Source organism: Tepidamorphus gemmatus, from assembly GCF_004346195.1.
Classification (GTDB): domain Bacteria; phylum Pseudomonadota; class Alphaproteobacteria; order Rhizobiales; family Tepidamorphaceae; genus Tepidamorphus; species Tepidamorphus gemmatus.
In genome coordinates, this window is record NZ_SMAK01000010.1 from 1 (window position 1) to 111780 (window position 111780).

Below are 111780 nucleotides of genomic sequence, written 5' to 3' on the forward strand. Positions count from 1 at the left end.
GGTGATGGAAATCCCGGGGCGCATGGCCCAGACTCGCATGCGACGCCGCTCGAGGGAATCCCTCTCGGGATTCAAATGTCAGACGTGATCCACTAACTCATTCTGTTGTCACTTCGAGTTCCTGAAACTCTCCGGTCTCAGGATTCCAAAGTATCCACGACCACTCTTGTCCTGTCGCCTGGATTTGATCATGCGGAACAAGCCCGATCCCGCCACTCACACGATACGAATAGAAAAGCGTTTTAGTACCGGTACCAAATATGTCAGCCAGCTTGGGTTCGACAATCTCTCGCTCTACAAAATTTCCATTGTGCAATATAGAAACGAAGCTGCCCGGCTTATACACTTGCAACCAGCCGTCGGGAGGCGCTGTGATGACGTCCTGCCCACCTTGCCCCGTTCCGAGGGTCTTCGTCCATTCAATCAGTCTTACTGTCGTTTCTTCACCGACTATGGCTTCTTCGCGAGCGAGATCAGCAGCTTTATCGAGTTGAGTGACATATCGTTCGAACTCCACAAACAGATCTTCCGTCAAACGGAGTCCACCGTATACGCTGTCATATATCACGACAGCATCAGTAAGTCGTTGGGGACCAAATTCCGTAAGTATCGCAATATTCGTATGCGTCGCATCAATATCTCTCGGTGAAATACTCCTGTCACGGCTAATAATACCGAGCAGACCATCTGCCACGCGCTCCCTTACCTTTGCCTGCTGCGTTCCAGAAAACCAAGTATCGCTGATGCGGAGAAGTACACCTGTGGTACGGAAATCCCGCTGCTTGCGCGACATGTTGGGATTTTCCGCACGCAAATCGCGATACAGATATGCTGTCTTTGCTATTGTGTAGCCCTCTACGCTTTCGTTCACTTGCAGGTGGACTTCAGCTACCAGCCCGTTTTTCGCATGCTTAATTCTGCCATCCACAATTCCGTCTGGCGCCAAGCTGAAAGTTACGGTTTTTTTCAGTATTGGCCTTGTCCGCGCTGGTTCTTTCAAAGACGTCACACGGATCGAACGATCGAAACTTCGAGTGCTCCATTCCTGTACTTTGTACGCCCGTCCCATGTGGAGATACGTTGCGCCCGGATATGCTTCTCGAATTGCCTGATTGGTTGCTATATCACCGACCCGCTGCTGGAAGTCTCCTCGTCCCTCCTTTATCTCGAAGTTTGCCTCTCCAACTTGTCTGAGCGGATAGTTGAAGTGGGGTGCATCTGCTCCGATCTGAGCAATGAAATCGAATTCACGGGGCCGCCCGCCTCCTGGCTTGGCGAACTTAACAATCTCGCCGAAGCCCGCCGGCCAGTCTACGCCCGCTGGGAGTGTGGACTGATCGCCCCCAAGCACTTCCACTTCATCGAGCAAACAGCGTGCTTGGGCGAATTGAATAAAACGATTGCCAAGGTAAAGATACGACGGCTCTACCGACCCCTCATAGTAGTCCCGAAAAGTCTCACCAAATCTCCGAAAAGCGCCGGGTGGAGCAATGACGAAGAAAACGCCCGGACCCGAACGGCCAACGCGCCCAATCCGTTGTCTGAAAGCCTTCCGAGACTCAGGCACGCCGAGGTTAACTCCGACTTCCATGTCCGATATATCAATGCCAAGTTCCAGTGCAGATGTGGCTATCACACCGTCAAGACTGCCATCGCGAAGTGCTTTCTCAATTTGCTTACGATCCGCAGCTTCGTAACCGCTGCGATAGGGCAGCACAGCACGATCGTTCAACCTCCTTACGATCCGCTCGACACCCTGCCGTGAATCCAAAAAGGCAATAAAGCGTCGCCGGGTGGAAAGTTGTTTTACGCCGCGAACAATATCCGTCAGCGCTTCCTCACCGGCTGGCCCATATTCGGCGCCATTAACGTGAAAAATCATGCGGGGGAAAAAGGGAGCTCCGTTCTCCGACTCGTCGATGACGGAATAGTGCAAACCGGTTAGACGGTGCAGATGCTCGGCGGGATCTCTAATGGTGGCAGTGGCACCAATGACTTGAAGCTGACGCGCTTTGGAGTGTTGTTGCGTTGCCCGACGTTTTGCAATGATCATCCTGCGCAGAAGGAATGCAACATTACTGCCAAAGACGGACTCGTAAACGTGAGCTTCATCGAGAACAAGAAGCGTTAGCCGTTCCATAAAACGACGGACCAGTCCGCTTCCAACATTTCGCATGAGCCAGGCGTGACACACGTCGGGGGTCATCAACACGATCCGCGCGGACTCAAGCGCATCACTCCTGTCTGCAACCGGAGTGTCACCATCGATCCTCACCACGCATGACGCATCCAGACCGACAAGTGTCGCCATGCGTTGCCACCGCTCGTGCTGGTCCGAGGCGAGTGCTTTTAACGGGTAAAAAACCAGTACTCGTGAGGAGTCATCGCCTAGAATTTTGTGGAAGGCGAGTGTCTGGAATATGAGAGATTTTCCAGACGCAGTGCCAGTAGCGACAACAATATTCTCGCCCCGTAAAAGCTTCTCAAATGCAATAGATTGGTGATGCCAGACTGTGCCGTCGGCACTTATATCGCGCAGCAACGGACCAACCGGGCCAGACAGGAGAGCCTGGGGAATGGACCTGCGTCGTTCGGCTCTACCCGGAAGGTCGATTGTTTCCACTACCTCAAGATTAAGCGAGCTAACCAGCTCCAACGCCATGCTCATCGCTTCCCCCGAACGATACGGAGATCCCCTTTCTGCTCATGCGATCCTGCGGCGATGGACAGACGTTTACAACCGTTAGGTGGCCCTCGTCACGTTGGTGTGACCCCGTTTCTTCATCCAGCCGGAAGCAGAGCCGCGGCATGAGTTTGGCGGTTTCCCGCGGTGGGAGCAAGGGGCGCTCGGCGGAGCTGGTCGGGGTTGCGCAGCCGAGCGCCTGTTGCGGTGAAGGTGGCGGCGTACGCCGCCGGTGAGAGATAGCCGAGCGCCGAATGGGGGCGCGCGGTGTTGTAGTCCTCGATCCAGTCGGCGACGCAGGCACGCGCGTGGTCGAGGCTGCGGAACAGCGTCTCGTTCAGGAGTTCGTCGCGCATGCGGCCGTTGAAGGCTTCGCAGATGCCGTTCTGCATCGGCTTGCCCGGCGCGATGTAGTGCCAGGCGATCCCGGTCTGGGCGCACCAGGCGAGGACCGCGTTCGAGGTGAACTCGATGCCGTTGTCGCTGACCATGAGATCCGGTTTGCCGTGTCGGGCAACGAGGGCTGTGAGCTCGCGCACGACACGCCGGCCGGAGATCGAGGTGTCGACGACCGCCGCGCGGCAGCGTTTCGTCGCGTCGTCGATGATGTTGAGCACGCGAAAGCGCCGCCCGTCCGCGAGCTGGTCGTGAACGAAGTCGAGGGACCAGCGGGCGTTCGGCGCCGCGGCCGCGAGGATCGGCGCCCGCGTCCCGACGGCGCGCTTGCGTCCCCGTCGTTGGCGGACGGTGAGCCCGAGCTCGCGATAGACCCGCTGCGTGCGCTTGCGATTGATCACGACACCCTCCTGCCGGAGCAGAATGTGGAGACGCCGGTAGCCGAAGCGCCGACGCGTCTGCGCGAGCGCCCGCATGCGCTCGCGCAGTGCGCTGTCGTCCCGGCTCGAGCGATAGCGGATCGTCGTCCGGTCGAACCCGAGAACCCGGCACGCCCGCCGCTCACTCATCCCGTGATCCGCCACGAGACGAGCGACCGTCTGCCGCTTGGCGGCGGGCGTCAGGGCTTTTTTCCGAGGATGTCCTTCAGCGCCGCGTTGTCGAGCATCGCGTCGGCGAGGAGCCGCTTCAGGCGGGCATTCTCGTCCTCCAGGCTCTTCAGCCGCTTGGCCTCCGAAACGTCCATCCCGCCGAACTTCGCCTTCCACGCGTAGAACGTCGCGCTGCTGATCCCGTGACGCCGGCACACCTCCGCCGTCCTCGCCCCCGCCTCCTGCTCACGCAGGATGCCGATGATCTGTTCCTCGCTGAACCTCGATCGCTTCATCGTCCGGTCCTCTCGTCAGGCCGGACTCTACCTCAGCCTGGAGGAAATGGCGGGGGTCTCAGCAGGCCTGTTCCAATCGGATGGTCGTTGGCAGGATTGTTCTTGTAGTCAGTCCCCTCGTAAATGTGGCGCGGCGCAATTGGGGCCGATACAGTCTCGAAGGCATAGATGAACGGCGCGAACGGCGCCTTCAGCTTGAACACCACGGTATGGTCATCGGCTGCGTCGATGCTCTCACAGCGCTCGAACGAGACACGGGCTCGTGGGTGGAGTTCGATGAGCATCTGGCTGCAGCTGAAGACAACGTCGTGCGCCGTGAACGGTACCCCGTCGTGCCATTTGGCATTCCTAACGAGGTGGAAGGTATAGGTCAGCCCGTCCTCCGAAATCTCCCAGCTCTCCGCGAGCTGCGGGCGCGGAGACAGGTCGAAGTCGTAGTCGAGAAGACTCTCGAAGATCTTGGCACCCGCGACGATGGTCGGCTGCTGCTGGTTGAGCGGCAGCATCAGCGTCGGCGGCTCAGGCGCGAGCAAGCTCGTCAGACCGCCATTCGGGGTCTGCGCATAGGCCATGCCTTCACGCATAAAGCTGATTCCGGGCAGCGCCATCCCCGCCAGCAGCAGCTTGTTGAAGTCGCGTCGCTTCATGTCTTGTTCCCCTGTCGTTGTCGGCTCGACGCCCTCGCCGGAGCCACTGGGGCTTGCGCTTGCGAGCTAGGCGCCGAGGGGGCGTGCCTGACGCATCGTCAGTTGCACGTCGGGGGAAGGCTATGGAACACCGACCGATGCAACAATATGATGAACTAACAGGGAATCTGCTGAAGTATGTAGACGGACCACAATCGCACCGTCGAATCGCATCACCAGCGGCGAATGTCGGGCCGCATCGTTCATCGGCCGGTATCAACCGTGGCCGCATGCCGGCGTCGGCCGCGCCGTTTGGCGGCATCACGCAGAGTGGGTCTGGCTGAGAAGGCGGCGTCGCCCCATCCGGGAGTTTGTGGAGCCGGGATGCCGCGCACTGGCGTTCCGATCGCACCTCAGGCTGGCATCGCCCGCTGCTCGCCTGTGCCGACGCGGCCGGGCGGCAGGGACTGGGGATCGGCTGCGTCGCGGCTCTGCCGGCCAACCAGCTTGTTCCAGCGGCGGACGAGGTAGTTGTGCTCGTCCATGGTGGTGTTCCAGACGGCGATCCGGCTCGCCCGCTGCCGGTACGAGCCCCCGGCGCGCACTTCGCCGGCGCGCACCGTGACGATGCCCTGTGGATCCGGCAGGTCGGTGGCCGCGACCTCGCCCTCGTACCAGTAGGCCCATTCCGCCGGCGACAGATGCGCCTTCACGGTCTCGGTCACCGACATGTAATAGCCCTGCCGGGCCATCATCGCGCCAGCCCAGCCGTCCAGCCACCAGTTCAGATAGTCGTAGGCGACATCGAGCATTCGCCCGCTGAGGTGCCGGGCAAGGCAGACACCGCCATGCCAGGCCCGATAGCCCTCGATCGGCACCGCCTCGACGACATCGACGCCGCGTTCGCGCAGTTCGGTGATGCCGGGCGACCACATGCTGGCGATGGCGACCGCGCCGGACGCCATGAAATCGGCCGCCTCGTGCGCGGTGCGCCAGAAGCCGTGGAAGTGGCCGGCCCGCTTGCGCGTCTCGAGGAGGTCGATCAGCCGGTCGATCTCCTCGATCGTCAGATTGCCGATATCCTCAAACGACATTTCGCCGCGCGCCTGCGCGGCAAGGGCTGCATCGAAGATGCCGATCGCCGGTTCGTCGACCAGCGCCACGCGGCCGCTCCAGCGCTCGTCCAGCAGGTCCCCCCAGGAAACGGCGGCCTCCGGCCCGCCGTTCACCGCCGTCGGAAGATAGGCAAAGGAGTCGAAGTTGTGCACGGTCGGCAGCATGCTGATCACATGCGTCGGCGCGGCGCCGAGCGATCCGTTCGGCTGCACGAACAGGCGTGTGACGGGTGCGTCGCCACTGCCGACAGGTGCATTGGGGCTGATCCTGCCGGTCTTGGTGAGGTCGCTCACGGCGTCCCAGCGCGTGATCCGGTCGAGTTCGATCGGCTGGATCGCCCGCCAGAACCAGACGATGTCGAGGTTGTGAAAGCACTGGTCGTAGACGTCATAGGTCGTCGGTGCGACGGCGGCCTTGTGCTGTGCGCTGAGGAAATCCAGCACTTCGAACTGCAGGTCGATGCCAAGGTCGGCCGCGGCCCGGTCGCGAACGATCTCGAGCAGCGTGATTTCCGTCCCCAGAACCCGCAGCCTGGGACGTCCGGCGGTGTTGAGGTTCGGTGATCTGGGCTCGAACGGGCGGGTCATACCGGCGGCCTTCGCAAGGTATCGTCGAGCCGGCCCGTTGCGCGGTCACGGCGCCGACAACATCGCGAAATCCGCACCTCGGAAAGAACCTGCATGGCTGGAGACCGATCTGATGCCGAGTTAGGGGCAAGGGCAGGTCCGGTGCAAGCGGTCAGCGCCTGCCGGACAGGCGGTTGAACGTGTCGAGCGAGCGGCGGATCAACGCCGGATCGAGTCCGTCGACGATGAAGACAATGCGCGAGCGCCGGTCGCCGTCCGGCCACGCGCGCATGTGGACCGGTGGGTGCACGACGTGCTGGACTCCGTGCACCGCGACCGGATTGGGCTCGCCGGCGACGTTGATGATGCCCTTCACCCGCAGGACCTGCCGGCCATGGCGGTTGAGCAGCATGGCAAGCCAGATCCCGAACGCGGTCCAGTCGATCGGCCGGTCGATGACGACGGCAAAGGCGCGGATGCGATCGTCATGGTGATGGTGGGCATGGTTCCGTCCTGGCGGCGGGATGTCCGCCCGCGCCGGTCTGTCGAACGGCTCGGCGAGCAGCAGCCGGTCGGCCGTGATCACCTCCTCGGCGGCGAGCGTGACGGTCGCCGCAGGATTGATCGCGGCAAGGCGCGACAGCAGCCTGTCGATGGTCTCGCGCGTCGTGATGTCGGTCTTGGTGATGACGAGGTGATCGGCCACGGCTGCCTGGCGCAGCGATTCCTCGTGGGTGTCGAGCTGGCCGAGCCCGTTGGCCGCATCGACCGTGGTGATCACGTTGGCCAGCCGGAAGTGGTGCCGCAGCACCGGATCCGAGCGGACCGTCGAGACGATCGGGAAGGGATCGGCAAGCCCGGTGCTCTCGATCACCAGACGACGGAACGGTGACACGGCCCCCTGAGCGCGTTTCGAATGCAGTCCGCGGATCGCCTCGGAGAGTTCGCCGCGGATCGTGCAGCAGACGCAACCCGACTGCAGCAGCACCGTCGTCTCGTCGATCCGGTCGATCAGATGGTGATCGAGCCCGACTTCCCCGAACTCGTTGATCAGCACCGCCGTGTCGGCGAGCGCGGGGTCGTCGAGCAGACGGCGCAACAGCGTCGTCTTGCCGGAGCCGAGAAACCCCGTCAGCAGGCTGACGGGCGTGAAATCCGGGATCGCATCGTCGGGACGTGGCTCAGCCATCGGCAGCATCCAACGCGTCGAGCACAGCGGGGGAGAGCGGATCGCAGGGGGCGCCCGTCAGCCGTTCGGCCGCCATCCACAGATGCGCGAGATCCTCGACGATCTCGGTCTTGCCGGTGAGCGTCGACAGCAGGAAGGCGTTGCCCTGCCAGTCGGAGAGCGTCAGCCGGAACGGGCGGAGTGCCCGGTTTGCGATTCGCACGCGATTGGCCCGTTCGCGGCGGCGGGCCACGCCATCGGCATTGCGCGTATAGACACCCGGCCGTGGCGCCGCGTCCGTCCAGTGCTCATTGCCGCCGAGCACGCCGCAGAGCGAACACATCCGATCTTCTTCCTGGCCTCAAAGGTGACGCGGGTGAATGCCCGTGCCTCCTCCTTGCATCCTCTGTCCGCGATCCTTATCGCTGATCCATCTGCCGTCATCCCGGCCGCAACGACGTGGAGAGCCGGGAGAGCCGCCCGCCGCAGACGTCAAGTCCTGCCTCCCGGTCCCGGATCGGCCTGCGGCCGTCCGGGATGGCGGGCGGAAGACACGTGCCGTCGGCTCACTTCTTGCGCGGGAAGCGCCGGGCAAAATCGTCTGCGATCTCGTCCATCGTCACGAACTTGACGCCCGGATGGCTGATCATGTGATTGTAGAGGCGTTCCAGCATCATCAGTACCTGCGGCCGACCGGAGACGTCGGGATGGATGGTGATCGGGAACACCGCATAATCCATCTCCCGGTAGACCCAGTCGAACTGGTCGCGCCACATCTCCTCCAGATGGCGCGGGTTGACGAAGCCGTGACTGTTCGGCGCCTTCTTGATGAACATCATCGGCGGCAGATCGTCGAGATACCAGGAGGCCGGGATCTCGATCAGGTCGGTCTCGTGGCCGCGCTTCAGCGGCACCATCCAGTCGGACGGCTTCTTCGAATAGTCGATCTTGGTCCAGGAATCGCCCACCCGCACATAGTAGGGCGTGAAGTCGTTATGCATCAGCGAGTGATCGTACTTGATGCCGCGCTCGAGCAGCAGCTCGTTGGTGACATTCGAAAATTCCCACCAGGGAGCGACGTAGCCGGTCGGCCGGCGACCGGACAGCTTGGTAACCAGCTCGATGCACTTGTCGAGCACCTCGGTTTCCTGCTCGCGGGTCATCGCGATCGGGTTCTCGTGGCTGTAGCCGTGGATGCCGATCTCATGGCCTGCCTCGGCAACGGCCTTCATCTGTTCGGGGAACGTCTCGATCGAGTGGCCGGGAATGAACCAGGTGGTCTTGATGCCCCAGCGCTCGAACAGGTTCAGCAGGCGCATCGAGCCTACCTCGCCGGCGAACAGGCCACGCGAGATGTCGTCGGGCGAGTCCTCGCCGCCATAGGACCCGAGCCAGCCGGCTACGGCGTCGACATCGACGCCGATGCTGCAGAAGATTTCCTTGGCCATGTCTGCCTCCTTGGAGTTTGGGTGGGTTTGGGTGTCGGCTGTCAGCCGGGTGTCCCGCGGATCGCCTGCTCGACGTGTCCGGCAAAGGCGAGCAGAGCATCGTCATGCCCGGACGGCGCGTTGAGCAGGAAACCGGTCGGCATGCCGTCCGCGTCCGTGCCGCAGGGGATCGTGACCCCACACCAGTCGAGGAAGCTCGCCAGCATGGTGTTGCGCAGCACCCGCGCGTTCACGGCGAAGAAGGTCTCGTCGTCCGCCTCGAGGGGCGCGAGCCTCGGTGCGACGCAGGCGACGGTCGGAAAGGCGATGAGACTGCCGGCCGGCACCGCCTGCGCGGCTGCGGCCATCAGCCTCGTGCGACCGGCGATCAGCGCCGCGCGATCCTCCGCGCCGATGCGTCCGCCAAGGCGGGCGCGGGCGACGACGCGCCGGTCGATCGCCTCGGCGTCGGGACCGGTCACCATGGCGGCGAGCCCGTCATGCGCCTCGGCGGCGACCAGCGTGCCATGTCGGGCGAACAGGTCGCGGACGTCGTCGAGCACCGGAAGGGCGCGCCGGTCGATGGCGATGCCCGCTGCTGCGAGCCGTTCGAGCGCGGCCTCGAAGGTAGCGGTGACGGCCGGCTCGGCCTCCTCGAACACGACATTCGTCGGCACCACGATCCTGTGCGGCGCAAGCGCAGCAGGTGCGGGCGGGGGAGCGGCCATGCCCCGCATCGCCGCATCGACGAGAACCGCGTCCTCGACGCTGCGGCACAGCGGGCCGAGCGTGTCCAGCGACGGTGCGAGGGGATAAACCCCCGCCATCGGGTAACGGCCGCCGGAGGCCTTGTAGCCGACGAGGCCGTTGAAGGCCGCCGGTATGCGCACCGAGCCGCTGGTGTCGGAGCCCATTGCCACCGGAACCAGACCCCGGGCGACGGCCACGGCCGATCCCGACGACGATCCGCCGGGAATGCGGGCCTCGCCCGTGCCGTACGGGTTGACGGGCGTGCCGTAGTGAGGGTTGAGACCGAGGCCGGAGAAGGCGAACTCGGTCATGTTCGTGCGCCCGACGGTCACCATGCCGGCGGCAGCGAGGCGGGCAACGATCGGAGCGTCCGCCACCGCCGGCGCTGCGGAGGCAAGCACGCGCGAACCTGCGGTGGTCGGCACGCCGTCGAGGTCGAACAGATCCTTCCAGGCGATCGGCACGCCGTCGAGCGGCCCGGCCGACGTGCCCGATTGCCGTCGGCGGGCCGCGGCCGCGGCCTCCCGGCGGGCCCGCTCGGGGGTCAGGATCGTGAAGATCGCCCGGTCATCGCACGCGGCGATCGCGGCCAGAACCTCCTCGACGAGGTCGCGCGGATCGATCTTGCCGGCCGCGATGGCCCGCCCCAGTTCGGCAGCCGTGCGGGAGTCGCGGGCGCTGCTCATCGCATCACGCCGCAATCACGGTCGCCTCGTCGGGCGACCAGCTCAGCAGCACCTGCGATTGCGGACGAAACGCGTCGCGCGGGTATTTGTCGACATGCCCCTCGAGCAGGATCGACATGCCATTTGCAAGGTCGATGGTCAGATGGGCCAGGTGACCGACGACTTCGCTGCGGCTGACCGCGCCGGTGAGGACGTTGCCCGAATAGCGCGCCGCGATCGCCTCGCGGTCGGCGCCGTCGATCCGGTGCGCGTCGAGGGCCTCGCCCGGGACGACCAGCTTGGCGCGCGTCTCGGCCGCAAGGCCGTTCACGGCGTGGCCGGTGAAGCGGCCGAGCGGCGTCTCCACGACGGCCCGTTCGCCGGCGCGCTCGCGGACGATCCCGTCGAGGATCGTGTTGCGGCCGATGAACTGCGCGACGAACGGCGTCTGCGGCCGCCTATAGAGCACATGCGGCGGGCTGATCTGTTCCACGCGCCCCTGGTTCATCACCACGATCCGGTCCGACAGCGCGAGCGCTTCGGACTGCGCATGGGTCACGAACACGAAGGTGATGCCGAGCGTCTTCTGCAGGATCTTGAGTTCGTTCTGGATCGCCTTGCGCAGATTGGCGTCGAGCGCACCGAGCGGTTCGTCGAGCAGCAGGATCTCGGGTTCCACCACCAGCCCGCGGGCGAGCGCGATGCGCTGCCGCTGGCCGCCCGACAGCCGGTCGGGCTTCTGGTCGGCGATCGCGGTGAGATCGAGCGTCTCCAGGATGCGCTCGACCCTTGCCTCGCGCTCGGCCCGAGGCATGCCCTTCACCTCGAGCCCGTAGCCGACGTTGCGGCGCACGCTCATATGCGGGAACAGCGCGTAGTTCTGGAAGATCATCGAGGTCGGCCGCCGCTCCGGTGGCAGCTCGTTGATCCGCCGGCCGCGGATCAGGATGTCGCCCGACGTGATCGTCTCGAACCCTGCGATCATTCTGAGCGTGGTCGTCTTGCCGCAGCCGGAGGGGCCGAGAAAGGCGATGAACTCGCCCTTGGAGACGGCAAGATCGAAGTCGATCACGGCAGGCGTGCCGTTGTCGTAGACCTTGCCGACCTTGATCAGTTCGAGATCGTAGCCCATCGCCTCTCTCCGTCGGATGGGACGACGGGAGTTCTCGTCCCGCCGTCCAGTCATCCTCTCTCTTCCGCCATCAGGCGCTGAGGAACTCGTCCCAGCGCTGGATCAGATGGTCGTACTCGTCCGGCCACTGATGCCAGTAGGCGACGTTGGCAGCGCGTTCCTCGAGCGAGCCGCCGTCGCGCAGGTCACCTTCCTTGATGCCGCGCTCTTCCGGGCCGACCCAGGGCTTGCCCTCGTACCAGAAGGCATACTTCTCGGGCGGCATCACATCCTTGATGTTGGTGGTCGGCGAGTAATAGCCCTGCTCGGAGACGGTGATGCCTGGCGGTCCGGACAGCCAGTAGTCGGCGTAGGCGTAGACCGCCTCCTTGTTCGGCGAGCCGGCAATCAGGCTCGGGCCGATCGCCCATGCGCGGTAGCCCTCCTTCGGAACCGCGTACTTGCACGGCTTGCCCTGCGCCTTCACCGCCATCACCGCCGGCTGCCAGGCGTCGCACACCACCATCTCGCCGGAAGCGAGCAGGTTGACCAGTTCGCCGAAATCGCCCCACAGCGCCCGGAACTGGCCATCACGCTTCTTCGAGATCAGGAACTTGGTCGCCTCGTCGATCTCGGCGACGGACGGATTGCCGGGGTTCTTGACGTCCGACAGGCCGAGCGAGTTCATCGCCATGATGGCCTGGCCGAAGGCAATCAGCGGATCGGTGTTGAGGCCCGACTTGCCCTTCCACTTCTCGTCGAAGATCGCCGTCCAGGTGTTCGCCTCCTCGTCCGAGACGACCTCTGGGTTGTAGCCGATCGAGTCGTAATTGTAGACGGCCGGCACCATCCACAGCGACGTCTGGCTTTCGTCGGTCCAGATCTGGCCGACGATCTGCGAGCGGCGATCCCACTTGTCGCTTGCCTTGGTGAAGGTATCGCGGATGTTGGCCCAGTTCTTCAGCGACGCAACCGGGATCGGCTCGACATTGTTGGTCATGACCACCGCCGGCAACCGCTCGGCGATCGTCTCCCAGACGTCGTAGTCGCGCGAGCCGGACAGGATGCGGGTCTGCGCGTCGGGGAAGGTGGCGGCGGTGCCGGATGTCGCGCCGACGCCGGACTTCTCCTTGAAGTCGGCGAGGATGCGTTCCTGCACCGTCACCGACAGGCCGATCGTCCGCAGCTGCTGCGACGCCAGGTTGGTCGCCTGGGCGTAAGCCCGCTGCGACGACAGGAACGGCGTTCCGCCGCCGAGCGCCAGCGCCATAGCGCCGGCCGTCCCCTTCAGCATCCTTCGCCGTGTCAGTTCCAGCTTGTCCATTGTCTCAACCTCCGGAGTTGTCGTTGACATCCTTGCGGCGGTGCGGCCGCGCAGTCAGTAGCGGCCGACCAGCAGGCCGCCATCCACCACCACGGTCTGTCCGGTCATGTACCGGGCCGCGCTGGAAGCCAGGAAAACGATGACGTCGGCGATCTCCTCGGGCTCGCCGATGCGGCCCATCGGAATGAAGGCGCCCGCCGCCTCGGCGCCCGCCGGTCCGAGCGAGTGCTCCTCCGAGAGAAGCTGGGCGGTGCGGATGTAGCCGGGCGCGATGCCGTTGACGCGGATACCGGAGCGGGCGAGCTCCACCGCGAGCCCCCGGACCAGGCCGACGACGCCGGACTTCGCCGCGGAATAGTGGACGTGCTCGTCCCAACCATAGGCGACGCCCATGATCGAGGAGACGCAGACGATGGCGCCGGCGCCGCGCGCCTTCATTGCCGCGAGCGCCGGCCGGACCACGCGGATCATGCCCTTCAGGTCGATGTCGAAGGTCAGATCCCACTTCTCGTCGTCAAGCCGGTCGAGCGGTACCCGGTGGGCGATGCCGGCATTGGCGACGATGACGTCGACCGCCCCGCGCCGGGCCTCGATCGCAGCGACGACCGCCTCGGCCTCGGCGGTCGAGCGAACGTCGAGCCGCATGAACTCGGCCGAGCCGCCGGCCGCCCGGATCGCCGCGGCGACCCCCTGCCCCTCGTCCTCCAGGATGTCGGTGACGACGACGTGATCGCCCGACCGCGCGAAGGCTTCGGCGGTCGCCTTGCCGATGCCGATGCCGGCGCCGGTGATCAGCACGGTGCGGGCGGGATTGGAAGTGCTCGATACCATGTCGGTGTCCTTGCAGGTCAGAGCATCACATCGCCGGAGTTCGGCCCGAGCGTCTGGCCGACGAACAGGCTCGCGCCGGGCGAGGCGAGGAAGGCAACGGCGGCCGCGACCTCTTCCGGCTCGCCGAAGCGGCCGAGCGGCAGTTCGGCGGCCTTGCGCTGGCGCCAGTCCTGCGACAGCGCCATCACCAGCGGCGTGTTGATCGGACCGGGCGCGACCGCGTTGACGCGGACGCCGCGGTTCGACACCTCGCGGGCGAGCGCCTTGGTCATGCCGATGATGCCGGCCTTGGCAGCCGAATAGTGGGTGAGCTCGATGCCACCGATCTGGCCGAGCTGCGAGGCGACGTTGACGATGATGCCGGCGCCGCGGTCGAGCATCCCGCCAATCACCGCGCGGGTCATCAGGAAGGTGCCGCGCAGATGGACCGCGATCATCCGGTCGAAGTCGGCAGTGGCGAGCTGCTCGAACCGTGCCTGGTGCACGTGGCCGGCATTGTTGACGAGAATGCCGACGGCACCGAAGGCGGATTCCGCCGCCGCGACGATCCCTGCAACGTCCGCTTCCTGCGACACGTCGCCGGCGATGCCGGTCGCCTGGCCGCCGGCGACGCGGATCTCGTCTGCGACGGCCTCGGCACGGACCGGATCGAGATCGTTGACCGCAACGGCGTGTCCGTCGGCGGCGAGGCGCAGCGCGATGGCGCGTCCGATTCCCGAGCCGGCGCCGGTGACGATCGCGGTGATCATGCCACGTCCTCCTGGATGGCGAAGCGCCTTGCGCGACGGACCGACAGACCCATCAGCACCGCGTAGACAGCCAGCAGCGCGAAGGAGAACAGCGTCGTCAGCACCCCGAAGGCGAAGACATTCGGGTGGATCTCGATCGAGAAGGTGCCGTATATCGCCAGCGGCAGCGTCAGGTCGCGCCCGGACGCGAACAGCGTGCGCGAGAACTCGTCGTAGGACAGCGTGAAGGCGAACAGCATCGCCGACAGGACGCCCGGGAAGATCAGCGGAAATGTTACCTTGCGGAAGGTGCGCGCCGGCGACACCCCGAGCGACCAGGCGGCTTCCTCGACGCTCGCATCGAAGCGGTTGAAGATCGCCAGCATCACCAGGAAGGCGAAGGGCAACGTGTAGACGACATGCAGGACGAAGGCGGTGCTCCACCAGTGCCGATCGATGCCGAGGAAATTGGCGACCAGCGCCATGCCGAGGCCGACCAGCACGCCCGGCACCATCATGCCGAGCACGATGAGATAGAACACCAGCCCGGAGCCCTTGAAACGCGACCGGAAGGCCTGGGCGGAGGCGACGCCGAGCACGGTCGAGACGACCATGGTCATGAAGGCGAGAGTCAGCGATCGCAGCAGTCCTTCGTAGATCGGCAGCGGCGCGACGCGCGAGGGCGGGGTCAGGCCGACCAGGTGGCGGTACCAGTAGGTCGACCACTCGATGATCGGAAACTGCGGGCCGCCTTCGGGGCCGGCCTGGAAGGAGAGGATCGTCAGCACCGCGAACGGGCCGTAGAGGAACAGCAGGAACAGCCCGGTGTAGATGGCGAGGACCGGCTTGATGACGGTGGACTGCATGGCTAGCACCCGCATTCGGAAACGGACGGCGCGGAGGGAGCCCGGCCGCTCTCGCCGGGACGGGCGCGGCGGGCCGTGATCGGATCGTTCGATCTGCCGGTGAAAACCGATCGCATGTGTCGTCCTCCCCTGATCCCGGCCGCTAGAGCTCTTTGCGGAGGTTGACGATGCGCAGCAGACCGGCGACCACGATGCCCATGATCACCGTCAGCACGACGCCGACCACGGCGGCGAAGGCCCATTTCAGCGAGCCCACCTGCGTGACGATGATGTTGCCGAGCATGTTGACCTTGCGCCCGGACAGCGCCGCCGAGGTCGCGAACTCGCCGAGCACCATCACCGAGACGAAGATCGAACCCACCACGACACCCGGCATCGACAACGGCAGGATGATCGTGCGGAAGATGCGCAGGAAGCCGGCGCCGAGATCGCGCGCTGCCTCGATCACGTTGAGATCGATGCGGGCGAGCGTGAAGGCGATCGGCCCGACCATGAACACGCAGTAGATCTGCGTCATGCCGATGACCACCGAGAGCTCGGAGAACAGCAGCGCCTCGATCGGCTGGGAGGTGATGCCGAGCCCCTGCAGCACGATGTTGATCGCGCCTTCCTTGCCGAGCATCGGCCGCCAGGCCAGCACGCGGATCAGGAAGGAGGTCCAGAACGGGATGACGCACAGCACGAGTAGCGCCGTCTGCAACGTCCGGTTGCGGACGAACAGGCCGACGAACAGCGCCGCCGGATAGCCGATGAGGAGTGTCGCCGCCAGCACCGTCAGCCAGATCCGGACCGTCGTCCACAGGGCGGCGAGATAGGTCTCGGACGTGAAGAAGGTGACCCAGCTCTTCACCGTCAGCGTCGGCTCGATGGTGAAGGTGGTCTGCGTCCAGAACGAGACGTAGACCATCATGGCGATCGGCAGCACCAGGAACAGCACCATCCAGACCACCGCCGGCGCGATCAGCCAATAGGCGATCCGCTGCCGGTTCGCGGCCGGAGAGGCCGGCCCCTCGTTCGTTGCTTCGCTCATCGTGGTGGTTGTCATCCGGCAACGGATCCCTGGTGCGATGCTGGCGCTCAGGCGAAGACGATCGCGTCCTGCGGCCGCCAGACGAGGCCGTAGCGCTGTCGTTCGGTGTAGGCCGGCGGGGCCCGATGACTGAGATGCGCCTCGACCTCGACCATGCCGCCGGCATCGAGGGCGAAGAACGAGGTGACCGACGCCCCGGTATATTCGCTGGCGACGAAGGTCGCCTCGATGCGGACTTCGTCGGGCGAGGCCCCGGCCCCGGCGGGTCGGACCTCGATGCGGTCGTACCGCACCGCGTAGGCGCCCTCGCGACGACCGCCGGTCGTCTGGCGAACCGCGCCGGCGATCGGGAACCGACCGGCCGCCGTGGTGAAGGTGTCGTCGGCGAGCTCGCCGGTGAACAGGTTGTAGCAGCTGAGGAAGCGCGCCACGTTCGGGCTGGCTGGCCGGTCATAGACGCTGGCGGCGTCGCCCACCTGGGCAATCCGCCCGCGGTCGAGCACGACCACCGTATCGCCCATCGCGAGCGCCTCGGTCTCGCTGCCGGTGACATGCAGGAAGGTGATGCCGAGCCGCTCCCGGATCGCGCGCAACTCGCTGCGCATGCGAGCGCGCAGATTGGCGTCGAGCGCACCGAGCGGCTCGTCGAGCAGCACCAGCTTGGGCTCTGTCACCAGCGTGCGGGCCAGCGCCACACGCTGCCGCTGGCCGCCGGAAATCTGGTCGATGCGGCGACTCTCGAGTCCGGTCAGGCCGACGAGCGCGATCATGTCCCGCACCCGGGCGTCGGCGAGGCGCGGGGCGAGCGGCGCCTCCTCGCGGTTGACGAGGCCAAAACCGATGTTCTCCTTCACCGACAGATGCGGGAACAGCGCGAAATTCTGGAACACAAAGCCGATGCCGCGACGGTGGGCCGGGACGCGGTCCATCGGCCGCCCGGCAACCACGACCTGTCCGGCGTCCGGCTCCTCGAAACCGGCGATCACCCGCAGCAGCGTGGTCTTGCCCGAGCCGCTCGGGCCGAGCAGCGAGACATATCGATCTGCGGCAATGCGCAGCGACACGTCATCGAGGGCGACGACATTGCCATAGGACTTGCTGAGACCGCTGACGAGGAGAGCGTTGGTCATGGCCGCCCCACGCCGTCAGCGAAACGAGCCGATTGGTGCGGCCGCAACGGCCCGCACAGGTCGACCTTTGGTCGCCATCGTTCCTGTCCCCTCTCGTTGAGGCCCGCGCCTGCGCGCCCACGACCGTCGCCGCGGGCGGCCCGCCTCGTCCTCCCGGCGGCCTGCCTGTCGATGGGAGGCTAGGATAAATGATTTTTGTATGCAATAGTTTTGTTGCATTCGGAGCAACGCGACATGCTGGATGACCCGGAGCCGTGCCGGCAAGGCGCCGGAGAAGGTCGGAGTACTCAGATTATCCGACAATGCATGATGGGATCGGCATCGTGCCGGCGCCCCACCCTGACAGGGTTGGCGATGCCGATGCCGGGAGCGGATGCCGCCTTTCGCATCAGCATCGTGATGCAATTGTACGCAATAGCCATTTCATTGGTCCCGGAAACGGGCGTCCGACAGGCTCGCGTGCGGAGGCTACCGGAGGCATGATGGTCGCTCCGAACCGCCAGCAGAGGACGCTGCCGTCCATGAGCAAGGGGCCGCCATCAGTGTCGGCGCTGCGCCGCTACGAGATTGTCGAGCGCATCCTGCGCCGCAATATCGAGAAGGGTCAGCTGCCCCGCGGTCTGGTCCTGCTCGAGGGTCCGATCGCCGAGATCCTGCAGACCAGCCGCGCCCCGGTGCAGCGCGCCCTGCAGCTGCTCGAGGCGGACGGCCTGATTCACCGCTTCGACGGGCGTGGCTATCTGGTCGGCCCGCCGGGCTGCGGGGCGGAAGCGCTGCGCACCGACATCAAGGCGCTGGGGCTGGAGATCCCTCACGAGGCGGGGGCAGCCCTGCTCAGCCGCGGTTCGTGGATGCGCATCTACGAGACCGTCGAGACGGATGTCGCGGCCTGTATCGTGTTCGGCCAGTTCCGGCTGGTCGAGGCGGAGCTCGCCCGGCACTTCAGCGTCAGCCGGACGGTGGTGCGCGACGTGCTCGGCCGCCTGCAGGAGCGCGGGCTCGTCCGCAAGGATCAGAGCTCGCACTGGGTGGCGGGGCCGCTGACCGCGCGCTCCATCAAGGACCACTTCGCGCTCCGCGGGATCCTCGAACCGCCCGCGCTGGTCGATGCTGCGCCGCATCTCGACCGCGACCGGCTGGCCCGCCTCCACGCGCAGTTCCGGGCCGCCGAGACAATCGACACGGACGACGAGGATGACAGTCTCGAGGCGTTCGAGACGCTGCTTGTCGATACCTGCGTGCTGACCACGCCGAACAACCGCCTGGCGCAGATGATCTGCGACAATCTGCTGCCGGTCCTCGCCGCCGACCGGGTCTTGCGCCAGCTCGGCCTGCCGGCCGACCGCAGTGCCATCACCGAGCATCGCATGATCGTCGAGCTGCTGTTGCGCGACGCGGTGGCGGCGGCGGCGGAAATGCTGTCGGCGCACATTGCCGCCGCCGCCGGCCGCAGCCTCGCCCAGATGAAGATCGTCGCCGTGATTCCCGAGCCGGCGCATCTGGCGCCTTACCTGACCCGGGAGGCGTCCTGAGGTCGGACCATTCAGCTCGGGGCGGGACGAGGCGCCGGGCCGGGACAGGAGCGGTTCATTGTTTCACCGGCCCGACGGGCCGCTCCAACCTGCTGTTTCGTCGCACTCTCGGGCGCAGACCCGGAGGCCGGCATCCGGTGACCCGACCTCCACCCAACGACATGCGTGAGCGTGTTGTTGAGGCGGTTTGCCGCAAGGAGAGCTGCCGCGCCGTTGTGACGCGGTTCGGTGCCGCGGTTTCCTGGGGCATGCAGCAGCCGCAGCGTCGTCGGGTGAGCGGATCGGTCGCGCCAAGCAGGAGGGGCGGGCGCCGCCGGCCCATTCCGGAGCCGCACCGCGCCTGCGTCGGGTCGAAGGCGTGCCTGCGCACAGCACCAAGAAGATGCCGTTCGGCACCTTGCGGTCATCGAGCGGCAACCGGCCGTTGCGCACCTCGCCGGCGCCGGGCAGCAGCGGCGCGACGATCGCCCTTTCCCCATCTCTGAGATCAAGCCGCGCCAACTCGGGACCGCCATCGATCGGAAGTCTCGAGTCACTAGCCCGACAAGGCCTCAAGAACGTCGGGTGCAGAACCCGGATTCCTTCCGGATCAGCGCAGGCCTTCCGCCGGAACCGGTTCCTGCGGCAGGCGCGACCGGACTGCCGGTGCGGAGCTACGTGCACTGCGCCTCGTAGATCATGTCGCCGACCTTGATAAGCCCCTTGAGCACCGCTCCGGCCGTCGCACCGACCCCCGGAATCAAACCGATGAAGCCCGAGACGGTTTCCAGGATCGGTTTGGCTGCCTTCCAGAGGCTGCAGAAGTCGGATGCCTTGGCGGAGGCCGCCATCGCAACTCCGTCGGGCGCTGCGGCAGCGGCCGCCGCGACCTCGTCGGTGATCAGCCTGGCGGCCGTTGCCGTATCGAAAGCCATTGTCGCCTCCCCGTTCCTCTCGCTTTGCGTGCATTAGAGTTAATAGTATCGTATAAGTTGTTCCTTGTCGCAAGCCCGTCCGGCGCAGCCCTCAGCGTCTGGTCATTCCGGCCCGCACCGCCGCGCACCGTGCATCGCTTCACGGCCTCGATGAACCGTGCCCGCCGTCTTGTTCGTCGCGAGTCCAGAAGACGAACCGGTTTCCACGTCCCGGCAAATTGCTCTAGGGTCGCGATCCCTTCCATTCGGACTGGCGGCGTCCATGACTCCCGAGCTCATCGATCGGTTCGCCTCTCTCGTCGGCCCTGGCCAGGCGCTGTCCGCGCCCGGCGATATCGAACCGTTCATCGTCGAACACCGCGACCTGTATCGCGGCGTGACACCGCTGGTGCTGCGGCCGGGTACGGTTGCGGAGGTCTCCGCCATCCTGAGACTGGCCCACGAGACCGGCACCGCCATCGTGCCGCAGGGCGGCAATACCGGGCTTGTCGGCGGCCAGATCCCGCACGCCGGCGAGATCGTCCTGTCATTGTCGCGGCTGAACGCGATCCGGGCGGTCGATCCGGAGGGCGACACCATCACGGTCGAGGCCGGCTGCATCCTCGACCAGGTGCACCGCGCCGCCGAGGCCGTCGACCGGCTGTTTCCGCTCAGCCTTGGCGCCGAGGGGTCCTGCCAGATCGGCGGCAACCTGTCGACGAATGCCGGCGGCACCGCGGTGCTGGCCTATGGCAATGCGCGCGACCTGGTGCTCGGCCTCGAGGTCGTGCTGGCCGACGGTCGGGTCTGGAACGGCTTGCGGGCGCTGCGCAAGGACAATACCGGCTACAGCCTCAAGGACCTGTTCATCGGCGCCGAGGGGACGCTCGGCGTCATCACCGCGGCGGTGCTGAAGCTGTTTCCCCGCCCGCGCGCCCAGGCGACCGCCCTCGCCGGCGTCGCCGACCCCGCCGCGGCACTCGGCCTGTTCCGGATCGCTCGGGCGAAGGCCGGCGGTCAGCTCACCGCCTGCGAGCTGATCCCGCGGATCGGCATCGACTTCGTTCTGCGCCATTCGGCCGGAAGCCGCGATCCGCTCGCCGAGCCCCATCCCTGGTATGTGCTCATCGAGCTGTCCTCGCCGCTCGAGGACGCCGACCTTGACGCCCTCATGCAGGCAATTCTCGAACATGCCCTCGAGGCCGGGATCGTGGCGGACGCGGCGGTCGCTGCCTCGATCGACCAGGCCCGCGACTTCTGGGGCCTGCGGCTGAAGATGTCGGAGGTACAACGCGCGGAGGGCGGCTCCATCAAGAACGACGTGTCGGTGCCGGTCGCCAGGGTGCCGGACCTCATCGCGCGGGGCATCGCGGCCGCCGAGGCGATCGTCCCCGGCATCCGACCGGTTCCGTTCGGCCATCTCGGCGACGGCAACATCCACTTCAACTTCAGCCAGCCACCCGGCGCCGACCGCGCCGGATTCCTTGCCCAGTGGGGACCGGTCACCGACGCGATCGACGCGATCGTGCTCGATCTCGGCGGCTCGATCTCCGCCGAGCACGGCATCGGCCATCTGAAGCGGCATCTCATGGAACGGATCAAGCCGCCGGTCGAGCTCGAGCTGATGCGCACCCTCAAGGCGGCGCTCGATCCGAAGGGGATCCTCAATCCCGGCAAGGTCGTCTAAACCGACAGGCCTCGCCGTGAGGACACCCGGCCCGATGTCTCCGCTCCAGATCACCGAATTGACCGACGCCGACATCGAGGCGGTCGTGTCGCTGTGGACCCGTTGCGGGCTGACGCGGCCGTGGAACGATCCCTACGCCGACATCGCCCTGGCGCGGTCCTCGCCGAACGCGACGGTGCTCGTCGGCCGCAGCGGCAGTGCGCTCGCCGCCAGCGTCATGGTCGGCCACGACGGTCATCGCGGCGCGGTCTACTATGTCTCGGTGGACCCGGACTTGCAGTCTTGCGGTTTCGGCCGGCAGATCATGGCGGCAGCGGAAGACTGGCTGCGGTCGCGCGGGATCCGCAAGCTCAACCTGTCGATCCGCCCCGAGAATGCCGGCGTGACCGCGTTCTACGAGGCGCTGGGCTATGACCGGCAGGAGCTGATCAGCATGTCCAAGTGGCTCGATCCGGCCCGCACCCCGGCCTGACGCAGGTTGCCGCTACAGCAGGCGCATCTGCCCGCCTCCGCCGTCACCGGGATCGCGGTCCGGACGCTTGCCGGCGGGCGGGGTCGGCGGCGGCGTGGAGGGGTCGGCGAGCGGCTCGATCAGGCCGGGATCGTCGTTGGCGACCGAGTTGACCCGCGTCGAGACCGGATAGGCGGTGAAGACGTCATCGGGCGCCGGTACCAGCAGATCGGTCACCGTTTCGGGCGGATTGGCTGCGGCGTCGAGCCAGCGGTCGAAGTTGTGCGGCTCGATCACCACCGGCATCCGGTCATGCAGCGGCGCGAGTCGCCGGTTGGCACGCGTCGTGACGATCGCCGTCGTGTCCAGCTGCTCGCCATCCGGGCCTGTCCAGGTTTCCCACAGGCCGGCAAAGGCGAAGGGGCCGCCGCCGGCGCGGTGAATGAAATACGGCAGCTTCCGCCCCTTGTCGGTCTTCTGCCATTCGTAGAAGCCGTTCGCCGGCACCAGGCAGCGCCGCCGGCGCATCGCCGCCCGGAAGGCGGGCCTTGTCGCCACGCCCTCGGCGCGGGCATTGATCAGGGTCGGGAAGGCCTTGACGTCCTTGACCCAGGACGGCAGCAGACCCCAGCGCATCAGCGCGAAGGAGCGCGCGCCCTGATCGAGCCGCACCACCGCAACCGGCTGGGTCGGGGCGATGTTGTAGCGCGGCGGGAAGTTCGGCTGCTCGCCGAACCCCAGGAACACCCGGATCTCCTGCGGTGGCGAGGTAAGGACGAAGCGGCCGCACATCGGCGTCTCCAGCATGTCGCTGCGGCCGGGCCGGGGTGGTGCTTCCGCCCGTTCCGACGCGGCGCCATGATAGGGGCCGCCCGACATCAGGCAAGGGATACCACCATGACGTGGCCCGACCGCATCGAACCGGATCCCGACGATCCGCGCAGCTATCCGGCCGCACCGATGCTGGCGGTATCGACGGCGGTGTTCCGGAACGGGCGCGTGCTGCTGGCGCGGCGCGGGCGGGCGCCTCGCGCCGGCATCTGGAGTCTGCCCGGCGGGCTGGTCGAGCCGGGCGAGCGGCTCGCCGAGGCTGCTCTGCGCGAGCTCCTGGAAGAAACCGGGGTCGAGGCACGGATCGTCGGCCCCGCTGCCACTGTCGAGGTGATTCGCCGCGACGCGACGGGGCGTGTCGCGCGGCATTTCGTGGTGGTGTCGTTCGCCGCCACCTGGCTGCAGGGCGAGCCCCGCGCAACGCCGGAGGCGAGCGAGATCGCCTGGGTCGTTCCCGGCGCCTATGGCGGCCGCGCGATGACCGAGGGACTGGAGGACGTCATCGCCCGCGCGGCGGCGGTCGTGGCGGCGGCCGGATCTGCGGCATGCTGCCCGGACCCGCGCGGGGAGAGCACGGCGGAAACGTAGCCCGCCGGTTGCCCACGGCCCCCCGCCGGCGCTAGAAGGTCGCATGCGCCGCTGTGCCCGCACCCTGTCCGCGTTTGCCGTCCTGACACTCCTCGCCGGCGGCGCGCCGGTGTGCGCCCAGATCCCCTCCGAACCGCCCTACGAGAAGGAAATGCAGCGGCTCGCCGAGATCCTTGGCGCCGTGCACTACCTGCGCGCCCTGTGCGGCGCCGACGAGGGCCAGACCTGGCGGTCGATGATGCAGCAGCTGATCGACGCCGAGTCCCCGACCGCGGAGCGCCGCGCCCGGCTTGTCGACAGCTTCAATCGCGGCTATCGCGGCTTCGAGCAGACCTATCGCACCTGCACCCGCACCGCGGTCTGGGTGATCGACAGCTACATGCAAGAGGGCGCCGACATAGCCCAGCGCATCGCCTCGCGCTACGGCGAATAGCACAACATCCGGGAACCGGTTTCCGAGTCTCCGAACATTGCTCTAGAACCGCTCGAGAACCGGCTGCGCAACGCCCCGGCGCGGCTATTTCTCCGCCAGCACGCTGACGCCGTCCCATTCGCCCCTGGGCGGGTCCGACAGGTAGCTGCGGCATCGGCGGATCATCAGGCGCGACGGCGCATCCTCGCCGCGCATCAGGATCGTCTGCTCGAAGAAGCGGATCGCGGTGGCGAAATCTCCCCAGCTGTAGCAGGCGTATCCCTCCTCATAGGGTTCGACCCATGCCGGCATCGTCTCGCCCGCAAGGCCGATCAGTTCGTGGATCTGCATGCCACCGCCACGGCCATAGACCGCGATCTTGTCGATGAGGCGGGTGAGGATCGCCGATCCGGCCAGTTCGCGGGTGCGCGCGCCGATCAGGATCTCGGTGCCGTACAGCTTGCTGGCGCTCTCGAGCCGGCTCGCGACGTTCACGGCATCGCCGATGGCCGTATAGTTCAGGCGGCTCTGCGAACCGACATTCCCCACCAGCACCTCGCCGCTGTTGAGTCCGATGCGGATGGCGAGCGGCCGGCCGGAGTCGTCGCGGAGACCGCTCGCGGCGACGGCCCGGACGGTGGCGAGCGCAGCACGGCAGGCGTGCACGGCATGGTCCGGGTCCTCGGCCGGCGCGCCCCAGAACGCCATCACCGCATCGCCGATATACTTGTCGACCGTGCCCCGCTCGGCCTGCACGGTGGTGGTGGCGAGATCGAGATAGCCGCCAAGCAGCGGCACGATCCGCTCGCCGAGACGTTCGGACAGGCCGGTAAAGCCGGCGACGTCGGCGAACATGATCGTCAGTTCGCGCCGCAGCCCTCCCGGCTTCGCCTCGATGCCCTCGGCGAGCAGCATGCGCACCACCTCGTCGGGCAGATAGAGCCGAAAGGCCGACAGCCCGCCCGCCATCCGCTGGATGGTCGCGGACAATTCGTCCAGTTCGGCAAGGCGCGAGGGATGATAGGCGACGCGTTCCAGCTCGAACCGCTCGACATGGGCGATCTCGCCCGCCACCGTGCGCAGCGGTCGGGCGATCAACCGCCGCCCCAGCCAGGCCGACAGGACCGCTGCGGCGATGACCAGCGCCAGGATGCCGGCGGCCAGGCGAGCCGTGGTCGCCTCGATCTCGCCGAGAAACTCCTTCTCCGGGATGACGACGGCGAGGATCCAGTCGGCGAAGGCCAGCGGCGACAGCCGCACCGTGTAGGCATCGCCATCATCGTCCATCAACCGCAGGTCCAACGGCAGGTCGCGCACCGCGCCAGAGGCGGCGACGGCCCCGGATCCGGCGACGGCGCGGCGGGCGAGGGGCAGCAGCGGATCGCGGTCGAGGCGGGTGCCCATCAACTCGTCCGCCTCGGGGTCGGGTACGGCAACCGGCGTGCCGTCTGCGCGCAGGATGAAGGCCGAGCCGCTGCTGGCCACGGTCAGGCCGGCGAGGAACCGCGAGAGCCGGTCATGCTCGATCATTACCGCCAGCACGCCCTGCCGGGTCGTATAGAGATCGACGGGGCCGACAAAGGCAAGCGCCGGCCGGTGGCCGGTCGGATGCACCTCGACCTCCAGCCAGTGCGGCCCATCGCGGTCGATGGTCGCGCGATACCAGGGCTGGTCGGTTGACCGGAACGAGGTAAGCTCGAAGCGACGCTCGAGAAACTCGATGTCGTTCGGATAGACCTTGTAGACATCGATGCGGCGGGTCAGGGTGCCGCCCATCGGTGCGATCTCCATCATTTCCAGCCGCTCGTCGCCGAGCTTGTGGGCGGCGAAGACATCGCCGTCGGGCCAGCCGAACACGATCCAGGAAACCGACGGCTGCGCCTGCAGCTGGGACAGAAAGACAAATTCCCGCTTGTCCGCCTCGCGGGTCTGCAGCACGTTCTGGAAGAACAGCGTTCGGATCGCCCAGAACGCGGAGCGGCCCTGTACGGCGATCTGGCTGATCTCGTCCTCGACCTGGGCGACGATCTGCCGGTTTATGGTCTCGGCGAGCAGGCGCGAATTGCCCTGGGCCGTCCGCCACCACAAGAGATGCACGATCGCCGCCGTGACCGCGATCGAGGCCAGCACCAGCGTGGTGAGCGCAAAGCGGATGCCGACGCGCAAACGGTCCCTCCCGCGACAGGCGGCCATTGTGCCGCATCCCCGGGCGAATGCGAACGCCGTCCGTGCCACAGGTCGGAACGGAACGGCCGCCGGCGCCTGCGGGGCGGGGCTCGCATGGTGGAGGGCAGACCGACCGGGCACGCGGCGGCGCGGTTCAAGCGGCGTATTCCCGCGAGGCGGACAGGCCGTCACGGCGGGCAAGAGCGCAGGGCCGGGTGGTCAGCGTCCGCCATGACCGGACGCACCGAACCCACGGGCATCCGACGCCGAGGCCTGCATGAGGCAGCGCGACAGACCGATATCGTCCAGCATCCGATCGTCGAGTCGGCTCAGTTCCTGCAGCGCGCGCCGCATGCGCGAAAATCGGCGGACGCGATCGAACGCCGACCTCGCCGCGGTCATCAGTGCCTCCCCAACACGGGGCGCCGGCCTCTCCGTAGGCAGGTCTTCCGCGGTCATTCCACGCTCCTTGACGGGTTTGCCTGCGACCGGCGCGACGAGGAACCAACGGCCACGCCATCGCATGGCATCCGGTGTAGGGAGCCGACATGTCCGGGATACGTCGCGGGCATGTCGCCGACCGCGCCGAAGGTTTCGATCGTATCGGGAGAATTTCAGGAGACCTGCGGTTGCACCTGGCGCCGGCGATGCCTTCCGCTGCCGCGATAGGTCCGGTCCCGTCCGGCATGGCGATGGCGAACGCGACCCGCCCGCCGGTCGAGGCGACCCGCGACATGGCTTGATCCGCAGCGTCTGTCTGGAAGTGCGGGCCGCGGCCGATCGGCGCCCAGACGACGGTGCCAGGGCGGCAAGCGCGACAGGGACAGCGGCAGCTGTCACGTCTAGAATGCGAATGAGTTGCAATTGCGGAAGCAAGCGCTATATTGCGAATGGATCGCAACTGCGTGCGGGATGAGAGCATGGCCTCGCCGTCAATGACGTTAGCCGCCCTCGCGCTTGCGGCGGTGATCGCAGCCGCGCCCGGAAGAGCGGGCGCGGCCGAGGACGATCGTTTCAAGGTCATCACCACCTTCACCGTCATCGCCGACATGGCCCGCAACGTCGCCGGAGATGCGGCGACGGTAGACTCCATCACCAAGCCCGGCGCCGAGATCCACAATTACCAGCCGACGCCCGGCGACCTTCTCAAGGCGCAGGATGCCGACCTGATCCTCTGGAATGGACTCAACCTGGAACTGTGGTTCGAGAAGTTCTTCCGCAACCTAAGGGACGTGCCGGCTGCGGTGGTGAGCGAGGGCATCGAGCCACTCGGCATCGCCGAGGGGCCGTATCGGGGCAAGCCCAATCCACATGCCTGGATGTCGCCGAGCGACGCGCTCGTCTATGTCGACAACATCGCCGCCGCCTTCGCGCGGCACGATCCCGATAATGCGGCGACCTACCGGGCGAATGCGGAGGCCTACAAGCAGACGATCACCGAGACCATCGCGCCGATCCGCGCCCGCCTCGATGCGATTCCGCAGGAGCGGCGCTGGCTGGTCACCAGCGAGGGTGCGTTCAGCTATCTGGCACGCGACTTCGGGCTGAAGGAACTGTATCTTTGGCCGATCAACGCGGACCAGCAGGGAACCCCGCAACAGGTGCGCAAGGTGATCGACGCGGTGCGGCAGCACGGCATTCCGGTGGTGTTCTCCGAGAGCACGGTCTCCGACCGGCCGGCGCGCCAGATCGCCCGCGAGACCGGTGCGGCATATGGTGGCGTGCTCTATGTCGACTCGCTGAGCGAGCCGGACGGGCCAGTACCGACCTATCTCGACCTGCTGCGGGTCACCACCGAAACGATCGCCGAAGGGCTGACGAAATGACCTGCGCCGCCACGCCCGTGACGCTGCGGGCAGATGCGCCGGCGGGCGCATCGGCAGGAGAGCCGGCGCCTGCGCCGGACAGCGGCATAGCGGTCAACGGCGTCACCGTCACCTATCGCTCCGGAGTCAGCGCGCTGCGCGATGCGACCTTCGCGATCCCGACCGGCACCATCACCGCGCTGGTTGGCGTCAACGGCTCAGGCAAATCGACCCTGTTCAAGGCGATCATGGGCTTCCTGCGCACGGCGCGTGGCAGCATCACGGTGCTCGGCCGGCCGGTCGAGGCAGCGCTGAAGGCCAATCTCGTCGCGTATGTGCCGCAGGCCGAGGAGGTCGACTGGAGCTTCCCCGTCCTCGTCGAGGATGTGGTGATGATGGGCCGCTACGGGCGCATGAACATGCTGCGCATCCCCCGGGCGGCAGACCGCGCCGCGGTCGCCGACGCGCTCGACAGGGTCGGCATGACCGAGTTCCGCCGGCGGCAGATCGGCGAACTGTCGGGCGGTCAGAAGAAGCGGGTGTTCCTCGCCCGTGCGCTGGCCCAGGATGCCCGCGTCATCCTGCTCGACGAGCCGTTCACCGGCGTCGACGTCAAGACCGAGGAGGCGATCATCGCGCTCCTGCGCAACCTGCGCGAGGAAGGCCGGGTGATGCTCGTCTCCACCCACAATCTCGGTTCGGTCCCCGATTTCTGCGACCGCACCGTGTTGCTGCGCAACACGGTGCTGGCCTACGGCCCGACTTCGCAGGTGTTCACCCAGGCCAATCTCGAGCGCGCCTTCGGCGGCGTGCTGCGGCACTTCCCGCTGGGCGGCACCGATCCCGCCGGCCAGCAGGCGGTGGGGGTCATCACCGACGACGAGCGGCCCTTCGTGGTCTATGGCGAGGGCACGGCCGGGGAGAGAGCGGAGCGCCCGCGTTGACCGACCTGCTGCTCGAACCGTTCCGCTACGGCTACATGGTCAACGCCATGTGCGTCGGGGCGCTGGTCGGGGCGGTCTGTGCCTTCCTGTCGGCCTTCCTGATGCTGAAGGGCTGGTCGCTGATCGGCGACGCGCTGTCGCACTCGATCGTGCCCGGCGTCGCCGGGGCCTACATGCTGGGACTGCCCTTCGCGCTCGGCGCGTTTCTCGCGGGCGGACTGGCGGCCGGTGCCATGCTGTTCCTCAACCAGCGAACCCGGCTCAAGGAGGACGCGATCATCGGGCTGATCTTCACCTCCTTCTTCGGTCTTGGCCTGTTCATGGTGTCGCTGTCGCCGGCCTCGGTGAACGTGCAGACCATCGTGCTCGGCAACATCCTGGCGATCACGCCGGAGGACACGCTGCAGCTCGTCGTCATCGGCACCATCTCGCTCGCCGTGCTGATCGTGACGTGGAAGGACCTGATGGTCACCTTCTTCGACGAGGGCCACGCCCGCTCGATCGGTCTCAACCCGCCGCTGCTGAAGACGGTGTTCTTCACGCTGCTGGCAGCCTCGACGGTGGCAGCCTTGCAGACGGTCGGCGCCTTCCTGGTGATCGCCATGGTGGTGACGCCGGGCGCCACCGCCTACCTGCTCACCGACCGGTTCCCCAGGCTGATCGCCCTCGCCGTGGCGATCGGAGCGGGGGCCTGCTTCCTGGGGGCCTATCTCAGCTACTTCCTCGACGGGGCGACCGGCGGCATCATCGTCTGTCTGCAGACGGCAGTGTTCCTCGCTGCCTTCTTGCTCGCTCCCAAGCATGGTCTCCTCGCCGCACGGCGGCGTGCGGCGCGTGTGGCGGCGGCACCATGACCCAATTCATCGCCGATCCGCTGATGCCGCTGCGCTTCGAGTTCATGCGCTACGCGCTGGCGATCGCGGTGCTCGTGGCGGTGCCGACAGCGCTGCTGTCCTGCTTCCTCGTGCTCAAGGGCTGGTCGCTGATGGGCGATGCGGTCTCGCACGCGGTGCTGCCCGGTGTGGTGCTGGCCTATATCGCGGGCCTGCCGCTCGGCGTCGGCGCCTTTGCCGCGGGCATGGGCTGTTCGCTGCTCACCGGCTGGCTCGACGCCAACAGCCGCATCAAACGCGACACGGTGATGGGCGTCGTGTTCTCCGGCATGTTCGCGCTCGGCCTGGTGCTGTACATCCGCATCGAGACCGATGTCCATCTCGACCATATCCTGTTCGGCGACATGCTCGGCGTCGGGCCGGCCGACCTCCTGGAATCGGGGATCATCACGGCAGTCGTCGCCGGCATCCTTCTGCTCAAGTGGCGCGACTTGCTGCTGCACGCCTTCGACCCGACGCAGGCGCGGGCGATGGGCCTGCCTGTGGGCCTGCTGCACTACGGGCTCCTGGCGATCCTGTCGCTGACGATCGTCGGGGCGCTGAAGGCGGTCGGCATCATCCTGGCCATCGCCATGCTGATCGCGCCGGGCGCCATCGCCTTCCTCATGATGCGCTCGTTCGGCGCAATGCTGGGCGCGGCGGTCATCGTCGCCGTCGTCTGCTCGCTCGCCGGCGTCTATGCGAGCTTCTTCATCGATTCGGCCCCCGCGCCGACCATCGTGCTGCTGATGACGGCAGTGTTCGTCGCGGCATTCGTCCGGACGGTCCGCATGGCACAGGCGGCAGGGTGACTACAATCCCAGGAACTTGAAGGGCTCGGCCTCGACGAAGCGGTCCGAGACATCGCCGGAGAAGAGGTCGGTCTGGTCGGGGCCGAGATCGAGGGTCGTCACCTTGCCGGTCCGCGGCGACAGGTCGACCTTGCTCAGGTCCACCCAGCTCAGGTCCGCCCAGAAGAGGTTCGGCTCAGCGCCGATTCGCAGAAGCAGCGCTTGCGCTTCAAGTCGGCGACGGTGCGACCGTCGCGGCGAGTGCGATGGCGAGCGCCGTGATGGCGGCGGCCGGACGATGTCGCATGGCTGGCCCTCCCGATCGTCAGAGCCTATCGCGTCCGGCCGGGCCGGTCCGACATGTATCGCCCGGTCATGACCGCGGTCAGCGCTGACCGGGCTTGAGCTGGTAGAAGATGTGGGTGCCGATCCGTTCGAGACGCTTGAGGTAGCGCCCCCAGCGCGGGTTGACATAGGTGGCGTGGTAGTGGGTCGCCATCCCGACATTGTCGAGGAAGTAGTCACCCTTGAGCGCCTCCTCGGCGATGCGCAAGGCCGTCGCCCAGGATTGCTTGTCGCGAATCGTCTCGGGGCGGCCGTCGCAGGCAAAGGAGAACTGGCAGCGGTTGCGCCATTGGCGATTCTGGTAGATCACCCCGCACACCGTGTTCGGATAGCGGTGATCGAGGACGCGGTTCAGCACCACCTGCGCCACCGCCATCTGCCCCGCCTCGCTCTCGCCGCGCGCCTCGAAGTAGATGGCGACGGCGAGGCACTGCCGGTCGCGCTCGAAATCCTCGATGTCGATGCGACTGCGCGCGAAGATGTCGAACGGCGTGCTGAGCAGCGGCTGGAAGGCGATCGCGTGGTCGAGCCCGATCTGCGGGTCGAGCGAGGCGACCATCACTGGTCTGTCGTCGCGCGGCGGCGCCTTCGGCTTGAGGAACGCTCCGACCAACGGCCGCTCCTGCGGCGACGGCGGCTCGATGAGCAGCGGCGGAACGCGGATCATGCCGCCGGCGTCCGGGTCGACATGGTAGCGCGTTCCGGTGCCGGCACGGCTCATCAGGAGATCGCCCTTGGTCTCGCGCACCACCTCGGGAAACGCAACCTTGCCGGTCGAGACCGGCGTCACCGAACCGGTGATGTCGGGATCGGCCGGGGCAAGGACGATCGTTTCGGACGGTATGGAGGCGGCGCCGAGCGACACGCCGACGGCGCGGCCGTCGGTGCCCGGATCGGCCTTCAACGGCAGCACCGGCTGGGCAACATGAACGGAGCCGTAGGGCGCGGCGACCAGGCTCGCCTGCCAGCGCGCGACGGACTGTGCCTGCATGTCGACCAGCGCGGCGGCGTCCTGATAGGCGAGTTGCACCGTCGAGAAGAAGAACCAGGCGATGGCATAAGCGTAGGGCCGGTAGTTCCGGGCCCGTCGCCGACTGACATACCTCGCGCGTCCCCGCACCACGCAGACTCCACACAATCCACATGACGACGGCCGCATCACGGATCCGCGACCGTTACGCAATGGCTCTCGCCCGGGGGCAGGGTGACCACATCCCCGCCGCAGGCAGAACTTGGCGGAAAAGTCTTTACAGTGGTTTAACTATGAAGAGAGGTGACGAGTACCGCGCCGGCGGTGATTCACGATTACGCAATCGGTGCCCGCGGATCGCCTCTCCCCGCCGGTCCGATCCCGAGCCGCGCGGACAGCCGCTCGAGCAGTGCGCGGCGGCCGGAGAAGGGACGGGTGGGATCGAGCCCGGCCAGATCGGCGGCCACCGCCTGCAGACCCGCCGTGCCGAAGCGGCCGCGCACCGCGTCCTCGACCCAGGCACGTGCCTGTGCGGCCCGCAACCACCCGGCGCGGCTGCCTTCGGCGAGCCAGCGGCGGTGTGTATCGATCGCTGCCGAGAGAGCAGCAAGCCCGTCACCGGTCTGTGCCGAGACGGCGAGCACGATCGGCCGCCAGCCGTCGGGGCGAGGGCCAGACAACCCCAGCGCGCCCTCGACATCGGCCACCGCCCGCCGTGCTGCGGGTCCCGTGTCGGCCTTGGTGATGGCGAGGATGTGCGGCAGCTCCATGATGCCAGCCTTCATGAACTGCAGGCTGTCGCCCGAACCCGGCTGGATGCACAGCACGACCGTCTCGGCGGCGAACGCGATGTCGGCTTCCGACTGGCCGATCCCGACGCTCTCGATCAGTACCCGGCCGAAGGCGAGCCGCATCACCACCATCGCCGCCAGCGTGTGCTCGGACAGCCCGCCGAGCCGGTCGCGCGCCGCCATGGAGCGGACGAAGACGCCTTCGTCCTCGGGGTCCTTGCGGATGCGGGTGCGGTCGCCGAGCAGCGCGCCGCCGGTGGCACGCGAGGAGGGATCGACGGCGATGACCCCGACGCGGTCACCGGCACTGCGCCAGGCCCCCACCAGCGCATTGGCCAGTGTCGACTTGCCGACGCCCGGCGGGCCGGTCAGGCCGACCACGTGACCAGCACCTGCGGCCAGGGCCGCGTCGAGGAACGATGCCACCTCGACGGAGTCCAGAACCTCCGTGGCGGTCAGCGCGGCGGCCACGTGTCGGCGGCGGCCGGCAGCGACCTGTTCGGGGGCGGGCAACCCGGTCATGGCAGGATTCCCAGATGCACCAGCGACTTGCAGCCGCCCATGGCGATCAGCACCGCCAGGAGCCCGATCAGGCCCGCCTCGACGGCGGGCATCGGCCGCTCCATCACCGCCCGCAGGGCGAACGGCGCCGCAAACAGCAGCACGAGCACGAAGGCGCCGTCCAGCGACAGTGCCCAGCCCCAGCAGACGCCTGAGGGGGTGAACATGCCGCGCCGCCCCGGTGCTACCTGTCGCGTTCGATCGCCTGGCCGAGCGCAGCCTGCGCCGCGGCAAGACGGGCGATCGGCACGCGGTAGGGCGAACACGAGACATAGTCGAGACCAACCTCCTCGCAGAAGGCGATCGAGGCCGGATCGCCGCCGTGCTCGCCGCAGATGCCGAGCTTGATGTCGGGTCGGGCCGCGCGACCGCGTTCGGCGGCGATGCGCACCAGTTCGCCGACACCATCCCGGTCGAGGGTGACGAACGGATCGGATTCGAGCAGCCCCTTCTCGACGTATTCGGCGAGGAAACGCGCCGAATCATCCCGGCTGATGCCGAAGGTGGTCTGCGTCAGATCGTTGGTGCCGAACGAGAAGAACTCGGCCGTCGCGGCAATCTCGGCGGCCCGCAGCGCCGCACGCGGCAGTTCGATCATCGTGCCGATCTGATATTTGATCGTCGTTCCCTTCTCCCGGTTGACCGCCTCGGCGACCGCAACGATCCGGCCTTTCAGCATGTCGAGTTCGGCGCGGGTCGCAACCAGCGGGATCATCACCTCGGGCACCACCGGCGCACCGGTGCGCGCGGCCGCCTCGGCGGCCGCCTCGAAGATGGCGCGGGCCTGCATCTCGTAGATCTCGGGATAGGTGATGCCGAGCCGGCAGCCGCGATGACCGAGCATCGGGTTGAACTCGTGCAGATCCTGCACCCGTGCGCGCAGCTTCTGGATATCGGCGCCGATCGAGGCGGCGACCTCGGCCAGTTCCTCCTCCGCCTGCGGCAGGAATTCGTGCAGCGGCGGGTCGAGCAGGCGGATCGTCACCGGCAGCCCGGCCATGATCTCGAACAGCTCGACGAAATCCTGGCGCTGCATCGGCAGGATCTTCGCCAGCGCCGCGCGGCGACCGGCCTCGCCATCGGCGAGGATCATCTCGCGCACCGCGACGATACGGCCCTCGTCGAAGAACATGTGCTCGGTGCGGCACAGGCCGATGCCCTCCGCGCCGAACTGCCGCGCGGTGCGCGCATCCGCCGGTGTCTCGGCGTTGGTACGCACCTTCATCCGGCGTGCCGCATCCGCCCATTCCATCAGCGCGGCGAATTCGCCGGAGAGTTCCGGCTGCAGCATGCTGACCTCGCCGAGCAGCACCTCGCCGGTGCTGCCGTCGATGGTCACCACGTCGCCACGCTTCAGGGTGACGCCTCCCGCCGTCATCGTTCCGGTCGCGTAGTCGACGCGGATCATGCCGGCGCCGGAGACGCAGGGCTTGCCCATGCCGCGCGCGACGACGGCGGCATGGCTGGTCATGCCGCCCCGGGTGGTGAGGATGCCCTGCGCCGCATGCATTCCATGGATGTCCTCGGGGCTGGTCTCGACACGCACCAGGATGACCTTGCGGCCCTCCGCCGCGAGCTCTTCGGCGGTGTCGGCGTCGAACACGATCTCGCCCTGGGCCGCACCGGGCGAGGCCGGCAGGCCGCGCGCCATCACCTTGCGCTCGGCCTTCGGGTCGATGGTCGGATGCAGGAGCTGATCCAGCGCCTGCGGATCGACCCGCCTGATCGCCTCGTCGCGGCTGATCAGGCCCTCGTTGGCAAGATCGACGGCGATCCGCAACGCCGCCCTGGCGGTACGCTTGCCGGAGCGCGTCTGCAGCATCCAGAGCTTGCCCCTCTCGATGGTGAACTCGAGATCCTGCATGTCGCGATAGTGGCGCTCGAGCGTGTCGCAGATGCGGGTGAACTCGGCGAAGCAGTCGGGCATCAGCGCCTCGAGGGACGGTTTGTCGGAACCGGCCGCGATCCGGGCGCGCTCGGTCAGGTCCTGCGGCGTGCGGATGCCGGCGACCACGTCCTCGCCCTGCGCGTTGACCAGGAATTCGCCATAGAGCTCCTTCTCGCCGGTCGAGGGATTGCGGGTGAAGGCGACGCCGGTGGCCGAGGTCTCGCCCATGTTGCCGAACACCATGGCCTGGACGTTGACGGCGGTGCCCCAGCTTTCGGGGATCGCGTTGAGTCTGCGATAGGTGATCGCCCGCTGGTTCATCCACGAGCCGAATACCGCTCCGATCGCGCCCCACAGCTGCTCGGCGGGATCCTGCGGGAACGGCTTGCCGAGATGCTCCTCGACGCAGATCTTGTAGCGGGCAACGATCTCCTGCCACTCGTCGGCCGACAGATCGGTGTCGAGGGTGTGGCCCTTCTCGTCCTTGTAGAACTCCAGGATGTCCTCGAAGTTGTGGTGGTCGATGCCGAGCACAACGTTGGAGTACATCTGGATGAAGCGGCGATAGGAATCGAAGGCGAAACGCCGATCGCCGGCAAGCGCGGCAACCGCCTCGACCGTCTCGTCGTTGAGGCCGAGATTGAGAACCGTGTCCATCATGCCGGGCATCGAGGCTCGCGCCCCGGACCGCACCGAGACCAGCAGCGGATTCTTCGTGTCGCCGAAGCGCTTGCCGACCAGCGCGCCGACCCGGGCGAGCGCTGCATCGACCTGATCCCTCAGATCGGCCGGGTATTGCCTGTCATGGGCGTAGTAGTAGGTGCAGACCTCGGTGGAGATGGTGAAGCCGGGGGGTACCGGCAGTCCGAGACTCGACATCTCGGCAAGGTTCGCGCCCTTGCCGCCGAGCAGTTCGCGCATGCCGGCGGTGCCTTCCGCGGTGCCGTCGCCGAAGCCGTATACCCACTTCGCCATCTGTCAGTTTCTCCGTCAAAATGCCCGGCGGCGTCTCCGCCGGCAGCCCCGGCGCCAGACGTGCCGGCATCCCCATCGCGCAAAATTCCGGCGGTTTCAATGTTGCGGCGCAAAATACAGCAGACGCGATCGGACGGAACGGCATCCCGAAAGCCTTCGTTAACCACTGTGGCGCAGGCTCGTGCGGAGGCCTGACGGAGCGTCCGCGGGCCGCTCGCGCCGGTCCCGCGGCGAGCAGCGCGGAAGCCGGCATGGTGCGGGAGCCGCAGCAATGAAAGGTGTTCTCGCCGTCTCCATCATCGTCGCCGGACTGGCGACGCCGCTGGCAGCGACACGTGTGGCCGCCGACGTCTTCGATACCCGGCCGGATCTTAGGTTCTGCATGGCCGCCATGCTGCGCGGGTTCGGCAACGGACTCGAGGAAAGGGCCTGCGCCAAGCTCTACGACCTGCCGTCGGCCTATCACTTCACCTGTGCGCGCGGCGTCGTGCGCGGGTTTCGCAGCGACAGCGACCGCGCCGCCTGTGCGTCGTTCTTCGAGCAGCAGGCCTCGGCAGCGAAGGCGGCGCATGTGCGGCCGCAGACGCCCTGACCGGTGAAATCCGGAACGCCCGCTTGCCCCCGGTCCGGCGAAACCCGCCTCAGCCGACGAGACCGAGGATGCCGATGAGGATCAGGTAGACGGCGACCACGTAGTTCAGCAACCGCGGCATGATCAGGATGAGCACCCCGGCGATCAGGGCAATCAGCGGCTGGATGGTGATGATGTCGACGGTCATCGGAAGCATCTCCTGCGTTGCGGCCCGGACGCCGAATCACGCCGGGGCGGGGCGCCACTCTACGCCCCGCCCATAACGTCCGTGAGGGCCGATCGTTCGCGATGGCGGCGCCGCCGGAGGGCGGAGACATCGGCGAAACCGGACCGACGTCGGATTGAAACACCGCAGGCGCATACAGGCGCGATCCAACCCCCGTTCCGCAAGAGGAGTCCTGTCGTGCCTGTCGCGTTCCGCTTCTTCCGGTCTGCCGTCGCCTTCGCGGTGCTCGGCCTGTCGCTCGGCCTCTACATGGCGCTCGGCCACGACCACGCGCAGATCCCGACCCATGTGCACCTTTTGATGATCGGCTGGGTGTCGATGTTCCTGTTCGGCGCCTTCTATGCGCTGGTCCCCGCCGCCGCGGGGCGCGCCGCCCTCGTCCAGTGGTGGCTTGCCAATACCGGCGTGGCGGTCATGATCCCGGGCCTCTGGCTGATCTTCGCCGGCACGCCGCAGATCGGCGGGCCTGTCGCCACGCTCGGCGCCTTGGTCGTGTTCGCTGCGATGCTGACCTTCGCCGGCATCGTCTGGTGGATGACGATGGCCCGGCACGGCGCCGCAACCTCCCGCCCCGCCGGTCCCGGCGCGACGATCCGCTGAGCCTGCGCCGGCGCGGGCGGCTTCTCTCGCCGGCGTGGCGCGCCGGCCCTATCCGGCGATCTTCGAGAACACCGCCACCTGATCCATCGCAGCGCGGATCTGCGAGAGCAGGCGCAGCCTGTTCTCGCGCAGCGTCGGGTCTTCGGCATTCACCGTGACGGTGTCGAAGAACCGGTCGACAGGGGCGCGCAGGCGGGCGAGCGCGGCCATCGCGGCGGCGAAGTCCTCCCGCTGCAGCGCGCAATCCGATTCGGCCGCAACCTCGGCGATGCGGTCGAACAGCACCCGCTCCTCGTCCTGCGCGAAGACAGCCGGGTCGGCATGGCCGGCATAGGCGCGGCCATCCTTCTTCTCCTCGATGGCGAGGATGTTGGCGGCCCGGCGATAGGCGGTGAGCAGGCTCGCCCCGTCCTCGGTGGCGAGGAAGGCCGCCAGCGCCTCGACCCGACGCACGATCATCACGAGATCGTCCTGGGTCTGCCCCGCCCCTGTCGCACCTGCGGCGCTCCTCGCCTCCTGGCCCAGTGCGAAGACGGCATCGACGAGATCGTGGCGTGCGCCCTCGTCGCGGAGCTGCACCTTCAGGCGGTCGGCGAAGAAGGCGAGGAGGTCGGCGGCGACATCACCGACGCCGTCCGCCCCGGCCGAGACGCAGATGCTGCGGATCGGCTGCAGAAGCCCGACCCGCACTCCGTTCCCCAGCACGATGCGGATCACCCCGAGTGCGGCGCGCCTGAGCCCATAAGGATCCTTCGAACCGGTCGGCTTCTCGCCGATCGTCCAGAAGCCGACCAGCATGTCGAGCCGGTCGGCCAGCGCAACGGCGATGGCGACCGGTTCCGTCGGCACCTGATCGCCGGAGCCCGCCGGCCGGTAGTGGTCGCGGATCGCGTCGGCGACCTCCGGGTCCTCGCCCTGCGCCAGCGCGTAGTAGCGGCCCATGACGCCCTGAAGTTCGGGGAACTCGCCGACCATCTCGCTGACCAGATCTGCCTTGGCGAGGCGTGCGGCGCGCTCGGCCTTGTCCGGGTCGGCACCGACGAGGGGGGCAAGCTCCCGCGCCAGCCGGGCGATTCGCTCGACACGCTCGGCCTGAGTTCCGAGCTTCTCGTGGAAGACGATCGACTTCAGCTTGTTCGCATGGACCTCCAGCGGAGTCCTGAGATCCGTCTCGTAGAAGAAGCGGGCATCCGACAGCCGCGCAGCGATGACGCGGGCATTGCCGGCGACGATCTTCCCACCGCCATCCGCCGCGATCAGGTTGGCGACCGTGATGAAACGCGGGGCGAGCGCTCCCTCGCCATCGCGCATCACGAAGCACTTCTGGTTGGCGCGGATGGTCAGGCGGATGACCTCGGGCGGAATCTTCAGGAACTCCGGGTCGAACGAACCCATCAGCGCCACCGGCCATTCGACGAGGCCGGCAACCTCCTCGACCAGCGGCTCGTCCTCGACCAGTTCCAGGCCCTGCGCGAAGGCGAGCGTGCGGGCATCCGTACGGATGATCTCCCTGCGCCGGTCGGGATCGAGCACCACGAAGGCGCGCTCAAGCTTCTCCACGTAGTCGTCGAACCGGCGAACGGTAATCGCGCCCGGCTTCATGAAACGGTGACCAAAGGTGACGCGGCCGGATTTCAGCCCATCGACCTCGAAGTCGACGACCTCCGTCTCTTCGGTCTCCGGCCCGAACACGCAGACGATCGACTTGAGCGGCCGCACCCATCTGAGCGAACCCGAGCCCCAGCGCATCGACTTCGGCCAGGGGAAGCGGCGAATCACTTCGGGCACGATCTCGGCGATCACGGCCTTGGCCTCGCGGCCGGGGCGGGACGTTACCGCCACGTAGAAGTCGCCCTTCTTCGGATCGGACTGGATCGTCGCCTCGTCGATCGAGGCGAGGCCGGCCGCCTTCAGGAAGCCCGCCAGAGCCGCCTCCGGCGCGCCGACGCGCGGCCCCTTGCGCTCCTCGCGCGTATCGGGGCTACGGACAGGTAGGCCGGTGATGTTCAGCGCCAGGCGTCTGGGCGTCGCGAAGGCGCGCGCGGAGTCGTAGACAAGGCCGCGCTCGACGAGGGCGTCGGTCACGAGCTTCCTGAGATCCTCTGCCGCCCGGGCCTGCATGCGGGCAGGAATCTCCTCGGAGAACAGTTCGAGCAGCAGGTCAGGCATGGACACCAATCCCCCCGCAGGCCGTCCGCGGTCTGTCCGTCCTCGCGCCAGCGGCGCCGCGCGCGGGCAGGCGGGCCGGACTCTCCTCGCAGAACAGTTCGAGCAGCAGGTCAGGCATGCCGAGGGCAACCTTCCTCACCCTCCCCTGCAGCGGAGGGTGAGGGATCCTGCGCGGCATCATGACTGAGCCCCGCCGCCCGCGGTCGCGAGCCAGGCCTCGCCACAGGCCTTGGCCAGGTCGCGCACCCGCAGGATGTAGCTCTGCCGCTCGGTGACGGAGATCACCCCTCGCGCATCGAGCAGGTTGAAGACGTGGCTTGCCTTGATGCACTGGTCGTAGGCCGGCAGCGCCATGAGATGCCTGCTCCGCCCGACATCCGCCCAGCCCGCCTCGAGATAGCTGCGACAGGCGGCTTCAGCCATGCGGAACTGTTCGAACAGCATCCCGGTGTCGGCGTGCTCGAAGTTGTGGCGGGAATATTCCTGCTCGGCCTGCAGGAAGACGTCGCCGTAGGTGACCTTGTCGGCGCCCTCGCGGCCGTTGAAATTGAGGTCGTAGACATTGTCGACACCCTGGACGTACATGGCGAGGCGCTCCAGCCCGTAGGTCAGCTCGCCGGAGACGGGCGCGCAGTCGAAGCCTGCCACCTGCTGGAAGTAGGTGAACTGGGAGACCTCCATGCCGTCGCACCAGACCTCCCAGCCCAGCCCCCAGGCCCCCAGCGTCGGGCTCTCCCAATCGTCCTCGACAAAGCGGATGTCGTGGTTCTTCGGGTCGATGCCTATCGCGTGCAGCGAGCCCAGATAGAGCTCCTGCAGGTCCGGCGGCGAAGGCTTCAGGATCACCTGATACTGGTAATAGTGCTGCAGCCGGTTCGGGTTCTCGCCGTAGCGGCCGTCCTTCGGCCGACGCGACGGCTGAACATAGGCGGCGTTCCAGTGCCGGGGCCCGAGCGAGCGCAGCGTGGTCGCCGGATGGAAGGTGCCGGCACCGACCTCCATGTCGTAGGGCTGCAGGATGACGCAGCCATAGGCAGCCCAGTAGCGCTGCAGCGCCAGGATGAGCCCCTGGAAGGAGCGGGTCGGATCGAGCGGATCGGATCGGTCGGTCATGGCGGCGCGGACCGTATGCGCGGCACACCAGGCGGTCAAGCAGGGGTCGCAGATTGGCCTGCCGGCGACCATCGCGAAATCGGCGCGCGGCGGCGGTGCGGGTTCGGACGGCCTCAGCTAGCTCAGCCTGTCGGACGCGGGATGGTCGGGGCGAGACTGCCCGCCGCCCGAGGGCCGGGCGACGATCTGGCGGATCATCGCCGCTGCCTGCCCGGCTCAGCCGTCGAGCGCCTTGCGGATCGCCAGGAAGTCGCGCCAGGCGAGGCGCTTCTGGCCGGGCTGGCGCAGCAGGTAGGCTGGATGCAGCGTGGGCATTGCCGGGATCGTGCGACGGCCGGTGTCGAAATCGAACCACTTGCCGCGCAGCCTCAGAATGCCCTCCTTGCGATCGAGCAGCACGCTCGCCGATGCGTTGCCGAGCAGCACGAGGACGTCAGGGTCGGCCAGTTCGATCTGCCGCTCGACGAAGGGCCGGCAGATCTGCGTCTCCTGCGGTGTCGGTGTGCGGTTGCCTGGCGGGCGCCAGTAGACGACGTTGGTGATGTAGACGCTCGTGCGGTCAAGGCCGATTGCGGCGAGCATGCGGTCGAGCAGCTTGCCGGCGGGGCCGACGAAGGGTGCCCCCTGGATATCCTCCTCCTGCCCCGGCGCCTCGCCGACGAACATGATGCGCGCCTGCGGATTTCCGTCGGCGAAGCACAGGTTCCTGGCCGTGAGGCGCAGCGCGCATCCGTCGAAGCCGGCGAGAATGTCGCGCAGCTGCTCGAGCGTCTCCGCCTCCCGGGCACGGGCGCGCGCGGCCATGACCGCCTCGGAGGGACCCTGCTGGGCAGCCGCGGCGGCCGGTGCCGGCGCGGACCGGGCGGTGGCCGACGACGGCATGGGGCGCGGCGTGGCGGGCGGACGCCCGCGGATCGATGCAGCACTCTCGAGGCGGTTGACCGGCAGGTTTCCGACCACCTCGTCGACGCCGGCGGCAAGCTGCCAGGCGAGCAGCGCCAGCGCCGCCCGCCGGTCCTCCTCGCGCCCGCCTGCCATAGCCCTCACCATCCGTCTCCCGTCGGTCCCATCCTAGGGCCGGCGGCAGGAATTTGCACGACGGCGCGCCATGCGTGATAAACCCGGGCGAGTGCGCCCGTCAGCAGGAGGAGACAGATGACCGACACCGAAGACTTGCCCGAACGCGACTCCATGGAGTTCGACGTCGTCATCGTCGGTGCCGGCCCCGCCGGTCTGTCCGCCGCCATCCGCCTGAAGCAGCTTGCAGCGGAAACCGGGCAGGACATCTCGGTGGTGGTGCTCGAGAAGGGGTCGGAGGTCGGCGCCCATATCCTGTCGGGCGCCGTCATCGATCCGATCGGCCTCGATCGCCTGCTGCCCGGCTGGCGCCAGGAGGAGTCGCCGGTCAAGACGCCGGTGACCGCCGATCATTTCCTGTTTCTCGGCCATTCGGGCGCGATCCGGCTGCCGAACCTGCTGATGCCGCCGCTGATGAACAATCACGGCAACTTCGTCGTCTCGCTCGGCAATGTGTGCCGCTGGCTGGCACGCAAGGCGGAGGAACTCGGTGTCGAGATCTATCCGGGCTTTGCGGCGGCCGAGGTGCTCTACGACGATGCCGGTCGGGTGATCGGCGTCGCCACCGGCGACATGGGCGTCGCCCGCGATGGCCACCGCAAGGACAGTTTCATGCGCGGCATGGCGCTGCTCGGCAAGTATGTGCTGATCGCCGAGGGCGCCCGCGGTTCGCTCGCCAAGATGCTGATCCGCAGGTTCGAGCTCGACAAGGGCCGCGAGCCACCGAAATTCGGCATTGGCATCAAGGAGCTCTGGGAGGTTCGGCCGGAGAAGCACCGCCCGGGCTTCGTCCAGCATTCCTTCGGATGGCCGCTTGATGCGCGGACGGGCGGTGGGTCGTTCCTCTATCACCTCGAGGACAACCAGGTGGCCGTCGGCTTCGTGGTGCATCTCAACTACGAGAACCCCTGGCTGAGCCCGTTCGAGGAATTCCAGCGCTTCAAGCACCATCCGGCGATCCGCGAGACCTTCGAGGGCGGCAAGCGGCTCGCCTACGGCTCGCGCGCCATCACCGAGGGCGGCTGGCAGTCGATCCCCGAACTGGCCTTTCCGGGCGGCCTGCTGATCGGCTGCTCGGCCGGCCTCGTCAACGTTCCCCGCATCAAGGGCTCGCACAATGCGATGCTGTCGGGAATTCTGGCGGCCGAACATGTCTGCCGTGCGCTGTCGGAGGGCCGGGCACACGACCGCCTCGAGGGCTACGAGCCGGCCCTGAAGGCCTCGGAGATCGGACGCGACCTGCACAAGGTGCGCAACGTCAAGCCGCTGTGGTCGAAGTTCGGGCTCTACGGCGGCATCGCCCTCGGCGGTCTCGACATGTGGACCAACACGCTCGGCTTCTCGCTGTTCGGGACGTTGCCGCACGGCAAGCCGGATCACGCCGCTCTGAAGCCCGCGTCGCAATGCCGGCCGATCGACTATCCGAAGCCGGACGGGGTGCTGTCCTTCGACCGGCTGTCGTCGGTGTTCCTGTCCAACACGAACCACGAGGAAGACCAGCCGGTTCATCTCAAGGTTCTGGACATGGAACTGCAGAAGCGCTCGGAACACGACATCTTTGCCGGCCCGTCGGGGCGCTACTGCCCGGCCGGAGTCTACGAGTGGATCGAGGACGGGCCGGATGCGCCCCGCTACCAGATCAACGCGCAGAACTGCGTGCACTGCAAGACCTGCGACATCAAGGATCCGAACCAGAACATCAACTGGACGGTGCCGGAGGGCGGCGGCGGTCCCAACTATCCCAACATGTAGCCGTCCCAACATGCGACCGCCGCGCGCCGCCGGGATACTGTTGAGAGCCCGCCGCATTTCGTCCATCATGTCATGGCAGGAAGACGATGGACGGCCAATGTCGGCCGAAGGGGGCCAGTGAATTGACAACAGCTCGGGTTGCCACTGCGTCCCGCCTTGCGCGGGCCGGCCTCGTCGTTGCCGCGCTCGCAGGCGGTGTGGCGATGTCCCCGCCGGCGATGTCGGAGACCAGCCGGATCGACGTCGAACCGAGCTCCTTCGCGGGCAACTATCTGGCCGGGCGCATGGCCGGACGGTTGAACGATGCCGCAGCCGCCGCACGCTTCTATCGTGAGGCGCTGCGCGACGATCCGACCAATCTCGACCTGCTCGACCGCAGCTTCGCCCTGTCGCTCGTCGCCGGCGATTATCCGGCCGCCTTCGCCGCGGCACAGAGCCTGTCGGAGCTCGATCCCGAGCACCGGCTGGCGAATCTGGCGCTCGCCGTCGACGCATTGCGCTCGCGCCAGTACGCCGAGGCGCGCCGGCATCTGGAACGCGCCGGAGACGGGCCGCTGGCGGAGCTGACCGCCAGGCTGCTGCTGGCCTGGACGGCCGCGGGCAGCGGCGACACCAAGGGGGCGCTTGCGACCATCCAGTCGCTGAGCGGCCCGGACTGGTACGAGGTGTTCAAGCCGTATCACTCCGGGCTGATCGCGGCGCTCGCCGGCGACGACACGACGGCGGGGCAGCTGTTCGAGCGCGCCTATGCGACCGACCAGAAGGCGATCCGGGTCGTGCAGGCCTGGGCTCGCCATCTCGCCCGCACCGGCCGCAGCGCGGAAGCCCAGGAGGTGCTCAGGGGCTTCTCCGACGTCGTCCCGAACCATCCGATCATGACGGCCGCACTTGCCGAGATCGCTGCCGGCAGGGTGCCGGCGCCGGTCGTCACGACGGCGCAGGAGGGGGCCGCCGAAGTGCTCTACGGAATCGGCTCGGCGCTCGGCAGCGAGAACGGCGAGGAGTATTCGGCGATCTATCTCCGGCTCGCCCTGCATCTGGCGCCCGGTCAACCGCTGGCGATCCTCTCGCTCGCCGACTACTTCGAGAAGGTCGGCGACCGGGAGAGTGCGGTCAACGTCTACGGCTCGGTGCCGGAGACCTCGCCGCTGCGGGTGAACGCCGACATCCACCGGGCCCTCAACCTCGACGATCTCGACCGCACCGAGGAGGCGATCGCGCTGCTCGAGCAGGTGATCGAAGCCAATCCGGATGAAACCGAGGCGATCGTCGCGCTGGGCAACATCCTGCGCGGCCGCGAGCAGTTCGCGAAGGCCGCCGAGGTCTATTCGCGCGCCATCGCGAAGATCACGACACCACAGCCGCGCGACTGGGCGCTCTACTACTTCCGCGGCATGTGCTACGAGCGCGCCAAGCGCTGGCCGCTGGCGGAGATCGACCTCAAGGCGGCGCTGGCACTGTATCCGGATCAGCCGCACGTGCTGAACTATCTTGGCTATTCCTGGGTTGATCAGGGCGTGCACCTGGACGAGGCGCTGGACATGATCAGCCGCGCCGTCGAGCTGCGCCCGAACGACGGCTACATCGTCGACAGCCTCGGCTGGGCCTACTACAAGCTCGGCCGCTACGAGGATGCGGTGCGCGAGCTCGAACGGGCGGTGGAACTGAAGCCGAACGACCCGATCATCAACGATCACCTCGGCGATGCCTACTGGAAGGCAGGGCGGAAGCTCGAGGCGCGATTCCAGTGGACCCACGCCCGCAATCTCGACCCGGAGCCCGAAGAACTCGCCAAGATCCTCAAGAAGCTGGAGCACGGTCTGGCCGATCAGCCAGGACGGGCCGCCGTCGAGCTGCGGCGCAACGATGGCTGACACCGGGCGGGCGTGATCCCGATCGCGGAGTCGGCCCCGGCCAAGATCAACCTCGCGCTCGCCGTCACCGGGCGGCGCGACGACGGATATCATCTGCTCGACACGGTCGCGGTATTCGCCGATGCCGGCGATGTCGTCGCTGCCGCTCCCGCGCAGACGCTGAGCCTTGAGACGCGAGGACCGTTCGCCGCCGGCCTTCCCGCCGATGGCAGCAACCTGGTGCTGCGCGCCGCCCGCGCGCTGCAGGCGGCAGCCCGCGCCGAAGGCCGCACGGTCGGTGGCGCCCGGCTCGTCCTCGACAAGCGGCTGCCGGTCGCCTCCGGACTCGGCGGCGGATCGGCCGATGCCGCAGCTGCACTGCGCGCGCTCGCCCGGATGTGGGCGCTGGACTGGCCGCCAGCGCGGCTCGCGGCAATCGGCCTCGCGCTCGGCGCGGATATCCCGATGTGCCTGCAGGCGCGGCCCCTGCGCGCCCGGGGGATCGGCGAGGCGATCACGCCGCTGCCGGGTTTTCCGGAGCTCCATCTGGTGCTCGCCAATCCCGGCGCGGCGGTTGCGACGGCGGCGGTGTTTGCCGCCCTGTCCGAACGGTTCACCGCAGCGCTGCCGGATCCGGCCGGTCTGACCGGTTTCGAGGCGGTCGCTGCCTATGTCGCGGCAACCGGCAACGACCTGCAGGCAGTTGCCTGCCGGCTCGAGCCGCGCGTCGGCGAGGTCATCGCGGCGCTGGCAGCAAGCCCCGGCTGCCGGGCGGCACGGATGTCGGGCTCGGGGGCGACATGCTTCGGGCTGTTCGCCTCGGCGGAGGCGGCGACGGCGGCGGCGGCGGCCATTGCGCGCCGGTCGCCGTCCTGGTGGGTCACGGCCTGCCGCACCGGCGCCGGCGGCTGATCCGACCGGACCGGTCGCGACCGGTCAGAAGCCGCGATTGACGCAGAAGTCGACGACCTCGAGCAGCGCCGTGCGATGCTCGCTCTTCGGCAGCGTGCCGAGCGCATCGCGCGCCATCGCGCCGTAGTGGCGGGCCCGGGCAACGGTATCCTCGAGCGCCCGGTGCTCGACCATCAGCGCAATCGCCCGGTCGAGGTCCGCCTCGCCGGACGCCCGGTCCCGCAGGCAGCGCGTCCAGAATGCACGCTCTTCCTCGTCGCCTCGCCTGTAGGCGAGCAGGACCGGAAGGGTGATCTTGCCGTCACGGAAATCATCGCCGACGCGCTTGCCCAGATCGGCCTGGACACCGGAATAGTCCAGCGCATCGTCGATCAGCTGGAAGGCAAGGCCGAGATTTGCACCGTAGCTGCCCAGTGCGCGGCGCTGCTCCACCCCCTGGCCGGCGACGATCGCGCCGACCTCGCAGGCGGCCGCGAACAGCGCCGCCGTCTTGGCGCGGATGACGGCGAGATACTCGTCCTCGGTGGTGGCGGTATTCTGGGCGGTGACGAGCTGCATCACCTCGCCCTCGGCGATGACGGCGGCCGCATCCGAGAGCACGTCGAGCGCCGGCAGCGATCCGACCTCGACCATCATCTTGAACGCCTGGCCGAGCAGGAAGTCGCCGACCAGCACGCTCGCCTCGTTGCCCCAGACCATGCGCGCCGCGGCCTTGCCGCGCCGCATGTCGCTCTCGTCGACGACGTCGTCATGCAGCAGCGTTGCGGTGTGCATGAACTCGACGCTGGCGGCGAGCCGTATGTGCCCCTCGCCGCCATAGCCGAACATCTGCGCGGCGGCGAGCGTCAGCATGGGCCGCAGCCGCTTGCCGCCGCTCTCGATCAGGTGGCTGGCGACCTCCGGAATCAGCTTCACGTCCGAGCCGGTCCTGGACAGGATCAGCTCGTTGACCCGGCGCATGTCGTCCGCGACCAGACCTGCCAGTCGTTCGACGCCACTCTCGGGCCCGGGCTTCTTCTGAAGGGTTGCGACGTTGCCCACGCGATCCTCGTGCCGATGACTGGCCGAGACATTAGGTTCGAGGCCGGGTCGCGGCAATAGCCGACCGCGCGACGATTTGCCTGTCCGCTGCAGGGCCGCGTAGAGTGGCGCCATGGAGGAGCTGATCCGCACCAACGATCCGGTCCTGATCTCGTTCGCAGAGTGTCTGCTGCGCGACGCCGGAATCCCCTGCATGATCACCGACCAGAACATGAGCATCGTCGAAGGCTCGCTCGGCATCCTGCCGCGCCGGCTGATGGTCGACGGCGAGGATCTCGAGGCGGCGCGCCGCCTCATGACCGATGCCGGTCTCGGTGCGCAGCTCAAGTGACGCGCCGATGGGCAGGACGCGACAGGTTGCCGCGGACACCAGCGTGGACGGCTTCCTCGGCGAGCGGCTGATGATCGCCCAGCCGCGACACGGGCATCGGTCCGGCATCGAGGCGGTGCTGATTGCCGCTGCCGCGCCGCTCGAGCCGGGCCAGACGATTGCCGATCTCGGCGCCGGCGCCGGGGTCGCCGGCCTGTGCGCACTCGCCCGGGTCGCCGGCAGCCGCGCTCTGCTCGTCGAGGCGGATCCTGCGATGACAAGGCTCGCGCGCGCGAATGCCGCGCGCAACGGCCTCGCCGATCGGGTCGAGGTGGTGGAGGCCGACCTCACCGCGCGCGGCGCGGCGGCGCGCGCGGGCCTCGCCGGCCTCGCCCACCATGCGATTGCCAACCCGCCCTTCCACGATCCCGCCGCTGCTCGGATCTCGCCGCGCAAGGCAGCTGCGCACGCCGCCCCGCCTGCCGATCTGGACGGCTGGGTGCGGTTCGCCGCGGCCGTGGTGCGGCCGGGCGGCACGCTGACGCTCATCCACCGCGCCGATGCGCTGACAGCGGTGCTGGCAGCCTTCGAACGCCGGTTTGGCGCGGTTGCCGTGCTGCCGGTGCATCCGCGCGCCGGCCTTGCCGCCACGCGCATCCTGGTCCAGGGCCGGAAGGGCAGCCGCGGGGCGCTTGCGATCCTGCCGGGCCTGATGCTGCACGGGGCGGACGGCCACGGCTTCCTGCCGCCGGTGGAGGCGGTACTGCGCCACGGCGCCGCCTTGCCGCTGCGGCCATGAGGTTGCATCGCAGGGCCGTCCACTCCATTTGTCCCGTCGGGGAGAACACTGACGCATGATGATGCTCGAACGCGTGCGCACCCTGATGCCGGCGAGCTGGCATGAACGGCATCCGCTGGTGCCGGTGGTGCGATTGACCGGACCGATCGGCATGGCGACCCCGTTGCGGCCGGGCATAACCCTGTCGGGCGTCGCGGCGGCGCTGGAGAGCGCCTTCAGGATGCGGCGCGCAAGCGGGGTTGCGCTGGTGATCAATTCACCCGGCGGTTCGCCCGTGCAGAGCCACCTGGTCTACAAGCGGATCCGGGCACTCGCCGAGGAGCACGGCAAGCCGGTGTTCGCCTTCATCGAGGATGTCGGCGCCTCGGGCGGCTATCTGATCGCGCTGGCCGGCGACGAGATCGTCGCCGACGAAAGTTCGGTCGTCGGCTCCATCGGGGTCGTCGCGGCGACCTTCGGCTTCGACAAGGCGATCGAGAAGCTCGGCATCGAGCGACGCATCTACACGGCAGGTGAGCGCAAGGTGATGCTCGACCCCTTCCAGCCGGAAAAGCCGGAGGACGTGCGGCGACTGAAGGCGCTGCAGAAGGACATTCACCAGATGTTCATCGACCTGGTCAAGGCGCGGCGCGGCAGCACCCTCAACGGCTCCGACCGGACGCTGTTCTCCGGCGAATTCTGGTCCGGCCGCAAGGCCCTGGAGCTCGGCCTGATCGACCGCATCGGCGACCTGCGCGGCGTCATGCGCGAGCGCTTCGGCGAGAAGGTGCGGCTCTTGCCGATCGCGAAATCGCGCGCCGGCCTGCTGCGCCGGCTGGTGCCCGGCACCGCGGCAGAGCTTCCCGCCGGGCTGGCGGACGAGCTCGTGTCGGCGGTCGAGGCGCGCGCGCTGTGGTCACGCTACGGATTGTAGGGAGGACGGGAATGGCGAATCCGCTCCTTATCGGCGGGCTGATCGTCGGCGGGGCGCTGGCGGCCTGGCGGGTGGTGCGCGAAGAGCAGCGGCGCCGACGGCTGCTCGAGAGACTGGCTCGGGAAACCGATGCCAAGGCTCCGATGATCGCGCTCGAACGCGATCCGGTCACCGGCGTCTACCGCCCGCGCCGCGAGAGCTGACCCGCACGGCCGTCGACTCACCTCGCGACGGCGCCGTGATAGAAATAGACACCGAGGCCGGAGGTGAACACGGCGAGCCCGGCAACCGCGTGCAGCGCCCAGGCGAGCAGGAAGGACCGGCGCCAGAGATAGGCCCACGCGAACACGATACCGCCCGCACCGGTCAGCACGACGGCCGGCCAGTTCCAGTAGAACAGATGGGCCAGCGCGAAGGCCCCGGCATTGACGAGGAGCGCCAAGCCCCGGGACGGGATCAGCACCCCGTACCTGCCGAAGAACAGCGCTCGGAACACGAGCTCCTGGGGTAGCGCCGACAGGAAGGGATAGGCGAGCACGATCGTCAGCCACAGGTCGGAATTGTAGCGCGGCAGGCCGAACAGGGCGTGCGGACGCAGCCACAGCACGAGCCCGACGCTGCCAGCGCCGACCAGCACCGCGAAGGCCGCGATGACGATCAGATCGAACCGGTTCGGCGGCGACAGCAGGTCGCGCCAGTCGAACCCGTCCGTGACCGACAGCAGCACGACGGCGATCAGGACCAGGCCGGCGAGTGCGCTCCACATCACCGTCGGCGGCAGATGGAGAGCCATGACCAGCGGCAGGGCACCGAAGATCAAGCAGAACTCGACCCACAGCCGGAGACGAGGCGGCGACGGGAGGGGCGGGGCGGCGATCGTCATCGGAGTGCACCGGGGATTGCACCGGCGGGGCAGCTGATCGGGGCCGGACCGCAGACCGGCCGTGCCGGCATGGCGAAGCCATGACACCGGCCATCGGTCGTGACGGCGGTCCGCTGGTCGCGTCCATCGCCCCTTCTGGGAGCGGACAGGTCCCGATATAGTCCTGCCACCTGCAGGAGACAGCCCCATGACCGCCGATGAGCGCAGCTTCGTGCCCGTTCGCATCGCCGTGCTGACGGTATCGGACACCAGGACGCCCGAGACCGACAGGTCCGGGCAGGTTCTCGTCGAGCGGCTGACGGCGGCCGGCCATCATCTCGCGGCGCGGCAGATCGTGCCGGACGAGATCGCGGCGATCCGGGAGGTGGTGCGCGCCTGGTCGTTCCAGCCGGACATCGATGTCGTCATCACGACCGGCGGAACCGGGCTGACCGGCCGCGACGTGACGCCGGAAGCCGTCGAGCCGCTGTTCGAGAAGCGGATGGACGGCTTCGCGTGGGCCTTCCACCATGTCTCCTACGAGAAGATCGGCACCTCGACGGTCCAGAGCCGGGCAACTGCCGGTGTCGCCAACGCGACCTACATCTTCTGCCTGCCCGGCTCGCCCGGCGCCTGTCGCGACGCCTGGGATCACATCCTTGCCCAGCAGCTCGACTACCGCCACATGCCGTGCAACTTCGTCGAGATCCTGCCCCGACTGGACGAACACATGCAGCGTCGGAAGGGATAGAGGCGGTTCGTGTCTTGGGCGAAGCATATCCGACATCTGCAAAGTCGTCCCGGCATTCGTGGGCCTCAAGGGTCGGGCCGAGGAGGCCGGGTGGCGCCATGCCTTCCCGATCGAGCGCTTGCGCGAGTGTCCATGACGAGCGGTTCGCCGGCCTCAAGGGTGGGACGGACACCGGCACCACCGGGGACGGTCGAGCGCTTCAGGCAGTGCCGCGTCGCAACGCCCGCGACAGGCGCCGTCCGATCCGGCCGTCGATCGCCGTGAGACCCAGCGCGATCAGTGCCATGCCGACACCGGCCCGCGCGTCGAGGCTCTCATCGAGGACCACGACGCCGAGCAGCACGGCGGTGACGGGAATGAGCAGCGTGACCAGCGACAGGTTGGTCGCCCCCGCCGACCGGACGATGCGGAACACCAGCAGGTAGCCGAAGGCGGTCGACAGCAGCGCCAGACAGAGAACCGAGACGATCGTCGGTGGACCGGGCATGGCCGGAGTCCATCCGGGGACGAGGGCAAGCGTGATCGGGATCATCATCACGGTGGAGGCCACCATCTGGCCGGCAGCGGTGGCGAGCGGCGGCCGGTCGGAGAAGCGCCGCGCCCAGATGCCCGAGAGCGCGTAGCTCATCGCCGCCGCCAGCAGTGCCGCCTGCGCCCACAGGTCCGCCCTTGCCCCGGCAAGCGCGCTCGGACCGATCAGCACGGCGACGCCGGCAAGGCCGAGCACGACGCCGGCGAGCTTGCCGACGGTCATCTTCTCGTCGTCGGTCAGCACCTGCGCCAGCAGCACGGTGAACAGCGGCGTCGCCGCGTTGAAGATCGCCGCGAGCCCGCTCGGCACCTCGGTCTGTGCCCAGGTGATCAGGTTCCAGGGAATGATGTTGTTGAGGATCGACATCACCGTGATCGGCAGCCACCAGGCGACCGTCAGCGGCAACCTCATCCCGGAGAGCCCGGCGACCGCGACGAGGGCGAACCCGCCGATCGCCACGCGCGCCAGCACGATGACCGGCGGCGGCAGCTCCTGGACGGCGAGGCCGACAAACAGGTAGGAACCGCCCCAGACTACCGACAGCAGCACGAGCTGGCCCCAGTCGGCGAGGCTCATCGAGCGGTGGATGGACATGGGCTGCCGCCTCCGGCGCGGTGACACCGCGCGCGGCGCGGCTGCAGCGCTCTTAGCGCACTTGCCCGCCAGTGTCTGCCTGGCAGATGAAACGCGGAGCCGCCATCCCGCGTTGTTGCTCCACAGGCCCCGATACGCATTGCGGGGACATCGCAAGGAGCAACGACTGATGAACGCGACCGCGACGCAGCATGCCGACACGGCGAAGAAGCGCAAACTCGACCGCGAACTGGACGAGGAACTGCAGGATTCGTTCCCGGCCAGCGATCCGCCCGCCTTGACCCAGCCACAGCCCGACACGGACGATCTGCCGGCCGGCGCGTCGAAGCGGTCGGACAGGCCGAAGCACGCGCGGCCGTCGGGGCGCTGACCGGTCCGTTGCTTCGCCGCGCGTTGCCTGTCGGCGGCTTCAGGTCTATCAACCGTTGCCATGGCTGGCGACGGAGGCACCTTCGGTGTTCGAGGCGACGGAAGACCAGGAACTGATCCGCGCGACGGCGCGGCGGATCGCGACCGAGCGGCTGGCGCCGCTGGCGCCAGTCCTCGACAGGGGCGAAGGGCGCGACGACTTCCTCGCCAACCTGAAACTGCTCGCCGAGAACGGCTTCATGGGGCTCAACGTCGATCCCGCCTATGGCGGCACCGGCGCGGGCACCGTCGCCTTTGCGGTGGCGATCGAGGAGATCGCGCGCGGCTGCGCCTCGACGGCAGTGACCACTTCCGTTACCAACATGGTTGCCGGCGTCATCGAGGCCTGCGGCAGCGAGGAGCAGAAGCGGACCTACCTGCCGCGGATCTGCGACGGCACCTACCCTGCCGCCGGATTCTGCCTCACGGAGGCCAGCGCTGGCTCAGATCCGGCGGCCATGCGCACATCCGCGCGCAGGGACGGCAACGAATGGGTGCTGAACGGCTCGAAGAGCTACATCACCAGCGGCGAGTATGCAGGACTGTTCGTGGTGTGGGCAGTCACCGACCCGGAGGCGGGCAAGGGCAAGGGTATCACCTGCTTTCTCGTCGAGGCCGGCACCCCGGGCGTCCTCATCGGCCCGGCCGAGCGGAAGATGGGCCAGACCGGCTCGGCGACCAACACGATCATCTTCGAGAACTGCCGCATTCCGGCGTCGTCGGTGCTCGGCGCCGTCAATGACGGCTTCCGTATTGCGGTCGGCGAACTGGCCGGCGGCCGGATCGGCATCGCCGCGCTTGCGCTCGGGCTCGCACGCGAAGCGATGAGCCTGGCCATCGCCCATGTGCGCGAGCGCCACCAGTTCGGACGCGCCCTCGCCGAGATGCAGGGCATCCAGTGGATGATCGCCGACCGGGAGACCGAGCTGGAGGCCGCCCGTCTGCTGATCCTGCAGGCCGCCGCACGCAAGGATGCCGGCAAGCCATTCGCCCGCCAGGCGTCGATGGCGAAGCTGTATGCGACGGAGGCGGCCCAACGGGCGACCTACACCGCCCTGCAGCTGCATGGCGGCGCCGGCTATATCCGCGATCTGCCGCTCGAGCGTCTCGCCCGCGACGCGCGCGTCACGACGATCTACGAGGGAACGTCCGAAATCCAGCGCCTGATCATTGCGCGCGATATCCTGCGCGACGGTTGACCGGCGGTCCCTCACCGGTCGTGACCGTGATCCCGGTGTTGACCGCGATCAAGGTAGAGGCGCACTCTGCGGGCCATTGGCGGGGGGCGTGCGCGGCAAACCTCGGAGGTCGTCGTGGTTCAGAAGATCGTCACCTGGATCGTCGTGGCCGACGGTGCCCGTGCGCGGGTGTTCGTCAACGAAGGGGTGGGCAAGGGCGTCACGGAGCGGCTCGATCGGGCCTTCGTCGGCAGCCGGCGGCTGAACCAGGATATCCAGGCCGACCGGCCTGGCCGCGCCTTTGAAAGCACCGGGCAGGCTCGCCACGCGATGGAACCGCGGACCGATCCGCACCGCCACGCCGAGCGCGAATTCATCCGGGAGTTCGTTGCCTGGCTTGCGGAAGAGGCCCGGACGAGCCCGATGGACCGCCTCGTGCTCATTGCCGCACCACAGACGCTCGGCGACCTGCGCCAGCTGCTCCCGAAGCCGCTCGCTGCGAAGGTCACCGGCGAGCTTGCAAAGGACCTGACGCGGGCCACACCCGGCGAGATCGAAGCGCAGATCGGCGGCATCCTCGCCGCCTGACGTCACCAACCGAGGGACGGAGGCTCACATGGGCTTGAAGGACATTCTCGTACAGATCGACACCGAGGGCGCCGGCGCGGCGAGCGCGCACCGGCAGAGCTTCGCGCTGTCGCTTGCTGCGGCCCACGACGCGCACCTGACCGCCGTCGCCTTTGCGCTGGAGCCGACGATTCCGCCGATGATCATGGGCGAGGTGCCCGGAGCGCTGCTCGAAAGCCAGCGCAAGCGCGCCCTCGATGCGGCCAACGCGGCGGCGGCGGCGTTCACGGCGGCAGCCGACCGCGCCGGCGTGAGGAGCGAGGTTCGGGTGATTTCCTGCACCGAGTCAGCCGCCCCGCCGACGCTCGCGGTGCATGGCCGCACCGCAGATCTGGTGATCGTCGGCCAGTCGGAGCCGGACGACGTCCTCGCGATCCGTGACCTGATGACCGAGGCTGTGCTGTTCGAGTCGGGCCGCCCCGTCCTGGTCGTCCCCTATATCGGACCCGACGAGGCCAGGATCCGCAACGTCATCGTGGCCTGGGACGGCCGCCGCGAGGCGAGCCGGGCAGCCAACGAGGCCCTGCCGCTGCTGGTCAAGGCCGACGCCGTGTCGGTGGTCGTCGTCGGCGACAGTGCGCCCTCGGCGCGGGCGGGCGAACCGGGTGCCGATCTGGCCCTGCATCTGGCCCGGCACGGCATCAATGTCTCGGTGAAGCGGATCCCCGATACGGGTATCGATGTAGCCGACGCGTTGCTGTCCCATGCCGCGGATACGGAAGCCGACCTGATCGTCATGGGCGGTTACGGCCACTCGCGGCTGAGGGAGTTCGTCCTCGGCGGAGCCACCCGCGGCATTCTCGCCTCGATGACGCTGCCAGTGCTGATGGCACATTAGGCCGGCGCGCAGCGGACAGCCCGGCGGCCGCGGCGGTTGGCGGCGGCCCCCGAAGGCGGCGGAACGTCCGCCGCCTTCTTCGTTTCGTCATGCAGTGAGGGCATCACGTTCCGCAGGGCGCGCCCCCGCACAGCAGCCATCGGACCAGGCGCCATGAGCATCCGGAACCTCGACAAGGCATTCTCGGCCAGATCCGTCGTCCTCGTCGGCGCCAGCCCGCGGCCGGGCTCGGTCAGCGGCGTCATCCTGCGCAATCTCGCCGACGCCGGGTTCGCCGGCGACATCCACCTCGTCAACCCGCGCTACGGCGAGATCGGCGGGCGCCCTTGCCATCCCGACCCGGGTGCGCTGCCCGCTCCCGCCGATCTGGCGATCGTCGCAACCCCGCCCGAGGTCGTTCCGGAGGCGGTCGCCGCACTCGGGGCCGCCGGCACCCGTGCCGTGGTCGTCATCACGGCCGGCCTCGGCGCCGGCCCCGGATCGCTGCGCCAGCAGATGCTGGACGCCGCCCGGCCCCACACGCTGAGGGTGTTCGGACCCAACTGTGTCGGACTCATGGTCCCGCCGATCGGCCTGAATGGCAGCTTTGCCCATGCCAGCCCGCTCAAGGGAGACCTGGCGCTGGTCTCGCAATCCGGCGCCGTGATCACCACCGTCATCGACTGGGCGAACGACCGCGGTATCGGCTTCTCGGCGATGGTCTCGCTCGGCGACATGGCCGACGTCGATTTCGGCGACCTGCTCGACTGGTTCGCCGCCGATCTGCGGACGCGCGCGATCCTTCTCTATGTCGAAGGCATCACCAACCCGAAGAAGTTCCTGTCGGCAGCGCGCGCGGCGGCGCGATCGAAGCCCGTCGTCGTGGTGAAGTCGGGCCGGCACGAGGAGGCGGCGAAGGCGGCCGCCTCGCACACCGGCGCGCTGGCCGGCGCCGATGCGGTCTACGAGGCCGTGTTCCGACGGGCGGGCATGCTGCGGGTCGACGATCTCGACGAACTGTTCGACGCGGCCGAGACACTCAGCCAGATCAAGCCGTTCCGCGGACGGCGCCTGGCCGTCTTGACGAATGGCGGCGGCCTCGGGGTCATGGCGGTCGACCGGCTGGTCGATTTCGGCGGCACGCTGGCACCGCTGTCCCCTGATACGATCGGCCGGCTGAACGCGGTGCTGCCGCCGACGTGGTCGCACGGCAATCCGGTCGACATCATCGGCGATGCGCCGCCGCAGCGCTATCGCGGGGCGCTCGAGGTGCTGCTCGCCGATGCGAGCACCGATGCGGTGCTGGTGCTGAACTGCCCGACCGCGCTTGCCTCAAGCGCCGAAGCGGCACAGGCAGTGGCGGATGTCACACGCGAGCATCATGGCCGGCACTGGCCGCGCAAGCCGATCTTCGCCGCCTGGCTTGGCGGCCGCACGGCGGAAGCGGCAAGGCCGGTGTTCCAGGAGGTCGGCATCCCCACCTTCGCCTCGACCACGGCGGCCGTGCGCGGCATCCAGCATCTGGTCAAGTATTCCGATGCGCAGGAAGCGCTGCTGCGCACGCCGCCGAGCCTGCCGTCCGACTTCTCCCCGCGGCCCGAGCAGGCGCGCGCGGTGATCCGCGCCGCCGTGGCGGAGGGACGCGAATGGTTGCGCTCCCCCGAGATCGCCGCGGTGCTGTCGGCTTACGATATCCCGATCGCGACGGCCCAGTCCGCTGCCGATCCGGCCGCGGCCGCCGAGCTTGCAGCCCCGATCCTTGCCCGGCATGGCGCCTGCGCGGTGAAGATCTTCTCGCCCGACATCCTGCACAAGACCGATGTCGGCGGCGTCCGCCTCGACCTGACCACCGCCGCCGACGTGGAAAAGGCGGCAAGGGAAGTCATTGCCGCGGCCCGTGCGGCACGTCCGGACGCGCGCATCGACGGCGTCACCGTCGAACCGATGATCCGCCGCCCCGGCGCGCGCGAGCTGATCTGCGGACTCGCCGACGATCCGGTGTTCGGACCGGTGATGCTGTTCGGCCAGGGCGGGATTGCCGTTGAGGTGATTCGCGACAAGGCACTGGCACTGCCGCCGCTCGATCTGAGCCTCGCCCGCGACCTGATCTATCAGACACGCATCTCGCGGGTGCTCGAAGCGTTCCGCAACGAGCCGGCCGCAGACATCGACGCCGTGGCGCTGACGCTGGTCAAGATCTCGCAGCTGTCCGCCGACATCCCGGAGGTCTTCGAGCTCGATCTGAACCCGCTACTCGCCGACGCAGACGGTGTGATCGCGGTCGACGCCCGCATCCGCGTCGGTCCGGAGCCACGCGTGGGACGGCACGGCGTCAATCCGCGCTTCGCGATCCGTCCCTATCCGAAACAGCTCGAAGGCCGCATCACGACCCAGGATGGGCTGTCGGCGGTGGTCCGCCCGATCCGCCCGGAGGACGAACGGCTCTACAAGGCGTTCTTCGAGAAAGTCGACACCGGCGACCTGAGGCTGCGCTTCTTCACCCCCAAGCCCGACCTGTCGCACCGGTTCCTGGCACGCCTGACGCAGATCGACTACGCACGCTCGATGGCGTTCGTGGCGCTCGACCCGGACAGCGGCGACCTGCTCGGCGTCGTCCGGATCCACGCCGACGCCGATCACGAGACCGCCGAATACGCCATCCTGGTCCGCTCCGATCTGAAGGGCCGCGGTCTCGGCTGGGCGCTGATGAAGATGATCATCGACTATGCCCGGTCCGACGGGTTGAAGCGGATCCGCGGCGAGGTGCTGCGGCGCAACACGACGATGCTGGCGATGTGCCACGAGCTCGGCTTCGCCCAGATCCGCTCCGAGGACGACCCGGATATCGTCGAGGTCGAGCTGGATCTGGCCTAGACCCGCCGCGCAACCCGGTCGATCGGTCCTCTACCGCCCCCAGCAGGCGGCAGGCGGGATCACCCCGCCTCAGCCAGCGCCTTCTGCCGGATCGCGTCGATGGTCGCGGTCGGCGTGATCGCCTGCGGATCGACCTTGACATGAATCAGCGCCGGCTTGCCGGAGGTCACTGCCCGCTCGAAGGCCGGTGCAAACTCCTCGGTCGCCTCGACCGTCTCGCCATGACCGCCATAGGCGCGGGCAAGCATCGCGAAATCGGGATTGGTCAGATCGGTCGCGCTGACGCGGCCGGGATATTCCCGCTCCTGGTGCATGCGGATCGTGCCGTACATGCCGTTGTCGACGACGATGACGAGGATCGCCAGCCCGTACTGAACGGCGGTGGCGAACTCCTGTCCGTTCATCAGGAAGCAGCCGTCGCCGGCGAACGCGACGACCATGCGGTCGGGATTGAGCCGCTTGGCAGCCACGGCGGCTGGCGTGCCGTAGCCCATCGAGCCAGAGGTCGGGCCGAGCTGGGTGCCGAATCGCCGGAATCGGTAGAACCGGTGGATCCAGATCGAATAGTTCCCCGCGCCGTTGCAGATGATCGCGTCCTCCGGCAGCCGGTCGCGCAGCCACGACATGATCCTGCCGTAGTCGGCCCGGCCTGGCAGTGGTGGCGGGGTGTCGCTCCAGGCCCGGTAGGCGGCGTTGGCGGCCCGCGTCTGCGCCGCCCACGGACGCTCGGCCGGCGCCGTCAGCGCTGTCGCTGCGGCAGCGAACGAGGCCGGATCGGCATGGATGCCGAGCGCGGGCGCATAGACCCGGCCGATCTCCTCGGCGGAGGGATGGACATGCACCAGCTGCTGGCGCGGCGCGGGGATGTCGAGCAGCGTGTAGCTTGACGACGGCATCTCGCTCATGCGCCCGCCGACCAGCAGGAACAGATCGGCCTCGCGCAGGCGTCGGAACAGGGCCGGATTCGGCCCGATGCCGACGTCGCCGAGATAGTTCGGATGGGTGTTGTCGAACAGCGACTGACGGCGGAACTGGCAGCCGACCGGAAGGTCGAAGGCCTCCGCGAAGCGGCGGATGTCGGCGACCGCCTGCGCGCTCCAGCGACTGCCACCAAGGACCATGACCGGCCGGCTTGCTCCCGCCAGCATCTCGCCAAGGCGCCGCATGGCGGCCGGCGAAGGGCTTGTCGGCACGGGCTCGGCCCGCGGCGTTGCCGGTACCTCGGCCAGCTCCGTCAGCACATCCTCGGGCAGCGCCAGGACGACTGGGCCGGGGCGGCCGTTCATCGCCGTCATGAAGGCGCGGTGGACGAACTCCGGGATGCGGTGCGGATCGTCGATCTCGGCGGCCCACTTGGTCATGGTGCCGAACACCTGGGCGTAGGCGATCTCCTGGAACGCCTCGCGGTGGCGCATGCCGCGCTCGACCTGGCCGACGAACACGATCATCGGGGTGGAATCCTGCGAGGCAATGTGGATGCCGGCCGACGCGTTGGTGACGCCCGGCCCGCGGGTCACGAAGCAGATGCCGGGGCGCCCGGTCAGCTTGCCGTAGGCATCCGCCATCATCGCCGCGCCGCCTTCCTGGCGGCAGACCGTCACCGCGATCGGCGCATCGTGCAGGGCGTCGAGAACCGCCAGATAGCTTTCGCCGGGCACGCAGAATATGTGATCGACCCCCTGGGCCAGCAGCGCATCGACCAGAATGCGCCCGCCGGGCCGGGCCGCCATGTTTGAACCTGTCATTTGAGACTCCCTGTGCGCGGCGCCATCATAGTCGGCGTCCGCGATTAGGCCAGAGACGACGGGCCGGCGCAGGCAAAGCTTGCCGACCCGGTGCTTCCGCCTTAATTGCGCTGCCAGAAGGCCCCGACGCCGCCCAGGAGACGCCCATGCCCCCGTATCGCTCACGCACCACGACCCACGGCCGCAACATGGCCGGCGCCCGCGGCCTGTGGCGCGCCACCGGCATGAAGGACTCCGATTTCGGCAAGCCGATCATCGCGGTGGTGAACTCCTTCACCCAGTTCGTGCCGGGACACGTGCACCTCAAGGATCTCGGCCAGCTGGTCGCCCGCGAGATCGAGAAGGCTGGTGGCGTTGCCAAGGAATTCAACACGATCGCCGTCGACGACGGCATCGCCATGGGTCATGACGGGATGCTCTATTCGCTGCCCTCGCGCGAGATCATCGCCGACAGCGTGGAGTACATGGTCAACGCGCACTGCGCGGATGCGATGGTGTGCATCTCCAACTGCGACAAGATCACGCCCGGCATGCTGATGGCTGCCATGCGGCTCAACATTCCGGCCGTGTTCGTGTCCGGCGGCCCCATGGAGGCGGGCAAGGTCGTCTGGGAGGGGAAGGAGCGCGCGGTCGATCTCGTCGACGCCATGGTCGTCGCGGCCGACTCCCGCGTCTCCGACGCCGAGGTCGCGGTCGTCGAACGGTCTGCCTGCCCGACCTGCGGCTCGTGCTCGGGCATGTTCACCGCCAATTCGATGAACTGCCTCACCGAGGCGCTCGGCCTGGCGCTGCCGGGCAACGGCTCGACACTCGCAACCCACGCCGACCGCAAGCGGCTGTTCGTCGAGGCAGGGCACCTGATCGTCGATCTGGCGCGCCGCTACTACGAGCAGGACGACGCGCGCGTGCTGCCGCGCTCGATCGCGAACTTCAAGGCCTTCGAGAACGCGATGACGCTCGATATCGCCATGGGCGGCTCGACCAACACGGTGCTGCACCTGCTGGCAGCCTCCCACGAAGGCGAGATCGGCTTCACCATGGCCGACATCGACCGGCTGTCGCGCCGCGTGCCTGTCCTGTGCAAGGTGGCGCCGTCGGTCGCGAACGTCCACATGGAGGACGTGCACCGGGCCGGCGGCATCATGGGCATCCTCGGCGAGCTCGACCGGGCCGGGCTGATCGACACCAGCGTCGGCACCGTGCATTCCGAGACGCTCGGCGATGCGCTGGAGCGCTGGGACATCCGGCGCACCAGCAGTCCGTCGGTTCACGAATTCTACCGGGCGGCGCCCGGCGGCGTGCCGACCCAGGTCGCGTTCAGCCAGGACAGGCGCTACGAGACCGTCGACGACGACCGCCAGACCGGCGTGATCCGCGACGCCGCCCACGCCTTCTCGAAGGATGGCGGCCTGGCGGTCCTGTACGGCAACCTCGCCGAGGACGGCTGTATCGTGAAGACGGCCGGCGTCGACGAGTCGATCCTCAAGTTTGCCGGGCCGGCGCGCATCTTCGAGAGTCAGGACTCGGCCGTCGACGGCATCCTCAACGGCGGCGTCGCCGCCGGCGACGTGGTGGTGATCCGCTACGAGGGTCCGCGCGGCGGCCCGGGCATGCAGGAGATGCTCTATCCGACCAGCTATCTGAAGTCGAAGGGGCTCGGAAAGGCCTGTGCGCTGGTCACCGACGGGCGCTTCTCCGGAGGAACGTCCGGCCTGTCCATCGGCCATGTCTCTCCCGAAGCCGCGGAAGGGGGAACGATTGCCCTCGTCGAGGAGGGTGACCGCATCGAGATCGACATCCCGAACCGACGTATCGAGCTGATGGTGGCGCCGGACGTTCTCGCCGCGCGGCGCGCCGCCATGGAGGCGCGCGGCGAGGCGGCCTGGAAGCCGGCCGCGCCGCGCAAGCGCAGGATCACGACGGCGCTGAAGGCCTATGCCGCGCTGACGACCAGCGCCGCGCATGGCGCCGTCCGGAAGATCGACTGAGCGGCCGTCGCCGGCAGCCGGCGGCGCCAGCTGCCGCGCCGACAGGGAAGGCGGCGCGGATGCTGCCGCATCCGCGTCGCGTCCGTCTCGGGCGCAGCGGTCTCGGGCGCAGCGGTCTCGGACAAGGCGATCAGCAATAGGCCCTGGTCTGGGCGTTGGTGCAGGTGTCGCGCACCAGCGCGCCGATGTTGCCGGCCCCGAAGCTGCCGTACTGCGCCGCCGGGTATTCGCGGTTCTGGCCGAAGAACGAGGCACCCTGATTGTTGACGCCGGGCGTCGTGTAGCCATAGCTGGTGACGCCGACCACGATGTTGGACGCAGCTGACCTGCCGAGCGAGGCCTGGCCGGCCGCCACCCTGGGGCGCGTGCCGAAATTGACCAGCCACGGGCCGCCGGAGGAACCGCCGGTCTGGGCCGAGCCGATCGAGGTGTTGCGCAGATCACCGTCCTGCACGTACCAGCCCACCGCATCCGTGCGCTGCATCTGGTAGCCCTGGTCGAAGGCAGCGGGATAGCCGAGCTGGGTGATCTGCACCGTCCGGGCGTTGCCGAGGAACGGCGAAGCACGGTAGGAATAGCCGTTCCAGGCATAGCCGTACCAGCCGACCAGATCGCCGACGTAACGGCCCCGGCTGTCCGTCTCCAGCACGACGGTGGCGATGTCGTTGTTGCAGACGATGCCGACGGCCGCCGGATCGCAGGTGTCGGTGCCGTTGACGTAGGGCGTGGGGACGTACATCCGCCGCGCAACCCAGCCGCCATAAGGCTGCCTGGCGGTGTCGCCCGAGATGTTGGCCGGATACCAGAGCACCTCGTCGGCCCAGCCCTCGGCCCCCTGCCCATAGTTGAAGACGCAGTGCGCAGCGGTGATCAGCACGCTCTTCTTGATCAGCGAACCCGTGCAGACATACCAGTTCGACCCCCACCGCGCGTAGATCTTGCCGGTGGCGCGATAGGGGAAGCTGGTGACCGGGGTGCGCGAGGCCGTGGAGGACGGACCGAGCGTCGAGACAGCGACGCGCGCCGTCGTATAGGGCGCAGTCGAGGTGCCGAAGGCCTCGGCGCCGGAGTCCGCGACAAGGCGACCGCCCTCTTGCGAGGACGCGACCGCCCCGGGCTTTCCGGTGATCGCGGGCGCGACGCCGCGGCTGCTCCGGGCGCGAGCGACAGCCTTGTCATACAGCGACCCCGGAGCAAGCGGCATTCGGCTGATGCCGGGTCCGATCGGGCCGCTGAGACCGGCACGCGGGATCAGACCGTCGGCGGTCCGCAGCGGCGAGTGGCTGATGCCGGCCGAGACCTGTGCCGACGCAAGTGCGGGTATCAGAAGCATCGACGCGGCGAGGCCTAGAGCCAACGCCGCAGAGCGGGCAAATGGTGCCATTTCGAGTTCCTGCAGATGATGATGGTCGAGAACGCGGTCATATCGAGCCGTCCTTCGGGGAGCGATCTCTGACCCCGAATACATCCGCGGGAATGACGAATTGATTAAGCATGGCTTGCAAGGGCCGTGCGCGGCCCCCACGGAAACGGCGCGGCCCGCGGGCCGCGCCGTCCGGTCACTGGCCAGCGATCAGCAATAGGCCGGCTGCGCCGTGCACGTATCGAGCATCATCTTGCCGATGTTGCCGGCACCATACGAACCATAGGCGGCGTTCGGGAACTCCACGTTCTGGCCGAAGTAGGACGAGCCCTGCCGATTGAAGCCTACCGTCGTGGAGCCATAGCTGGTCACGCCGACGACGATGTTGGAGTTGGAATGGCTGCCGAGCGATGCCGCGCTGGTATCGACGACCGGGCGCGTGCCGAAGTTGACCAGCCACGGGCCTCCCGACGAACCGCCGGTCTGCGCCGAGCCGATCTGGGTGTTCTTGAGGTTGCCCGACGTATGGTACCAGCCGACAGCGTCGGTGCGGATCATCTGATACCCGCTGTCGAACGCCTTCGGATAGCCGAGCTGGGTAATCTGCACGGTCGTCTTGTTGCCGAGATACGACGAGGCCTTGTAGGAATAGCCGTTCCAGCCATAGCCGTACCAGCCGACAACCTCGCCGGGATACTTGCCGTCACGGGTATTCAGCACCACGGTCGCAATGTCGTTGTTGCAGACAACACCGGACTGGGTGCAGGTATCGTTGCCGTTGTAATATGTCGTCGGGACGCGCAGCTGGCGATGCGTGTAGACCCCGTAGTCGCCGCCCGAGGAGGAGCGGTTTGCCGGATACCAACGCACTTCCTGGGCCCAGCCGTTTGCCTTCTGGCCATAATTGAAGATGCAATGCGCGGCGGTGATGAGCACGCCCTTCTTCACCAGCGAGGCCGAGCAGATGTACCAGTTCGATCCCCAGCGGGCCCAGAGCTTGCCGGTCGCGCGGAACGGATAGCTGTTCACCGGCGTCTGCGACGCCTGGCTGGAGGTGCCGAGCACCTGCACGGCGACCCGCGCCGTCGTGTAGGGCGCGGTCGAGGAGCCCCATGCCTCCGGGGCAAGGACGGCCTTGCCGCCATCCTCGGAGGAGCCGACGGCGCCGGGCGTGCCGGTGGGCTTCGCCTCGGCGGCACCCTCGAACGCACTCGGGCTGGCGAGCGGCATCCGGCTGATGCCGGGGCCGACCGGGCCGCCCGCCGACGGCACGAGGCTCGTCCTGTTGATCGGCGAGGCGATGGTCCCGGCAGAGGACTGAGCCGTTACGGGGGCGACCGCCCACAACGACACCATCATGGCCGCTCCTGCAGAGAGGGCCACGGTTTTCGCAGACATTGTCATGAGAGTTCCCTTAGAGCTTTGGGAAAATTCGACTTCAGCAACTTGCAGCAGCCGGAAAACTCAAGTCTTCGTGGCTGACGCTGCGGAATCTTGCGCCGCTTCGCTGGCGGCAGCAACGCCGGTAAAGCGACATCGACGTCGCCTAATCAACATCTGCGACATCGGCGTGGCAGGGCCGGTCGGTCGGGCGATGGCAGAGGTCCCGACACCCGGGGCTGCGGCACGGACTGGTCCGCCAACGACGGAAAGGGGCGGCCCCGCAAGGGCCGCCCGGCAGCGTGACCCGGCTCGGTCCACTAGCAGAAGGCCTTGTTCCTGTTGCAGGTCTCCTGCATCAGGCGACCGATGTTGCCGGCCCCAAACGTGCCGTATCGCCTGTTCGGGAATTCGCGGTTCTGGCCGAAGAACGAGGCGCCCTGGCGGTTGAACCCCACCTGCACCGCACCGTAGCTGGTGACGCCGACGACGACGTTCGACCGGGAGGCGGACCCCAGCGAGGCCGCCGCGGAGACGTTCGGCCGGGTGCCGAAATTGGCGAGCCACGGGCCGCCCGACGACCCGCCGGTCTGCGCCGAGCCGATCTGCGTGTTGCGCAGGTCTCCATCCTCGACATACCAGCCGACGGCATCGGTGCGCTGCATCTGGTAGCCGCGATCGAACGCGGCGGGATAGCCGAGCTGGGTGATCTGCACCGTCGTCGTGTTGCCGAGGAACGCACTGGCCCGGTACGAGAAGCCGTTCCAGCCATAGGCATACCAGCCGAGGATATTGCCCGCGAACCGGCCGTTGCGCCGCTGCAGCACGATGGTGGCGATGTCGTTGTTGCAGACCACACCGGATTGGGTGCAGGTGTCGCTGCCATCGAAATAGGGATCTGGAACGTACATCCGCAGAGCCCTCCAGACCCCGTACGGGCCATTGCGGTTCTGCGTGATGTTTGCCGGGATCCAGATCACCTCATCCGCCCAGCCGGCGTCCCGGTTCCCGAACTCGTGGATGCAGTGCGCCGCAGTGACGAGCACGCCCTTCTTCACCAGAGAGGCCGTGCAGACATACCAGCTGGAGCCCCAGCGCGCGTAGATCTTGCCGGTCGCACGATAGGGATAGCTCGTGACGGGCGTACGGGCCTTGGTGTTCGACGGGCCGAGCTGGCCGACTGCAACGCGCGCCGTAGTATAGGGCGCGGTCGACAAGCCGAAGGCTTCCCGACCCGGGCTGCCGGCTTCGGCATCGCTCCCGGAGGACGCCGAGGCCCCCGGCGCTCCCGGCAGAACGGCTCCGCTTGCTGTACCGGCCGTGCGCTCCAGTTCTGCAGTGCCGGCAAGCGGCATGCGGCTGGCCGCCCGGCCCAACGGGCCGTTGAGGCCAGCTTCCGGCACCAGGCCGTCCGACAGCCGAATCGGCGACGCCGCGATGTCACGGGTCGACTGCGCCGCGCCGGGATCCGGCGCAAGGATCATGGCGGCGGCAATCCCTGCCAGAACCGGCGCCGTTTGCAAGAGATGAGGCATCTGGAAGTTCCTGCTGTTGAAAAAAGTCAGACAAATGAGGACCGGCGCGGCCAAACAGCCTCCGACCCGTCGTCAGAATGACATGGTATCCGATCGAATTATAGAAAAAGCGTCAGAATGCGTCGCTTTTGTCTCTGGTGCTGATGTGTAAGGGGGTGGGGAGGCTCAGGAAACGGGCATCGCGGCTGCGCGCAATGCCATTGCGCGATCAGTCGCCGGGACGGAACACGCCTTCGCCTCCGCGCCATGCGGACGCAAACCCGTGTCTCCCAATCACCGCAGCCCTGCTCTAGGATCTCGCCAACGCTGCAGACCACCTTTGCCGCGGGCGTGCGGGCCGGACGCGGCAACCAACACGGAGATGTCCGATGACGCTGAAGATCGGCGATATCGCCCCTGACTTCGAGGCCGAGACCACCGAGGGACCGATCCGCTTCCACGATTGGGTCGGAGGGTCCTGGTGCATCATGTTCTCGCATCCGAAGGACTTCACCCCGGTGTGCACCACGGAACTCGGCACGATGGCCGGCATGCGGGCCGAGTTCGACAAGCGCGGTGTCAAGATCATCGGCCTGTCAGTCGATCCGGTCGACGACCACCGGCGGTGGGCCGAGGACATCAAGGCGGTCACCGGGCACGCGGTGAACTACCCGATGATCGGCGATCCGGACCTCAAGGTCGCCAAGCTGTACGGGATGCTGCCGGCGAATGCCGGCGACAGTTCGCAGGGCCGCACGCCGGCCGACAACCAGACCGTGCGCAACGTGCTGGTCATCGGCCCCGACAAGGTGATCAAGGCGATGATCTCCTATCCGATGACCACCGGCCGCAACTTCGACGAGATTCTCCGCCTCGTCGATTCGCTGCAGCTCACGGCGAAGCACAAGGTGGCGACGCCCGCAAACTGGCAGCAGGGCGGCGACGTGATCATCGCCGGCTCGGTATCCAACGAGGAGGCGAGGCAGAAGTATCCCGAGGGCTGGAAGGAGCCGAAACCCTACATCCGCATCGTCCCGCAGCCGCAGGGCTGATCGCCGCCTGCGGATCGGTCGGACGGTCCTGCCGATCCCGAGCCGACCGCGCCTCCGGAAGACCGGGCGGCGCGGGCGATGGCATCTGTTGTCAGGCTGCCGCCAGCGCCTGGTCGAGATCGTCGATCAGGTCGCCGGGCGCCTCCAGGCCGACGGAGATGCGGATCAGGGTGTCGGGCACCGGGCTCTGCGGGCTTTCCACCGAGCGCCGGTGCTCGATCAGGCTCTCGACGCCGCCGAGCGAGGTGGCCGGCACGAAGACGCGCGTCGAAGCGGCAACACGCCGGGCCGATTCGACGTCCCCGTCGAGCAGGATCGACAGCATGCCGCCGAATCCGCCGGTCATCTGCCGGCGCGCAATGGCGTGGCCGGGATGGCGGGCGAGGCCCGGATAGAGCACCTCCACGACCCGAGGGTGTCTCTCCAGGTGCCGGGCGAGCGCCAGCGCCGTCTCCGACTGGCGGGCGAAGCGAACATGCAGCGTCCGCATGCCGCGAATCAGCAGCCAGGCCTCGAAGCCGCCGAGAACGCCACCGGTGGCGGTGCGGATCTTGTGGATCTGCGCCCATAATTCGTCGTCGCGGGCCGGGATCAGCGCCCCCGCGGTGAGGTCGGAGTGACCGTTCAGATACTTCGTCGCGGAATGGAACACGATGTCGGCGCCGAGCTCCAGTGGCCGCGTGGTCGGCGGCGGCGCGCAGGTGCTGTCGACGGCCAGCCGCGCCCCTGCCGAATGAGCTGCCTCCGCCGCCAGCGCGATATCGACGACATCCCAGGTCGGATTGGCCGGCGTCTCGATCCAGACCAGTGCCGTGCGGCCCGGCCGCAGCGCGGCGGAGAGCGCCTCGGGCCGGGTCTGGTCGAACAGGTCGAGCTCGATCCGGCCGCGCCAGGCCTGACGGATCAGCCAGTCCTGCGCGGCATAGTACATGGATTTCGGGGCCAGCACGTGCGCGCCCTCGGGCAGTGCCTCCAGCAGCGCGGCGAAGGCGGCCATGCCCGAGGCGAACAGGCGCGCGTCCGCTCCGCCGTCGAGCGCCGCGACGATCTCCTCGGCGCGCCGCACCGTGGGGCCGCTGTCTCGGGAGTAGAGATGGTCGCCGACCAGGCGATAGTCGGCGCCGCGCGCGAAGGTGGTCGAACTGTGCATCGGCGGCACCACGGCGCCCGTTTCGGCATCCACCGTGCCGAGAGCCTGGGCGGCGAGTGTCGCGGGATCAAGGCGGTTGCGGCGGGCTGTCATGGCGGTGCTCCGGATGCGATCGCCGCGCTATGCCCGTTTGCGGGCCGGCCGGCAAGCGCCGTCAGCCGGGATTCCGCGGCGGGCCTCGGCGGCGAGCCCGGGCTGCAACAGTCATGGCCGCGCCGTGCAGTCGACCGGTGCCATGCGGCCAATCTCTGAGGTCGCAGGGCTGGTCGGGGCATCCGGCGTGGGTCACGAGGATGGCAAGGGCAAGGCCAGCGCCGCGCGTACCGACGCGACCGTCGCAGCGAGATCGCCGCCCGCCGCGATCGGTGTCCAGTCGATGGGTCCGAGATCGTATCCGAGCTGCCGCTCGACCACGCTGCCGTCGGCATCCGAGGCATCCCCGCGGCGCGCCATGACCCGGTCGATCAGCGCGGCGGCCGGCGCCTCCAGCCAGAGGCCTGCAAACGGCACGCCGGCCCGCTCGGCGACCCGCGCTGCCGCCCGGCGCTCGCCGGGTCGGGCGTGCACGGCGTCGAGGATCGCGGCGTGACCGGCCGCGAGCGCGCGCCGGGCCAGGTCGTGCATTGCCTCGTAGACGGCCGCGCTCGCCTGAACCGTGTAATGTTCCGACGGCAGGCGGTCGGCCTCGCCGACCCCCGCCATCACCTTGCGCAGGACGTCGCTGCGGATGACGACAGCGCCCGGAAGCGGGCCGATGTCGGGCGCGATTGCCATCGCGACGGACGTCTTGCCGGTCCCCGACAGACCGCCGATGGCGAGGAGCCTGGGCGGCGGCGGGGCTATCGCTGCGCAGGCCAGGCGAAACATCGCCTGCGCCGCGTCGGCACCGGCTTCGCGCGCCCGGCCGTTCAGATGGCGCAGCCTGGCCGCCCCAACCTTCGCACGGATCGCGGCCCGCATCGAAACGAACAGCGGCAGGAGCGCGAGCCCGTCGATGTCGTCGACCGACATTCCGCGGACCACGAGCCAACGGTTGAGCAGACGGTTGGCGTGGCCTGCCTCGCCGCGGCCCCACAGATCCATTACCAGGAAGGCGAGGTCGTAGAGAACGTCGATCGTCGCGAGGTCCTCGTCGAACTCGAGCGCATCGAAGGGCACCGGATGCCCGTCGATGAGCGCGATGTTGGCGAGATGCAGATCGCCATGACAGCGACGAACATGGCCGGCAGCCGCGCGCCGCCGCATCAGCGGTGCAAGGCGCGCAAGTGCGGCCTCCGTGGCCGCGGCCAGCCGGTCCACCGCTTGGGCTGCAAACAGATCGGGCCGATCGCGCAGTTCGCCGATGTTCTCGGCTGCGATCCGGGACATCCGATCGGCGATCGCGACGACCCCGGCAACGGTTGCGTCCCTGTGCAGCGCGGCCACCCGCAGCGCCAGCGCGTCGACCATTGCGGCATCGATCCTGCCGGCTGCTGCAAGCCGGTCGAGCGTCGCCGTCTCGTCGAAGCGTCGCATGTGCACCGCCCATTCGACGACCGGTCCGCGCCCGCCGATGCGCAGGTGACCTTCCGGCGAACGGGTGATCGGCACGACACCGAGATAGAGGTCGGGTGCGAAGGCGCGGTTCAGCTCGACCTCGCGCGCGCAGGCGCGCCGGCGCCTCTCCAGCGTCGAGAAATCGAGGAACGGAAAGCGGACTGCCCGCTTGATCTTGTAGACGTCGTCGCCGGCGAGAAAGATCATCGCCGCATGGGTGTCGATGCGCTTGACGCGGTCTGCGCGCCCGCCATGGGTGAGGGGATCGGCGAGGAATGCCGCGACCTCGGCCTGGTCCGCTGTGTCCGTCTGCTCACTGCTCATGCTTCGATCCGATCTCCGCCAACCGGCGATGCTGGCTGGCCAAGCTGGCCGCGGGCCTTGCGCCAGGTCAACGCATACCCACCTTTTGTGGTGCATCAGTTGTCCGATGGTATGCTGCATCGGAGCACTGGCGGTGTCGCTCGCGCTCCCGGAGCATCTTCCGGGGCACCGGCGACGCGACGAAACCATCCGGAGGAAAAGACCAGGCATGTCTGCCGCAACGGCACATCTCAAGCGCATCCGCCTCAATCTGGCGCGCAGCCCGGAATTCCCGAACGGGAGCGCGTATCACGGCTACGAATTCGTCGCTCCGCTCGATGCGGAGGGCTTCATCGACGCCGAAGCGTGGCGGACCCAGCGCGAACGGTGCACGGTGCGCCGGTTCTGGGGCAGCGAGCAGGACGAGATCGGCAGGCTCGTGCACAAGCCGGGCGGCCGGGATCACGCACGCTGGGTGTTCGACTACGACGAGTCCACCGACGAGGACGACGAGGCCGGCTACCGCTTCGGCAGCCACGCCTTCCGGGTGGGCGAGTACGTGTCGATCCGCGGAGAGGATGGTGACATGCACACCTTTCAGGTGGTCACGGTCGACCCCGCCTGAGGTTTCACCGATGAGGCGCCATCAGGACTGAATCGTTCGTGAAATCCTTCGGAGCACCTGTTGCGATCCGATGGATCTGGAAGAATGGAGGTCAAGGATGCGTCTTCCCTCGCTCTGGAGCCGCGACAGGGACGATCCCTTCGCGGCGCTGCATCGTGAAGTCGAGCGTGTGTTCGAGGATTTCGGTCGCGGCTGGCCTTCAGCGCGCGCCCTGATCGGGACGGCTGGCGCCGGCGCGTCTCCCAATGTCGAGATCCACGAAACCGACACCGGCCTCGAGGTGAGCGCCGAATTGCCTGGCGTCGATGAGAAGGACGTCGAGGTCACGCTGTCCGAAAACGTCCTCACGATCAAGGGCGAGAAGCGGTCGGAACACGAGGAGAAGCAGAACGGTCGAGTGTTCTCCGAGCGCTCCTACGGCAGCTTCCAGCGCTCCTTCGCTCTGCCTTTCGAAGTCGATGCGTCGAAGGTCACGGCGACGTTCGACAAGGGCGTGCTGAAGGTGGCACTGCCGAAGTCGCCCGAGCAGGAGAAGAAGACCCGCAGGATCGAGGTCAAGTCCGGCTGATGCCGGGCAGCCGCCGCGCCGGCCGTGGCGCGGCGGCCGGCCTCACAGCTTCATCAGCTTGATGGCCGCCGGTCCCAGGATGACGATGAACAGGACCGGCAGGAAGAAGGTGATCATCGGCACGGTCAGCTTCGGTGGCAGTGCCGCAGCCTGCTTCTCGGCCTCGGCCATGCGCATGTCCCGGTTCTCCTGCGCCATGACGCGCAGCGCATGGCCGAGCGGCGTGCCATAGCGTTCGGCCTGGATCAGTGCCGCAACCACCGCCTTGACCCCCGGCAGCCCCGTGCGCTTGCCGAGATTCTCGTAGGCCAGCCGCCGCTCCTGCAGATAGGACAGTTCGGCGGTGGTCAGGCTCAGTTCCTCGGCCAGCGCGATCGACGTCGTGCCGACCTCCTGACTGACCTTGCGGAAGGCCTGCTCGATCGACATCCCGGATTCGACGCAGATCAGCAGCAGGTCGAGCGCGTCGGGAAAGGCTCGCTGGATCTCCTGCTGGCGTCGCTTGATCCGGTTGGAGACGTAGACGTTCGGCGCGTAGAATCCGGCATAGGCGGCGCCGAAGGCGATGAGGAATTTTATGGTCGCCGGCTGATCCTGATAGTTGCCGACGAAGAAGATGTAGATCAGCACGATCAGAAACAGCACCGGCGGCAGCACCACCCGGAAGAACAGGAACCCCACCAGCGCCGACTGACCGCGCAGGCCCGCCATCCGCAGGCGGTCACGGGTGTCTTCCGCCTCCAGAAGCTTGCGCAGGTTGAGCTGGTCGACGACGCGCTGCATGTAGGCCTTTGGCGACTTGCGCAGGCTGACGCGGGGCCCCTCCGCATTCAGTCTGGCACGCTCCCTGGCGCGCAGCTTGTCGCGCTCACGCGCGACATACTTCATCCGCGCGCCGAGACGGTCGTTGGCCAGCAGCGGCATGCCGACCGAGACGATCGCCGCGACCGCGGCAATCGCGGCGAACACCGCGACCAAGAGCCCCGGGTCGTAGAGCTGTTCGAGCCTGGCCATGAGATCGAGCATCGCGGCAGCCTCAGAAGTCGAAGTTGATCATCTTGCGCATCACCAGGATGCCGCACAGCATCCAGAAGGCCGAACCGGCGAGCATGATGTGCCCGACCGGCTCGGTCCATAGCAGCGAGATGTATTGGGGGCTGGTCAGGAACACGAGGATCATGACGATGATCGGCAGCGCGCCGATGATCGCGGCGGATGCCTTCGCCTCCTGGCTCATCGCCTGGATCTTGCCCTTCATCCGCTTGCGGTCGCGCAGAACCTTCGACAGGTTCGACAGTGCCTCGGCAAGGTTGCCTCCGGTCTTCTGCTGGATCGCGATGACGATCGCGAAAAAGTTGACCTCCGGCAGCGGCATCCGGTCGTACATGCGCTCGACGCAATCGGCGACCGGCAGCCCGAGAGCCTGGGTCTCGATCACCTGCCGGAATTCCGAACGGACCGGCTCCTGCGATTCGGCGGCGACGATCCGCAGGCAGTCGTTCAGCGGCAGCCCCGCCTTCACGCCGCGCACGACGATGTCGACGGCGGTCGGAAACTCGTTGAGAAACTTGTTCTGGCGGCGCTTCTTGAGGAAGCCCAGCATCCAGTGCGGCAGCCCGACGCCGCCGGCGATCATCAGGCCAAGGATGACGAGCGGCGGCAGGCGGGCGAGAAGCCCGGCAAGGCCCGCGGCGATGCCGGTCGCCACGCTGACCACGTAATAGGTACGCACCGACCAGCCGAGGCCGGCCTGGCCGATGCGGACGCGCAGGGGCGGGCGGGCGCGCTGCTTCTGCTTGGCCTCGAGGTCCTTGAGGGTTTCCTGGATCTGCTTGCGTCGCTTGCTGACCTCGACCTCGAAAGCCGACTTCTGGCTGGCCGGCGTCGCGATCCGCGAGGCGCGGACGGTGCGGATGCGCTTCTCGACCGCCGCCTCACCCGACAGTCGGGGATAGATGAAGACCCAGGCGAGGCCGCCGGCACAGATCATCGCCATCGCGATGACCGCAAGCACCTGGATGTCCGCGCCCAGCATCGCTCAGCCCGTGAACAGCGGCGCGGAGTCAAGATCGCGCACCTCGGCCTTGTCGAGGGCCTCGGCCAGCCGCTTCTCCTCGCCATAGTAGCGCGCCCGCTCCCAGAACGCGGGTCGGGCGACGCCAGTCGAGCGGTGGCGCCCGATGATGTTGCCCTTGGCGTCCTCGCCGAGGATCTCGTAGACGAACAGATCCTGGGTGGTGATGGTCTCGCCCTCGGTACCGATCACCTCGGTGATGTGGGTGATGCGGCGCGAGCCGTCGCGCAGGCGCGAGGCCTGGATGATGACGTCGACGGAGGACGTGATCATCTCGCGGATCGTGCGCGAGGGCAGGTTGAAGCCGCCCATGGTGATCATGCCCTCGATGCGGGACAGTGCCTCGCGCGGCGAGTTGGCGTGCAGTGTGCCCATCGAGCCGTCGTGGCCGGTGTTCATCGCCTGCAGCAGGTCGAAGGCTTCCGGGCCGCGCACCTCGCCGACGATGATCCGCTCCGGACGCATGCGCAGACAGTTGCGCACCAGTTCGCGCATCGTCACCTCGCCCTCCCCCTCCAGGTTCGGCGGACGGGTCTCGAGACGGACCACATGCGGCTGCTGGAGCTGCAGTTCCGCAGCGTCCTCGCAGGTGATGATGCGCTCGCCGTCGTCGATGTAGCGGGTCAGGCAGTTCAGCAGCGTGGTCTTGCCCGAACCGGTGCCGCCCGAGATGATGACGTTGCAGCGGCTGCGGCCGATCACCTCGAGGACGGTGGCGCCCTCCGGCGAGATGGTGCCCAACCGGACGAGCTGCTCGAGGGTGAGCTTGTCCTTCTTGAACTTGCGTATGGTCAGTGTCGGCCCGTCGATCGCCAGCGGTGGCACGATGACGTTGACGCGGCTGCCGTCGGGCAGGCGCGCGTCGCAGATCGGGCTTGCCTCGTCGACGCGACGGCCGACCTGGCTGACGATGCGCTGACAGACGTTCAGGAGCTGGGCATTGTCGCGGAAGCGGATGTTGGTCGGCTGGATCTTGCCGGCAACCTCGATGTAGACCGTGTCGGCGCCGTTGACCATGATGTCGGCGATGTCGTCGCGGGCCAAGAGCGGCTCGAGCGGACCATAGCCGAGCACGTCGTTGCAGATGTCGTCGAGCAGTTCCTCCTGCTCGGCGATCGACATGACGACGTTCTTCAGCGAGATGATCTCGTTGACGATGTCACGGATCTCGTCGCGGGCGGACTCGGTGTCCATCTTGGCGAGCTGCGCCAGATCGATCGCGTCGATCAGCGCGGAGAAGATCGCCGTCTTTGTGTCGTAATAGTTCTCGGAGCGGGTCGGACGCGGCGCAGGTGACCGCGTCGGGTCGATCCGCACCGACGGTTCCGGACGCGGCAGCGCGGCCGTCTGCACCGGGCGCGGCGCGTCGGCCTCGCTCAGAGCGCCCCCGGTCGCGGGGGGAGCGGCGACGGGATCGACCGGGGAGGCGGGTTCCGTCGGCGAACGCGGCGCGCGCGCCGGCGGCCGCGCATCTCCCGGACCCTGTGTGCCACGCCTTCCGAACATCTCCCGTGCTGCCTGCTCAAGCCTTCCTGCGACCGATCAGCCGCTCCAACAGCGGCCCGAGCGGCGAGCGGCGGTGGCGTTTCGCCTCCGCCTTGCCGGTGACCTGCTCGGCGAGGGCGCGGAACATCTCCACGGGCTTCGCGCCGGCCTGCATCTCGGCGATCATCTGGCCGTTGTTTGCGGCAGAGGTGAACAGCACCGGGTCGAACGGAATGACCGCCGCGGGCTGCACCTCCAGGGCAGCGCCGAACTCCCTTGCCGAAATCTCCGGCTTTTTCGGCACGCCGACCTGGTTGAGCACGACGATCGGTGGCGGATCGTTCGGCCGCGCCTGCTTCAGGACGTCGATCAGATTCTTGGCGTTGCGCAGGTTCGCCAGATCCGGCATGGCGGTGATGACCACCTCGTCGGCGGCGAGCAATGTTGCCTTGGTCCAGGCGCTCCACAGATGCGGGACGTCGAGGACGACCACCGGCACGGACTTGCGGATCAGGTCGATCACCGGTTCGAAGGATGAGCCGGGCAGATCATATTCGCGGTCGAGCGTCGCGGGTGCGGCGATCAGGCTCAGATGATCGGTGCATTTGGTGAACAGGCGCTCGAGATAGACCTCGTCGAGCCGGTCGCCGGCATAGACCGCTTCGGCGATGCCCTGCGGCGGATCCTGGTTGAAGTCGAGGCCGGCGGTGCCGAAGGCGAGATCGAGATCGGCGATGGCGACGTCGGACCCGATCTCCTGGGAGATCGACCAGGCGACGTTGTGGGCGACGGTGGACGAGCCGACGCCGCCCTTGGCGCCGACAAAGGCGATGATGCGACCGAGCGGGCCGGCATTGGCCGAGTGGAACAGCCGCGACAGGGTGTCAAGCGCCTCGAGTGCGGTGACGGGCGCTACCAGATATTCGCTGACACCGCGACTGATCAGCTCGCGATACAACCCGATATCGTTGGCATGGCCGATGACGACCACCCGGGTGCCGGGATCGCACACATCCGCGAGGCGATCCAGCTCGGACAGCAGGCTGCTTCCCCGCGCCATCGTCTCGACCACGATGACATTGGGGGTGGCGGCGTCGGTATAGAACTCGAGCGCGGCGGCAAGTCCGCCGGTCTGCACGGTCATGTGGGCACGCGCGGCACGCCGGTCGGCCGCAGCCTGGGACAGTGCGGCCTGGACGGCCGGCGTCTCGCAGAAGGCCTGGATCGAGACCCGCGGCAGCGGCGGCACGTAGGCCGCGGGCCGGACGGAGTCGCCCGCCTCTTCGAGGTGCGGCTCGATCCGTTCGGCGGCAGCATTCGCCATCACTGTCCCACCTCGCTGATCTGCCCGGCGTCGTCGGACTGATAGACCGTCGAGGGATCCTCGCCGCGGCGGTACTTGTCGAAGACCTCGTCGCGCCGCCGGGCATCGCGCGGCGTCATCGGCCGTGGCCCGGCGAGATCGCGCGGGTCCTCGACCATGGCGGCGAGGTTCTTCTGCGTCGCGCAACCGAAATTCTCGTAGGGAACGTTGCGCCAGTTCTCGGCGATGTTGGTCGGCCAGGCGCCACATTCGAGCTTGGCGACCAGACGGTCGTAGGAGAGCCTGACCGGGCCGAACGGCTGCGTGGTGTGATAGCCGGTCACCGAGACCGCCTCGACGGGCATGCCGAAATCATAGGCGATCGCCTTCACTTCCGCGACGACCGATGCCGCCTCGGCTTCGTTGGCGGTGCCGATGGGGGTGAGAACGTCGAGACCGCCGGTGCCGCGCTCGCGCCAGGACAGGACGAACTCCTCGACCATCGCCCGATCCGGACTGGAGAGACCGTAGCCGGTGGCGTTGAGGTCGAGCTTCGGGCGCTCGGGGATGATGCCGATCGGATAGCGCTGTTCCACCGATGTCGGCACCGACCCGGTGACGACACGGTCGGACTGGCAGGCGGCGAGCAAGGCCGTCAGCGCGGCAAGAACGGCGAGGCGGGACATCTTCGGGAAGCCTTCAGCCATGGTATGTTCGGTCACGACCGCCCCTACTCGACGATGAAGCCTATCGGCCCGCGGTAGTTGCCGGCCGGGTTGTTGCCGGCAAGCCCGTAGAGACGGTTGAGGCGGCCGAGGAAGATGGTGGCCGGGTCGGAGGCCGGCGCGAAGTTCTCGTCGGGCCGCGCAAGCTCGCTGCGCGCCGCCGGCTTGACCATGTACGGCGTCGCCAGCACCACCAGTTCGGTCTCGTCGTTCTGGAAATCGCGGCTGCGAAACAGGGTACCGAGGACCGGCACGTCCTTCAGGCCCGGAACGCCGTTGATGATCTGCTTGGTATCCTGGGAGATCAGGCCGGCCAGCACCAGCGAACCGCCGCTCGGAAGCTCGACCGTGGTGTCGGCACGACGCGTCTTGATGCCGGGGATACGGGTTCCGCTGAGAACCACCTCCGACTGGCGATCGACCTCCGATACCTCGGTCTTCACCTTGAGGCTGATCCGTCCGCCCGACATCACGACCGGCGTGAAGGCGAGCGCGACGCCATACGGCTTGAACTCGACCTGCAACTGGCAGAGGTTCGTCGCCGGATCGCAGGAGTTGCCGACCGGAACCGGAAATTCGCCGCCGGCCAGGAAATCCGCTGTCTCGCCGCTGATGGCCGACAATGTGGGTTCGGCGAGAACCCGCAGGACGCCCTGCTGCTCAAGGGCACGGACATTGGCGCCGATCGTCGTTGACCCGTCGGTCCACACGGCGCCCATGCCATCGGTGACGTTCGTCACGCCCGGCACGCCGCCGCCGAACAGTGCCGGCGGGATCGGCAGACCCAATCCGAACTGCGGATTGGAAATGACGTTGGTGATCAACCCGCCGGTATTCAGGCGCAGGTTCAGATCGATCCCGAACTGCTTGAGCGCCGAGCGCTTCACCTCGGCGACCGTCACCTTCAGGAACACCTGCTCGTTGCCCTCGACGGCGAGCATGTTGAGGACCTTCTCCTTGTCGCCGACGAATTTCGCGGCGATGTCGAAGGCCTTCACTGCATCCGCCGGCGTCTTGACGAAGCCGGCGAGCACGACGTTGTCATTCATCGACTCCACGCGCACCGCCGATCCCGGAATGAGCTGCCGGATCGACTGGGCAAGCGCGCCGAGATCTCGCTCGACCTGGACCTCGAGCACGGCGATCTGACGGCCTGCGACGTCGAAGAAGAAGACATTGGTCTGGCCGATCGCCATGCCAATCAGGTAGGCGCGGCGAGCGGTGCGCATGACCGCATCGGCGATCGTGGGGCTCGACACCAGCACGTCCTTGGCATCGCGCGGCAGATCGATCACCAGCGACTTGCCGAGACCAAGCCTGACCTGCCGCGAGGAGGACAGTTCCGCAGGGTTGATGGTCAGATGGGCGTCCTGTGCGGCCGCAGGTCTGACGACCGGCGCGGCGCACAGCGCCAGTATGCCGATGACGACGGCGGCAAGGAGGCGGCCAAGGGGCGAGGCGGCGGTGTTGATCATTGCCGGATGCCCGCTCAGTTGGTGTTGACCTGGCTGGGTACGCCGAACTTGACGACGCTCACCGAACCGCGGCGCCCGCGCAGCGAACCCGACGACACCGGATCGATCTCGGCGGTGCCGCCGTCGAGGATGCTGCGCAGCGCCAGCGAGATGTCGCCGACCTGGGTTGCAAGCGCCAGGATCTCCGACTCATCGGGCCCCAGTTCGAGCGTCGCGACGCTGCCGACCACGACCATGCGGCCATCCTGCTCCTCGACGGTCTGGTCGATCGCCAGAACCCGGACGTTCTCGAGCACCGTCTCGCCGACATAGATCTCGCGGGACGGATTGGCAGGATCGGTCTCGCGGCGGGTCAGAATGACGTCGACGCGGTCGTTCGGCAGGATGAACCCGCCGGCGCCGGATTGCGGCGAGATGCGGGTCGCGACGGCCCGCTTGCCGGCGGGCAGGATCGCCGCCATGTATCCGGCGGCTCCGGCCTTCACCAGCTTGGATTCGCGGATCGGCTCGCCCGAGAAGAACTGGGTGCGCGCGACGGCGCCCGACAGCTCCTGCACGGCATTCGCATCGCGGCTGCGGGTGATGAAGGCGCTGTTCAGCGCCTGGCTCGGCCAGGCCTCCCAGGTCAAATCGTCGGCGGAAATGACGGTACCGGGCATGATGTCGCGCGAGGCGACGAGCACCTGGTCGGTCGCGACCTCCTGACGAACGACAACCGGCGTCTCGTCCTCGGTGCCGATGTTCCGGGCCATGCGCCAGGCGACGACCCCTGCCACGATGGCAACGCCGAGTACTGCGATCCGGGCAGTCTTCATGTCACATCATCCGCATACGCATCCGGCCGGGCCGGCGACCGACCCGGACTATGCGCGGCGAATGGTCAACTTATGGTTAATGATCTGTATCATCTGTATCAATTGCGCCGCAACGGCGCCGGATGCGGCCATCACCCTGCAACAAGGGCCTGCATCCACGGCGTCGCCGGATAGATGATCAGCCCGGCGACGGCGAGCGCGATGCCATAGGGTATGCCGCTTCTGGCATCGTGCAGGCGCAGCAGCCATTGCGCACGTCCGAGCAGGGCCGGCAGCGGCACCGCCCGGGCCGCCAGGATCGCCAGCGTCAGGGCACCGCCGATCAGCGAGAAGTACAGCGCATAGGCCAGAAGGCCGCCCCAGCCGAGCCACAGCGCGGTCGCCGCGAAGAACTTCGCATCGCCGCCGCCGATCCAGCCCATGGCAAACAATCCGAACGCCACGGCCAGCATCGCGGCACCGGCGGCAAGGTGCAGTCCGATGTCGGCCAGCGGCAGGCCGGCAAAGGCGGCGGCCGGGGCAAACAGCAGCGCGAAGGCGATGGTCAGCCGGTTCGGGATCGTCATGGTGAAGGCATCCAGGCAGGCCGCCAGCACCATTGCCGCCGGAAACACCAGAAAGAGGATGGTCGCAAGCATGCCGTAACGTCTCGATCGTCTCGTGCGCATGTCGCCGGAAAGGCCGGCGATCTGATCGGAGCATATGCTCTGGCGCTTAAGCCCGGCTTAAGCGGCCGACCGGACTCCTCGCGGCTGTCCAGCTTCCTTCCGCCGGGCGCGCCGGCGCAGCAAACGCGAACGGCCGCCCGCGGGCCGGAACCCGGAGCGGCAGATCGCGTTCCCGGTCGCCGCCCCGGTCCTTGGAGCGGCAGGCCGGCATTACTGGGTGAGGCCGTCCTTGATCTCGGTGAAGGTGTTGACCAGCTCGTCGCCGACCTGACCCACCAGCATGATGATCGCAACGGAAATGCCGGCGGCGATCAGGCCATACTCGATGGCAGTGGCGCCCGACTCATCGCGGACGAAGGACTTGAACAGGCTCTTCATCGTGTCGCTCCATGATCCAATGGTCTTTTGACCCATCTTTGTTCCGGTATCGCCTCCCGGCGCAATTGCCTCCGGAACTGGGGCCACACTAGCGCCTGCCCGTTACGAACAGCTTAATCCAATCGCACACACTCCCAGTCAAATTGCAGTCTTCAAGGATTGGTAAACAGAATGATATATCGACTTTCGCATCCTGCATCGCCAGACAGAACCATATTGACTTCCGTTAAATCATGTTAACCAATGGCGCTCTGCAGGATTTCAGAGTCGTATTCTGGATTTTACTTTCGCATTGGTACATCTTCAGACCCTTCGCGTTTCGATCCGGAGCAATGGATCCGGATGTCATCATCTCGCATGCCATCTCCTGGCCATGGCCTCGCACGGCGCGGCCTCGGCATTATTGCTTCGCGCGGCCAACAGGGACGCCGGCACGTCGAGCCGGTAACGGTTCGCTTACCAATCGCGGCTACCGTTGTGCGGCGCCGCGAAGGGAAGCCCAATGAAGCGCTATGCCGCGATCACAGCCGCTGCGACGGTCCTCGTCCTCTCCGTCGCAGACGAGGCATCGGCCATCGAGGACAGCCTTTTCGTCGAGATGAACCGGGCCAAGGTCATCCGTCTCGATCAGCCAGCGGCGACCGTCATCCTGGGCAATCCGGCGATCGCCGACGCGCTGGTGCAGAACCGCACGATGCTGGTCATCACCGGCAAGAGCTATGGCAGCACCAACCTGATCGTGCTCGATCCGGCCGGCGAGACGGTGGAGGAACTGACCCTCAACGTCACGGCGGTCAATGATGGCTCGGTGACGATGCAGAAGGGCACGACACGGCTGTCGTTCAGCTGCACCCCGGTCTGCGAGCGCACACTCGCCGTCGGCGACTCCAAGGATCCCTTCTCGGAGCTCGACTCGCAGATCCAGAGCAGTCTCGGCCTTGCCCAGGGCCAGGCCGGCCTGCGCTAGGACCTGACGTCGCCGGTCGCCGGCAAGGGATCTCCGGCAGATAAACGGTTCCGCAAGCCTTTCCGGCTAATTCTCGTGCCAATTGTGCGGGCAGCCGGGAAAGCGCGGCATGGGCACGGAGCAATTGCACATCCGTAAGGGGCCGGACGGCGACGGCCGGCGCGGCCGGGGGCTCCGTCCGTTCGGTCGGAACGAGGAAGGGGTCACCGCGGTCGAGTTCGCGCTGGTCGCCGCCCCGTTCTTCGCACTCGTCTTCGCGATCCTCGAGACCGCACTGGTCTTCTTCGCGGGGCAGGTGATGGAGACGGCCGTCGCGGATGCCGCACGCCTGATCCGCACCGGGCAGGCCCAGGCCCAGAAGTTCGACGGGCCAGCCTTCAAGCGGGAGGTCTGCGCACGCATCCTCGGGCTGTTCAACTGCGAGAGCGGGCTGATGCTCGATGTCCGGACCTATCAGTCCTTCAACGACGTCGATTTTGCCAGGCCGGTGGACGACAATGGCAATCTCGTTCCGAACTTCGTCTATCAGCCCGGCGCCGGCGGCGACATCGTCGTGGTGCGCGCGTTCTACGAGTGGCCGACCATCGTCCCGACGCTCGGGCTGGATCTGGCGAACCTCGCCAACGGCAAGCGGCTCCTGTCGGCGGCGGTGACGTTCCGCAACGAACCGTTCTGAGGCAGCCGATGACGCAGGCTCCCGACCAGCCGCCGTATTGCCCGCCCGCCGGCCTCCTCCCGCATCGCTTCCTGGGCGACGAGCGGGCCGTTTCGGCGGTCGAGTTCGCGCTGATCCTGCCCGTGCTGATCGTCCTCTATCTGGGCGGGGTCGAACTGAGCCACACCATCTCGGTGGACCGGAAGGTCACGGCCGTGGCGAGTGCGGTCGGCGACCTGGTGGCGCAGGCGAAATCCATCGACAATGCCGAGATGAATCACATCTTCACCGCCGCAACGGCCATCATGGCGCCCTACCCGGTCGCGCCGCTGAAGATGGTCGTCTCGAGCGTCGAGGTGTCGTCGAAGGGCGACAAGATCCTCTGGAGCAACGGCTACCATACCGCCGGGCGCGCGGTCGGCTCGGCCGTCAGCCTGCCGGCGGCCGTGCGGATCGAGGGAACGACGCTGATCATGTCGGAAGCAGACTATACCTATACGCCCACCCTCGGGCAGATCTTCACCGAATCGATCACGCTGTCCGACACGTTCTACCTGCGGCCACGATCGGCCGACAAGGTCGAGCGGCAGTAGCGGCTGTCGTCCGACCCTGCTGCCACGGTTTCCGTCGCCCCGCTTGTCAGCGTAGGGTATGGTTGCCAGGCCGGATGGCCTGCCGAAGGAACCGCCGACGGGGAATGGACCGCTACTACGAGATACTGGCGCGATCCCTTGCGGCCGGTGGCAGGAGCGATCGCAACGCGAGGCAGGCCCTCTATGCATCGGCTCGCCAGAAGATCGATCGCCTGATCGAATCGGCGCAACCACCCATGCCACAGGCACGGGTCATTGCCGAGAAGTCGGCGCTCGAGCAGGCCATCGCCCGCCTCGAGTCGGAATTCGCTGACGCCGCTGACGTGCCACCGCCATCCGTGCCGGCGGCGTCCGCACGACCCCTGCCGTCACGACCTACCGAGACTGCTGCGCCGCAGCTTGGGCCAGGTCCGCCGGCGCGGCCCCGGCGGCCGAAAGCGCCGCAGCCGCCGCGCAGGGTGGCGCGACATGCGCGAGGACCGAAGCAGGCCCGTGCCGGTTGGCGATTGCCGTGGCGACGCCCCGGTCCTCGCGGCAAACGGCTCGTCGTCGGCGTTCTTGCGGTCGTCGTCGCCGGCGGGATCGCCGCAGCCGCCTACGCCATTTCAGTCGCCCGTGCGCCGGAGGTCCCGGCGATGGCGGCAGTCAACCGGGCGCTGCAGCGCGACGGCCGGGCGACGTTGTTCGTCGGCGCAGCCACCGAGCGCGTGACGCCGTCGCCGGAGGCCACCGTGACAGCCGCCAGCGAACTGTTCGGCCGGGGCGCAGTGCGGATCACCGCCCGCAACGACTCGGCTCGGCCACTTGCGAGGGCCAATGCCGCCCAGATCGAGCTGACACCCGGGATCCGCGACTCGCTTCTCGGCAAGACGCTGCGCGTGACGATCGTCGTCCGCAGCGCGAAGGGCGCGCCGAGCCCACAGATGGCGCTTGCTGTCACCGACGGCGGGCGCAAGACGACGGGAGTGCGCCGCCTCGCGCTCGACAGCGAATACCGGCCCTATGCGCTCGATCTCACCTTCGACGACCCTGAGGCCAAGCGCCGGCCGGTGATTGCCATCTGGGCCGACACCGAAGGCGCCGGTCGCGGCGTCGACATCCGCGAGGTCCGCCTGTCGATCGTACCCAATCCGCAACCGGCTGCGACGTCGCCCGAACCGATCACGCGCCCCGCTCCGGCAGGGGAGCCGCACGCCGAAGGCGCCGTTCAGGACGCGTCAGCGGATCAGCGCGAGTAGCTCGGATTCCGGAACCGTGGCGGCTCCGGCGGCATGCCGGGCCTCCTCGGCAAGCACCCGGCTCAGCCGGGCAGCATCGCGCCGGCCCAGCCACCACGGGCCGAGCGCGCGGGGCGATCGGACCAGCAGATAGAACGGGATGGCGGCTTCGAACAGGCGCCAGCGCCAGCCCAGTTGCCGACGCATGCCGGGCGTGACGTTCTTCATCCAGATCAGCCGGCGATTGCGAAACAGCCGGCGCTGGTAGTCCGGCGGCTTGTCGAGAAAGCCGGACGCCCCGCCCGCGGATGCCGAACCCACATGCCAGGCCTTCGCCGCCGGGCAGAACAGCGCCTTCCAGCCCCGGTGCTGCATCCGGAACCAGAGGTCGAGATCCTCGTAGCCGGTGCCGAAGCGCTCGTCATAACAGTAGCCGTGGATGCGGCGCATGTCCTCAAGCATCGCCCGCCGCAGCAGCGGCATCGAGCCGCTGACGCCGAAGGCGAAGGTCGGGCGATCCGCGGGAACCCAGCTCCCCCGCAGTTCCCGCGTCAGGAACAGCGCGCCCGCGCTCGGGCGGGGGCGGTCGGTCAGCACTCCGTCGACCCAGGCATATTCCGTGCCCCCGACCGCTCCGATTTGCGGATCGACGGCAGCGGCCAGACAGGTCGCCACATAGTCCGGCGCCAGCCTGACGTCATTGCCGAGGGGCATCACCCAATCGCCGGTGGCGACGGCGAAACCGGCGTTCATGCCGGCGGCAAAGCCGAGGTTCCGCTCCATGCGCACGAGACGGTCGGGAGGAGCCTCGGCAAGACAGGCCTCCAGCGACCCGTCCGTGGAGGCATTGTCGACCAGGATGGTCTCGATTCGGGGCCACGTCTGGCCATGCGCGGCGCGCCAGGCCTCGACGGCCCGGTTGCCGCCATTCCAGTTGAGGAGAACGATACTGACGCTGGCCGGGCCGGTCATGGAATGGGATACTCCGCAAGAACGGCCCGCGGAAACAGTCCGCGCGGCACTGCAACAGCCCTTTCCACGTCGGAATGCCTCCGCTATAAGGCGCGCCATTCATCGTGCACAGCAGCGGCACGTCAAGGTGTCCCCGACCGCACCGCCTCGTCTTTGCAAGGGCCGCCCTTTGCGGGGCACCTTGAGGCGGGAGCCGAGACGAAAAAGAGACTCATGAACCATCTCGACGAGCTCGAAGCGCAGAGCATCTACATCTTCCGCGAGGCGTTCAACCGCATCGACAACATCGCGATGCTGTGGAGTCTCGGCAAGGACTCCAACGTGATGATCTGGCTTGCGCGCAAGGCCTTCTTCGGGCACGTGCCGTTCCCCGTGATGCATGTCGACACCGGCAAGAAGTTCAAGGAGATGTACGAGTTCCGCGACCGCTATGCGGTCGAATGGAACCTGAACTTCCTGCGCGAGGAATGTCCGCCGCTCGAAGCGACGGACGAGACGCTGCCGCCGGCGGCGCGGTCAGCAGCGCGCAAGACGCTCGGGCTCAAGCAGGCGATCGAGAAGTACAAGTTCAATGCGCTGTTCGCCGGCATCCGTCGCGACGAGGAAGCGCTGAGGGCCAAGGAGCGGGTGTTCAGCCCGCGCGGCCAGACCGGCCAGTGGGACTTCCGCGACCAGCCCCCGGAATTCTGGGACCAGTACAAGACCGACTTCCCGCCGGGCACCCATATCCGGGTGCATCCGCTGCTGCACTGGACCGAGATCGACATCTGGAGATACACGCTGCGCGAGGGCATCCCGGTCATCCCGCTCTACTTCGCGAAGAACGGCAAGCGCTATCGCTCGCTCGGCGATCACGACATCACCTTTCCGGTGGACTCCACCGCCTCGACGATCGAGGAGATCATCGAGGAACTGACCAACACCAAGGTGCCGGAACGCGCGGGGCGCGCCATGGACCACGAGGCCGAGGATTCCTTCGAGCGCCTGCGCGCCGAAGGCTACATGTAAGGCCGGCCGCCCCTGTTCCCCGCTTCTGTCATGTCTGAAGGCTCCATCATGAACGTCGGACCCGTTCCCAAGAAGCCGGTCTTCGGCCGCGAGGCGACACGTCAGCTGCTGCGCATCGTCATCGTCGGCCATGTCGATCACGGCAAGTCGACCCTGGTCGGCCGGCTGTTCCATGACACCGGCTCGCTGCCCGAGGGCAAGCTCGAGGCGATCCGGCGGATGTGCGAACGTCGCGGCATGCCGTTCGAATGGGCGTTCCTGATGGACGCGATGCAGGCCGAGCGCGACCAGGGCATCACCATCGACACCTCGCAGATCTGGTTCAAGACGGAGAAGCGCGACTACACGATCATCGACGCTCCAGGTCACAAGGAATTCCTGAAGAACATGATCACCGGCGCCGCGCAGGCGGACGCCGCCGTGCTGGTGATCGACGCGACCGAGGGCGTGCGCGAGCAGTCGCGCCGGCACGGCTACCTGCTGCATCTGCTCGGGGTGCGCCAGATCGCGGTGGCGGTCAACAAGATGGACGCGGTCGCCTACAGCGAGGATGTCTTCGCCGAAATCGAGACCGAATACCGCGCCTATCTGAACTCGATCGGGGTGGTGCCGACCTTCGTGGTGCCGGTATCGGCGCGCGAGGGCGACAACATCGCGACGGTGTCGCCCCGGATGCCCTGGTACACCGGTCCGAGCATCGTCGAAGCGCTGGATTCCTTCGCCCTGCCAACGGCCCATCTCGACCGCCCGCTGCGGCTGCCGGTGCAGGACGTGTACAAGTTCGACGACCGGCGGATCATTGCCGGCCGCATCGAGTCGGGCCGCCTGCATGTCGGCGATGAACTGGTGTTCTCGCCGTCCAACAAGACCGCGCGGGTGAAGTCGATCGAGGTCTGGCCCGAACCCGCCGACAAGGATGCGCGTCCGCAGACCGTCGGCGCCGGCCAGTGCGTCGGCATCACGCTCGACGAACAACTGTTCATCGAGCGTGGCGATATTGCCTCGCACCTCACCAATGCGCCGATCGAGACCGAGGTGTTCCGCGCCAAGATCTTCTGGCTCGGTCGCGAGCCGCTCACCAAGGGCAAGAGCTACAAGATGAAGCTCGCCACCAGCGAGGCCCGGGTCAGCGTTCAGGAAATCGAACATGTGCTCGACACGACCGACCTGTCGTCAGCGGCGATGGACCGGGTCGAGCGCAACCAGGTCGGCGAGGTCGTGCTGCGCGCGCGCCGGCTGCTCGCCCTGGACGAGCACAACCGCAACAGCCGCACCGGCCGCTTCGTGCTCATCGACGGCTACGACATCGCCGGCGGCGGCATCATCTCGATGGAGGGCTATGCCGACCAGCGCCAGCTGGTGACGCAACGGGCAAGCAACATCACGCGCGTCGAGCACGGCGTACCGACCGAGCTGCGCGAACGCAAGAACGGCCACAAGGGCGGAGTGCTCTGGTTCACCGGCCTGTCGGGCGCAGGCAAGTCCACGCTGGCCACGCGGCTCGAGCGCGAACTGTTCGATCGCGGCTATCAGGCCTATGTGCTGGATGGCGACAACATCCGCTTCGGCCTCAACGCCAATCTGGGCTTCTCGCCGGAGGAGCGTGCCGAGAACATCCGTCGCGTCGGCGAGGTGGCGGCACTGTTCTCGCGGGCCGGGCTGGTGGCGATCACGGCATTCATCTCGCCGTACCGCTCCGACCGCGACCGTGCCCGCGCCGCCGCCAACGAGCGGTTCCACGAGATCTACATCAAGGCCGACGTCGAGACCTGCGAGCAGCGCGACCCGAAGGGTCTCTACCGGAAGGCGCGTGCCGGCGAGATCAAGGAGTTCACGGGGGTTTCCGCCCCCTACGAGGCGCCGGAAAACCCCGAACTCGTCATCGACACCACTGCGCTGTCCATCGACCAGGCGGTGGCCGAGCTGATCCAGTATGTGGAGAAGTCCTTCCGAAACTGACCGGATGCGGCCGGTGCGTCCGCGGACCGGCGCTCCCCTGGTCCCGGCGCCAGCCTGACCGGGGGCCCAGGCGTCGGGGCGCAGATGGTCTTCTCCTCCATCGAGTTCCTGTTCTTCTTCTTGCCGGCGGCGGTCGGCGTCTACTTTCTCGTCCCGATCGCCGGGCGCAATCTGGTCCTGCTTGCCGCCAGTCTGATCTTCTATCTGTGGGGATCGGGCGCGCTCGTCCTGATCCTGCTCGTCTCGATCCTCGTCAACTACGGCCTCGGGGCGCTGGTGGGACGTGCGACGGCTGCCGGCGACCGGAGGCTGGCCGGCCTATCGATTGCGGCGGCGGTGCTGGCGAACCTCGCCATCCTCGGCTACTTCAAGTACGCGAACTTCATCGTCCTGCAGATCAACGCCGTCGGCGACCAGATCGGCCTCGGCACCATCGCCTGGGACGGCGTGGTGCTGCCGATCGGGATTTCGTTCTACACGTTCCAGGCGATGTCCTACGTCTTCGATGTCGCCCGGGGCGCGGCGCGGCCGGCGCGCAGCCTGCTCGACTTCGCGCTCTACGTCTCGATGTTCCCGCAGCTGGTCGCTGGTCCGATCGTGCGCTATGCCGCGGTGGCGAAGGAACTGCGCCAGCGCAGCACGCGGCTCGACGACTTCGCCGAAGGCGCGCAGCGCTTCGCGCTGGGACTCATCAAGAAGGTGGTGATCGCCGATTCCCTCGCGCCCATGGCCGATGCCGCCTTCGCCTCTTCCGGAGCCGATCTGACCTTCGCCACCGCATGGATCGGACTCGTCGCCTACACGATCCAGATCTATTTCGACTTCTCCGGCTATTCCGACATGGCGATCGGGCTCGGCCGGGTCCTCGGCTTCCGGTTCCCCGAGAACTTCGATCGGCCCTATTCCGCGCATTCGATCACCGAGTTCTGGCGGCGCTGGCACATGAGCCTGTCGAGCTGGTTTCGCGACTACGTGTACGTGCCGCTCGGCGGCAACCGTCTGGGCACGACGCGGACCTATCTGAACCTCTGGCTGGTGTTCCTGATCACCGGCCTGTGGCACGGTGCGGCCTGGACCTTCGTGGCCTGGGGAGCCTGGCACGGCATGCTGCTGGCGATCGAGCGCGCGACCGGCTGGCGGGAGAAGCGCTTCACCAGCCTGCCGGCGGTGATCGGCGCGCGGGCGCTGACGCTGCTGCTGGTGATGATGGGCTGGGTCCTGTTCCGCGCCGAGAACCTGCCGGCCGCCTGGGCCTATTTCACCGCGCTGGCGAGTCCGGATCTGACCGGGATGTCGGACCCGATGGTGCGGGCAAGCGGCAACCGCGCGCTGCTGACGCTGGGACTGGCGTCGCTCGTCTTCCTGCTGCCGCGACGCTTCCGCATGCCGGATGCGTTGATGCGCGACGATGTTGCCGGCAAGACGGCGCGAACGCTGGTGCTGATCATCGGTTACCCCTATGCGCTGGTGCTGGTGGTAGCCGGCGCGTTCACCGCCTTCATCTACTTCCAGTTCTGAGGTCAGCGAGCCGATGCGCCGTCACGAGAAGATCCTCGCCGCCGCGATCGTCGCCCTGCCGCTGGCACTCGGCTTGCTCGGCGCGCCGCTGACCCGCGCCGACACGGCCGACCTCAACCGGCTCCCGACCAGGTTCCCGGAGATCCGGCTGTCGGCGATGCTGGATGCCGAAACCTACGCGGACATCGGCGCCTGGCTGCGCGATCGCATGCCGCTCAGGGCGAAGATCCGAACGCTGGAGGCGAAGTTCAATCGCGGCGTGTTCCGGGATGTGGACGATCCGGCCATCCTGCAGGGCAAGAACGGCTGGCTCTACTTCGATCCGGCAATCTCGCTGGGCCTGCGGCACGACTTCGATCCGGCCGACGTGCGGGCCGGGATCCTGCGGCTGAAGCAGGAGGTCGAGGCCGCCGGCAAGACCTTCCTGTTCGCGATTGCGCCGCACAAGGAGACGATCTATCCGCAGAACCTGATGGATCGCGACCGGCGCCGGCAGGAGATCGTGCGCGAGCGGCTCGAATCGTTCCGGGAGCTGATGCGGCGCGAGCCGGTGGACGGGTTCATCGATGCCTGGGACGAGTTGGAGGCTGCCGCGGCGGCCTCGCCGACGCCGCTCTACTATCCCCGCGATACCCACTGGTCGCCGGTCGGCGCCATCGAGATGAGCCGGCTGGTGGTGAAGGCGCTGGCGCCGGACATGCCGTTCAACCTCAACCCGAAGCTCGGCCGGCCCCGACCCTACACGCCCGATCTCGTCCAGTATTCCGGTCTGAACGAGACCGAGATGTTTCCCGCCATCGAGTTCTTCCGTCCCGGCGTGACGTGGAAACGGGCGGGCGACGAGATGGGCAGCCGAACCCGTACCGTCCGGTTCCTTTCGCGCTCCACGCGCAAGGCGTCGCCGCTGCTGGCGCAGAAGCTCGTCGTCATCACCGACTCCTACGGCATGGCGATGCCGCATTCGCTGCGTCCGTTCTTCCGGGAATCAACCTTCATCATGGTCGGCTCGGGTTACACGGAACTCGCGCGCAGGGCGCTCGCTGCCGCCGACGTGGTGCTGTTCATCCGCGTCGAGCGGTTCATGTACGATATCTCCTACGACCGCCCGTTCTCGACCGACAGCGTCGAGGTGCTCGACCTGCTCGGCACGCTGAGACGGAAGCCACCCGCCGTTTGACCGGCGATCGCGCACCGGATAGTGGAGCACTGCGCGGGGCCGGGGTGGCGGCGCCGCGGCGGTTTGCCATCCACGCCACGCCGCGGGGCGCGACCGACCGACACACGCAGACAGGCAGGACGGACAATGAAGGGCATCATTCTGGCGGGGGGCAGCGGCACCCGGCTGCACCCTCTGACCTATTCGCTGAGCAAGCAGCTGCTTCCCGTCTACGACAAGCCGATGATCTACTATCCGCTGTCGGTCCTGATGCTCGCCGGGATCCGCGACATCCTGGTGATCTCGACGCCGGAGCACCTGCCGCTGTTCGAGGCGCTGCTGTCGACGGGCGAGCAATGGGGCATCAACCTCAGCTACGCCGTCCAACCGAAGCCGGAAGGTCTGGCGCAGGCCTTCATAATCGGAGCGGACTTCATCGGCGCGGATTCGTGCGCGCTCATCCTCGGCGACAACATCTTCTACGGCCACGGCCTGCAGGAGCAGCTCGAACTGGCGGTCGCCCGCCAGCAGGGGGCGACTGTCTTTGCCTACCAGGTTGTCGATCCGGAACGCTACGGCGTGGTCGAGTTCGACCGCGACGGGCGCGCCATCTCGATCGAGGAGAAACCGCAGCAGCCGCGCTCCGACTGGGCGGTGACCGGCCTGTACTTCTACGACAACGACGTCGTCGCCATCGCCCGCGACGTAAAGCCGTCGGCGCGCGGCGAACTGGAGATCACCACGGTCAACCAGACCTATCTCGAGCGCGGCCGGCTGAGCGTCGAACGCCTCGGACGTGGCTATGCCTGGCTCGATACAGGCACGCACGACTCACTGCTCGAGGCCGCCTCGTTCATCCAGACCATCGAGCGGCGTCAGGGTCTGAAGATCGCCTGTCCGGAGGAAATCGCCTTCCTCAAGGGCTTCATCGACCGCGCGGCACTGACGGCCGCCGGCGAAAAGCTCGCCAAGACCGAGTACGGCCAGTATCTGCTGCGCCTTGCGGCGCGCAGCGCCCCGTAACCGCTGGCGCGATGCCGGCGACGCAGTCGCGCGGCAGATCAGATCTCGCCCAGCAGGTCGGCGACCACACCTTCCAGGGTCGCCTGCCAGTCCGGCCGGCCGATCCCCCAGACCTGCTCGATGCGGCTGCAGTCCAGCGCCGAGTTCGCTGGACGCGGGGCCGGCGTCGGATAGGCCGACGAGGGGATCGGCGACAGCCGCGGCGCGGCATAGCCGTGTCGGGCCGCCACCGCGAAGATCGCCCTGGCGAAGCCGAACCAGGTCACCGTCGGCGCGCCGGCATAGTGAAAGGTGCCGAAGCCGTCGGCGCGCCCGTCCAGCAATTCGGTGGCTATCCGTGCACAGGCCGAGGCGATGGCGTTGGCTGGCGTCGGCCCGCCGCGCTGGTCGTCGACGATGGCGAGCGCGTCGCGCTCGCGTCCGAGGCGCAGCATGGTGCGGACGAAGTTGTGCCCGTGGCCCGCAAAGACCCAGGCCGTCCTGAGGATCACGTGCTGGGGGCAAGCGGCGCGGATCAGCGCCTCGCCCTCCGCCTTGGTGCGGCCGTAGACGCCGAGCGGGGCGACCGGATCGTCCTCGTGCCAGGGATCCTGCCGGCGGCCGTCGAAGACGTAGTCGGTGGACAGATGGATCAGCGCGATGCCCGCGCCTGCGCAGATCTCCGCCAGCCGGCCTGGCCCCAGCGCATTGAGGGCACGGGCAGCCTCGCCGTCGCGCTCAGCCCGGTCCACCGCCGTGTAGGCTGCGGCGTTGATGACCAGCGCCGGCGCGGCACGCTCCAGAACCGGACTGATCGAACCGGGCGCTGCGAGATCGAACCCGTCGGCGCGGCCGAGCGCCATCACGGGGCGTCCGGCGATCTCCCGCAGCCGGACGAGCTCGGTCGCGACCTGGCCGGATCGGCCGACGACGAGGATGGGAGCGGCGGCCATCGACCCGCACCGCCGCTCAGCCGGCCTTCAGGCCGAGGCGCTCGCCGGCGTAGCGTCCCTCACGGATAGGCCGCCACCAGCGCTCGTTGTCGAGATACCAGTCGACGGTCGCCGCCAGTCCGCTCTCGAAGGTCTGCGTGGGCGCCCAGCCGAGTTCTCGCGCGATCTTGGACGCGTCGATGGCGTAGCGCAGATCATGACCGGGACGATCGGCGACGAAGGTGATCAGATCGCGGCGCGAACCGCCGCCGCGGCGCGGCCGGCGTGCGTCGACCAGATCGCACACCGCCTCGACCACCTCGAGGTTGGTACGCTCCGCATTGCCGCCAATATTGTAGGATTCGCCCAGCCGCCCCCGTGTCAGCACCAGTTCGAGGGCGCGGGCATGGTCCTCGACGAACAGCCAGTCGCGCACGTTGGCGCCGTTGCCGTAGACCGGCAGCGGCTTGTCGTGCAGCGCATTGAGGATCATCAGCGGCACCAGCTTCTCGGGGAAGTGATAGGGGCCGTAGTTGTTGGAGCAGTTCGACAGGACGACCGGCAGGCCATAGGTGTGCCACCAGGCGATGACGAGGTGATCAGAGGCGGCCTTGGAGGCCGAATAGGGCGAGGACGGCGCATAGGGTGTCTGCTCGGTGAATCGGCCGGAGTCGAGCGGTAGCGAGCCGTACACCTCGTCGGTCGAGACATGATGGAACCGGAACGCCGCCCTGCGGTCGGCCGGAAGGCCGCTCCAGTACTCGCGGGCCGCCTCCAGGAGCTGGTAGGTGCCGACGATATTGGTCTCGATGAAGGCGGCAGGACCATCGATCGAGCGGTCGACATGGCTTTCGGCGGCCAGATGCATGACCGCGTCGATATCGGCCTCGCGCATCAGCGCCAGCATTGCCTCGCGATTGCAGATGTCGAGCCGGACGAAGCGATAGCGCGGATCGTCCGCCACCGGCTCGAGCGAGGACAGGTTGGCCGCGTAGGTCAGCTTGTCGACATTGACGACCGAGTGGCCGGTGTTGCGGATCAGATGGCGGCAGACCGCTGAACCGATGAACCCCGCCCCGCCGGTGACCAGTATCCGCATCGCTCACGCCTCATGATAGCCGAAATAGTCCGGCAGGTCGGACAGGACGGGATGGCGGCGATCCTTGTCGGACAGCACCGCCTCGGCCGGCGCCACTGGCCAGGCAATCCCGAGCGCCGGATCGTCAAAGGCGAGCCCGAGATCGTGATCCGGCGCGTAGTAGTCGGTCACCTTGTATTGGACCTCGGTATCCGGCTCAAGCGTACAGAAGCCGTGCGCGAAGCCCGGCGGGATCCACAGCTGGCGCCAGTTCTGCGCAGACAGTTCCACCGCCACGTGGCGGCCGAAGGTCGGCGAGCCGCGCCGGATGTCCACCGCCACGTCGAGAACAGCGCCGCGGGTCACACGCACGAGCTTCCCCTGGGCATGGGGCGGAATCTGGAAATGCAGGCCGCGAATGACGCCGCGCTGCGCGGACATCGAATGATTGTCCTGCACGAAGTCGTGTCCGATGCCGGTCGCCTCGGCGAAGCCGCGACGGCTCCAGGTCTCGGAGAAGAAGCCACGGTGGTCGCCGAAGCGCTTCGGCTCGAGGATCAGGATCTCGGGAATGGCCGTCCGCTCGATTGTCAGCACCGGTCGATCGCCTCGTTCAGGAGAAGGATTCGTCTACCAGATCGGGCGCCGGCCCGGTCTCTTCCTCATAGGCGGCGAGCACCTCCTTCGGCGAGCCTTCCATGCGTGTCACCCCCTTGTCGATCCAGATGACCCTGTCGCACAGCTTCCGGTGGGTGGCAGGGTTGTGCGAGACCAGTACAACGGTCCGGTGTTTCGATGTGATGAGATCGCGGATCGTCGTTGCGGCCTTCTGACGGAAGGAGCGGTCACCGGCCGACAGGACCTCGTCCATCAGCAGGACGTCGGGAACGAGATGCACGGTGGCCGAGAAGCCGAGCCGCGAGCGCATGCCGGCCGAATAGGTGAAGATCGGCTCATCGATCTTGTCGCCGAGCTCGGAGAACTCGATGATGTCGGGCATCCGGGCGCGGATCTCCGCTGCCGGAAAGCCGCGCAGCATGCCGTTCAGCATGATGTTCTCGCGGCCGGTGAGATAGCGCTGGAACCCGGACTGCGGGGAGAGGATCGCCGCATCGAGGTCACCGCGACGCACCGTGCCGCGATCGGCGTCGATCACTCCGGCGAGAACCATCAGCAGGGTCGACTTGCCGACGCCGTTGCGTCCGATGATCCCCAGCGTCTCGCCGCGATAGACCTCGAGCGTGACGTCCTTGAGCGCCCAGACACCGGCGCGCGAGAACGGCCCGGCCTTCTTGGAGCGATAGCGCACGCCGACATTTTCGAGCCGGATCACCACCTCCGTGCGGTCCGCTGCCGCTGGCACCTGGTCGAGCCGCGCGATGTCGCTCACGGTCATGGCAGCACCTTCACATAGGTTCCGCGGAACCGGCGCAACAGCAGGGCCCCGACCGACACCACGAGGCCCGACAGCAGGATGATCAGCGCCAGACGGCCGAGATCAGGAACCTGATCGTGCAGGATGATCTTGCGTGCCGCGTCGAGCAGGAATGCGACGGGATTGAGGAAGAACAGCTCCTGCACCTCCGGCGCGAGCCGATCCACCGAATAGAAGATGCCGGACATGAACATCAGCGCCCGCAGGCCGAACTCGATCACCTTCTCCAGATCCGGGACGAAGGGCATGAACACGGCCAGCACGAAACCGAGCGCACTGCCCAGCGACAGCATGGCGACGAGCACCAGCGGCAGCGCGGCATAGGACGTGCCAGGATGGTAGCCGTAGATCCAGGCGCCGACCAGGAAGGCACTGAACGGGACGAGGAAGCGTACGGTGTTGGTCAGAACGGCGATCGTGGGAAACAGCGTGATCGGCAGACGCAGCGTGCGCATCAGCGAGGCGGCACCGGCAATCGAATTCGCCGACGACTGGACGCAGACGCCGAACCACCGGTACATCAGTACCCCGATCGACAGAAAGGCGATGAACTCCGGCGCCCGGGTGCGCATCAGGATGTCGAAGACGACGTAATAGACCGCCACGAAGATGATCGGGTCGATGAACCACCATGCGATCCCGAGAAACGTCCGCTGACGCTCGGTCCTCAGATCGGCATAGATGCGATAGGCGACGAGGCGCCAGTAATGGCCGGGCGTCATGGCGCGGCCCGAAAGGCGTCAGCGGTTGCCTGTATCGGCGATGTGCCCCCTGCGAGGGGTCGCAAAGCGGCGGCGGACGGGCGAACGGCAAGAGGAGATTTCATAGCGCGCTGCAGCGATGTTCTCTTCCTGCGGGGATGATCGTCGCGGGGATATCGGATAGGTCCGCCGGTGGCAAGAGCGCGGGACGGCTTGATCTGCCGTGTCGTCCATGCGACAGCCGACCGACGACCGGCATCGCAGGTAGCCGCCATGAGCCATACGCCGCATGAGCTGCACGAGGAATTTCCCAAGACCGCCGACCGCATTCTTGCAGTCAAGACATCGGCCCGGCACTTCACCCGCCGAGCGGATGCGTATCACCACCTGAACCGCGACATCCATCGTGCCGAAAGCGATATCGAGCCGAGCGGCGACGCGCATCTCGAGGAGATGAAGAAGCAGCGGCTCACGCTCACGGACGACATCTTCGCGCGTCTCGACGCCTGAGCGGGAGCAACGCAATGGCCGGCGCCTGGACGGACTATCCGCGCGACATGATCGGCTATGGACGGACGCCGCCGCACGCCGACTGGCCGGCCGGCGCCCGGCTCGCGGTGCAGTTCGTGATCAACTACGAGGAAGGCGGCGAGAACTCGATCCTGCACGGCGATGCCGCCTCGGAGGCCTTCCTGTCGGAGATCGTCGGGGCAGTGCCGTGGCCAGGCCAGCGGCACATGAACATGGAATCGATCTACGAATACGGCTCGCGGGCCGGCTTCTGGCGGCTGTGGCGCATGTTCACCGCGCTCGGCCTGCCGGTGACGGTCTATGGCGTCGCCATGGCGCTTGCCCGCAATCCGGAGGCCGTCGCCGCCATGCGCGAGGCGGATTGGGAGATCGCCAGCCACGGCTACCGCTGGATCGACTACCGGGATGTCCCAGAGGACGAGGAGCGCCGGCATCTGGCGGAGGCGATCCGCCTCCACATCGAGACCACCGGCTCACGACCGCTCGGCTGGTATCTCGGCCGCTGTTCGTCGAACACGCGGCGGCTGGTGATGGAGGAGGGCGGCTTCCTCTACGACTCGGATTCCTATGCCGACGACCTGCCGTACTGGGTCGCCGGGCCGCACGGACCGCATCTGGTCATCCCCTACACGCTCGATGCCAATGACATGCGTTTCGCCACCGCGCAGGGATTCAATTCGGGCGACCAGTTCTTCGCCTATCTGAAGGACAGCTTCGACGTGCTGTACGCGGAGGGCGCGGACCGGCCGCGGATGATGTCGATCGGCCTGCATTGCCGGCTGGCCGGGCGGCCGGGCCGGGCGGCCGCGCTGGCGCGGTTCCTCGACCATGTGCTGCGCCACGAGGATGCCTGGGTCTGCCGACGCATCGACATCGCCCGCCACTGGCACGCGCGACACTTCCCGAAGGCGTGAACCGGGGCCGGTGCATCGGCCTTGCAGCGCGCCGGGCGATCTGTCGAGCAGCCCGGCTGTCGGGCGACCCGGGCGTCGGGGCCCGGCAGCCCGACCGTCCAGCCGTGAGCAGACCCGCCATGCCCCCGGACAATCTGCCAGGACGCCACAGCTAGCGGGGCCGATCCGGCGGCAGCACCACATCCTCGACCATGCCCTCCAGCCAGGAGCGGTTCGACTGGCCGGTACGGCGGGCGACGGCACCCTGGGCGACGGGACTGCCCTCGAGCCTGGGATAATCGGGAATCTCACGCTCGAGGGCGGACTGCCAGCCTTCCCAGCTGCGCAGCTCGGTCAGGTCGATCCTGTCGATCCGCATCGGCTCGACGAGTACCGAGAAGAACAGCATGCCGGAGCCGAGATAGACGAGCGCCACCGACTTCTCGCCGAGCTCGCCCAGCCCCCGCCGCGTCCAGAACAGATAGCCGGCGATCAGGTTGAGCACGAACAGGTAGGCCAGCATCGGCGCGCCGCCGACGCTCGCCTGCAAGACGGTCGGAACGACGACCAGCAGCGTGAACAGCCAGATCGCAACGCCCATCTGTATCCCGGTCATGTGTGCGGCGAAAGGATCTGGGCGATGGTAGCGTCGGCTGCCCACCCCGGATAGGGGCCGGTTCACCCCTTGGTTACCATGAGCGGCGGAAGACGGCCGCACCGGCCCCGCCAGCTGGCCTCGGTTCAGTTCGCCTGGCCGGCCATCTTCTGCGCCTCGAGGATCATCGCCGTGCCGAGCTGGGCGATTGCCTCCCGGTGCAGGGTCAGCGTCACGGTGCCATCAGGTGTCATGATCGCCAGGATGCCGACCGATGTCTCCACGGGATGCTGGCGGATCTGGTAGCGCAGCGCCGGCAACAGCACTTCGGCTCGGACATAGCCCTTGCGGGGCTTGGGGGCGGTTTCGTCCATCGCGACGGCTCTCCTCGGCATGCGCAACGTTTCAACCTGCCCGTTTCCCACCAAACGCGCCGCCGTTCAACCAGCAAGCTTCAGTGCGATCCGGGATCGGGAGATCCTTCATGGAATGTCCCTGCGCCGCGACGTCGGCGCTGCGATCCGCTCGGGCCGGATCGCGCCGCGTCCGACCCTGCGGCAACCGCAGGCGCCCGACCGGCACAGGTCGCATTTCGCCAGCAGGATCAGGCCCGCTCACGCCTTGCCCGCCAGCGCCTTCGCCAGCAGGAAGCCCGACCCGGCGCCGGTACCGCCGCCCGGCCAGGTCGCGGCGCCGATCATGTAGAGCCGGTCGACCGGCGTCCGGTAGCGCGACCAGCCCGGTGCCGGGCGGAACAGGAAGTGCTGGTCGAGATGGTGGCTGCCCGACAGACTGTCGCCGCCAACGAGGTTCGGATTGTCGCGCTCGAGGTCGAGCGGCGACAGCACCGTGCGCGCGAGGACCTTCGCCGACGTTCCCGGCGCATAACGGTCGATGATGGCGACGACCCGGTCGGCATAGGCATCCTTCGCCGCGTCCCAGTCGTGCGCGGCGATCGCGCCGGCGGCATCGCCGCGGATCGCGGACGGCAGCACCCGCACCTGGACCCAGAGAATGTGCTTGCCGGCGGGCGCCCGGCTCGCGTCGATCGCGGTGGGCTGGCCGACGACCAGCAGCGGCTCGGCAGGCAACAGCCCCGCCATGGCCTGCTGGTATGTCGCCGCCATCATGTCGAGCGACGGCGCGAGATGGACATAGGCGAACCGCCTCAGCTCGGCGCCCGCCGTCCAGTCGGGGAGATCCGACATGGCGAGATGGATCATCATCGTCGCCGGTCCCGGCCGCAGCGCGGCAATCTTCCGCGCGGCCGGAGCGGCAGCACAGGGGCCCGACAGCAGACGGTCGAACAGGATGCGGGGATGCGTATTGGCAATCACGGCGCGAGCGGCCGACAGCCGCCGGCCGTCGGCAAGCTCGACGCCGCGCGCCGTGCCCCCCTCGGCAAGGATCCGCACCACCTCCGAACCCGTCAGCACCTCGCCGCCGAGCGCCTCGATGGACGTCGTCATCGCGCGGATGATGGTGTCGGCGCCGCCCCTGCCGAGCGCCATCCCGAAGGCCTGGTCGGCCATCGACTCGAGATAGGGGAACAGCGCCCCGCCAGCCACATCCGGGGCATAGTCGAGATGCATGCCCCAGGCCCCGAGCATCGCCTTCACGCGCTCGTCCGAGAAGCGGGCATCCAGGAAGGCGCGGGTCGAGGAGGCGAGCAGCCGGCCGGTGTCGAGCAGCCAGCCGGTACCGTTCGCCCGCCAGGCCTTCCAGAGGATGCCGGCAAGCTCTCGGGAGGGCATCGGCGCCCCCAGCAGGGCGAAGATATGCGGGGCGTCACGGCCGAAATCGCCCATCATCCTCCGCCACGCCTCCGCGTCGGATTGCGAGATCGCGGCGATACGGGCGAGATTCGTCTCGGCGTCCTGACTGACGCCGAGCCAGCTGCCGTCCGGAAAGGCGCTGGCGAAACAGTCGGTGGCACCGACGAACTCGAGGCCCGCCTGAAGCAGCCTGTCCTTGTGCGCCTGGAAGAAGGGCGATCCCGCGAACAGCCCGAGATTCATCGCATAGAGGTCATGGCGGAAGCCTGGAAGCGTGATCTCCGCAGTCTTGACCGCCCCGCCCGCGACGCGGGCCCTCTCGACGACGGCGACGCGCCAGCCCTTCGAAGCCAGATGCACAGCGGCGGCAAGCCCGTTGTGACCCGCACCGACGATCACTGCGTCATAGCTCGTCATGTCCTGTTCCCCCGCGTCCAGCAGCGGATCGAAATTAGCCACAGATGCATGGACCGGTCCATCGCCGACTGGCGAGCCGGTCCCGCCAGCGCCTTCGGCCGACCGGCCAAGCCGACCTGAATGAGGCTACAATTCCATGAAAATGAACAGTTTTCTCTCCCGGATGACCATCCTTCCGTCTCCACAGGGGCGCTGTCTGAAGGTCAGATCAGCCCGTATCAATTACTTGCATTCCCATACGGCCCGGCTAGTCTGGCCTGACGGCAATGCCTGCGGCAGGACCTGCGGAGCCAGTCCGCACCACGTTGAGGGGAGATGACCATGAACGCTCAGGCCGTCCTGGCGGAACTCGCCAGCGCGCTGAAGTCCGGATCGATCGAGGTGGTCGACTTGACCGCGCCACTCGGACCCGACACGCCGTTGATCAAGCTGCCGCCGGAGATCGGCAAGAACACCCCGAAGGTCGAGATCCATGAGATCTCGAATTACGATCAGAATGGCCCGTTCTGGGCATGGAACTGGCTCAAGCTCGGCGAGCATTCCGGCACCCATTTCGATGCCCCGGTGCACTGGATCACCGGCCGCGATCATGCCGACGGCTATACCGACACGCTGCCGGCTCAGAACCTGGTGGCGCCCGCCTGCGTGATCGACTGCTCGAAGGAGGTCGCCGCCGATCCGGACTTCCTGCTGACCGCCGACCACGTCCGCGCCTGGGAGAAGGAACACGGCGAGATCCCGGCGCGCAGCTGGGTGCTGCTGCGCTCCGACTGGTACAAGCGCAACGGTTCCGAGGAGGCCTTCCTCAATGCCGACGAGACCGGTCCGCATTCGCCGGGCCCCAGCGTCGACTGCCTCGAATACATCCTGTCGAAGGACATCATCGGCTGGGGCAGCGAGACCGTCGGCACCGATGCCGGCCAGGCCGGCGGCATGAATCCACCGTTCCCGGCGCACAACCTCGTCCACAAGGCCGGCAAATACGGTCTCGCCAGCCTGTGCAATCTCGATCGACTGCCGCCGACCGGCGCCATCCTGATCACGCCGCCACTCAAGATCGTCAGGGGCACCGGCAGCCCGCTGCGCGTCCTCGCCCTCGTTGCGCGCGGCTGAAACGGACACCGGTCATGGGCTCCGGCACGCTCGTCGTCCGCCCGGCCCTGCGATCCCGGATCGGCCGCCGGCCGTCCGCAATGGCGCAGGCGCGCGAGGGGGAACGGTGCGTCGTCCGGCGGCCCGGACGAGAACGAGGGGGAGCCGCCGATGGCTGATACCGACTACGTCATCGTCGGCAGCGGCATCAACGCGCTGGTCGCGGCGGCGCTGCTGAGCCGGCGCGGCAACCGCGTCGTCGTGCTCGAGCGCAGCGACCGCCTCGGCGGTTGCATGATGACCGCGGAAGTGACCGTTCCTGGCTTCCGCCACGACGTGATGGCGGCAACCTTCGTGCTGTTCGTGCTTTCTCCGGCCTATGCCGAGCTGGGGCCCGATCTCGCCAGGCACGGTCTGTCCTTCGCCCACACCGATACGCCGACAGGCGTCGTGATGCCGGATGGCGACGCATTGGTGCTGCGGATGGACCGCGCAGCGAATGTCGCGGCCTTCGAGGCGCTCGCGCCGGGCGACGGAACCCGATTTGCCGCCGACATGGATCGGCTCGGGGCAGATGCACCGTTCCTCTTCGCCCTTCTCGGCGGCGCGCTGTGGTCCTGGAGTACCGCCAGGGCGGTCGCCCGCGAGACGTGGCGGCGCGGCCCGCGCGGCCTCGCCGCCTTCTTCGGCGAGGCGCTGGAAACGGCGCGGGGCTGGCTCGAGCAGGGCTACCGATCAGAGCGGTTCCATGCGCTGATGGCACCCTGGGTACTGCATTGCGGGCTGGGCCCGGAGGCAGCGTATTCCGGCCAGATGGCCCGTGTCGTCGCCTTTGCGCTGGAGGCGGCCGGAGCGCCGGTCGCGAAGGGCGGGGCGGGCGCCGTACCAGCCGCGTTCGCCTCGCTGATTGCGGCGAATGGCGGCATCTGCCGCACAGGCGCCGACGTGGTGGAGATCCTGCTCGACGGCGCCGGCGACGCGCGCGGCGTGCGGCTGGCCGACGGCGGCGAGATCCTCGCCGCGCGCGGCGTGATCTGCTCGGTCACGCCGACGCAGCTCTACGGGCGGCTGCTGCCGCCGGACAGCGTCCCCGCCGGGATCGCCGCGTCGGTTGCCGGCTATCGCTACGGCAAGGGCGACATGCAGATCCACTATGCGCTCGATGCGCCGCCGCGCTGGACGACACCGGGGCTCGAATCGGTGGCACTGCTGCATCTCACGCCGGGTCTCGACGGCGTTTCCAAGGCGGCCAACGAGGCCGAGCGCGGCATGATCCCGGAGGTGCCGACGATCTGCGTCGGCCAGCCCTCGGCGCTGGATCCGTCCCGCTGCCCGCCGGGCAAGGCCGTCTTGTGGGTGCAGTTGCCGGAGGTGCCGCGGCATGTGAAGGGCGATGCGGCGGGCGCATTCGCCATCCCCGCCGACGGGCGCTGGACGGAGGCGCTGCGCGAGGCGTATGCCGACCGGGTCGAGGCGATCCTGGCGCGCCATATCGAGAACTTCGCGGCGATCCGGCTCGCCCGGCGAGTCTATTCGCCGGCCGATCTCGAGGCGCTGAACGTCAACCTGGTCGGTGGCGATCCCTATGGCGGCTATTGCGGTCTCGACCAGTTCTTCCTGTGGCGGCCGTTCAAGGGCTCGCGCAACCATTCCACTCACGTCGGACGGTTGTATCATATCGGCGCATCCACCCATCCCGGCCCCGGGCTCGGCGGCGGGTCGGGCTATCTGCTGGCCAAATCGCTCGGCTGACGCCGGCGCGGAGACACCATGACCGAGGGGCCGTTCCTGACCGCCATCCTGTCGCGCGATCCGCGCGGTCCGGACTCGATTCCCTCGATGGGCGAGATCGGCCTCAATCACTTCGCGCCCTACCTCATGAACCGCATCATGGCGCGGTGGAACGCCGACCTCGCCGAGGCGCTGAAGGCCTACGACATGACCACCACCCGCATGCGCGTGCTGGCGGTGCTGAGCATCAGTTCGGGCATGACGGTGAACGAGCTGGCAGTGTTCACCGTGACCGAGCAGTCGACGATGAGCCGAACGCTCGACGCCATGGAGGAACAGGGGCTGATCCGCCGCCAGGCCCGACCCGACGACATGCGTGTGCGCGAGGTGCACATCACCGATGCTGGCCGCAGCGCCTTCGAGGAGGTCTGGCCGATGATGTACGAACAGTATGTCAAGATGTTCGCGGGCATCGGCACCGACGAGTTCCAGGCCTTCATCGGGACGCTGCACAAGGTTCTCGCCAACATCCGCCGGCACGGCATCTGACCGGCGTCCCCTCCGCCCCCCTGCCGTGGCAGGCACAGCGGGCCATGGCGGCCGGATCGGCCCCGCGCAGCCGCCCGCCGCGAACCAGACCGCCTATCCCGACGGTTCGGGAAGCGGGATGAACTCGCTGTCACCGGGGACCGGCTTGAAGCGGCCGGTCTTCCAGGCCTGCTTCGCCTCCTCGATGCGCTCCCTGCGCGAGGAGACGAAGTTCCACCAGATGTGGCGCGGGCCATCCGCCGCCGCCCCGCCGAGGAACAGCATCCGTGCCCGGTCCGCCGCCTTGACGGTGATCCGGTCGCCGGGCCGGAAGATCAGCAGGCGCGGACCCTCGAAGCGGTCCCCGGCGATCTCCACCGTGCCCTCGACCACGTAGATCGCCCGCTCCTCGTGGTCGGCGTCCAGTGGGGCCGATGCGCCGGCCGCCAGCACCACCTCGACATAGAACCAGTCCGACAGCCGGGCGACCGGCGCGGTAGCGCCGAAGGCAGAGCCGGCGATCACCCGCGCGCTGACGCCACGGTCCTCGACGAGCGGCAGCACGGAGGCGGCAAAATGCTGGAACGAGGGATCGGTCTCCTCGTGCGCCTCGGGCAGCGCGATCCAGCTCTGGATGCCGTGCATCGCCCCACCGTCGCGGCGCACATCGCCGGGCGTCCGCTCAGAATGGGCGATGCCGCGCCCGGCCGTCATCAGGTTCATGGCGCCCGGCGTGATCTCCACCTCGTTGCCCTCGCTGTCGCGATGCATCACCCGGCCGTCGAACAGATAGGTAACGGTGGCAAGCCCGATATGCGGATGCGGCCGCACATCCATGCCCCGGCCACCAACGAACTGCACCGGCCCCATCTGGTCGAAGAAGATGAACGGCCCGACCATCTGCCGCCGCCCATGCGGCAGCGCCCGGCGCACAGCGAAGCCGCCGAGATCGCGGGCGCGCGGCACGATGACGAGATCGAGCGCCTCGCAGGAGCGCGGATCGCCGAGGACGGGGTCTTTCGAGGGAAGCCAGGACATGCGGGACGGGCTCCGGGAGACGGAGGTGACGTCAAGGGGAGATAGGTTGCGTGCACAGCTTTGGAAGGGGCAGGCGGCACCGTCGCCCCCTCCTCCGGCCTCCCCCTAGCCGCCCCACAGCTCCCCGAACCGCGTCAAGAACCGCGCCTCGGCCTGCGCCACCGGCAACGGTTGCAGCTTGAACAAGGCCTCCAGCCTCTCCCCGCCGAGCTTCCCCGGCCGACCGAAATAGCGCTGGGCTTCGCTCAGGGTGAAGCCGGCGAGCTGGGTCGCCTCGAGGAAGGCGGCGGCACGGTCAGCGCGCTTGATCGCGGCGCTGACAGCAGCCGGCAGTACCGCTGGCAAGCCGAAGCGCAGGTGGACAGCGGCCAGGATCCGCCCCTCCACCGCCTTGTAGCCATCGCCCAGCACCGCCTTGAAGGGGCTGATGATGTCGCCGATCACATATTCCGGCGCATCGTGGAGCAACGCCGCCAGCCGCCAGGCAGAGGTCGCCGCCGCGCCCTCCTTCCCGGTGGCGAGGGCCACCCGGCCGAACAGTTCCTCGACCAGCAGGCTGTGCTCGGCGACCGAGAAGGCGTGATCGCCCGTCGTCTGGCCGTTCCAGCGCGCGACGCGGGCGAGGCCGTGGGCGATATCGGCGATCTCGATGTCGAGCGGCGAGGGGTCGAGCAGATCGAGCCGCCGCCCTGACAGCATCCGCTGCCAGACACGCGGGGCGGCGGCCGAGCCCCGCGCCGTGCTGCGCGCGGCCCGGGTCATGCGAATCGTCTCATCGGATGTCATCGGATGCAGCCGGTCAATCGTTCCGAAACGACCGCAGTCAAGCATGGTCGACAGGCGGAAGCCACCGCTGCGCGTGCCTCCTGCCGGCGGCGGGGAGAGAGCCGAGACGGCAGCGGCAGCGCCCGTCCCCTGTCTGTGCGGGAGAGCGGGTGCGCTGCGCTGGTCGTGAACCACCGGACAGGCGGAGGCGCAGCGACGGCCGCGCCTCAGCCAGCCCTGTCCTCGCCCGGCCAGGCGAAGGTGGCCCAGGCTGGGCGGAGCGGGATCAGCGTCGCCTCGCCGCTTCGTACTGCACCGTCCGGCAGCCTGCCGTCGACGAGCGCGTCGGCCAGCCGGTCGAGGCGAAGAAGCGCGATGCCGGCCGCCCCGGCCGACGAGCCCATCGCCCCCGACGCCTTGCCGGCGATCTCGACCGGCGTGCCGGGCTCGGGGGCCGGGCCGGCGATCGTCACGGGCACGAAACGGCTACGAACGGTGCCGCGATGGTGCATCCGCGAGACCACCTCCTGCCCGACATAGCAGCCCTTGCCGAAGGCGACACCATGCAGCTGATCGAGGTTCGCCTCGTGCGGAAACACCTCGCCGGGCTGGTAGTCACGGGACAATTCGGCGACGCCGAGGCCGATGCGGTGCGCCTCGAAGGCCGCCATGTCGGCCACGGCGAAGCGGCCACGAATCGCATCGACCTCGCCGGCGGCAACGATCGCCCGCCAGCCGAGCGCCGGCCAGCGCGGATCGGCGACGGCGCCTGGCGCATCAGGGGCCGCCTCTGCACGGCCGGGATCGCCCCAGACCGCGATGACCGCAAGATCCGGGCGCTGGGCGATGTCGATCTTCGCCCTCAGACGATAGAACATCAGCCGCTTCTGAAGTTCGGCCGCGATCCCTGCCGGTGTATCGAGCAGATATTCCCCGTCGGGGCGCGCGTGGATGATGAATTCGAAGGCGATCTTGCCCTGCGGGGTGAGCAGCGCCGCGGCGGCCGCGGCGCCGGGAGAAAGTTCATCCATGTCTGCGGTCACGAGGCCGTGCAGGAACGCCTTGGCGGTGGCCGCCCCGTCCGGCGCGCCCACTGCAGGCCTGAGCGCGACCACGCCGCGTCCCGTCAGCCGTGCCGCATAATGAGCGCTCATGCCATGCCTCCCGCCACGCGCAGAGCAGCCTGTCGGATCATCCCCGAGACTTGCCGCCCGGACCGATGCTAGGTATGGCCCGGCCGGGCCGGTGACAAGGCGGACATCGGCGGAAGGGCGGGATGGCGATGGGCGAACGCTACGATCTGGTTCTTGCGGGCGGCACGGTAGTCAACCACGACGGGGTGGGCCGGCGCGACATCGGCGTGCGCGGCGGAAGGATCGCCGCGCTGGGCGCGATTCCGGCGGCGAGCGCCGGCGAGTGGATCGACTGCACCGGGCTCACCATCCTGCCCGGCGTCATCGACACCCAGGTACATTTCCGCGAGCCGGGCGCCGAGCACAAGGAGGATCTCGAATCCGGGTCGCGCGCCGCCGTGCTGGGCGGCGTGACGGCCGTGTTCGAGATGCCGAACACCAACCCCCTGACGGTCAGCGCGGCCGCGCTCGCCGACAAGCTCACCCGCGCGCAGGGGCGGATGCACTGCGACCACGCCTTCTTCATGGGCGGCACGCGCGACAATGCGCACGAGCTCGGCGAGCTGGAGATGCTACCCGGCTGCGCCGGGGTCAAGGTGTTCATGGGGTCATCGACCGGCTCACTGCTGGTCGAGGACGATAACGGCATCGCCGAGATCCTGAGGCACATCCGCCGCCGCGCCGCTTTCCACGCCGAGGACGAATTCCGCCTGCGCGAGCGGCTCAGCGAGCGCGTCGCGGGCGATGCGGCGAGCCATCCGGTCTGGCGCGACTCCGCCGCCGCGCTGATGGCAACCGAGCGGCTGGTGCGGCTGGCCCGCGCCGCCGGCAAGCGTATCCACATCCTGCATATCTCGACCGCCGAGGAGATGAGGTTCCTCGCCGGCCACAAGGATGTCGCCAGCGTCGAGGTGACACCGCACCATCTGACGCTCTCGGCCGACGACTATGCACGGCTGGGCACGAAGCTGCAGATGAATCCGCCGGTTCGCGACCGCGCCCATCGCGACGGCCTCTGGGCTGGCGTGGCGAACGGGGTGGCCGACATCCTGGGCTCCGATCACGCGCCGCATACGCTGGCAGAGAAGGAAAAGCCCTATCCCGCCTCGCCGTCCGGCATGGCCGGGGTGCAGACGCTGGTGCCGGTGATGCTCGACCATGTGGCGAAGGGCCGGATGAGCATCGAGCGCTTCGTCGACATGACCTCGGCCGGACCGGCCCGGCTGTTCCAGATCGCCGGAAAGGGTCGCATCGCGGCGGGCTACGACGCCGATTTCACCGTGGTCGACCTCAAGCGCAGCGAAATCCTTACCGACGCCTGGATCGCCTCGAAGGCGGGCTGGACCCCCTATGCCGGCATGGCGGTCACCGGCTGGCCGGTCGGGACGATCATCCGCGGCAACCGGGTGATGTGGGATGGCGAACTCGTCACGCCGTCGGTCGGCGCGCCGGTCCGCTTCCTCGAAACGCTGGCGCGCGGCTGACCGCGATGCCAGCGACGATCCGGCCGGCCGGCCCGGGCGACGCAGACGCGCTCGTGCGGCTGATCGGCGGCCTCAACGCCCATGTCGGCGCCGAGACGGGCCGGATGACGCGCCAGGTGCTGATGCGCGACGCGTTCGGACCGGCGCCCACGCTGTCGCTGCTGGTCGCCGCCGACGGGGCGGCGGTCGTCGGCTACGCGGCATGGTGCGATGCCTATGACACAGAGCACGCGATGGCCGGGGTCTACCTGATCGATCTCTTCGTCGAACCGCCGGCCCGGCGGCGTGGCATCGCGCGCCGGCTGATGGCGGCCGTTGCGGCGGCAGCCCGGACGCGCGGCCGTGGCTTCGTCTGGTGGACGGCGCTGCCGACCAACGCCGAGGCGGCCGCCTTCTATGCGAGCATCGCCTCGCATTCGGAGTTCATGGTGGCGCATGCCCTGTCCGGCGCGCGCTTCGAGGCGCTGGCCGACGAGGCCAGTCGGTGAGTGGCGCCCCGATCAGTCGCCTGCCACGAAGAAATGCCACGTGCCGTCCGGACCGATGCCGAGGCGGAAGAAGGTATAGCCGCCGTAATCCTCCATCCCCTTGCGGTCCTGCGGCGTGATGATCTTGTAGAGCTCGACCTCCTGTTCGGGCGTCAGCGCCTCGAACGGCACGGCGTGGAAGTACGGCCAGACATACATTTCCTGCGGCGTGCCGGGATCGAGATGGGCGTATCCCGCCTCCAGGATCTCGATCATGATGGCCAGGATCTCGCGTCCGTCCGGATCGCCCGAGATCGACCGGAGATAGGCGATCGCGTCGTCCTCGCCGCCGAACGAGAAGATCGGCGGCATCTCGTTGGCCTCGATCACCGGGCGCAGCTTCTCGATGTCGCCGGTGCGGGCTGCGGCGATGATCTGCGCGCGCATCCGCGCGACCGGCGGCGGCAGCAGCGACAGATCGTATTGCGGCACCGGAACATCGGTCAGCTCGGCGGCGGGTCCGGAAACGGGATTCTCGTCTGCGGTCGTCGCGCCGTCCTGCGGTGCCGGCTCCGCCGGCACTTCGATCGTCTCGGTCCGCACCTTGGTCTGGGCATGGCCGGCCACGGGCACGGCGACGAGGGCACAGACAAGGATCGCGAAGGCGGCGGATGGCAGCTTCATGCCGACCATGATCACGCTGCGGCAGCGCCGGTCAAGCCGTATCGGGCCGCTCATCGGGATCGGCGGGCGGCATCGGCGAGCGGGCGCGACAATCAAGCCCGGGGCGCGGATCGGCGTTGTATCTGCAGGGGCGAGACGGCTAGAATCGTCCATGGGGGACGTTCGACAACCTTGCGCCTTGGGGGCAAATGCCGGACCTGGCGATCATCCCGATCGGGATCTTCATCGGTATAGTGGTCTCGGCTCCGGTCGGACCGGTGAACATCCTGTGCATCGGTCGGGCGTTGCGCTACGGGTTCGTGCCGGCCGTCATGGCCGGGATGGGGGCGGTGATCGGCGACGGTGTGCTGGCCTCGATCGCCGGTTTCGGCATCGCCGCAATCGCCGAGGCGATCGAACACCATGCCCATCTGATCCAGCTTGTCGGCGGCGTCATCCTGGTACTCTACGGTGTCAGGGTGATGATGCTGACGCCCCGCACGGCCGAGGTGCCGGGGCAGCACGTCGCCGAGTCGGCGGTGAGGATCGTCCCGACGACCTTTCTCATCACGGTCACCAATCCGGGCGCCATCCTCGGCTTTCTGGCGATCTTCGGCGCGCTCGTCGGCGACGATCTGCTGCCCGAAGGCGATTACGCGGCGGCCGGGCTGCTGGTCGTCTCGGTGTGCGGCGGCGCGCTGCTGTGGTGGATCGGCCTGTCGGCCGTGGTGGCGCGCATCCGGCATCTGCTCGGCGAAGCGACCCTGCGGCGGATCAACATCGTGTCCGGCGTGCTGCTCGCGGCTTTCGGGGCGCTGCTGCTGTGCCGGTTGGGCTACGACCTTCTCGGTGTCTGACGCGGCCTTCAGGCGGTGGCCGGCCGCTGGCTGCGAGCATGCCATGACCCGACCCCATGCGCCCGCCACGAGCGGCAAGGCCGCGATCCGGCCGCACCACTTCGACCGGGATCGGCCACATCGCCGTATCGGTTCAAGGCCACCCGTCGACCGGCTCCGCCCGACCGGGAAAGCCCTGTTGAGCCCCTCAAGTCGGCCGCCCCCGTCTGCGCGCTTTACGCCGAAGCGCGGCTCGACTACCAAGCACGACGATCCCGCCGGAGCGCCCCGCGCATGACCGACCCTGCCGATGAAGCCCGGCGATTCCTCGCCGAGCACCCCGACATCCGCCAGATCGAGGCCTTCTTCACCGATGTGAGCGGCATCGCGCGCGGCAAGGTGCTGCGCCGCGAGGAACTGGAGGCGGCGTTCAGCGAGGGGCGCCCGTTGCCCGGTTCGATCTTCGGTCTCGACATCACCGGCCGCGATGTGGAGGAGGCGGGGCTGCTGTGGGCCGACGGCGACGCAGATCGGGTGCTGCGGCCGGTGCCGGGAACGCTGACGCGGGCGCCGTGGCGCGAGACGCCCTCCGCCCTGATGCTGATGACCGCGGTGGAGCGGGACGGCCGGCCGATGCATGCCGATCCACGCCAGGCGCTGGCGCGCGTCGTCGGACGCTTCGCGGAGATGAAGCTGACACCCGTCGCGGCGATCGAACTGGAGTTCTACCTCGTCGACCGCGCCGCGGCTCAGGCGGGCCGGCTGGTGCCGCCGGCCGGCCAGACTGGCTGGTTGCAGCGTCACCTGCAGGCCTGCCACATCGACGACCTCGCCGACTTCGCGCCGCTGTTCGACGACATCTATGCGGCTGCGGAGACGATGGGCCTGCCGGCGCGCACCCTGATCGCCGAATATGCTCCCGGCCAGTTCGAGGTGGTGCTGCGCCACCGCGCTGATGCCATGCGCGCGGCCGATGACGCGATCCTGCTGAAGCGGCTGGTCAAGGGCATGGCCGAGCGTCACGGCCTCGCCGCAACGTTCATGGCCAAGCCCCACGCCGAACATTCGGGCTCAGGCCTGCACGTCCATGTCAGCCTCGCCGATGCCGGCGGCGCCAACATCTTCGCCGGCGAGCACGAGATCGCGCCGGGGCCGCTGCTCCATGCGCTCGGTGGGCTGATGGCAACGATGCGCGAATCGATGGGAATCCTCGCACCGAATGCCAATTCCTGGCGCCGCTTCCGGCCCGGCAGCTACGCACCGGTCGGGCCGGGCTGGGGCATCGACAACCGCACGGCGCCGCTGCGGGTGACACGGGGGCGCACGGAGACCCGTCACTTCGAGCATCGGGTCGCCGGCGCCGATGCGAACCCCTACCTGGCGCTGGCAGTCGTACTGGCCGGCATGCACTGGGGCATGGTCAACGAGATCGATCCGGGGCTGCCGGTGACCGGCAACGGCTACGAGACGATCCGTCCCGATTTTCCGGCGGGGTGGACGGCTGCCATCGAGGAGGCCGCCCGCTCGGCGTTCCTGGCCGACTATCTCGGTGCCGATTTCCTGAACGTCTTTGTGGCGGTCAAGCGCGCCGAGGCCGACCGCTTCAACGCGCTGGTGCCGGACATCGACCTCGCCTGGTATCTGCGCACCGCCTGACCGGCCGGTCCGCCCGGCCGCAGCCCTCGCAACCGACCAGGAGATTGCGACATGACCAAGACCATCCTCATCACCGGCGCGAGCCGCGGCATCGGCGCAGCGACCGCGCGGCTCGCCGGCACCCGCGGCTGGTCGGTCGGAGTCAACTTTGCCGGCAATGCCGCGAAGGCGGCCGAGGTCGTCGCTGCCGTCGAGGCCGCGGGCGGCCGGGCGATCGCCATAAGGGGCGACGTCTCGCGCGAGGCCGACGTGACGGCGATGTTCGACGCGACGGAGCGGGCGTTCGGCGGGATCGACGGCGTGTTCAGCAATGCCGGCGTGCTGCATGTCGCGGGCAGGATCGCCGACACCGACCCCGGCCTTGCCCGGCGCGTCTTCGAGGTCAATGTCTTCGGCGCCTGGCTGGTCGCCCGCGAGAGCGCCCGGCGTCTGTCGACGCGGCGCGGAGGTCGCGGCGGTTCGCTGGTCAACATGTCGTCGGCGGCGGCACGGCTCGGCAGCCCGAACGAGTTCATCGACTATGCCGGGTCGAAGGGCGCGGTCGATTCGATGACCCTCGGTCTCGCCAGGGAACTGGGACCCGACGGTATCCGGGTGAATGCGATCCGGCCCGGGCTGATCGACACCGACATCCACGCCGACACCGGCAAGACCGACCGGCTCGGCGAACTGGTCGGCGGCGTGCCGCTCGGGCGTCCGGGTCTTGCCGACGAGGTTGCGGAAGCTGTCGTCTGGCTGCTGAGCGACGCGGCGTCCTATGTCAGCGGGGCCTTGATCGACGTCAGCGGCGGGCGTTGACCGGCCGCAAGGCCGGGACCGGCTGGCGCGGTTCATCGACTCCATGCAACGCTGAACCGCTCCACACGTGCGTTTCGTCGCACATTCGAACGGAGGACCGGTTTCCGCTTCTCGGGAAATCGGTCTAGCGTGCGGCGCCGGCGCGGCACGGGATTGCGACCGCCCGGTAGACCACGAACCCGTTGTGCCGGAGCGACACCACCGCGCTGTCGCGCGAGGCCTGCCAATCGGCC

General features: G+C 67.9%; 106 protein-coding genes and 1 pseudogene (1 of these 107 only partly in view). 47 read left to right on the top strand and 60 right to left on the bottom strand.

Features of this window, described 5'->3' with window-relative positions:
* Nucleotides 1-97 precede the first annotated feature (97 nt).
* The 15 genes from EDC22_RS14380 to EDC22_RS14450 form a co-directional block, all read right to left on the bottom strand.
* Nucleotides 98-2542: a DEAD/DEAH box helicase gene (locus EDC22_RS14380; RefSeq protein WP_165926920.1), complete on the bottom strand. Its 2445-nt coding sequence runs from the start codon at nucleotides 2540-2542 to the stop codon at nucleotides 98-100.
* Between the two features lie 239 nt (nucleotides 2543-2781).
* Nucleotides 2782-3965 (bottom strand): IS3 family transposase gene (locus EDC22_RS14385; protein ID WP_132807378.1). Its coding sequence is split into 2 segments (ribosomal slippage): nucleotides 2782-3704 and nucleotides 3704-3965, totalling 1185 coding nucleotides; the frame shifts between segments, so codons are not numbered across the junction.
* 32 nt (nucleotides 3966-3997) lie between these two features.
* Nucleotides 3998-4612: an ABC transporter substrate-binding protein gene (locus EDC22_RS14390; RefSeq protein WP_132807379.1), complete on the bottom strand. Its 615-nt coding sequence runs from the start codon at nucleotides 4610-4612 to the stop codon at nucleotides 3998-4000.
* Between the two features lie 392 nt (nucleotides 4613-5004).
* Nucleotides 5005-6294, bottom strand: coding sequence for an ABC transporter substrate-binding protein (locus EDC22_RS14395; RefSeq protein WP_132807380.1), 1290 nt, complete (start codon nucleotides 6292-6294; stop codon nucleotides 5005-5007).
* Nucleotides 6295-6445: 151 nt separating this feature from the next.
* Nucleotides 6446-7462 (bottom strand): CobW family GTP-binding protein, encoded by a 1017-nt coding sequence (locus tag EDC22_RS14400; RefSeq protein ID WP_132807381.1) that lies wholly within the window; start codon nucleotides 7460-7462, stop codon nucleotides 6446-6448.
* Nucleotides 7455-7784: a hypothetical protein gene (locus EDC22_RS14405; protein ID WP_132807382.1), complete on the bottom strand. Its 330-nt coding sequence runs from the start codon at nucleotides 7782-7784 to the stop codon at nucleotides 7455-7457. The genes EDC22_RS14400 and EDC22_RS14405 overlap by 8 nt, the downstream gene beginning before the upstream one ends.
* A gap of 223 nt (nucleotides 7785-8007) precedes the next feature.
* Nucleotides 8008-8889, bottom strand: a complete 882-nt coding sequence (locus EDC22_RS14410; protein ID WP_132807383.1) for a polysaccharide deacetylase family protein — start codon at nucleotides 8887-8889, stop codon at nucleotides 8008-8010.
* A 41-nt stretch (nucleotides 8890-8930) separates the two neighbouring features.
* Nucleotides 8931-10304 (bottom strand): amidase, encoded by a 1374-nt coding sequence (locus EDC22_RS14415; protein ID WP_132807384.1) that lies wholly within the window; start codon nucleotides 10302-10304, stop codon nucleotides 8931-8933.
* 4 nt (nucleotides 10305-10308) lie between these two features.
* Nucleotides 10309-11415 carry an ABC transporter ATP-binding protein gene (locus EDC22_RS14420; RefSeq protein WP_132807385.1) on the bottom strand — a complete coding sequence of 369 codons (1107 nt, stop codon included), beginning with the start codon at nucleotides 11413-11415 and terminating at the stop codon, nucleotides 10309-10311.
* A 70-nt stretch (nucleotides 11416-11485) separates the two neighbouring features.
* Nucleotides 11486-12718 (bottom strand): ABC transporter substrate-binding protein, encoded by a 1233-nt coding sequence (locus tag EDC22_RS14425; protein ID WP_132807386.1) that lies wholly within the window; start codon nucleotides 12716-12718, stop codon nucleotides 11486-11488.
* 54 nt (nucleotides 12719-12772) lie between these two features.
* On the bottom strand, nucleotides 12773-13549 hold the full coding sequence (locus EDC22_RS14430; protein ID WP_132807387.1) for an SDR family NAD(P)-dependent oxidoreductase: 777 nt from the start codon (nucleotides 13547-13549) through the stop codon (nucleotides 12773-12775).
* A 17-nt stretch (nucleotides 13550-13566) separates the two neighbouring features.
* Complete coding sequence (locus EDC22_RS14435) at nucleotides 13567-14298, bottom strand: SDR family NAD(P)-dependent oxidoreductase (protein ID WP_132807388.1); 732 nt, start codon at nucleotides 14296-14298, stop codon at nucleotides 13567-13569.
* Nucleotides 14295-15143: an ABC transporter permease gene (locus tag EDC22_RS14440; protein WP_132807389.1), complete on the bottom strand. Its 849-nt coding sequence runs from the start codon at nucleotides 15141-15143 to the stop codon at nucleotides 14295-14297. The genes EDC22_RS14435 and EDC22_RS14440 overlap by 4 nt, the downstream gene beginning before the upstream one ends.
* A gap of 142 nt (nucleotides 15144-15285) precedes the next feature.
* Nucleotides 15286-16173 (bottom strand): ABC transporter permease, encoded by an 888-nt coding sequence (locus tag EDC22_RS14445; protein WP_132807484.1) that lies wholly within the window; start codon nucleotides 16171-16173, stop codon nucleotides 15286-15288.
* 47 nt (nucleotides 16174-16220) lie between these two features.
* Nucleotides 16221-17303, bottom strand: a complete 1083-nt coding sequence (locus EDC22_RS14450) for an ABC transporter ATP-binding protein (RefSeq protein WP_132807390.1) — start codon at nucleotides 17301-17303, stop codon at nucleotides 16221-16223.
* A gap of 521 nt (nucleotides 17304-17824) precedes the next feature.
* On the opposite strand from EDC22_RS14450, the gene EDC22_RS14455 reads away from it, so the two are divergent.
* Nucleotides 17825-18835: a GntR family transcriptional regulator gene (locus tag EDC22_RS14455; protein WP_132807391.1), complete on the top strand. Its 1011-nt coding sequence runs from the start codon at nucleotides 17825-17827 to the stop codon at nucleotides 18833-18835.
* Between the two features lie 653 nt (nucleotides 18836-19488).
* Here EDC22_RS14455 and EDC22_RS14460 read toward each other — a convergent pair.
* Nucleotides 19489-19749, bottom strand: coding sequence for a hypothetical protein (locus EDC22_RS14460; protein ID WP_132807392.1), 261 nt, complete (start codon nucleotides 19747-19749; stop codon nucleotides 19489-19491).
* A gap of 262 nt (nucleotides 19750-20011) precedes the next feature.
* On the opposite strand from EDC22_RS14460, the gene EDC22_RS14465 reads away from it, so the two are divergent.
* Complete coding sequence (locus EDC22_RS14465; RefSeq protein ID WP_132807393.1) at nucleotides 20012-21415, top strand: FAD-binding oxidoreductase; 1404 nt, start codon at nucleotides 20012-20014, stop codon at nucleotides 21413-21415.
* Between the two features lie 34 nt (nucleotides 21416-21449).
* Nucleotides 21450-21887 (top strand): GNAT family acetyltransferase, encoded by a 438-nt coding sequence (locus EDC22_RS14470; RefSeq protein WP_132807394.1) that lies wholly within the window; start codon nucleotides 21450-21452, stop codon nucleotides 21885-21887.
* Nucleotides 21888-21899: 12 nt separating this feature from the next.
* Here EDC22_RS14470 and EDC22_RS14475 read toward each other — a convergent pair whose 3' ends face one another.
* On the bottom strand, nucleotides 21900-22658 hold the full coding sequence (locus EDC22_RS14475; protein ID WP_132807485.1) for an SOS response-associated peptidase: 759 nt from the start codon (nucleotides 22656-22658) through the stop codon (nucleotides 21900-21902).
* 105 nt (nucleotides 22659-22763) lie between these two features.
* On the opposite strand from EDC22_RS14475, the gene EDC22_RS14480 reads away from it, so the two are divergent.
* Both EDC22_RS14480 and EDC22_RS14485 read left to right on the top strand, forming a co-directional pair.
* Nucleotides 22764-23285, top strand: coding sequence for an NUDIX hydrolase (locus tag EDC22_RS14480; protein WP_132807395.1), 522 nt, complete (start codon nucleotides 22764-22766; stop codon nucleotides 23283-23285).
* Nucleotides 23286-23328: 43 nt separating this feature from the next.
* Entirely contained in the window at nucleotides 23329-23718 is a 390-nt protein-coding gene (locus tag EDC22_RS14485; RefSeq protein ID WP_132807396.1) for a TIGR02301 family protein, read from the top strand.
* Nucleotides 23719-23802: 84 nt separating this feature from the next.
* Here the strand turns inward: EDC22_RS14485 and EDC22_RS14490 are convergent, their stop codons facing one another.
* Together EDC22_RS14490 and EDC22_RS14495 are read right to left on the bottom strand one after the other, a co-directional pair.
* Nucleotides 23803-25890, bottom strand: a complete 2088-nt coding sequence (locus tag EDC22_RS14490) for an adenylate/guanylate cyclase domain-containing protein (protein WP_132807397.1) — start codon at nucleotides 25888-25890, stop codon at nucleotides 23803-23805.
* Nucleotides 25891-26082: 192 nt separating this feature from the next.
* Entirely contained in the window at nucleotides 26083-26322 is a 240-nt protein-coding gene (locus EDC22_RS14495) for a DUF1127 domain-containing protein (protein WP_245499774.1), read from the bottom strand.
* A 461-nt stretch (nucleotides 26323-26783) separates the two neighbouring features.
* On the opposite strand from EDC22_RS14495, the gene EDC22_RS14500 reads away from it, so the two are divergent.
* From EDC22_RS14500 to EDC22_RS14515, 4 genes are read left to right on the top strand one after another with little or no spacing between them, the layout of a single operon-like run.
* Nucleotides 26784-27689, top strand: coding sequence for a metal ABC transporter substrate-binding protein (locus EDC22_RS14500; RefSeq protein WP_132807398.1), 906 nt, complete (start codon nucleotides 26784-26786; stop codon nucleotides 27687-27689).
* Nucleotides 27686-28612: a manganese/iron ABC transporter ATP-binding protein gene (locus EDC22_RS14505; protein ID WP_132807399.1), complete on the top strand. Its 927-nt coding sequence runs from the start codon at nucleotides 27686-27688 to the stop codon at nucleotides 28610-28612. Before EDC22_RS14500 ends, EDC22_RS14505 begins: the two co-directional genes overlap by 4 nt.
* Nucleotides 28609-29466, top strand: coding sequence for a metal ABC transporter permease (locus EDC22_RS14510; RefSeq protein ID WP_132807400.1), 858 nt, complete (start codon nucleotides 28609-28611; stop codon nucleotides 29464-29466). The genes EDC22_RS14505 and EDC22_RS14510 overlap by 4 nt, the downstream gene beginning before the upstream one ends.
* Entirely contained in the window at nucleotides 29463-30296 is an 834-nt protein-coding gene (locus tag EDC22_RS14515; RefSeq protein WP_132807401.1) for a metal ABC transporter permease, read from the top strand. The genes EDC22_RS14510 and EDC22_RS14515 overlap by 4 nt, the downstream gene beginning before the upstream one ends.
* Here EDC22_RS14515 and EDC22_RS18305 read toward each other — a convergent pair whose 3' ends face one another.
* The 5 genes from EDC22_RS18305 to ppdK all read right to left on the bottom strand — a co-directional run bounded on the left by EDC22_RS18305 (nucleotide 30297) and on the right by ppdK (nucleotide 35805).
* A complete protein-coding gene (locus EDC22_RS18305; protein WP_165926921.1) occupies nucleotides 30297-30440 on the bottom strand; it encodes a hypothetical protein in 144 nt (47 codons plus the stop codon).
* Nucleotides 30441-30660: 220 nt separating this feature from the next.
* Nucleotides 30661-31740 (bottom strand): cell wall hydrolase, encoded by a 1080-nt coding sequence (locus EDC22_RS14520; RefSeq protein ID WP_245499775.1) that lies wholly within the window; start codon nucleotides 31738-31740, stop codon nucleotides 30661-30663.
* A gap of 185 nt (nucleotides 31741-31925) precedes the next feature.
* Nucleotides 31926-32903: an ArgK/MeaB family GTPase gene (locus EDC22_RS14525; protein ID WP_132807402.1), complete on the bottom strand. Its 978-nt coding sequence runs from the start codon at nucleotides 32901-32903 to the stop codon at nucleotides 31926-31928.
* The gene (locus tag EDC22_RS14530; protein ID WP_132807403.1) at nucleotides 32900-33109 is read right to left on the bottom strand and encodes a hypothetical protein; all 210 of its coding nucleotides are present in this window, start codon (nucleotides 33107-33109) and stop codon (nucleotides 32900-32902) included. The genes EDC22_RS14525 and EDC22_RS14530 overlap by 4 nt, the downstream gene beginning before the upstream one ends.
* A gap of 17 nt (nucleotides 33110-33126) precedes the next feature.
* Nucleotides 33127-35805 (bottom strand): pyruvate, phosphate dikinase, encoded by a 2679-nt coding sequence (ppdK, locus tag EDC22_RS14535; protein WP_132807404.1) that lies wholly within the window; start codon nucleotides 35803-35805, stop codon nucleotides 33127-33129.
* A 271-nt stretch (nucleotides 35806-36076) separates the two neighbouring features.
* On the opposite strand from ppdK, the gene EDC22_RS14540 reads away from it, so the two are divergent.
* Entirely contained in the window at nucleotides 36077-36397 is a 321-nt protein-coding gene (locus EDC22_RS14540; RefSeq protein ID WP_132807405.1) for a hypothetical protein, read from the top strand.
* 49 nt (nucleotides 36398-36446) lie between these two features.
* Here the strand turns inward: EDC22_RS14540 and EDC22_RS14545 are convergent, their stop codons facing one another.
* The gene (locus tag EDC22_RS14545; protein WP_132807406.1) at nucleotides 36447-36584 is read right to left on the bottom strand and encodes a DUF3096 domain-containing protein; all 138 of its coding nucleotides are present in this window, start codon (nucleotides 36582-36584) and stop codon (nucleotides 36447-36449) included.
* 216 nt (nucleotides 36585-36800) lie between these two features.
* Between EDC22_RS14545 and EDC22_RS14550 the strand changes: the two genes are divergently transcribed.
* On the top strand, nucleotides 36801-37223 hold the full coding sequence (locus tag EDC22_RS14550) for a hypothetical protein (RefSeq protein ID WP_132807407.1): 423 nt from the start codon (nucleotides 36801-36803) through the stop codon (nucleotides 37221-37223).
* A gap of 48 nt (nucleotides 37224-37271) precedes the next feature.
* Here the strand turns inward: EDC22_RS14550 and glyS are convergent, their stop codons facing one another.
* The 3 genes from glyS to EDC22_RS14565 all read right to left on the bottom strand — a co-directional run bounded on the left by glyS (nucleotide 37272) and on the right by EDC22_RS14565 (nucleotide 41543).
* Complete coding sequence (gene glyS / locus EDC22_RS14555) at nucleotides 37272-39392, bottom strand: glycine--tRNA ligase subunit beta (protein ID WP_132807408.1); 2121 nt, start codon at nucleotides 39390-39392, stop codon at nucleotides 37272-37274.
* Between the two features lie 177 nt (nucleotides 39393-39569).
* On the bottom strand, nucleotides 39570-40505 hold the full coding sequence (locus tag EDC22_RS14560; RefSeq protein WP_132807409.1) for a glycine--tRNA ligase subunit alpha: 936 nt from the start codon (nucleotides 40503-40505) through the stop codon (nucleotides 39570-39572).
* A gap of 216 nt (nucleotides 40506-40721) precedes the next feature.
* Nucleotides 40722-41543 carry a uracil-DNA glycosylase gene (locus EDC22_RS14565; protein ID WP_132807410.1) on the bottom strand — a complete coding sequence of 274 codons (822 nt, stop codon included), beginning with the start codon at nucleotides 41541-41543 and terminating at the stop codon, nucleotides 40722-40724.
* 117 nt (nucleotides 41544-41660) lie between these two features.
* Here EDC22_RS14565 and EDC22_RS14570 point away from each other — a divergent pair, with 117 nt between their 5' ends.
* From EDC22_RS14570 to EDC22_RS14580, 3 genes are all read left to right on the top strand, one after another.
* Nucleotides 41661-43334, top strand: a complete 1674-nt coding sequence (locus EDC22_RS14570; RefSeq protein ID WP_132807411.1) for an electron transfer flavoprotein-ubiquinone oxidoreductase — start codon at nucleotides 41661-41663, stop codon at nucleotides 43332-43334.
* Nucleotides 43335-43552: 218 nt separating this feature from the next.
* Nucleotides 43553-45208: a tetratricopeptide repeat protein gene (locus EDC22_RS14575; RefSeq protein WP_165926922.1), complete on the top strand. Its 1656-nt coding sequence runs from the start codon at nucleotides 43553-43555 to the stop codon at nucleotides 45206-45208.
* Between the two features lie 12 nt (nucleotides 45209-45220).
* The gene (locus EDC22_RS14580) at nucleotides 45221-46099 is read left to right on the top strand and encodes a 4-(cytidine 5'-diphospho)-2-C-methyl-D-erythritol kinase (RefSeq protein ID WP_245499776.1); all 879 of its coding nucleotides are present in this window, start codon (nucleotides 45221-45223) and stop codon (nucleotides 46097-46099) included.
* A gap of 24 nt (nucleotides 46100-46123) precedes the next feature.
* Here EDC22_RS14580 and EDC22_RS14585 read toward each other — a convergent pair whose 3' ends face one another.
* Nucleotides 46124-47140, bottom strand: a complete 1017-nt coding sequence (locus EDC22_RS14585) for a polyprenyl synthetase family protein (protein ID WP_425385534.1) — start codon at nucleotides 47138-47140, stop codon at nucleotides 46124-46126.
* A 112-nt stretch (nucleotides 47141-47252) separates the two neighbouring features.
* On the opposite strand from EDC22_RS14585, the gene EDC22_RS14590 reads away from it, so the two are divergent.
* The 4 genes from EDC22_RS14590 to EDC22_RS14605 all read left to right on the top strand — a co-directional run bounded on the left by EDC22_RS14590 (nucleotide 47253) and on the right by EDC22_RS14605 (nucleotide 49365).
* Nucleotides 47253-47471 (top strand): putative signal transducing protein, encoded by a 219-nt coding sequence (locus tag EDC22_RS14590; RefSeq protein WP_132807413.1) that lies wholly within the window; start codon nucleotides 47253-47255, stop codon nucleotides 47469-47471.
* A gap of 7 nt (nucleotides 47472-47478) precedes the next feature.
* Complete coding sequence (locus EDC22_RS14595; protein ID WP_132807414.1) at nucleotides 47479-48249, top strand: tRNA1(Val) (adenine(37)-N6)-methyltransferase; 771 nt, start codon at nucleotides 47479-47481, stop codon at nucleotides 48247-48249.
* Nucleotides 48250-48310: 61 nt separating this feature from the next.
* Nucleotides 48311-49162, top strand: a complete 852-nt coding sequence (locus EDC22_RS14600; protein ID WP_132807490.1) for a S49 family peptidase — start codon at nucleotides 48311-48313, stop codon at nucleotides 49160-49162.
* Nucleotides 49163-49173: 11 nt separating this feature from the next.
* The gene (locus EDC22_RS14605) at nucleotides 49174-49365 is read left to right on the top strand and encodes a hypothetical protein (RefSeq protein WP_132807415.1); all 192 of its coding nucleotides are present in this window, start codon (nucleotides 49174-49176) and stop codon (nucleotides 49363-49365) included.
* A gap of 17 nt (nucleotides 49366-49382) precedes the next feature.
* Here the strand turns inward: EDC22_RS14605 and EDC22_RS14610 are convergent, their stop codons facing one another.
* Complete coding sequence (locus tag EDC22_RS14610; RefSeq protein ID WP_165926923.1) at nucleotides 49383-49982, bottom strand: CPBP family intramembrane glutamic endopeptidase; 600 nt, start codon at nucleotides 49980-49982, stop codon at nucleotides 49383-49385.
* 250 nt (nucleotides 49983-50232) lie between these two features.
* On the opposite strand from EDC22_RS14610, the gene moaB reads away from it, so the two are divergent.
* A complete protein-coding gene (gene moaB / locus EDC22_RS14615) occupies nucleotides 50233-50775 on the top strand; it encodes a molybdenum cofactor biosynthesis protein B (RefSeq protein WP_132807417.1) in 543 nt (180 codons plus the stop codon).
* Nucleotides 50776-50974: 199 nt separating this feature from the next.
* On the opposite strand, the gene EDC22_RS14620 is transcribed toward moaB, so the two are convergent.
* Complete coding sequence (locus EDC22_RS14620; protein ID WP_165926924.1) at nucleotides 50975-51901, bottom strand: DMT family transporter; 927 nt, start codon at nucleotides 51899-51901, stop codon at nucleotides 50975-50977.
* Between the two features lie 169 nt (nucleotides 51902-52070).
* On the opposite strand from EDC22_RS14620, the gene EDC22_RS14625 reads away from it, so the two are divergent.
* The 5 genes from EDC22_RS14625 (at nucleotide 52071) to EDC22_RS14645 (ending at nucleotide 57805) form a co-directional block, all read left to right on the top strand.
* Nucleotides 52071-52271: a hypothetical protein gene (locus EDC22_RS14625; protein WP_132807418.1), complete on the top strand. Its 201-nt coding sequence runs from the start codon at nucleotides 52071-52073 to the stop codon at nucleotides 52269-52271.
* An 85-nt stretch (nucleotides 52272-52356) separates the two neighbouring features.
* Nucleotides 52357-53508, top strand: a complete 1152-nt coding sequence (locus EDC22_RS14630; RefSeq protein WP_132807419.1) for an acyl-CoA dehydrogenase family protein — start codon at nucleotides 52357-52359, stop codon at nucleotides 53506-53508.
* A 114-nt stretch (nucleotides 53509-53622) separates the two neighbouring features.
* A complete protein-coding gene (locus tag EDC22_RS14635) occupies nucleotides 53623-54075 on the top strand; it encodes a host attachment protein (RefSeq protein ID WP_165926925.1) in 453 nt (150 codons plus the stop codon).
* 28 nt (nucleotides 54076-54103) lie between these two features.
* Complete coding sequence (locus tag EDC22_RS14640) at nucleotides 54104-54952, top strand: universal stress protein (RefSeq protein ID WP_132807421.1); 849 nt, start codon at nucleotides 54104-54106, stop codon at nucleotides 54950-54952.
* Nucleotides 54953-55105: 153 nt separating this feature from the next.
* The gene (locus EDC22_RS14645; RefSeq protein ID WP_132807422.1) at nucleotides 55106-57805 is read left to right on the top strand and encodes a bifunctional acetate--CoA ligase family protein/GNAT family N-acetyltransferase; all 2700 of its coding nucleotides are present in this window, start codon (nucleotides 55106-55108) and stop codon (nucleotides 57803-57805) included.
* A 59-nt stretch (nucleotides 57806-57864) separates the two neighbouring features.
* Here the strand turns inward: EDC22_RS14645 and EDC22_RS14650 are convergent, their stop codons facing one another.
* On the bottom strand, nucleotides 57865-59550 hold the full coding sequence (locus tag EDC22_RS14650) for a thiamine pyrophosphate-binding protein (protein WP_132807423.1): 1686 nt from the start codon (nucleotides 59548-59550) through the stop codon (nucleotides 57865-57867).
* A 146-nt stretch (nucleotides 59551-59696) separates the two neighbouring features.
* On the opposite strand from EDC22_RS14650, the gene ilvD reads away from it, so the two are divergent.
* Nucleotides 59697-61538, top strand: coding sequence for a dihydroxy-acid dehydratase (gene ilvD / locus EDC22_RS14655; RefSeq protein WP_132807424.1), 1842 nt, complete (start codon nucleotides 59697-59699; stop codon nucleotides 61536-61538).
* A 130-nt stretch (nucleotides 61539-61668) separates the two neighbouring features.
* Here ilvD and EDC22_RS14660 read toward each other — a convergent pair whose 3' ends face one another.
* From EDC22_RS14660 to EDC22_RS14670, 3 genes are all read right to left on the bottom strand, one after another.
* Entirely contained in the window at nucleotides 61669-62871 is a 1203-nt protein-coding gene (locus EDC22_RS14660) for a trypsin-like serine peptidase (RefSeq protein ID WP_165926926.1), read from the bottom strand.
* A 240-nt stretch (nucleotides 62872-63111) separates the two neighbouring features.
* Nucleotides 63112-64260: a trypsin-like serine peptidase gene (locus EDC22_RS14665; RefSeq protein WP_132807426.1), complete on the bottom strand. Its 1149-nt coding sequence runs from the start codon at nucleotides 64258-64260 to the stop codon at nucleotides 63112-63114.
* A gap of 341 nt (nucleotides 64261-64601) precedes the next feature.
* A complete protein-coding gene (locus tag EDC22_RS14670; RefSeq protein ID WP_132807427.1) occupies nucleotides 64602-65870 on the bottom strand; it encodes a trypsin-like serine peptidase in 1269 nt (422 codons plus the stop codon).
* A gap of 314 nt (nucleotides 65871-66184) precedes the next feature.
* Here EDC22_RS14670 and EDC22_RS14675 point away from each other — a divergent pair, with 314 nt between their 5' ends.
* Nucleotides 66185-66847: a peroxiredoxin gene (locus tag EDC22_RS14675; protein ID WP_132807428.1), complete on the top strand. Its 663-nt coding sequence runs from the start codon at nucleotides 66185-66187 to the stop codon at nucleotides 66845-66847.
* Between the two features lie 91 nt (nucleotides 66848-66938).
* Here the strand turns inward: EDC22_RS14675 and EDC22_RS14680 are convergent, their stop codons facing one another.
* Nucleotides 66939-68090 carry a trans-sulfuration enzyme family protein gene (locus tag EDC22_RS14680; RefSeq protein ID WP_132807429.1) on the bottom strand — a complete coding sequence of 384 codons (1152 nt, stop codon included), beginning with the start codon at nucleotides 68088-68090 and terminating at the stop codon, nucleotides 66939-66941.
* Nucleotides 68091-68282: 192 nt separating this feature from the next.
* Complete coding sequence (locus tag EDC22_RS14685; protein ID WP_132807430.1) at nucleotides 68283-69857, bottom strand: bifunctional aminoglycoside phosphotransferase/ATP-binding protein; 1575 nt, start codon at nucleotides 69855-69857, stop codon at nucleotides 68283-68285.
* Between the two features lie 208 nt (nucleotides 69858-70065).
* Here EDC22_RS14685 and EDC22_RS14690 point away from each other — a divergent pair, with 208 nt between their 5' ends.
* Both EDC22_RS14690 and EDC22_RS14695 read left to right on the top strand, forming a co-directional pair.
* A complete protein-coding gene (locus EDC22_RS14690; RefSeq protein WP_132807431.1) occupies nucleotides 70066-70461 on the top strand; it encodes a hypothetical protein in 396 nt (131 codons plus the stop codon).
* A 97-nt stretch (nucleotides 70462-70558) separates the two neighbouring features.
* A complete protein-coding gene (locus EDC22_RS14695; protein WP_245499777.1) occupies nucleotides 70559-71029 on the top strand; it encodes an Hsp20/alpha crystallin family protein in 471 nt (156 codons plus the stop codon).
* 42 nt (nucleotides 71030-71071) lie between these two features.
* Here EDC22_RS14695 and EDC22_RS14700 read toward each other — a convergent pair whose 3' ends face one another.
* The 9 genes from EDC22_RS14700 to EDC22_RS14740 all read right to left on the bottom strand — a co-directional run bounded on the left by EDC22_RS14700 (nucleotide 71072) and on the right by EDC22_RS14740 (nucleotide 79952).
* On the bottom strand, nucleotides 71072-72055 hold the full coding sequence (locus EDC22_RS14700) for a type II secretion system F family protein (protein WP_132807433.1): 984 nt from the start codon (nucleotides 72053-72055) through the stop codon (nucleotides 71072-71074).
* A 10-nt stretch (nucleotides 72056-72065) separates the two neighbouring features.
* Nucleotides 72066-73064, bottom strand: a complete 999-nt coding sequence (locus tag EDC22_RS14705) for a type II secretion system F family protein (protein ID WP_132807434.1) — start codon at nucleotides 73062-73064, stop codon at nucleotides 72066-72068.
* Between the two features lie 3 nt (nucleotides 73065-73067).
* On the bottom strand, nucleotides 73068-74609 hold the full coding sequence (locus tag EDC22_RS14710; protein ID WP_245499778.1) for a TadA family conjugal transfer-associated ATPase: 1542 nt from the start codon (nucleotides 74607-74609) through the stop codon (nucleotides 73068-73070).
* Between the two features lie 16 nt (nucleotides 74610-74625).
* Nucleotides 74626-75912, bottom strand: coding sequence for a CpaE/TadZ family protein (locus EDC22_RS14715; RefSeq protein ID WP_132807435.1), 1287 nt, complete (start codon nucleotides 75910-75912; stop codon nucleotides 74626-74628).
* Entirely contained in the window at nucleotides 75912-76613 is a 702-nt protein-coding gene (locus tag EDC22_RS14720; protein WP_132807436.1) for a CpaD family pilus assembly protein, read from the bottom strand. The genes EDC22_RS14715 and EDC22_RS14720 overlap by 1 nt, the downstream gene beginning before the upstream one ends.
* Before the next feature lie 8 nt (nucleotides 76614-76621).
* Complete coding sequence (locus EDC22_RS14725) at nucleotides 76622-78091, bottom strand: type II and III secretion system protein family protein (RefSeq protein WP_132807437.1); 1470 nt, start codon at nucleotides 78089-78091, stop codon at nucleotides 76622-76624.
* Between the two features lie 14 nt (nucleotides 78092-78105).
* Entirely contained in the window at nucleotides 78106-78906 is an 801-nt protein-coding gene (gene cpaB, locus EDC22_RS14730) for a Flp pilus assembly protein CpaB (protein ID WP_132807438.1), read from the bottom strand.
* A gap of 131 nt (nucleotides 78907-79037) precedes the next feature.
* Nucleotides 79038-79544, bottom strand: a complete 507-nt coding sequence (locus EDC22_RS14735; protein ID WP_132807439.1) for an A24 family peptidase — start codon at nucleotides 79542-79544, stop codon at nucleotides 79038-79040.
* Between the two features lie 240 nt (nucleotides 79545-79784).
* Nucleotides 79785-79952, bottom strand: a complete 168-nt coding sequence (locus EDC22_RS14740) for a Flp family type IVb pilin (protein WP_132807440.1) — start codon at nucleotides 79950-79952, stop codon at nucleotides 79785-79787.
* A gap of 502 nt (nucleotides 79953-80454) precedes the next feature.
* Here EDC22_RS14740 and EDC22_RS14745 point away from each other — a divergent pair.
* The 4 genes from EDC22_RS14745 (at nucleotide 80455) to EDC22_RS14760 (ending at nucleotide 83405) form a co-directional block, all read left to right on the top strand.
* Complete coding sequence (locus EDC22_RS14745) at nucleotides 80455-80919, top strand: pilus assembly protein N-terminal domain-containing protein (RefSeq protein WP_132807441.1); 465 nt, start codon at nucleotides 80455-80457, stop codon at nucleotides 80917-80919.
* A 109-nt stretch (nucleotides 80920-81028) separates the two neighbouring features.
* Nucleotides 81029-81595 (top strand): TadE/TadG family type IV pilus assembly protein, encoded by a 567-nt coding sequence (locus tag EDC22_RS14750; protein WP_132807442.1) that lies wholly within the window; start codon nucleotides 81029-81031, stop codon nucleotides 81593-81595.
* 8 nt (nucleotides 81596-81603) lie between these two features.
* Nucleotides 81604-82167 (top strand): TadE/TadG family type IV pilus assembly protein, encoded by a 564-nt coding sequence (locus tag EDC22_RS14755; protein ID WP_132807443.1) that lies wholly within the window; start codon nucleotides 81604-81606, stop codon nucleotides 82165-82167.
* Nucleotides 82168-82802: 635 nt separating this feature from the next.
* A complete protein-coding gene (locus EDC22_RS14760) occupies nucleotides 82803-83405 on the top strand; it encodes a hypothetical protein (RefSeq protein WP_132807444.1) in 603 nt (200 codons plus the stop codon).
* Here the strand turns inward: EDC22_RS14760 and EDC22_RS14765 are convergent.
* Nucleotides 83385-84356 (bottom strand): glycosyltransferase family 2 protein, encoded by a 972-nt coding sequence (locus tag EDC22_RS14765; RefSeq protein ID WP_165926927.1) that lies wholly within the window; start codon nucleotides 84354-84356, stop codon nucleotides 83385-83387. The genes EDC22_RS14760 and EDC22_RS14765 overlap by 21 nt on opposite strands.
* A 213-nt stretch (nucleotides 84357-84569) precedes the next feature.
* Between EDC22_RS14765 and cysD the strand changes: the two genes are divergently transcribed.
* From cysD to rfbA, 5 genes are all read left to right on the top strand, one after another.
* Entirely contained in the window at nucleotides 84570-85364 is a 795-nt protein-coding gene (gene cysD / locus EDC22_RS14770) for a sulfate adenylyltransferase subunit CysD (protein WP_132807446.1), read from the top strand.
* A gap of 48 nt (nucleotides 85365-85412) precedes the next feature.
* Entirely contained in the window at nucleotides 85413-87323 is a 1911-nt protein-coding gene (gene cysC / locus EDC22_RS14775) for an adenylyl-sulfate kinase (RefSeq protein WP_132807447.1), read from the top strand.
* Nucleotides 87324-87407: 84 nt separating this feature from the next.
* Complete coding sequence (locus tag EDC22_RS14780; protein WP_132807448.1) at nucleotides 87408-88841, top strand: MBOAT family O-acyltransferase; 1434 nt, start codon at nucleotides 87408-87410, stop codon at nucleotides 88839-88841.
* Nucleotides 88842-88854: 13 nt separating this feature from the next.
* On the top strand, nucleotides 88855-90018 hold the full coding sequence (locus EDC22_RS14785; RefSeq protein WP_132807449.1) for an alginate O-acetyltransferase AlgX-related protein: 1164 nt from the start codon (nucleotides 88855-88857) through the stop codon (nucleotides 90016-90018).
* Between the two features lie 126 nt (nucleotides 90019-90144).
* Nucleotides 90145-91020 carry a glucose-1-phosphate thymidylyltransferase RfbA gene (gene rfbA, locus EDC22_RS14790; RefSeq protein WP_132807450.1) on the top strand — a complete coding sequence of 292 codons (876 nt, stop codon included), beginning with the start codon at nucleotides 90145-90147 and terminating at the stop codon, nucleotides 91018-91020.
* A 38-nt stretch (nucleotides 91021-91058) separates the two neighbouring features.
* On the opposite strand, the gene rfbD is transcribed toward rfbA, so the two are convergent.
* The 5 genes from rfbD to EDC22_RS14815 are packed head-to-tail and all read right to left on the bottom strand — an operon-like array spanning nucleotide 91059 to nucleotide 95166.
* Entirely contained in the window at nucleotides 91059-91952 is an 894-nt protein-coding gene (rfbD, locus tag EDC22_RS14795) for a dTDP-4-dehydrorhamnose reductase (RefSeq protein ID WP_132807451.1), read from the bottom strand.
* A gap of 16 nt (nucleotides 91953-91968) precedes the next feature.
* Nucleotides 91969-93030, bottom strand: a complete 1062-nt coding sequence (gene rfbB, locus EDC22_RS14800) for a dTDP-glucose 4,6-dehydratase (RefSeq protein WP_132807452.1) — start codon at nucleotides 93028-93030, stop codon at nucleotides 91969-91971.
* 3 nt (nucleotides 93031-93033) lie between these two features.
* The gene (gene rfbC / locus EDC22_RS14805) at nucleotides 93034-93603 is read right to left on the bottom strand and encodes a dTDP-4-dehydrorhamnose 3,5-epimerase (RefSeq protein ID WP_132807493.1); all 570 of its coding nucleotides are present in this window, start codon (nucleotides 93601-93603) and stop codon (nucleotides 93034-93036) included.
* Nucleotides 93604-93622: 19 nt separating this feature from the next.
* Nucleotides 93623-94405, bottom strand: coding sequence for an ABC transporter ATP-binding protein (locus EDC22_RS14810; RefSeq protein ID WP_132807453.1), 783 nt, complete (start codon nucleotides 94403-94405; stop codon nucleotides 93623-93625).
* On the bottom strand, nucleotides 94402-95166 hold the full coding sequence (locus EDC22_RS14815; protein ID WP_132807454.1) for an ABC transporter permease: 765 nt from the start codon (nucleotides 95164-95166) through the stop codon (nucleotides 94402-94404). The genes EDC22_RS14810 and EDC22_RS14815 overlap by 4 nt, the downstream gene beginning before the upstream one ends.
* A 252-nt stretch (nucleotides 95167-95418) precedes the next feature.
* Here EDC22_RS14815 and EDC22_RS14820 point away from each other — a divergent pair, with 252 nt between their 5' ends.
* Complete coding sequence (locus EDC22_RS14820) at nucleotides 95419-95655, top strand: HP1242/YdcH family protein (protein WP_132807455.1); 237 nt, start codon at nucleotides 95419-95421, stop codon at nucleotides 95653-95655.
* 14 nt (nucleotides 95656-95669) lie between these two features.
* Nucleotides 95670-96581, top strand: a pseudogene (gene puuE / locus EDC22_RS14825) (allantoinase PuuE); the annotation flags it as partial.
* A gap of 160 nt (nucleotides 96582-96741) precedes the next feature.
* Here puuE and EDC22_RS14830 read toward each other — a convergent pair.
* From EDC22_RS14830 to EDC22_RS14840, 3 genes are all read right to left on the bottom strand, one after another.
* Nucleotides 96742-97170: a hypothetical protein gene (locus tag EDC22_RS14830; RefSeq protein WP_132807457.1), complete on the bottom strand. Its 429-nt coding sequence runs from the start codon at nucleotides 97168-97170 to the stop codon at nucleotides 96742-96744.
* Between the two features lie 140 nt (nucleotides 97171-97310).
* Nucleotides 97311-97538, bottom strand: a complete 228-nt coding sequence (locus EDC22_RS14835; protein WP_132807458.1) for a hypothetical protein — start codon at nucleotides 97536-97538, stop codon at nucleotides 97311-97313.
* A 240-nt stretch (nucleotides 97539-97778) separates the two neighbouring features.
* Nucleotides 97779-99356: a phytoene desaturase family protein gene (locus EDC22_RS14840; RefSeq protein ID WP_132807459.1), complete on the bottom strand. Its 1578-nt coding sequence runs from the start codon at nucleotides 99354-99356 to the stop codon at nucleotides 97779-97781.
* 321 nt (nucleotides 99357-99677) lie between these two features.
* Between EDC22_RS14840 and EDC22_RS14845 the strand changes: the two genes are divergently transcribed.
* The 3 genes from EDC22_RS14845 (at nucleotide 99678) to EDC22_RS14855 (ending at nucleotide 102728) form a co-directional block, all read left to right on the top strand.
* Nucleotides 99678-100469 (top strand): cyclase family protein, encoded by a 792-nt coding sequence (locus tag EDC22_RS14845; RefSeq protein ID WP_132807460.1) that lies wholly within the window; start codon nucleotides 99678-99680, stop codon nucleotides 100467-100469.
* Nucleotides 100470-100619: 150 nt separating this feature from the next.
* Nucleotides 100620-102200: a phytoene desaturase family protein gene (locus tag EDC22_RS14850; RefSeq protein ID WP_132807461.1), complete on the top strand. Its 1581-nt coding sequence runs from the start codon at nucleotides 100620-100622 to the stop codon at nucleotides 102198-102200.
* An 18-nt stretch (nucleotides 102201-102218) separates the two neighbouring features.
* Nucleotides 102219-102728: a MarR family winged helix-turn-helix transcriptional regulator gene (locus EDC22_RS14855; RefSeq protein ID WP_132807462.1), complete on the top strand. Its 510-nt coding sequence runs from the start codon at nucleotides 102219-102221 to the stop codon at nucleotides 102726-102728.
* A gap of 93 nt (nucleotides 102729-102821) precedes the next feature.
* On the opposite strand, the gene EDC22_RS14860 is transcribed toward EDC22_RS14855, so the two are convergent.
* The 3 genes from EDC22_RS14860 to ygfZ form a co-directional block, all read right to left on the bottom strand.
* On the bottom strand, nucleotides 102822-103745 hold the full coding sequence (locus EDC22_RS14860) for a pirin family protein (RefSeq protein WP_132807463.1): 924 nt from the start codon (nucleotides 103743-103745) through the stop codon (nucleotides 102822-102824).
* A 105-nt stretch (nucleotides 103746-103850) separates the two neighbouring features.
* A complete protein-coding gene (locus tag EDC22_RS14865; RefSeq protein ID WP_132807464.1) occupies nucleotides 103851-104507 on the bottom strand; it encodes a YfbR-like 5'-deoxynucleotidase in 657 nt (218 codons plus the stop codon).
* 230 nt (nucleotides 104508-104737) lie between these two features.
* Nucleotides 104738-105664: a CAF17-like 4Fe-4S cluster assembly/insertion protein YgfZ gene (ygfZ, locus tag EDC22_RS14870; RefSeq protein ID WP_132807465.1), complete on the bottom strand. Its 927-nt coding sequence runs from the start codon at nucleotides 105662-105664 to the stop codon at nucleotides 104738-104740.
* A 128-nt stretch (nucleotides 105665-105792) separates the two neighbouring features.
* On the opposite strand from ygfZ, the gene EDC22_RS14875 reads away from it, so the two are divergent.
* The gene (locus tag EDC22_RS14875) at nucleotides 105793-107127 is read left to right on the top strand and encodes a dihydroorotase (protein ID WP_132807494.1); all 1335 of its coding nucleotides are present in this window, start codon (nucleotides 105793-105795) and stop codon (nucleotides 107125-107127) included.
* 5 nt (nucleotides 107128-107132) lie between these two features.
* Nucleotides 107133-107615, top strand: a complete 483-nt coding sequence (locus tag EDC22_RS14880) for a GNAT family N-acetyltransferase (protein ID WP_132807466.1) — start codon at nucleotides 107133-107135, stop codon at nucleotides 107613-107615.
* Between the two features lie 12 nt (nucleotides 107616-107627).
* Here EDC22_RS14880 and EDC22_RS14885 read toward each other — a convergent pair whose 3' ends face one another.
* Nucleotides 107628-108332: a hypothetical protein gene (locus EDC22_RS14885; protein ID WP_207903793.1), complete on the bottom strand. Its 705-nt coding sequence runs from the start codon at nucleotides 108330-108332 to the stop codon at nucleotides 107628-107630.
* Nucleotides 108333-108466: 134 nt separating this feature from the next.
* On the opposite strand from EDC22_RS14885, the gene EDC22_RS14890 reads away from it, so the two are divergent.
* From EDC22_RS14890 to EDC22_RS14900, 3 genes are all read left to right on the top strand, one after another.
* Entirely contained in the window at nucleotides 108467-109114 is a 648-nt protein-coding gene (locus tag EDC22_RS14890; protein WP_132807467.1) for a LysE family translocator, read from the top strand.
* Between the two features lie 273 nt (nucleotides 109115-109387).
* A complete protein-coding gene (locus EDC22_RS14895; RefSeq protein WP_132807468.1) occupies nucleotides 109388-110749 on the top strand; it encodes a glutamine synthetase family protein in 1362 nt (453 codons plus the stop codon).
* 51 nt (nucleotides 110750-110800) lie between these two features.
* On the top strand, nucleotides 110801-111547 hold the full coding sequence (locus EDC22_RS14900; RefSeq protein ID WP_132807469.1) for an SDR family oxidoreductase: 747 nt from the start codon (nucleotides 110801-110803) through the stop codon (nucleotides 111545-111547).
* Nucleotides 111548-111671: 124 nt separating this feature from the next.
* On the opposite strand, the gene EDC22_RS14905 is transcribed toward EDC22_RS14900, so the two are convergent.
* Nucleotides 111672-111780, bottom strand: partial view of a hypothetical protein gene (locus tag EDC22_RS14905; protein ID WP_132807470.1) — the final stretch only. The gene runs 203 nt beyond the window's last position; 109 of the gene's 312 nt are visible here — the last part of the coding sequence; its start codon lies beyond the right edge, outside the window; the stop codon is at nucleotides 111672-111674.

What these genes read in the sequence shown, in the direction of transcription:
- EDC22_RS14390 (WP_132807379.1), bottom strand. Translation starts at nt 4,612, where the DNA reads ATGAAGCGACGCGACTTCAACAAGCTGCTGCTGGCGGGGATGGCGCTG.
- EDC22_RS14395 (WP_132807380.1), bottom strand. Translation starts at nt 6,294, where the DNA reads ATGACCCGCCCGTTCGAGCCCAGATCACCGAACCTCAACACCGCCGGA.
- EDC22_RS14400 (WP_132807381.1), bottom strand. Translation starts at nt 7,462, where the DNA reads ATGGCTGAGCCACGTCCCGACGATGCGATCCCGGATTTCACGCCCGTC.
- EDC22_RS14405 (WP_132807382.1), bottom strand. Translation starts at nt 7,784, where the DNA reads ATGTGTTCGCTCTGCGGCGTGCTCGGCGGCAATGAGCACTGGACGGAC.
- EDC22_RS14410 (WP_132807383.1), bottom strand. Translation starts at nt 8,889, where the DNA reads ATGGCCAAGGAAATCTTCTGCAGCATCGGCGTCGATGTCGACGCCGTA.
- EDC22_RS14415 (WP_132807384.1), bottom strand. Translation starts at nt 10,304, where the DNA reads ATGAGCAGCGCCCGCGACTCCCGCACGGCTGCCGAACTGGGGCGGGCC.
- EDC22_RS14420 (WP_132807385.1), bottom strand. Translation starts at nt 11,415, where the DNA reads ATGGGCTACGATCTCGAACTGATCAAGGTCGGCAAGGTCTACGACAAC.
- EDC22_RS14425 (WP_132807386.1), bottom strand. Translation starts at nt 12,718, where the DNA reads ATGGACAAGCTGGAACTGACACGGCGAAGGATGCTGAAGGGGACGGCC.
- EDC22_RS14430 (WP_132807387.1), bottom strand. Translation starts at nt 13,549, where the DNA reads ATGGTATCGAGCACTTCCAATCCCGCCCGCACCGTGCTGATCACCGGC.
- EDC22_RS14435 (WP_132807388.1), bottom strand. Translation starts at nt 14,298, where the DNA reads ATGATCACCGCGATCGTCACCGGCGCCGGCTCGGGAATCGGACGCGCC.
- EDC22_RS14440 (WP_132807389.1), bottom strand. Translation starts at nt 15,143, where the DNA reads ATGCAGTCCACCGTCATCAAGCCGGTCCTCGCCATCTACACCGGGCTG.
- EDC22_RS14445 (WP_132807484.1), bottom strand. Translation starts at nt 16,173, where the DNA reads ATGAGCGAAGCAACGAACGAGGGGCCGGCCTCTCCGGCCGCGAACCGG.
- EDC22_RS14450 (WP_132807390.1), bottom strand. Translation starts at nt 17,303, where the DNA reads ATGACCAACGCTCTCCTCGTCAGCGGTCTCAGCAAGTCCTATGGCAAT.
- EDC22_RS14455 (WP_132807391.1), top strand. Translation starts at nt 17,825, where the DNA reads ATGAGCAAGGGGCCGCCATCAGTGTCGGCGCTGCGCCGCTACGAGATT.
- EDC22_RS14460 (WP_132807392.1), bottom strand. Translation starts at nt 19,749, where the DNA reads ATGGCTTTCGATACGGCAACGGCCGCCAGGCTGATCACCGACGAGGTC.
- EDC22_RS14465 (WP_132807393.1), top strand. Translation starts at nt 20,012, where the DNA reads ATGACTCCCGAGCTCATCGATCGGTTCGCCTCTCTCGTCGGCCCTGGC.
- EDC22_RS14470 (WP_132807394.1), top strand. Translation starts at nt 21,450, where the DNA reads ATGTCTCCGCTCCAGATCACCGAATTGACCGACGCCGACATCGAGGCG.
- EDC22_RS14475 (WP_132807485.1), bottom strand. Translation starts at nt 22,658, where the DNA reads ATGTGCGGCCGCTTCGTCCTTACCTCGCCACCGCAGGAGATCCGGGTG.
- EDC22_RS14480 (WP_132807395.1), top strand. Translation starts at nt 22,764, where the DNA reads ATGACGTGGCCCGACCGCATCGAACCGGATCCCGACGATCCGCGCAGC.
- EDC22_RS14485 (WP_132807396.1), top strand. Translation starts at nt 23,329, where the DNA reads ATGCGCCGCTGTGCCCGCACCCTGTCCGCGTTTGCCGTCCTGACACTC.
- EDC22_RS14490 (WP_132807397.1), bottom strand. Translation starts at nt 25,890, where the DNA reads ATGGCCGCCTGTCGCGGGAGGGACCGTTTGCGCGTCGGCATCCGCTTT.
- EDC22_RS14495 (WP_245499774.1), bottom strand. Translation starts at nt 26,322, where the DNA reads ATGACCGCGGAAGACCTGCCTACGGAGAGGCCGGCGCCCCGTGTTGGG.
- EDC22_RS14500 (WP_132807398.1), top strand. Translation starts at nt 26,784, where the DNA reads ATGGCCTCGCCGTCAATGACGTTAGCCGCCCTCGCGCTTGCGGCGGTG.
- EDC22_RS14505 (WP_132807399.1), top strand. Translation starts at nt 27,686, where the DNA reads ATGACCTGCGCCGCCACGCCCGTGACGCTGCGGGCAGATGCGCCGGCG.
- EDC22_RS14515 (WP_132807401.1), top strand. Translation starts at nt 29,463, where the DNA reads ATGACCCAATTCATCGCCGATCCGCTGATGCCGCTGCGCTTCGAGTTC.
- EDC22_RS14525 (WP_132807402.1), bottom strand. Translation starts at nt 32,903, where the DNA reads ATGACCGGGTTGCCCGCCCCCGAACAGGTCGCTGCCGGCCGCCGCCGA.
- EDC22_RS14530 (WP_132807403.1), bottom strand. Translation starts at nt 33,109, where the DNA reads ATGTTCACCCCCTCAGGCGTCTGCTGGGGCTGGGCACTGTCGCTGGAC.
- ppdK (WP_132807404.1), bottom strand. Translation starts at nt 35,805, where the DNA reads ATGGCGAAGTGGGTATACGGCTTCGGCGACGGCACCGCGGAAGGCACC.
- EDC22_RS14540 (WP_132807405.1), top strand. Translation starts at nt 36,077, where the DNA reads ATGAAAGGTGTTCTCGCCGTCTCCATCATCGTCGCCGGACTGGCGACG.
- EDC22_RS14545 (WP_132807406.1), bottom strand. Translation starts at nt 36,584, where the DNA reads ATGACCGTCGACATCATCACCATCCAGCCGCTGATTGCCCTGATCGCC.
- glyS (WP_132807408.1), bottom strand. Translation starts at nt 39,392, where the DNA reads ATGCCTGACCTGCTGCTCGAACTGTTCTCCGAGGAGATTCCTGCCCGC.
- EDC22_RS14560 (WP_132807409.1), bottom strand. Translation starts at nt 40,505, where the DNA reads ATGACCGACCGATCCGATCCGCTCGATCCGACCCGCTCCTTCCAGGGG.
- EDC22_RS14565 (WP_132807410.1), bottom strand. Translation starts at nt 41,543, where the DNA reads ATGGCAGGCGGGCGCGAGGAGGACCGGCGGGCGGCGCTGGCGCTGCTC.
- EDC22_RS14570 (WP_132807411.1), top strand. Translation starts at nt 41,661, where the DNA reads ATGACCGACACCGAAGACTTGCCCGAACGCGACTCCATGGAGTTCGAC.
- EDC22_RS14575 (WP_165926922.1), top strand. Translation starts at nt 43,553, where the DNA reads ATGTCGGAGACCAGCCGGATCGACGTCGAACCGAGCTCCTTCGCGGGC.
- EDC22_RS14590 (WP_132807413.1), top strand. Translation starts at nt 47,253, where the DNA reads ATGGAGGAGCTGATCCGCACCAACGATCCGGTCCTGATCTCGTTCGCA.
- EDC22_RS14595 (WP_132807414.1), top strand. Translation starts at nt 47,479, where the DNA reads ATGGGCAGGACGCGACAGGTTGCCGCGGACACCAGCGTGGACGGCTTC.
- EDC22_RS14600 (WP_132807490.1), top strand. Translation starts at nt 48,311, where the DNA reads ATGCTCGAACGCGTGCGCACCCTGATGCCGGCGAGCTGGCATGAACGG.
- EDC22_RS14605 (WP_132807415.1), top strand. Translation starts at nt 49,174, where the DNA reads ATGGCGAATCCGCTCCTTATCGGCGGGCTGATCGTCGGCGGGGCGCTG.
- moaB (WP_132807417.1), top strand. Translation starts at nt 50,233, where the DNA reads ATGACCGCCGATGAGCGCAGCTTCGTGCCCGTTCGCATCGCCGTGCTG.
- EDC22_RS14620 (WP_165926924.1), bottom strand. Translation starts at nt 51,901, where the DNA reads ATGTCCATCCACCGCTCGATGAGCCTCGCCGACTGGGGCCAGCTCGTG.
- EDC22_RS14625 (WP_132807418.1), top strand. Translation starts at nt 52,071, where the DNA reads ATGAACGCGACCGCGACGCAGCATGCCGACACGGCGAAGAAGCGCAAA.
- EDC22_RS14640 (WP_132807421.1), top strand. Translation starts at nt 54,104, where the DNA reads ATGGGCTTGAAGGACATTCTCGTACAGATCGACACCGAGGGCGCCGGC.
- EDC22_RS14645 (WP_132807422.1), top strand. Translation starts at nt 55,106, where the DNA reads ATGAGCATCCGGAACCTCGACAAGGCATTCTCGGCCAGATCCGTCGTC.
- EDC22_RS14650 (WP_132807423.1), bottom strand. Translation starts at nt 59,550, where the DNA reads ATGACAGGTTCAAACATGGCGGCCCGGCCCGGCGGGCGCATTCTGGTC.
- ilvD (WP_132807424.1), top strand. Translation starts at nt 59,697, where the DNA reads ATGCCCCCGTATCGCTCACGCACCACGACCCACGGCCGCAACATGGCC.
- EDC22_RS14660 (WP_165926926.1), bottom strand. Translation starts at nt 62,871, where the DNA reads ATGCTTCTGATACCCGCACTTGCGTCGGCACAGGTCTCGGCCGGCATC.
- EDC22_RS14665 (WP_132807426.1), bottom strand. Translation starts at nt 64,260, where the DNA reads ATGATGGTGTCGTTGTGGGCGGTCGCCCCCGTAACGGCTCAGTCCTCT.
- EDC22_RS14675 (WP_132807428.1), top strand. Translation starts at nt 66,185, where the DNA reads ATGACGCTGAAGATCGGCGATATCGCCCCTGACTTCGAGGCCGAGACC.
- EDC22_RS14680 (WP_132807429.1), bottom strand. Translation starts at nt 68,090, where the DNA reads ATGACAGCCCGCCGCAACCGCCTTGATCCCGCGACACTCGCCGCCCAG.
- EDC22_RS14685 (WP_132807430.1), bottom strand. Translation starts at nt 69,857, where the DNA reads ATGAGCAGTGAGCAGACGGACACAGCGGACCAGGCCGAGGTCGCGGCA.
- EDC22_RS14690 (WP_132807431.1), top strand. Translation starts at nt 70,066, where the DNA reads ATGTCTGCCGCAACGGCACATCTCAAGCGCATCCGCCTCAATCTGGCG.
- EDC22_RS14695 (WP_245499777.1), top strand. Translation starts at nt 70,559, where the DNA reads ATGCGTCTTCCCTCGCTCTGGAGCCGCGACAGGGACGATCCCTTCGCG.
- EDC22_RS14700 (WP_132807433.1), bottom strand. Translation starts at nt 72,055, where the DNA reads ATGCTCGATCTCATGGCCAGGCTCGAACAGCTCTACGACCCGGGGCTC.
- EDC22_RS14705 (WP_132807434.1), bottom strand. Translation starts at nt 73,064, where the DNA reads ATGCTGGGCGCGGACATCCAGGTGCTTGCGGTCATCGCGATGGCGATG.
- EDC22_RS14710 (WP_245499778.1), bottom strand. Translation starts at nt 74,609, where the DNA reads ATGTTCGGAAGGCGTGGCACACAGGGTCCGGGAGATGCGCGGCCGCCG.
- EDC22_RS14715 (WP_132807435.1), bottom strand. Translation starts at nt 75,912, where the DNA reads ATGGCGAATGCTGCCGCCGAACGGATCGAGCCGCACCTCGAAGAGGCG.
- EDC22_RS14725 (WP_132807437.1), bottom strand. Translation starts at nt 78,091, where the DNA reads ATGATCAACACCGCCGCCTCGCCCCTTGGCCGCCTCCTTGCCGCCGTC.
- cpaB (WP_132807438.1), bottom strand. Translation starts at nt 78,906, where the DNA reads ATGAAGACTGCCCGGATCGCAGTACTCGGCGTTGCCATCGTGGCAGGG.
- EDC22_RS14735 (WP_132807439.1), bottom strand. Translation starts at nt 79,544, where the DNA reads ATGCTTGCGACCATCCTCTTTCTGGTGTTTCCGGCGGCAATGGTGCTG.
- EDC22_RS14740 (WP_132807440.1), bottom strand. Translation starts at nt 79,952, where the DNA reads ATGAAGAGCCTGTTCAAGTCCTTCGTCCGCGATGAGTCGGGCGCCACT.
- EDC22_RS14745 (WP_132807441.1), top strand. Translation starts at nt 80,455, where the DNA reads ATGAAGCGCTATGCCGCGATCACAGCCGCTGCGACGGTCCTCGTCCTC.
- EDC22_RS14750 (WP_132807442.1), top strand. Translation starts at nt 81,029, where the DNA reads ATGGGCACGGAGCAATTGCACATCCGTAAGGGGCCGGACGGCGACGGC.
- EDC22_RS14755 (WP_132807443.1), top strand. Translation starts at nt 81,604, where the DNA reads ATGACGCAGGCTCCCGACCAGCCGCCGTATTGCCCGCCCGCCGGCCTC.
- EDC22_RS14760 (WP_132807444.1), top strand. Translation starts at nt 82,803, where the DNA reads ATGGCGGCAGTCAACCGGGCGCTGCAGCGCGACGGCCGGGCGACGTTG.
- EDC22_RS14765 (WP_165926927.1), bottom strand. Translation starts at nt 84,356, where the DNA reads ATGACCGGCCCGGCCAGCGTCAGTATCGTTCTCCTCAACTGGAATGGC.
- cysD (WP_132807446.1), top strand. Translation starts at nt 84,570, where the DNA reads ATGAACCATCTCGACGAGCTCGAAGCGCAGAGCATCTACATCTTCCGC.
- cysC (WP_132807447.1), top strand. Translation starts at nt 85,413, where the DNA reads ATGAACGTCGGACCCGTTCCCAAGAAGCCGGTCTTCGGCCGCGAGGCG.
- EDC22_RS14780 (WP_132807448.1), top strand. Translation starts at nt 87,408, where the DNA reads ATGGTCTTCTCCTCCATCGAGTTCCTGTTCTTCTTCTTGCCGGCGGCG.
- EDC22_RS14785 (WP_132807449.1), top strand. Translation starts at nt 88,855, where the DNA reads ATGCGCCGTCACGAGAAGATCCTCGCCGCCGCGATCGTCGCCCTGCCG.
- rfbA (WP_132807450.1), top strand. Translation starts at nt 90,145, where the DNA reads ATGAAGGGCATCATTCTGGCGGGGGGCAGCGGCACCCGGCTGCACCCT.
- rfbD (WP_132807451.1), bottom strand. Translation starts at nt 91,952, where the DNA reads ATGGCCGCCGCTCCCATCCTCGTCGTCGGCCGATCCGGCCAGGTCGCG.
- rfbB (WP_132807452.1), bottom strand. Translation starts at nt 93,030, where the DNA reads ATGCGGATACTGGTCACCGGCGGGGCGGGGTTCATCGGTTCAGCGGTC.
- EDC22_RS14810 (WP_132807453.1), bottom strand. Translation starts at nt 94,405, where the DNA reads ATGACCGTGAGCGACATCGCGCGGCTCGACCAGGTGCCAGCGGCAGCG.
- EDC22_RS14815 (WP_132807454.1), bottom strand. Translation starts at nt 95,166, where the DNA reads ATGACGCCCGGCCATTACTGGCGCCTCGTCGCCTATCGCATCTATGCC.
- EDC22_RS14820 (WP_132807455.1), top strand. Translation starts at nt 95,419, where the DNA reads ATGAGCCATACGCCGCATGAGCTGCACGAGGAATTTCCCAAGACCGCC.
- EDC22_RS14830 (WP_132807457.1), bottom strand. Translation starts at nt 97,170, where the DNA reads ATGGGCGTTGCGATCTGGCTGTTCACGCTGCTGGTCGTCGTTCCGACC.
- EDC22_RS14835 (WP_132807458.1), bottom strand. Translation starts at nt 97,538, where the DNA reads ATGGACGAAACCGCCCCCAAGCCCCGCAAGGGCTATGTCCGAGCCGAA.
- EDC22_RS14840 (WP_132807459.1), bottom strand. Translation starts at nt 99,356, where the DNA reads ATGACGAGCTATGACGCAGTGATCGTCGGTGCGGGTCACAACGGGCTT.
- EDC22_RS14845 (WP_132807460.1), top strand. Translation starts at nt 99,678, where the DNA reads ATGAACGCTCAGGCCGTCCTGGCGGAACTCGCCAGCGCGCTGAAGTCC.
- EDC22_RS14850 (WP_132807461.1), top strand. Translation starts at nt 100,620, where the DNA reads ATGGCTGATACCGACTACGTCATCGTCGGCAGCGGCATCAACGCGCTG.
- EDC22_RS14855 (WP_132807462.1), top strand. Translation starts at nt 102,219, where the DNA reads ATGACCGAGGGGCCGTTCCTGACCGCCATCCTGTCGCGCGATCCGCGC.
- EDC22_RS14860 (WP_132807463.1), bottom strand. Translation starts at nt 103,745, where the DNA reads ATGTCCTGGCTTCCCTCGAAAGACCCCGTCCTCGGCGATCCGCGCTCC.
- EDC22_RS14865 (WP_132807464.1), bottom strand. Translation starts at nt 104,507, where the DNA reads ATGACCCGGGCCGCGCGCAGCACGGCGCGGGGCTCGGCCGCCGCCCCG.
- ygfZ (WP_132807465.1), bottom strand. Translation starts at nt 105,664, where the DNA reads ATGAGCGCTCATTATGCGGCACGGCTGACGGGACGCGGCGTGGTCGCG.
- EDC22_RS14875 (WP_132807494.1), top strand. Translation starts at nt 105,793, where the DNA reads ATGGGCGAACGCTACGATCTGGTTCTTGCGGGCGGCACGGTAGTCAAC.
- EDC22_RS14880 (WP_132807466.1), top strand. Translation starts at nt 107,133, where the DNA reads ATGCCAGCGACGATCCGGCCGGCCGGCCCGGGCGACGCAGACGCGCTC.
- EDC22_RS14885 (WP_207903793.1), bottom strand. Translation starts at nt 108,332, where the DNA reads ATGAGCGGCCCGATACGGCTTGACCGGCGCTGCCGCAGCGTGATCATG.
- EDC22_RS14890 (WP_132807467.1), top strand. Translation starts at nt 108,467, where the DNA reads ATGCCGGACCTGGCGATCATCCCGATCGGGATCTTCATCGGTATAGTG.
- EDC22_RS14895 (WP_132807468.1), top strand. Translation starts at nt 109,388, where the DNA reads ATGACCGACCCTGCCGATGAAGCCCGGCGATTCCTCGCCGAGCACCCC.
- EDC22_RS14900 (WP_132807469.1), top strand. Translation starts at nt 110,801, where the DNA reads ATGACCAAGACCATCCTCATCACCGGCGCGAGCCGCGGCATCGGCGCA.